General features: G+C 47.3%; 93 protein-coding genes, 8 pseudogenes and 2 riboswitches (2 of these 103 only partly in view). Of the genes and pseudogenes, 81 read left to right on the top strand and 20 right to left on the bottom strand.

Translation table 11 applies throughout. The features are described from left to right. Together JSQ80_RS22950 and JSQ80_RS22955 are read left to right on the top strand one after the other, a co-directional pair. Positions 1 to 264, top strand: partial view of a non-ribosomal peptide synthase/polyketide synthase gene (locus JSQ80_RS22950; RefSeq protein WP_206096824.1) — the 3' portion only. 40,944 nt of this gene lie to the left of the window's left edge; only the last 264 of its 41,208 coding nucleotides appear in the window; its start codon lies off the left edge, out of view; its stop codon occupies positions 262 to 264. Positions 265 to 536: 272 nt separating this feature from the next. Beyond that, positions 537 to 1,436 carry a chitosanase gene (locus JSQ80_RS22955; RefSeq protein WP_206096825.1) on the top strand — a complete coding sequence of 300 codons (900 nt, stop codon included), beginning with the start codon at positions 537 to 539 and terminating at the stop codon, positions 1,434 to 1,436. 75 nt (positions 1,437 to 1,511) lie between these two features. Here the strand turns inward: JSQ80_RS22955 and JSQ80_RS22960 are convergent, their stop codons facing one another. Then, positions 1,512 to 1,661 carry a hypothetical protein gene (locus JSQ80_RS22960; protein ID WP_206096826.1) on the bottom strand — a complete coding sequence of 50 codons (150 nt, stop codon included), beginning with the start codon at positions 1,659 to 1,661 and terminating at the stop codon, positions 1,512 to 1,514. Positions 1,662 to 1,999: 338 nt separating this feature from the next. On the opposite strand from JSQ80_RS22960, the gene JSQ80_RS22965 reads away from it, so the two are divergent. The 17 genes from JSQ80_RS22965 (at position 2,000) to JSQ80_RS29820 (ending at position 18,325) form a co-directional block, all read left to right on the top strand. Further along, positions 2,000 to 2,710: a Crp/Fnr family transcriptional regulator gene (locus tag JSQ80_RS22965; RefSeq protein WP_206096827.1), complete on the top strand. Its 711-nt coding sequence runs from the start codon at positions 2,000 to 2,002 to the stop codon at positions 2,708 to 2,710. 31 nt (positions 2,711 to 2,741) lie between these two features. Beyond that, positions 2,742 to 4,133: a class II fumarate hydratase gene (fumC, locus tag JSQ80_RS22970; protein WP_206096828.1), complete on the top strand. Its 1,392-nt coding sequence runs from the start codon at positions 2,742 to 2,744 to the stop codon at positions 4,131 to 4,133. Between the two features lie 190 nt (positions 4,134 to 4,323). Continuing rightward, the gene (locus JSQ80_RS22975) at positions 4,324 to 5,955 is read left to right on the top strand and encodes an extracellular solute-binding protein (protein ID WP_206096829.1); all 1,632 of its coding nucleotides are present in this window, start codon (positions 4,324 to 4,326) and stop codon (positions 5,953 to 5,955) included. 109 nt (positions 5,956 to 6,064) lie between these two features. Then, the gene (locus JSQ80_RS22980) at positions 6,065 to 6,970 is read left to right on the top strand and encodes an ABC transporter permease (RefSeq protein WP_206096830.1); all 906 of its coding nucleotides are present in this window, start codon (positions 6,065 to 6,067) and stop codon (positions 6,968 to 6,970) included. A gap of 21 nt (positions 6,971 to 6,991) precedes the next feature. Next, on the top strand, positions 6,992 to 7,870 hold the full coding sequence (locus tag JSQ80_RS22985; RefSeq protein ID WP_206096831.1) for a carbohydrate ABC transporter permease: 879 nt from the start codon (positions 6,992 to 6,994) through the stop codon (positions 7,868 to 7,870). 42 nt (positions 7,871 to 7,912) lie between these two features. Next, entirely contained in the window at positions 7,913 to 9,643 is a 1,731-nt protein-coding gene (locus JSQ80_RS22990) for a sensor histidine kinase (RefSeq protein WP_206097703.1), read from the top strand. A 13-nt stretch (positions 9,644 to 9,656) separates the two neighbouring features. Then, positions 9,657 to 11,375 (top strand): response regulator transcription factor, encoded by a 1,719-nt coding sequence (locus JSQ80_RS22995; protein ID WP_206096832.1) that lies wholly within the window; start codon positions 9,657 to 9,659, stop codon positions 11,373 to 11,375. A 264-nt stretch (positions 11,376 to 11,639) separates the two neighbouring features. Beyond that, on the top strand, positions 11,640 to 11,846 hold the full coding sequence (locus tag JSQ80_RS23000; RefSeq protein WP_206096833.1) for a sporulation protein Cse60: 207 nt from the start codon (positions 11,640 to 11,642) through the stop codon (positions 11,844 to 11,846). Positions 11,847 to 11,885: 39 nt separating this feature from the next. Continuing rightward, complete coding sequence (locus JSQ80_RS23005) at positions 11,886 to 12,185, top strand: 50S ribosomal protein L25 (RefSeq protein ID WP_206096834.1); 300 nt, start codon at positions 11,886 to 11,888, stop codon at positions 12,183 to 12,185. Positions 12,186 to 12,399: 214 nt separating this feature from the next. After that, the gene (gene map / locus JSQ80_RS23010; protein WP_206096835.1) at positions 12,400 to 13,146 is read left to right on the top strand and encodes a type I methionyl aminopeptidase; all 747 of its coding nucleotides are present in this window, start codon (positions 12,400 to 12,402) and stop codon (positions 13,144 to 13,146) included. Positions 13,147 to 13,427: 281 nt separating this feature from the next. After that, positions 13,428 to 14,705: a Gfo/Idh/MocA family protein gene (locus JSQ80_RS23015; RefSeq protein ID WP_206096836.1), complete on the top strand. Its 1,278-nt coding sequence runs from the start codon at positions 13,428 to 13,430 to the stop codon at positions 14,703 to 14,705. 445 nt (positions 14,706 to 15,150) lie between these two features. Continuing rightward, positions 15,151 to 15,714: an AAA family ATPase gene (locus JSQ80_RS23020; protein ID WP_206096837.1), complete on the top strand. Its 564-nt coding sequence runs from the start codon at positions 15,151 to 15,153 to the stop codon at positions 15,712 to 15,714. Between the two features lie 89 nt (positions 15,715 to 15,803). Beyond that, complete coding sequence (locus tag JSQ80_RS23025; RefSeq protein WP_206096838.1) at positions 15,804 to 16,001, top strand: DUF4177 domain-containing protein; 198 nt, start codon at positions 15,804 to 15,806, stop codon at positions 15,999 to 16,001. Further along, positions 15,998 to 16,546 carry a GNAT family N-acetyltransferase gene (locus tag JSQ80_RS23030; RefSeq protein WP_206096839.1) on the top strand — a complete coding sequence of 183 codons (549 nt, stop codon included), beginning with the start codon at positions 15,998 to 16,000 and terminating at the stop codon, positions 16,544 to 16,546. Before JSQ80_RS23025 ends, JSQ80_RS23030 begins: the two co-directional genes overlap by 4 nt. Before the next feature lie 38 nt (positions 16,547 to 16,584). Beyond that, the gene (locus tag JSQ80_RS23035; RefSeq protein ID WP_206096840.1) at positions 16,585 to 17,112 is read left to right on the top strand and encodes a DUF6886 family protein; all 528 of its coding nucleotides are present in this window, start codon (positions 16,585 to 16,587) and stop codon (positions 17,110 to 17,112) included. Between the two features lie 97 nt (positions 17,113 to 17,209). Continuing rightward, positions 17,210 to 17,851, top strand: a complete 642-nt coding sequence (locus JSQ80_RS23040; RefSeq protein ID WP_206096841.1) for an SMI1/KNR4 family protein — start codon at positions 17,210 to 17,212, stop codon at positions 17,849 to 17,851. A 186-nt stretch (positions 17,852 to 18,037) separates the two neighbouring features. Further along, complete coding sequence (locus JSQ80_RS29820; RefSeq protein ID WP_336245805.1) at positions 18,038 to 18,325, top strand: GNAT family N-acetyltransferase; 288 nt, start codon at positions 18,038 to 18,040, stop codon at positions 18,323 to 18,325. A gap of 425 nt (positions 18,326 to 18,750) precedes the next feature. On the opposite strand, the pseudogene JSQ80_RS23050 reads toward JSQ80_RS29820, so the two are convergent. Next, positions 18,751 to 19,188: pseudogene (locus JSQ80_RS23050) on the bottom strand (GNAT family N-acetyltransferase). A 331-nt stretch (positions 19,189 to 19,519) separates the two neighbouring features. Between JSQ80_RS23050 and JSQ80_RS23055 the strand changes: the two are divergent. The 8 genes from JSQ80_RS23055 (at position 19,520) to JSQ80_RS23090 (ending at position 29,273) form a co-directional block, all read left to right on the top strand. Further along, entirely contained in the window at positions 19,520 to 20,944 is a 1,425-nt protein-coding gene (locus JSQ80_RS23055; RefSeq protein WP_206096842.1) for a helix-turn-helix domain-containing protein, read from the top strand. Positions 20,945 to 21,266: 322 nt separating this feature from the next. Beyond that, positions 21,267 to 21,944: a WxL domain-containing protein gene (locus tag JSQ80_RS23060; RefSeq protein ID WP_206096843.1), complete on the top strand. Its 678-nt coding sequence runs from the start codon at positions 21,267 to 21,269 to the stop codon at positions 21,942 to 21,944. Positions 21,945 to 21,966: 22 nt separating this feature from the next. After that, positions 21,967 to 22,662 (top strand): WxL domain-containing protein, encoded by a 696-nt coding sequence (locus tag JSQ80_RS23065; protein WP_206096844.1) that lies wholly within the window; start codon positions 21,967 to 21,969, stop codon positions 22,660 to 22,662. Between the two features lie 105 nt (positions 22,663 to 22,767). Further along, positions 22,768 to 23,829, top strand: a complete 1,062-nt coding sequence (locus tag JSQ80_RS23070; protein WP_206096845.1) for a WxLIP family cell surface protein — start codon at positions 22,768 to 22,770, stop codon at positions 23,827 to 23,829. Continuing rightward, a complete protein-coding gene (locus tag JSQ80_RS23075) occupies positions 23,801 to 26,206 on the top strand; it encodes an L-type lectin-domain containing protein (RefSeq protein WP_206096846.1) in 2,406 nt (801 codons plus the stop codon). Before JSQ80_RS23070 ends, JSQ80_RS23075 begins: the two co-directional genes overlap by 29 nt. Next, entirely contained in the window at positions 26,196 to 26,858 is a 663-nt protein-coding gene (locus tag JSQ80_RS23080) for an EAL domain-containing protein (RefSeq protein ID WP_206096847.1), read from the top strand. Before JSQ80_RS23075 ends, JSQ80_RS23080 begins: the two co-directional genes overlap by 11 nt. Before the next feature lie 77 nt (positions 26,859 to 26,935). Then, positions 26,936 to 27,340, top strand: a complete 405-nt coding sequence (locus JSQ80_RS23085; RefSeq protein WP_206096848.1) for a hypothetical protein — start codon at positions 26,936 to 26,938, stop codon at positions 27,338 to 27,340. 592 nt (positions 27,341 to 27,932) lie between these two features. After that, complete coding sequence (locus JSQ80_RS23090; protein WP_240463775.1) at positions 27,933 to 29,273, top strand: spore germination protein; 1,341 nt, start codon at positions 27,933 to 27,935, stop codon at positions 29,271 to 29,273. A gap of 50 nt (positions 29,274 to 29,323) precedes the next feature. Here JSQ80_RS23090 and JSQ80_RS23095 read toward each other — a convergent pair whose 3' ends face one another. Continuing rightward, positions 29,324 to 29,461 carry a hypothetical protein gene (locus JSQ80_RS23095; protein WP_206097766.1) on the bottom strand — a complete coding sequence of 46 codons (138 nt, stop codon included), beginning with the start codon at positions 29,459 to 29,461 and terminating at the stop codon, positions 29,324 to 29,326. Between JSQ80_RS23095 and JSQ80_RS23100 the strand changes: the two genes are divergently transcribed. The 4 genes from JSQ80_RS23100 to JSQ80_RS23115 all read left to right on the top strand — a co-directional run bounded on the left by JSQ80_RS23100 (position 29,447) and on the right by JSQ80_RS23115 (position 34,796). After that, entirely contained in the window at positions 29,447 to 30,358 is a 912-nt protein-coding gene (locus JSQ80_RS23100; protein WP_240463776.1) for a hypothetical protein, read from the top strand. The genes JSQ80_RS23095 and JSQ80_RS23100 overlap by 15 nt on opposite strands. Next, a complete protein-coding gene (locus JSQ80_RS23105; RefSeq protein WP_206096850.1) occupies positions 30,351 to 31,436 on the top strand; it encodes a Ger(x)C family spore germination protein in 1,086 nt (361 codons plus the stop codon). The genes JSQ80_RS23100 and JSQ80_RS23105 overlap by 8 nt, the downstream gene beginning before the upstream one ends. A 99-nt stretch (positions 31,437 to 31,535) precedes the next feature. Beyond that, the gene (locus JSQ80_RS23110; protein ID WP_336245806.1) at positions 31,536 to 32,111 is read left to right on the top strand and encodes a TetR/AcrR family transcriptional regulator; all 576 of its coding nucleotides are present in this window, start codon (positions 31,536 to 31,538) and stop codon (positions 32,109 to 32,111) included. 27 nt (positions 32,112 to 32,138) lie between these two features. Beyond that, positions 32,139 to 34,796: a cation-translocating P-type ATPase gene (locus JSQ80_RS23115; RefSeq protein ID WP_206096851.1), complete on the top strand. Its 2,658-nt coding sequence runs from the start codon at positions 32,139 to 32,141 to the stop codon at positions 34,794 to 34,796. A gap of 206 nt (positions 34,797 to 35,002) precedes the next feature. On the opposite strand, the gene JSQ80_RS23120 is transcribed toward JSQ80_RS23115, so the two are convergent. From JSQ80_RS23120 to JSQ80_RS30210, 4 genes are all read right to left on the bottom strand, one after another. Further along, a complete protein-coding gene (locus JSQ80_RS23120; protein ID WP_240463777.1) occupies positions 35,003 to 38,875 on the bottom strand; it encodes a glycosyl hydrolase family 18 protein in 3,873 nt (1,290 codons plus the stop codon). A gap of 108 nt (positions 38,876 to 38,983) precedes the next feature. Then, a riboswitch (cyclic di-GMP riboswitch) is annotated at positions 38,984 to 39,067 on the bottom strand. Positions 39,068 to 40,063: 996 nt separating this feature from the next. Further along, entirely contained in the window at positions 40,064 to 40,450 is a 387-nt protein-coding gene (locus JSQ80_RS23125) for a fibronectin type III domain-containing protein (RefSeq protein ID WP_206096852.1), read from the bottom strand. A gap of 198 nt (positions 40,451 to 40,648) precedes the next feature. Continuing rightward, the gene (locus JSQ80_RS30205; protein ID WP_472850241.1) at positions 40,649 to 40,732 is read right to left on the bottom strand and encodes a hypothetical protein; all 84 of its coding nucleotides are present in this window, start codon (positions 40,730 to 40,732) and stop codon (positions 40,649 to 40,651) included. Positions 40,733 to 40,755: 23 nt separating this feature from the next. Then, on the bottom strand, positions 40,756 to 40,869 hold the full coding sequence (locus JSQ80_RS30210) for a YhjD family protein (protein ID WP_472850239.1): 114 nt from the start codon (positions 40,867 to 40,869) through the stop codon (positions 40,756 to 40,758). Between the two features lie 311 nt (positions 40,870 to 41,180). On the opposite strand from JSQ80_RS30210, the gene JSQ80_RS23130 reads away from it, so the two are divergent. The 11 genes and pseudogenes from JSQ80_RS23130 to JSQ80_RS23180 all read left to right on the top strand — a co-directional run bounded on the left by JSQ80_RS23130 (position 41,181) and on the right by JSQ80_RS23180 (position 58,884). Continuing rightward, complete coding sequence (locus JSQ80_RS23130; protein ID WP_240463778.1) at positions 41,181 to 42,482, top strand: helix-turn-helix domain-containing protein; 1,302 nt, start codon at positions 41,181 to 41,183, stop codon at positions 42,480 to 42,482. Positions 42,483 to 44,334: 1,852 nt separating this feature from the next. After that, positions 44,335 to 44,583 (top strand): hypothetical protein, encoded by a 249-nt coding sequence (locus tag JSQ80_RS23135; RefSeq protein ID WP_206096853.1) that lies wholly within the window; start codon positions 44,335 to 44,337, stop codon positions 44,581 to 44,583. A gap of 101 nt (positions 44,584 to 44,684) precedes the next feature. Beyond that, positions 44,685 to 46,406 carry a hypothetical protein gene (locus JSQ80_RS23140; protein WP_206096854.1) on the top strand — a complete coding sequence of 574 codons (1,722 nt, stop codon included), beginning with the start codon at positions 44,685 to 44,687 and terminating at the stop codon, positions 46,404 to 46,406. A 164-nt stretch (positions 46,407 to 46,570) separates the two neighbouring features. Beyond that, positions 46,571 to 51,928 carry a polymorphic toxin-type HINT domain-containing protein gene (locus JSQ80_RS23145; protein ID WP_240463779.1) on the top strand — a complete coding sequence of 1,786 codons (5,358 nt, stop codon included), beginning with the start codon at positions 46,571 to 46,573 and terminating at the stop codon, positions 51,926 to 51,928. A gap of 12 nt (positions 51,929 to 51,940) precedes the next feature. After that, complete coding sequence (locus JSQ80_RS23150; protein WP_206096855.1) at positions 51,941 to 52,423, top strand: hypothetical protein; 483 nt, start codon at positions 51,941 to 51,943, stop codon at positions 52,421 to 52,423. A 358-nt stretch (positions 52,424 to 52,781) separates the two neighbouring features. Next, positions 52,782 to 53,747, top strand: a pseudogene (locus JSQ80_RS23155) (polymorphic toxin-type HINT domain-containing protein); the annotation flags it as partial. Between the two features lie 725 nt (positions 53,748 to 54,472). Continuing rightward, positions 54,473 to 55,064, top strand: a pseudogene (locus tag JSQ80_RS23160) (RHS repeat-associated core domain-containing protein); the annotation flags it as partial. Between the two features lie 81 nt (positions 55,065 to 55,145). Then, positions 55,146 to 56,297 (top strand): annotated as a pseudogene (locus tag JSQ80_RS23165) (IS3 family transposase). 181 nt (positions 56,298 to 56,478) lie between these two features. Next, a pseudogene (locus JSQ80_RS23170) lies at positions 56,479 to 57,109 on the top strand (polysaccharide biosynthesis protein). After that, a pseudogene (locus JSQ80_RS30075) lies at positions 57,106 to 58,198 on the top strand (undecaprenyldiphospho-muramoylpentapeptide beta-N-acetylglucosaminyltransferase). The pseudogenes JSQ80_RS23170 and JSQ80_RS30075 overlap by 4 nt, the downstream one beginning before the upstream one ends. Before the next feature lie 113 nt (positions 58,199 to 58,311). Then, positions 58,312 to 58,884: a GNAT family N-acetyltransferase gene (locus tag JSQ80_RS23180; protein ID WP_240463780.1), complete on the top strand. Its 573-nt coding sequence runs from the start codon at positions 58,312 to 58,314 to the stop codon at positions 58,882 to 58,884. Between the two features lie 242 nt (positions 58,885 to 59,126). Here the strand turns inward: JSQ80_RS23180 and JSQ80_RS23185 are convergent, their stop codons facing one another. After that, positions 59,127 to 59,360, bottom strand: a complete 234-nt coding sequence (locus JSQ80_RS23185) for a DUF3951 domain-containing protein (protein WP_206096857.1) — start codon at positions 59,358 to 59,360, stop codon at positions 59,127 to 59,129. Between the two features lie 99 nt (positions 59,361 to 59,459). Between JSQ80_RS23185 and JSQ80_RS23190 the strand changes: the two genes are divergently transcribed. The 20 genes and pseudogenes from JSQ80_RS23190 to JSQ80_RS23290 all read left to right on the top strand — a co-directional run bounded on the left by JSQ80_RS23190 (position 59,460) and on the right by JSQ80_RS23290 (position 83,208). Then, complete coding sequence (locus JSQ80_RS23190) at positions 59,460 to 59,942, top strand: 8-oxo-dGTP diphosphatase (protein ID WP_206096858.1); 483 nt, start codon at positions 59,460 to 59,462, stop codon at positions 59,940 to 59,942. Positions 59,943 to 59,965: 23 nt separating this feature from the next. Beyond that, the gene (locus tag JSQ80_RS23195) at positions 59,966 to 60,130 is read left to right on the top strand and encodes a hypothetical protein (RefSeq protein ID WP_206096859.1); all 165 of its coding nucleotides are present in this window, start codon (positions 59,966 to 59,968) and stop codon (positions 60,128 to 60,130) included. A gap of 37 nt (positions 60,131 to 60,167) precedes the next feature. Then, complete coding sequence (locus JSQ80_RS23200) at positions 60,168 to 60,686, top strand: hypothetical protein (protein ID WP_206096860.1); 519 nt, start codon at positions 60,168 to 60,170, stop codon at positions 60,684 to 60,686. Between the two features lie 324 nt (positions 60,687 to 61,010). Then, positions 61,011 to 61,160 (top strand): annotated as a pseudogene (locus tag JSQ80_RS23205) (DUF1259 domain-containing protein); the annotation flags it as partial. 294 nt (positions 61,161 to 61,454) lie between these two features. After that, the gene (locus JSQ80_RS23210; protein WP_206096861.1) at positions 61,455 to 62,000 is read left to right on the top strand and encodes a hypothetical protein; all 546 of its coding nucleotides are present in this window, start codon (positions 61,455 to 61,457) and stop codon (positions 61,998 to 62,000) included. Positions 62,001 to 62,069: 69 nt separating this feature from the next. Then, positions 62,070 to 62,762, top strand: coding sequence for a DUF1963 domain-containing protein (locus tag JSQ80_RS23215; RefSeq protein WP_240463781.1), 693 nt, complete (start codon positions 62,070 to 62,072; stop codon positions 62,760 to 62,762). 54 nt (positions 62,763 to 62,816) lie between these two features. Then, complete coding sequence (locus tag JSQ80_RS23220; RefSeq protein ID WP_206096862.1) at positions 62,817 to 63,197, top strand: NUDIX hydrolase; 381 nt, start codon at positions 62,817 to 62,819, stop codon at positions 63,195 to 63,197. Positions 63,198 to 63,501: 304 nt separating this feature from the next. Further along, positions 63,502 to 65,997, top strand: coding sequence for a GH39 family glycosyl hydrolase (locus JSQ80_RS23225; protein WP_206096863.1), 2,496 nt, complete (start codon positions 63,502 to 63,504; stop codon positions 65,995 to 65,997). Between the two features lie 224 nt (positions 65,998 to 66,221). Continuing rightward, positions 66,222 to 67,469, top strand: coding sequence for a PTS sugar transporter subunit IIC (locus JSQ80_RS23230; protein ID WP_206096864.1), 1,248 nt, complete (start codon positions 66,222 to 66,224; stop codon positions 67,467 to 67,469). A gap of 18 nt (positions 67,470 to 67,487) precedes the next feature. After that, positions 67,488 to 69,761: a beta-glucosidase family protein gene (locus tag JSQ80_RS23235; protein ID WP_206096865.1), complete on the top strand. Its 2,274-nt coding sequence runs from the start codon at positions 67,488 to 67,490 to the stop codon at positions 69,759 to 69,761. Between the two features lie 445 nt (positions 69,762 to 70,206). Next, on the top strand, positions 70,207 to 71,232 hold the full coding sequence (gene gap / locus JSQ80_RS23240; RefSeq protein ID WP_206096866.1) for a type I glyceraldehyde-3-phosphate dehydrogenase: 1,026 nt from the start codon (positions 70,207 to 70,209) through the stop codon (positions 71,230 to 71,232). Between the two features lie 30 nt (positions 71,233 to 71,262). After that, positions 71,263 to 72,843, top strand: coding sequence for a phosphoenolpyruvate carboxykinase (ATP) (gene pckA / locus JSQ80_RS23245; protein WP_206096867.1), 1,581 nt, complete (start codon positions 71,263 to 71,265; stop codon positions 72,841 to 72,843). A gap of 388 nt (positions 72,844 to 73,231) precedes the next feature. Beyond that, positions 73,232 to 74,584: an HAD-IA family hydrolase gene (locus JSQ80_RS30080; RefSeq protein ID WP_418888882.1), complete on the top strand. Its 1,353-nt coding sequence runs from the start codon at positions 73,232 to 73,234 to the stop codon at positions 74,582 to 74,584. 42 nt (positions 74,585 to 74,626) lie between these two features. Then, positions 74,627 to 74,947 carry a hypothetical protein gene (locus JSQ80_RS23260; protein ID WP_206096868.1) on the top strand — a complete coding sequence of 107 codons (321 nt, stop codon included), beginning with the start codon at positions 74,627 to 74,629 and terminating at the stop codon, positions 74,945 to 74,947. Positions 74,948 to 75,062: 115 nt separating this feature from the next. Continuing rightward, the gene (locus tag JSQ80_RS23265) at positions 75,063 to 75,668 is read left to right on the top strand and encodes a zinc dependent phospholipase C family protein (RefSeq protein ID WP_206096869.1); all 606 of its coding nucleotides are present in this window, start codon (positions 75,063 to 75,065) and stop codon (positions 75,666 to 75,668) included. A gap of 383 nt (positions 75,669 to 76,051) precedes the next feature. Beyond that, a complete protein-coding gene (locus tag JSQ80_RS23270; RefSeq protein WP_206096870.1) occupies positions 76,052 to 76,336 on the top strand; it encodes a hypothetical protein in 285 nt (94 codons plus the stop codon). Positions 76,337 to 76,393: 57 nt separating this feature from the next. Further along, a complete protein-coding gene (gene dcuS / locus JSQ80_RS23275) occupies positions 76,394 to 77,995 on the top strand; it encodes a DcuS/MalK family sensor histidine kinase (RefSeq protein WP_336245810.1) in 1,602 nt (533 codons plus the stop codon). A 3-nt stretch (positions 77,996 to 77,998) separates the two neighbouring features. Further along, positions 77,999 to 78,707, top strand: a pseudogene (locus JSQ80_RS23280) (response regulator). Between the two features lie 168 nt (positions 78,708 to 78,875). Further along, entirely contained in the window at positions 78,876 to 80,228 is a 1,353-nt protein-coding gene (locus JSQ80_RS23285) for a 2-hydroxycarboxylate transporter family protein (RefSeq protein WP_206096872.1), read from the top strand. Positions 80,229 to 80,394: 166 nt separating this feature from the next. Next, on the top strand, positions 80,395 to 83,208 hold the full coding sequence (locus JSQ80_RS23290; protein ID WP_206096873.1) for an endo-beta-N-acetylglucosaminidase: 2,814 nt from the start codon (positions 80,395 to 80,397) through the stop codon (positions 83,206 to 83,208). Positions 83,209 to 83,543: 335 nt separating this feature from the next. On the opposite strand, the gene JSQ80_RS23295 is transcribed toward JSQ80_RS23290, so the two are convergent. The 4 genes from JSQ80_RS23295 to JSQ80_RS23310 form a co-directional block, all read right to left on the bottom strand. Further along, positions 83,544 to 84,326: a TrmB family transcriptional regulator gene (locus JSQ80_RS23295; RefSeq protein WP_206096874.1), complete on the bottom strand. Its 783-nt coding sequence runs from the start codon at positions 84,324 to 84,326 to the stop codon at positions 83,544 to 83,546. Between the two features lie 79 nt (positions 84,327 to 84,405). After that, a complete protein-coding gene (locus JSQ80_RS23300; RefSeq protein WP_240463782.1) occupies positions 84,406 to 84,666 on the bottom strand; it encodes a hypothetical protein in 261 nt (86 codons plus the stop codon). 54 nt (positions 84,667 to 84,720) lie between these two features. Then, positions 84,721 to 85,260 (bottom strand): DUF1361 domain-containing protein, encoded by a 540-nt coding sequence (locus JSQ80_RS23305; RefSeq protein WP_206097713.1) that lies wholly within the window; start codon positions 85,258 to 85,260, stop codon positions 84,721 to 84,723. 170 nt (positions 85,261 to 85,430) lie between these two features. Continuing rightward, positions 85,431 to 86,465, bottom strand: a complete 1,035-nt coding sequence (locus JSQ80_RS23310) for a tagatose 1,6-diphosphate aldolase (protein ID WP_206096876.1) — start codon at positions 86,463 to 86,465, stop codon at positions 85,431 to 85,433. 220 nt (positions 86,466 to 86,685) lie between these two features. Continuing rightward, a riboswitch (cyclic di-AMP (ydaO/yuaA leader) is annotated at positions 86,686 to 86,818 on the top strand. A 6-nt stretch (positions 86,819 to 86,824) separates the two neighbouring features. Between JSQ80_RS23310 and JSQ80_RS23315 the strand changes: the two genes are divergently transcribed. The 4 genes from JSQ80_RS23315 to JSQ80_RS23330 all read left to right on the top strand — a co-directional run bounded on the left by JSQ80_RS23315 (position 86,825) and on the right by JSQ80_RS23330 (position 90,722). Continuing rightward, positions 86,825 to 87,550, top strand: a complete 726-nt coding sequence (locus tag JSQ80_RS23315; protein WP_206096877.1) for a CAP domain-containing protein — start codon at positions 86,825 to 86,827, stop codon at positions 87,548 to 87,550. 214 nt (positions 87,551 to 87,764) lie between these two features. Further along, complete coding sequence (locus JSQ80_RS23320; RefSeq protein ID WP_240463783.1) at positions 87,765 to 88,064, top strand: acetyl-CoA acetyltransferase; 300 nt, start codon at positions 87,765 to 87,767, stop codon at positions 88,062 to 88,064. A gap of 254 nt (positions 88,065 to 88,318) precedes the next feature. Then, the gene (locus JSQ80_RS23325; protein ID WP_206097714.1) at positions 88,319 to 89,362 is read left to right on the top strand and encodes an FUSC family protein; all 1,044 of its coding nucleotides are present in this window, start codon (positions 88,319 to 88,321) and stop codon (positions 89,360 to 89,362) included. A 199-nt stretch (positions 89,363 to 89,561) separates the two neighbouring features. Further along, positions 89,562 to 90,722, top strand: a complete 1,161-nt coding sequence (locus JSQ80_RS23330; RefSeq protein ID WP_206096879.1) for an FtsW/RodA/SpoVE family cell cycle protein — start codon at positions 89,562 to 89,564, stop codon at positions 90,720 to 90,722. Positions 90,723 to 90,803: 81 nt separating this feature from the next. On the opposite strand, the gene JSQ80_RS23335 is transcribed toward JSQ80_RS23330, so the two are convergent. Then, positions 90,804 to 91,319, bottom strand: coding sequence for a DoxX family membrane protein (locus tag JSQ80_RS23335; RefSeq protein WP_206096880.1), 516 nt, complete (start codon positions 91,317 to 91,319; stop codon positions 90,804 to 90,806). A gap of 246 nt (positions 91,320 to 91,565) precedes the next feature. Between JSQ80_RS23335 and JSQ80_RS23340 the strand changes: the two genes are divergently transcribed. The 4 genes from JSQ80_RS23340 (at position 91,566) to JSQ80_RS23355 (ending at position 96,194) form a co-directional block, all read left to right on the top strand. Then, the gene (locus JSQ80_RS23340; protein ID WP_206096881.1) at positions 91,566 to 92,768 is read left to right on the top strand and encodes a GTP-binding protein; all 1,203 of its coding nucleotides are present in this window, start codon (positions 91,566 to 91,568) and stop codon (positions 92,766 to 92,768) included. Positions 92,769 to 93,129: 361 nt separating this feature from the next. Further along, positions 93,130 to 93,657, top strand: a complete 528-nt coding sequence (locus JSQ80_RS23345; RefSeq protein WP_206096882.1) for a GNAT family N-acetyltransferase — start codon at positions 93,130 to 93,132, stop codon at positions 93,655 to 93,657. 287 nt (positions 93,658 to 93,944) lie between these two features. Beyond that, the gene (locus JSQ80_RS23350) at positions 93,945 to 95,165 is read left to right on the top strand and encodes an MFS transporter (RefSeq protein WP_206096883.1); all 1,221 of its coding nucleotides are present in this window, start codon (positions 93,945 to 93,947) and stop codon (positions 95,163 to 95,165) included. Positions 95,166 to 95,354: 189 nt separating this feature from the next. Continuing rightward, positions 95,355 to 96,194: a GNAT family N-acetyltransferase gene (locus tag JSQ80_RS23355; RefSeq protein WP_206096884.1), complete on the top strand. Its 840-nt coding sequence runs from the start codon at positions 95,355 to 95,357 to the stop codon at positions 96,192 to 96,194. Between the two features lie 178 nt (positions 96,195 to 96,372). Here the strand turns inward: JSQ80_RS23355 and JSQ80_RS23360 are convergent, their stop codons facing one another. After that, a complete protein-coding gene (locus JSQ80_RS23360; protein ID WP_206096885.1) occupies positions 96,373 to 96,597 on the bottom strand; it encodes a hypothetical protein in 225 nt (74 codons plus the stop codon). Positions 96,598 to 96,764: 167 nt separating this feature from the next. Here JSQ80_RS23360 and JSQ80_RS23365 point away from each other — a divergent pair, with 167 nt between their 5' ends. The 4 genes from JSQ80_RS23365 (at position 96,765) to JSQ80_RS23380 (ending at position 101,486) form a co-directional block, all read left to right on the top strand. Further along, entirely contained in the window at positions 96,765 to 97,634 is an 870-nt protein-coding gene (locus JSQ80_RS23365; RefSeq protein ID WP_206096886.1) for an alpha/beta fold hydrolase, read from the top strand. A gap of 243 nt (positions 97,635 to 97,877) precedes the next feature. Beyond that, positions 97,878 to 98,480 (top strand): TetR/AcrR family transcriptional regulator, encoded by a 603-nt coding sequence (locus JSQ80_RS23370; RefSeq protein ID WP_206096887.1) that lies wholly within the window; start codon positions 97,878 to 97,880, stop codon positions 98,478 to 98,480. Next, entirely contained in the window at positions 98,477 to 99,181 is a 705-nt protein-coding gene (locus JSQ80_RS23375; RefSeq protein ID WP_206096888.1) for a YqeB family protein, read from the top strand. Before JSQ80_RS23370 ends, JSQ80_RS23375 begins: the two co-directional genes overlap by 4 nt. 415 nt (positions 99,182 to 99,596) lie before the next feature. Beyond that, entirely contained in the window at positions 99,597 to 101,486 is a 1,890-nt protein-coding gene (locus JSQ80_RS23380) for a YncE family protein (RefSeq protein WP_206096889.1), read from the top strand. Positions 101,487 to 101,663: 177 nt separating this feature from the next. Here the strand turns inward: JSQ80_RS23380 and JSQ80_RS23385 are convergent, their stop codons facing one another. Continuing rightward, complete coding sequence (locus JSQ80_RS23385) at positions 101,664 to 102,527, bottom strand: sugar phosphate isomerase/epimerase family protein (RefSeq protein WP_206096890.1); 864 nt, start codon at positions 102,525 to 102,527, stop codon at positions 101,664 to 101,666. A gap of 273 nt (positions 102,528 to 102,800) precedes the next feature. Further along, positions 102,801 to 103,817, bottom strand: a complete 1,017-nt coding sequence (locus tag JSQ80_RS23390) for a LacI family DNA-binding transcriptional regulator (protein WP_206096891.1) — start codon at positions 103,815 to 103,817, stop codon at positions 102,801 to 102,803. Between the two features lie 226 nt (positions 103,818 to 104,043). Between JSQ80_RS23390 and JSQ80_RS23395 the strand changes: the two genes are divergently transcribed. From JSQ80_RS23395 to JSQ80_RS23415, 5 genes are all read left to right on the top strand, one after another. Beyond that, complete coding sequence (locus JSQ80_RS23395; RefSeq protein ID WP_418888883.1) at positions 104,044 to 104,478, top strand: sensor histidine kinase; 435 nt, start codon at positions 104,044 to 104,046, stop codon at positions 104,476 to 104,478. Positions 104,479 to 104,666: 188 nt separating this feature from the next. Then, positions 104,667 to 105,347, top strand: a complete 681-nt coding sequence (locus tag JSQ80_RS23400) for a cobyrinic acid a,c-diamide synthase (RefSeq protein WP_206096892.1) — start codon at positions 104,667 to 104,669, stop codon at positions 105,345 to 105,347. A 129-nt stretch (positions 105,348 to 105,476) separates the two neighbouring features. Further along, positions 105,477 to 105,938: a flavodoxin gene (locus tag JSQ80_RS23405; RefSeq protein ID WP_206096893.1), complete on the top strand. Its 462-nt coding sequence runs from the start codon at positions 105,477 to 105,479 to the stop codon at positions 105,936 to 105,938. Positions 105,939 to 106,183: 245 nt separating this feature from the next. Further along, complete coding sequence (locus tag JSQ80_RS23410) at positions 106,184 to 106,738, top strand: TroA family protein (RefSeq protein ID WP_206096894.1); 555 nt, start codon at positions 106,184 to 106,186, stop codon at positions 106,736 to 106,738. Between the two features lie 209 nt (positions 106,739 to 106,947). After that, the gene (locus tag JSQ80_RS23415) at positions 106,948 to 108,237 is read left to right on the top strand and encodes an alpha-L-fucosidase (protein WP_206096895.1); all 1,290 of its coding nucleotides are present in this window, start codon (positions 106,948 to 106,950) and stop codon (positions 108,235 to 108,237) included. A gap of 520 nt (positions 108,238 to 108,757) precedes the next feature. On the opposite strand, the gene JSQ80_RS23420 is transcribed toward JSQ80_RS23415, so the two are convergent. Then, positions 108,758 to 109,669: a transposase gene (locus JSQ80_RS23420; RefSeq protein ID WP_206096896.1), complete on the bottom strand. Its 912-nt coding sequence runs from the start codon at positions 109,667 to 109,669 to the stop codon at positions 108,758 to 108,760. An 836-nt stretch (positions 109,670 to 110,505) separates the two neighbouring features. Between JSQ80_RS23420 and JSQ80_RS29250 the strand changes: the two genes are divergently transcribed. Beyond that, complete coding sequence (locus tag JSQ80_RS29250) at positions 110,506 to 111,474, top strand: glycosyltransferase family 2 protein (RefSeq protein WP_240463784.1); 969 nt, start codon at positions 110,506 to 110,508, stop codon at positions 111,472 to 111,474. A gap of 79 nt (positions 111,475 to 111,553) precedes the next feature. Next, positions 111,554 to 111,733 carry a hypothetical protein gene (locus tag JSQ80_RS23435; protein ID WP_206096897.1) on the top strand — a complete coding sequence of 60 codons (180 nt, stop codon included), beginning with the start codon at positions 111,554 to 111,556 and terminating at the stop codon, positions 111,731 to 111,733. Here JSQ80_RS23435 and JSQ80_RS23440 read toward each other — a convergent pair. The 3 genes in view from JSQ80_RS23440 to JSQ80_RS23450 are tightly spaced (at most 60 nt apart) and all read right to left on the bottom strand, a layout consistent with a single transcriptional unit that may run on beyond the window. Continuing rightward, the gene (locus tag JSQ80_RS23440) at positions 111,712 to 113,544 is read right to left on the bottom strand and encodes an ABC transporter substrate-binding protein (RefSeq protein ID WP_206096898.1); all 1,833 of its coding nucleotides are present in this window, start codon (positions 113,542 to 113,544) and stop codon (positions 111,712 to 111,714) included. The genes JSQ80_RS23435 and JSQ80_RS23440 overlap by 22 nt on opposite strands. 60 nt (positions 113,545 to 113,604) lie before the next feature. Next, complete coding sequence (locus JSQ80_RS23445; protein ID WP_206096899.1) at positions 113,605 to 115,113, bottom strand: ABC transporter permease; 1,509 nt, start codon at positions 115,111 to 115,113, stop codon at positions 113,605 to 113,607. 14 nt (positions 115,114 to 115,127) lie between these two features. Next, positions 115,128 to 115,343: the final stretch of an ABC transporter permease gene (locus JSQ80_RS23450; RefSeq protein WP_206096900.1), read on the bottom strand. The gene runs 1,227 nt beyond the window's last position; 216 of the gene's 1,443 nt are visible here — the last part of the coding sequence; its start codon lies off the right edge, out of view; its stop codon occupies positions 115,128 to 115,130.

Consider the following 115,343-nt stretch of genomic DNA (forward strand, 5'->3'; position numbering starts at 1 on the left):
GTAGAGGAAGTGCTTCGGAACATTGCCAGGTATAAATCTTGGGTTGACCGCGTGGCGACGGATGGCCGGATTCAAGCCCGCATTCATCTGATTCAATCGGAGAATGCCGAAGAGCAGCCAGAGCAAAGTTTCTGGAAACCGTGGACTGCGGGAGACCAGATACTGTACCAAGGCAGCGGGAAGCACGAACAGATGCTAGAAGGAGAAGATGCAAGAAAGAACGGGGCTGTTGTTAGAGCTATATTCCATGGAGAGGTGCAGTGAAAATGAAGATGAATCATTCATTACCAAATTATTCGGGTTCTTATTCATGATGCCGGGTAAGCCGGGGGGATTGTTTTCTCCCGGCCTCTCCTCCTCTTATTTCTTGCTGGTATTTTTAAGATCCGAATTAATTCCGCCGTAGTTTCATGAGATGCAGGGTGGCATGCCATACGCTTAGCTGCAGTTAACATTCACACTGATTCATTTGTCTATCTATGTGGAAAGGAGACGAAGCTTCGCGATGATCCTATTATTTAGGAGGAATTCTTGGTATGACAAATGCTAAACCAGCCAAAAAAATGACGAAATTATTGATTGTTCTGCTTTCTTTTATTCTTCTTGCTTCATTGTCCGGGATAAGTGCTCTGCTTCAATCGAAGGCTTATGCCGCAACCCCTCACGACAAAAATTTTTCACCGGAGACACTTAAGTTCCTGCGTGCCAATACGGGTCTCGATGGCGAGCAGTGGGACAATATTATGAAGCTCGTCAACAAACCCGAGCAGGACTCGCTCGATTGGACCAAGTACTATGGTTACTGCGAGGACATTGGCGATGACCGCGGCTATACCATCGGCATATTCGGAGCGACGACAGGGGGATCCAACGACAAACATCCGGATGGCCCGGCTCTGTTCAAGGAATTCGACGCTGCCAGCGGAGCGGGCAAGCCTTCGGTTGAAGGCGGTCTAGAACGCATAGGCGTTAACGGGTCGATGAAAGGTTCGATCTTGAAAATAAAGGATAGCGAAAAAGTGTTCTGCGGAAAAATCAAAAAACTGCAAAACAATGACGCTTGGAGAGAGGCGATCTGGCAGACTTTCTACAAAGTATACATCAAATACAGCGTCCAGCAAGCGAGCCAGCGCGGCTTCAATTCCGCTCTGACTATCGGCTCCTTTGTCGATACAGCATTGAATCAGGGCGCTACCGGTGATTCCGGCACTCTCGAGGGTGTTCTGTCCCGCTCAGGTAAAAGTACCGACGAGAAGACTTTCATGAAGAAATTTTACGCTCAACGCACTCTAATCGTGGATACCAATGACTACAACCAACCGCCCAATGGCAAGAACCGTGTGAAGCAATGGAGCCAACTTTGGGATATGGGGAAGGCGGACCTGAAGAACGCCGACGACGCGATTGTTAAAGTCACCAGTTGGAAAATGAAGTAAGCAACGGCAAAATCCCGCGTCCGGCATTGCGTCGGACGCGGGATTTTGCCGTATCTGAAATGGCCAATGCCGCAGTTACTGGCGGATGCGTGCCAGCTTATCGGGATTACGGACGAAATAGAGCTGCCGGACAATTCCCCGCTCCGTGTGAAAGATGATGACCGTTTCAATCGCGGCGCCGTTGAGGATGGCATCTTCGGACAGCAGGCTTAGAATCGTAGGCACGTCTTCCTAAAAAGCTCGTTCCACTTCTCCATCGCGTTCCCTTTCCTTTCTATTTAAAACTCACACTGTTCCAAGTCCATTTCTGAATCTTTCAGCCCCCTATATAACGAGAGAAGCCATCCATTTGTGACAATGGAGTCCAATCCCGGCGCCGCGCTTCCGTCCAAGTTACCGGCAGCAGAAAAAAGGCAGGCGCAAGCTTTAATTTTATTGATAATGATTATCACTATCAATAAATTGTGTTATAATAAGGAAAGCTGATACGGTTCTAGCGAGCGAGGCAATCACGCTTTGCTTACATCATGATATATATCATAATAGGAGGGTGGAGAACTGCTATGGTTACTACGACGTCCGAGCCAATTACGCAGGTCTTGAAATCCATAGCCCTGTTCCAGTATTTTAAAGATTGGGAGCTGGAAGCGGTGGCCAATGTTTCAACATTGCGAGCATATAAGCGCAATTCCCAATTATTCTGTCAATACGAACCTATGGATCATATATACTTTGTTATTAACGGCAGAATTCGCATTTACCGGATTAGCAAAGAGGGCAAGGAGCAAACTTTTTATATAGCAGCGGACGGGGATATGTTCCCGCATGAAGGATTTTTCCGCCAGGGAAGCTACACCGCCAATGCGGCAGCCGAAACCGAAAGTCTGTGTCTGGTCACTGCGCTGAAGCCGTTCGAGGAGATCTTGATACATAATTCAGACATGACGACGAAAATGTTTCAATTGCTGACGGATAAGATTATCGATCTGCAGACCCGGCTGGAGGAAAAGTCATGCTATACGTTGAAGCGTCAAGTCATGGCATCGCTCATCCGTTTAAGCAGCACCCATAGTTCCGCTTGCGAGGGGGGATGGAATAAATTCGATACGCGGCTTACCAATCAAGAGCTGGCCGGCATGGTGGGCACGACGCGGGAAACGGTCAACCGGTGCCTGAACGAATTGAAAAAGCATGAGGTCGTGACCAGCAACGAAGGGCACCTTATGATTCGAACAGAAAGGCTGCGGCAAATGCTGCACGAAGCAGGCAATTGAACTGACGGATACGAAATGAGGAGGAATCGCGATGGATTACCGAATCGAGCACGATACGTTAGGTGAAGTGAAGGTACCCGCTGACAGGCTGTGGGCGGCTCAAACCCAACGCAGCTATGAAAATTTCCGTATTGGCACGGAACGGATGCCGCTGCCGCTCATCCGCGTATTCGCCATCCTGAAGAAAAGCGCGGCGCTGGCGAACCGTTCGCTCGGCAAGCTGGAGGCGGAAAAAGCGGATGCGATCGTTGCGGCCGCAGAGGAGATTATCCGGGGCGAGCTAGATGATCATTTTCCGCTCGTCGTCTGGCAGACAGGGAGCGGCACGCAGACGAACATGAACGTCAACGAGGTGATAGCCAATCGCGCCAATCAATGGTTGCAGCAGCGCGGAAGCGGCTTGCGCATTCATCCGAATGACGATGTGAACCGTTCGCAGAGCTCGAACGATACGTTCCCGACGGCAATGCATGTCGCCGCTCTTCTTGCGTTAGAAGACGAGCTGCTGCCGGCATTGAGCGAATTGAAGGGCACGCTGCAGGCCAAGAGCGAGGAGTTCCAGGACATCATCAAAATCGGCAGAACCCATCTGCAGGATGCGACGCCGTTGACGCTCGGGCAGGAAATCAGCGGGTGGGCCCGCATGCTGGATAAAACGGAACGCATGGTGAAGCAAAGCGCGGAATATTTGCAGGAATTAGCGATTGGCGGAACGGCGGTCGGGACCGGGATCAATGCCCATCCGAAATTCGGGGAGCTGACAGCGGCGGAGATTGGCAAGCATACCGGCAAGACGTTCACCTCCGCCGTCAACAAATTCCACGCTCTGACGAGTCATGATGAGCTCGTGCATGCGCATGGGGCCTTGAAGGCGCTGGCGGCCGATCTCATGAAGATCGCCAATGACGTGAGATGGCTGGCGAGCGGGCCGCGCTGCGGCATTGGCGAAATTGCGATCCCGGCCAATGAGCCGGGAAGCTCCATTATGCCGGGCAAGGTGAATCCGACGCAGAGCGAGGCGCTGACGATGGTCGTCTGTCAAGTGATGGGCAATGACGCGGCGATCGGCTTTGCGGCCAGTCAGGGCAATTTCGAGCTGAACGTGTTCAAGCCGGTCATTATCTACAATTTCCTGCAATCGGCGCGGCTGCTCGCCGATGCGATGCGCTCCTTCCATGCCCATTGCGCGGCAGGCATCGAGCCGAATCGGGCCGCGATTCAGAGCAATCTCGATAAATCACTCATGCTCGTCACCGCATTGAATCCGCACATCGGCTATGAAAATGCGGCTGCGGTGGCGAAGCTGGCCCATCGGGAAGGAATCACGCTCAAGGAAGCGGCGCTGCAGAGCAAGCTCTTGACCGAAGAGCAATTCGACCGCATCGTCCGGCCTGAGCAGATGATTGAGCCGACAGAAGCGTGACCGCGACATATAGCGATTGTTTGCGATATAAGCAAACAATCGCTTTTTTTATGTTCAATCAGGCTTTGCAGCCGCTTCCGCAACAGTTGTATATGGATGTAAAGACCGGTATATAGAAATCGCCGCTAGGCAGTTCTTATAATGAAGCTATGATAGTACTGCTTACTTTCAATTACTGGGAGGGTCGAACTTGAAAAGAAAACAGAAAATCAGTTTGGTCGTCGCGCTCATCATCGGCCTCATTGCCGCTACTGCATGCGGGAAGCAAGAGGAGGCACAGAAGCCGGAAGGATCACCGGCCACCGAGGCGAATGGCGTATTGGAAGTTTCGACGGTTCGTGCCAGCGATCCATATTTGAAGTTCGATAAAGGAGAAGATTTTGACAACAACTCGGTATACGATGCTTACGAGAAAGACGCAGGGGTCAGAATTACGAACAAATGGATCGCGGACGGCAGCCAGTTCAAGGAGAAGTTAAAGATGGCGATCGCCTCCAATGATATCCCTGACTTCTTCCCGGTCGAAGCTTCTCAGCTGCAGCAGCTAATCGAAGCGGATATGATTATGGATCTGACCGATGTATATGAACAGACGGCAACACCGGAAACGAAAAAGTTCATGATGATGGACGGCGGAACTCAGATGAAGTCCGCTACGTTTGACGGCAAGCTGATGGCCATTCCGCAGACGGGCAATCCTTATACCGCTCAGTTCCTGTGGGTGCGCTCCGATTGGTTGAAGAAGCTCAACTTGCCTGAACCAAAGACGATGCAGGATTTGTTGACCATTATGGAAGCGTTCGCAACGAAGGACCCAGGGGGGACGGGCAAGTCCTATGGCTTGGCGTTGAATAAGAAACTGGATGACGGCGCAACCGGACTAGTCGGCTTCTTGAACGGTTTTCACGCCTATTTGGATCAATGGATCGATGATGGTTCCGGCAAACTGATAAATAGCGACATTCAACCAGAGATGAAGGAAGCATTGCGCACACTGCAGGAGATGTTCAAAAAGGGTCTGATCGATCCCGAATTTGCCGTCAAGGATACGCAGAAGGCATCTGAAATGATCTTTGGCGACAGCATTGGCGTGCTCTACGGCGCAGAATGGACGCCCGCTCAACTGGTTCAAGGCGCGGTGAAGGACGGGAAAGCGGTTCAGGAATGGAGCGTATATCCACTTCCTTCTATCGATGAGAAGCTGGCATCCACGCAAATCGGGTTGGGCGCCAGCGGATACTACGTCGTGTCCAAGAAGGCCAAAAACCCTGAGGCGGTCATTAAGCTGTTGAACCAGTGGATCGTGGTTGACAACCATCCAACGGAAGAGGATAAAGTGTACGAGTTCGGAAAGGATCGCGTGGAGAAGTCGAGCAATTACTGGCTGCTGAACCCGCTCACGGTCTACAACCAGACGAATGACAACGGTGTAGTGCTGCCAAAGGCGATCGCGGATAAGGATGAGAGTCTGTTGCAGACGAAGGAGCACAAGACAAGATATGGGCGCGCGATGAAATATGTGGAAGGCGACCTCTCGATGTGGTGGGAGTACCTCATATCCGGACCGAAAGGATCACTGTCAATCATTCCGTATATGAAGGAACATAATCTATTCAATCAAAACAAGTTCTATGGCGCTCCGACGCCGACGATGGTGGAAAAAAACGAAATACTGAATAGAAAGCGGGACGAGGTATTCGTCAAAATCATCATGAATCAAGTATCGGTTGACGAGTTCGATAAATTCGTCGCCGATTGGAAAAAGCTTGGCGGAGACGAGATTACCGAAGAAGTGAACGAGTGGTACGCCAAAAACAAATAACAGCGCATGCGCAATACATCAAAGTCATTGCGGCATCGTTCCATGCGGGGAATCGGAACGCGATTCGGTTCCCCTTTTTCCCTATTTTGACTTCAAGCAGGTGGTGCATATGAATCAATTAGCTCGCATGTGGAAAAGGGAATGGCCGCTTCATGTCATGCTCATTCCCGGATTGGTGTTCATTCTCATCTTCAGCTACATTCCGATGGTAGGCATTATTATGGCGTTCCAGAAATATATACCTACGAAAGGCGTCCTGGGTTCCCCCTTTGTCGGCATGAAAAATTTTCAATTCCTTATTGATTATCCGGACCTGGGACGGATATTTTTCAACACCGTCTACATTGCCGTCATGAAAATCGTCGCCGGCTTGGCCGTGCCGATCACGATAGCGATTTTATTGAATGAACTACGGAAAGAATGGATTAAACGGACCTTCCAAACGTTGGTCTATTTGCCGCATTTCTTGTCCTGGGTGCTGCTCAGCGGAATATTAATCGATGTTTTATCCCCCTCTTCAGGTATTTTAAATAAGGCTCTGGGGCTGCTCGGCGTCGACCCGATTTTTTTTCTGGGTGACAATAACTGGTTCCCTTATGTCATGGTCATCTCTGATATATGGAAGGAATTCGGATTCGGCACAATCATATACTTGGCTGCGCTTACCAACATTAACCCATCGCTTTACGAAGCGGCGGAAATCGACGGAGCCGGGCGTTGGAAGCAGACGCTCTACGTGACCTTGCCGGGGATGATGCCGATCATCGTGCTGATGCTCACCTTGAATATCGGCAACGTGCTGAATGCGGGTTTCGATCAAATATTCAACTTATATAGTCCGCAAGTATATGAGAGCGGGGATATTATCGACACCTTTGTGTACCGCATGGGTATCGAGCAATCTCAATTCGGGTTCGCGACGGCAGTAGGGCTGTTGAAGTCAATCGTTTCGTTTGTCTTGATTTCCATTTCCTATGTATTGGCCTATCGTTTCGCGAATTATCGTATTTTCTAGCAAAGGGGAACGGGCATACTTATGAAAAAGACACTGGGCCGACGACTGTTTCTAGGCTGCAACTTCGTGTTTCTTGCGGCGATTTCGTGTCTGTGCTTGATGCCAATCATCCATATATTAGCCATCTCGTTCAGTTCCGGCGCGGCGGCATCGGCCGGCAAAGTGCTGCTATGGCCGGTCGAATTCTCAACGGCGGCTTATCAGAACGTATTTGGCAAGCCAGAATATTTGCGCGCCTTCTGGGTATCTTTGCAGCGTGTCTTGCTCGGCACCTCCCTCAGTATGTTCCTCACGATACTGACGGCCTACCCGCTATCGCGGGATTCGAGGCAATTCCGGCTGCGCACGGCATATGTATGGATATTTGTATTTACGATTCTGTTCAATGGCGGATTGATTCCTTGGTACATGACGATCAAGACGATTGGTCTTATCGACTCGCTGTGGGCATTGGTGTTGCCGGGTGCCGTGCAGGTGTTCAATATCATTTTGCTGCTCAATTTCTACCGCAATCTGCCGAAGGAACTGGAGGAATCGTCCAGGATCGACGGAGCCGGACATTTCACGACGCTATGGAAAATATATGTGCCCTTGTCCCTCCCGGCATTGGCGACAACCGGTCTCTTTACAATGGTCGGGCATTGGAACAGCTGGTTCGACGGGATGATACTGATGAACCATCCCGATAAATACCCGCTGCAAACATTTCTGCAGACGATCATTATTAATCTGGACTTCCGGTTTCTGAAGTCGCAGGATGCGGAACTGATGATTCAGCTGTCCGATCGAACCAGCAAAGCGGCGCAAATTTTTGTGGCAGCCTTTCCAATTTTGATCGTCTATCCGTTTCTGCAGAAATTTTTCATTAAAGGAATTGTGATGGGGAGCGTCAAAGAATAATAGTTCATATTTTTATCTACCATGGAATAGGGAGAACAAATGATGAAGCTGTTATTCCGCTTGAAAAACTCCTCCATCTTCATGAAAATGATGGCCGCCTTCATGACGGTGCTGCTTCCGCTCATTGCGATTACGTGGCTGATTAACCACAAGGGGGCAGAAAGCATCCAGATGGAAATATCGCGATCGACTATGAACACGACCCGCTTCTATCTCGATTCGCTCGAGAAGGAAGCGGAGCGCATCGTGCGGTATTTGCCCAACTATGTCATGGACGGAGATTTACTGGAACTGGCAGCGACGGGCAGCGACATGACCGATTACGAACGGGCGCAGAAAATATTGGCCATCCAACAGCGGCTCGATTTAATGAAAAATTCGAGTCCGTTCATCAGGGAAGCGAGAGCCTACATTCCGCTGCTCCAACGAACCATTCTCAGTCTGCAATATGAGACGGCAGTCGACGAGCCAGAATATAAGGCTATGCAGCTCAGTGCCAAGAAGGATGACGAACCGTTCATTTATTGGCAGAACCGCTTGTTCATCAGCATGCAGTATCCAGCGAATTCCTTCAAGGAGCCGCTGTATGCCGTCAGTGTGGAAATGTCCTTGCCCAAAATCAAGGAGGCGCTTGACCAGATCGCCGGATCGCTGGGCGGAACAAGCGTGCTGCTGAATGTAGACCGCGGCTGGGATATTCAGAGCAATGGAAATTCGGAATTGCTGGAGCAGATAGAAGCTTTTGCGCGGGAGAAGCGGCGCGCAGGAATGGACGAAGGCTACGAAATGGTGCGGCATGGCAGCGAGAGCTATTTGACCGTGTATAAATACTCTCCGCTATGGAATTCGTACTCGATCACCTCGATTCCGGCATCCACCATTTTGGGGCCGCTTCAGACGTACCGGCAATGGTTTTGGTGGGCGTGCGCCCTCGCGATCTGCGTCGGGCTTTTCTTCTCGTATTCGTTGTTCAAGCTCATCTACCGTCCGTTAATGCGGCTGATCCATTCGTTTAAAAGAGTGCAGCGGTTCAATCTGCAGCCCATACCGATCGATCGCGGGCCTGATGAGTTCGGTTATCTATATCAAGCCTTTAATGACACGATCCAATCGCTGAAGACGTTGATTGAGCAAAATTACGAGCAACAGATCCGCAACCAGAGGTCCGAGCTGAAACGGCTGCAATCGCAAATCAATCCTCACTTTTTATATAACTGTTTTTTTGTGCTGTGCCGGTTAATCAAGTCTGAGCATAAGGAGAAGGCCTATCAATTTTGCTTGTACATAGGCGAGTATTTCCAATTTATTACAAGGGACGATGAAGACGAGATACCGCTTGAGCTGGAAGTGAAGCATTCCCGCACGTACGTGGATATGCAGTCGATCTGTTACGGAGATCGCATTCGCGTCTGGTTCGAAGTAGAGACCCCGCACATTTTCGTTCCGCGCCTTATTCTGCAGCCCATTATTGAGAATGCGTATAAGCATGCGCTCGGCAACATGCTGTCTGCCGGCGAATTGTGGGTGCATAGCGAACAGAAGGAGAAAGGGTATGTTATTATCGTGGAAGATAACGGTAACAGCATCAGCGATGAAGATTTGGAGCGGCTGCGCAGCCGGTTAAGGCATTCCGCGGAGCATATCGACGAAACGACGGGACTCATCAATGTGCATCGGCGGATTCAACTCCGTTATGGAACGGATCACGGAATTGAGGTAGCTCGTTCCGAGCTTGGCGGACTCAGCGTGCATATACATCTCGGCATGAAGTAAAGGAGGAACCTGCATGTATCGGCTGCTTATCGTCGACGATCTGCCTATTATTGTAGATGGCCTGCTTGAACTGTTCGAACAGACGGAGCATTTGGAGCTCGATATTATGAAAGCGTATTCCGGCGAAGAGGCGCTGGAGGTGTTGCGGAATTCCAGCGTTGATATCGTCATCTCCGACATCAAGATGCCGGGGCTGGAGGGCATTGAATTGCTGCAAGCAATCAAGGCCCAGTGGCCGGCCTGCAAGGTCATCTTTTTGACCGGGTACAATGATTTTCATTATATTCAGAGCGTCATCACTTACGGCGGATTCGATTACATCTTGAAAGTGGAGAGCGATCAGAAAATCATTCGCTCTGTCGAACGGGCGATCGCGAAGCTGGAGGAAGAAGGCGATCAGCGCCTAATGGTTGAACGGGCCAATAACCGTATGCGGCAGGCGCTGCCTTTGCTGCAGAAGGAATACGCTTGGGAGCTTCTGCAAGGCAAGCAGGAGACGGCGGGCGAGTTGGCGCGGCATTTGCAGGATTTTGATATTCCATTGCGCGCGGACCTGCCGGTGCTGCTGCTGCTCGGGCGAGTGGACGCGTGGAAAGACACGTTCACGACGCCGGATAAGGCGCTGCTTATTTATGGGGTGCAAAATATTACCGAGGAATATGTAACCCCGTATGTGCGTTGTTATTCATGCGTATACGACACCTCCAAAATTGTCTGGCTCATCCAGCCGCAAGAGCTCGCGGCAGCAAGTCTTGCCGCGGAGCCGTTTGCATCCTGCGGGATGCGAACGTCAGGCGGACCCGCTTCTGCTTCTGCCGCATGGAGAAAATTGTACTCGTGCTTAAGCGGCACGCTGGACACGATTCAACGGACCTGCAAGCAGCTGCTGCAGGTGACCGTATCCTTTGCGCTGAGCAGCGCGCCGACGGAGTGGCACTCGGTTTCCGATCGTTTTCATATGCTGAAATATTGTTTCGTCTATGGACTTGGCCTATCCAACGAAGTCATTGTGACCGACTCTGACATCTTGCAGCTGCAAGAGAGCGCAACAGAAGGAGCCGCCAACGATTTTTTTCACCAGACCCGCATTCAGCTGCTCTTGAAATGCCTGGAGAACAACCATCGGGAGGAATTTTGCAAGCTGTACCTTCATCTAACGAAAATATGGAGCGAGGATTCCCGCGCCTATGAACGAAAAATGGAGCTGTATCACTCCTTGGCGGCCATTTTCCTGTCGTTCTTAAGCCAAAATGAAGCGTTCAAGCAGAAGGTAATCAAGTCCCTTGACCTGACTCTCCTATACCACAGAGACGATTCGGTATCTTGGCAGGATTTGAAGCAGTACTTTCTGGAGATGGCCGATTGCTTGTTCGAAGGGCAGGCTGCGCAAGGGGAACGGATGCCGGTTGAATGGGTCCAAAAAGTGCACCGCTACATCGAGGAAAATGTGTCAACCGATATTTCGTTGTGCGCCATCGCAGATTATGTCGGGTTGAATCCATCTTATTTTTCCAGGCTGTATAAGCAAATGACGGGGATCGGGCTATCCGACTATATTAACGATTATCGGAACTTGCAAGCCAAGAAGTGGCTGCTGAACAGTTCCATGAAGGTCAATGAAATCGCCGCTGCGCTAGGCTATAATTCTGCGCTGGCATTTATCCGGTTTTTCAAAAAGCAAAATCAAACGACTCCGCAAGAATACCGGATGCAGCGTCAATCTACTGGATGAATGCCAATGAAACCTAGCACTGGCGAGATTTGAGCCGCTTCAATTGGACAGAATCCAATGTGCTGGCAAGGAGACACGTTCATGCCCTCAGGCCTATTCTCTTATTCATTTACTATTTATGGATACATCAGGGAAGATTGACAACGAGTTCCTATCTTGATACAGTATGAACAACGAGGCATTTCGCCCCATACAGGGCGAGATGCCTTCGTGCATATTTGTGACTTTTTACATTTAATGGTCAACTGAGGAAGGAATGATGCAATGATTCAGGTGAAGGAGTTTTTAGATTTAGGCACCGCTTCGGCGGAGAAGAAGGCCAATGAATTTTTGGCCACGCTACAAGACGAGCAAGTCATTGAAATTAAGTATTCGGCCGGATATCGCTCGAATCGCGATATATCCGAGCAAAGAAGTTGCATATTGGTCATTTATCGCACCAACGACCATACTGGCATGCATGAGCCCTAGTGAGGGCAATCCATTGATGACATAAAGGAGTTAATTGATATGACACCTATTTTTGCAGCGGCAACCAGAACGAATGAGAAGCGCTCCGCCTTGCGGGAGCTGCGCAGCGAGGGCAGAACCCCGTGCGTTATTCTCGATAAGGGAACGAGCACCATGATTCATATCGACACGAAGGAATTTACAAAATGGGTCAGAGACGGACTTAGCAAAAAGCTGGAGCTGAGCATTGACGGGGCGGACAGCGTGTCCGTAGAAGTGAAGGCCATTCAGCGCCATCCGGTTACGAATGAAATTATCCATGTCGATCTGCTTGCGGACGGCGTGGCTGCCACTGCCTAGAGGCAGAACATGCTCATGATAATCGGGGAGCAATCATAAACCTTACTATATGGAAAGAAGAAGTCAGGGGAACAATGCCTCTGGCTTCTTTTTGAGTTGCGGTTCAGCTTCACGTATGGAAATTGCAAAAAAGTTTTATAAGAATGCCGAATGGCAAACCATTTTGATGTAAAATATGATATATAACGTAAATAGGAAACAATCGAGGTGTAGCATGATTATTTTGAAGAGCAAGCAAGAGATTATGGAAATGCAGAAATCCGGACAACTGCTGGCCCAATGCCACGCAGAAATTAAAAACTTGATCAAACCCGGCGTGACCACACATGACATCGATCAATTCGTTGAGAAATATCTGGAGCAGCATGGCGCGACACCTGAACAAAAAGGCTATCACGGTTATCCTTTCGCGACTTGCGCGTCCGTCAATGACGTTATCTGCCATGGGTTCCCGAACAAGGAGCCCCTGAAGGAAGGGGATATCGTTACGATTGATATGGTCGTCAATCTCAATGGGGCACTGTCCGACTCGGCATGGAGCTATCGGGTAGGCGAGGTGTCGGAAGAGGCCGACCGATTGCTGAAGGTGACGGAAGAATGCCTTTACCTGGGTATCGAGCAGGCCGTTGTAGGCAACCGGATCGGTGACATCGGTTACGCCATTCAACATCACGCCGAGCCGCTCGGCTATTCTGTCGTAAGAGACTTCATCGGACATGGCATCGGAAAAAGCATGCACGAGGAGCCGCAAGTCCCTCATTACGGCATTCGCAATCGCGGTGTAAGATTGAAGGAGGGCATGGTCATTACGATTGAACCGATGCTGAACACGGGAGCGTATCAAGTGAAGCTGGACAGCGACGGCTGGACCGCTCGAACGGCGGACGGCAGCCTGTCTGCTCAATACGAGCATACGCTTGCCATTACAGAGGATGGTCCGCTCATTTTAACTAAGCTGTAGAAGGCAGATAATCTATTATATTGAACAACAAGCTTTGCATGAACCATGCGCTCCCTAGAACGGTGTTCCGTGGCGGGAGCGCATTTTTGTTGAGCCGCTTATCCCAATCCTGCAAATGAAGAAGGAAATCCAAAAATCAAGTAAGATAATCCAATGAATTGCAAGCGACAATGGGTATAATGGCAATATACCAATCAGGTGTTCTCGATCAAGGTGTGTCGAATTCGATTTTTGCATTTTGATTCAACCAAGAGAGAAGCAGATAAAGAGGTGTCGAGGATATGAGTGTGAAGGCAATCTTGCTGGGAGCCGGGGTGCGCGGGGCGGAAGTGTACGCGAAGCATGCATTGCAATACCCGGAAGAGCTGCAGTTTGTAGCCGTTGCCGAACCGGATGGGGAAAGACGGGCTTCATTCGCGCGGGAGTACAATATTCCGGGCGAACATGCATATGCGGACTGGAAAGAAGTATTTCAACAGCCGCGCTTTGCGGATGCCGTATTCATTTGCACACAGGATCGGATGCATTACGACGCTGCGATGACAGCGCTTGAAAAAGGGTACCATGTCTTGCTTGAAAAGCCAATCTCGCCATCGCCGATCGAGTGCGTGGAGATCGAGGAGGCTGCGCTGCGGCACCGCCGTATTTTAACGATATGCTACGTTCTCCGCTATACGCCGTTCTGGTCCACGATTAAGCAGATTATTGATCGGGGCGATATCGGCAAGGTCGTAAATATCCAATTAAACGAAAATGTGGGCTTCGCCCATATGGCACACAGCTATGTGCGCGGCAACTGGCGCAGCGCCGAGCATTCCAGCCCGATCATACTTGCGAAGTCGTGCCACGATTTAGATATGATTTTGTGGCTGATGGCTCAAGATTGCAAGCGGTTAACTTCATTCGGCTCTCTCTTTCAATTCAAGAAGGAAAATATGCCGGAGGGGGCAACCGAGCATTGCACAGACGGTTGTCCGCATGTCGAGGACTGCTGTTATTCCGACCTGCGTTACTATTTGGGAGAAGGACGCCGGCGCGCGCTTCATTTCTCGACGGATCTATCGGATGAAAGCATTCGCGAAACGGTGGGCCATACGCCATATGGACGCTGTGTCTACCGATGTGACAATGATGTCGTCGATCACCAAGTGGTCAATATGGAATTCGAAAATGGAGCGACGGCCTCGTTCACCTTGTCGGCTTTTACCCATGATAGCTCGCGTTCGGTGCAGATTTCGGGTACACGCGGTGAAATTCGAGGGAACATGCAGCAGCAATCATTTACGGTCTTTGATTTTGCAAGCAACCGTTCTCAAGAAATAAAGGTGCATGATGGAGGAAGCGAGGGTTGCAGCATTATGCTGAGCGAGTTCTGCCATCTGGTCAAATACCCGAATGATCCGTATGCGCAAGCTTCGTTGCGCGGTTCGGTGCAGAGCCATATGATGTCCTTTGCCGCAGAGGAATCCAGGTTGCATCATGGCAAGCCGATAGAGATATCGGAAATTACGCAGCGTTACAGACGGTTTTCCGGCTGTGAAGCGGTTGGTTCATGTTAATGGCATTGGAATTGGAGTTGTTTTTGAAGCCTGGAGAAGTGGAGTTGCTCACGCGAACCGTCGCCTGCGATAAATCGCCCGCTTCAGGCTTTGGCATCAGGAACGCGGAGATAGCTTACCTCTATCCGGGCAGGGACGTCAGGCGGTTTGCTGATCGTAGCTCGAAGAAGAGTTAGCGCTATCTCCTCCTCATCACTTCCCCCACGCTATGTCCAGCACCATCGTGCAGATGGAATAATGACCAATTTAATTTACATGTGGCGCTCCCTGATCGGCAAGCGCGTGATAACCCCATTCCGATTGGCAATGCAAGCATAAAGGAATTTGCCTAGAGATGAAGAAAGTTACTACATTACGCATTCGGCTATTGAGCAAAGCGATTGAGGAATGGCAGCAGCGCGTCTTGGGAGGGGAACAGCTCATTCGAGTACTGGGAGGTCATGTTATGAAACCAAATCAACCTAATGTTCAAGATAGTCCGAGCCTCATTCTCATTACGGGGATTATGGCATCTGGAAAATCAACGGTCGCGCAGCTATTGGCGGAACGATTCACGAGAGGAGTTCATCTGCGCGGTGACGCATTCCGCCGCATGATTGTGAGCGGACGCGAGGAGATGCTGCCCGATGCTTCTGCAGAAGCGGTTCGGCAGTTGCATTTGCGGTACCGCTTGGCGGCAGCCGCTTCGGATGCGTATGTGGAAGCCGGGTTCAACACGGTCGTGCAGGATGTAATTGTGGGGGCCGAAGTCAACACATTCCTTGAATTCGTCACTACCCGCCCTCTTTATATGATCGTGCTCTGTCCGCGCGCAGACATTGTAGCGGCCCGCGAAGCGGCCCGGAACAAGCAGGGCTACGGTATATGGACGGTATCGGAGCTGGATTATACTCTTCGTAATGAAACGCCGCGAGTCGGCATGTGGCTCGACTCTTCCGATCTGACTCCGGAGGAAACGGTTGATGAAATATGGCGGAGGGCATGGACAGAGGCGCTAGTTTTGCCGTAGCCTTATAGTAGTTCCCTTTTGGAATAGTGATAAATAGATGCTTAGAGGCTTATTCGTAATAAGCATCGTTAAGGAAAGGATGAATGGCAGTGGAACAATGGGAATACAAGACACTGAAAATTAAGGCAGGAGGCTTTCTCGGCGGCAAGGTAGACGAAAAAGCGTTCGAAGAGGAGCTGAATCAGCTTGGCTTGGATGGCTGGGAGTTGGTATCCTGCTTCGATACGAGTCTCTCGGGCCAGACGACGGATGTCATCTCGGTATTCAAAAGGAGGAAGAAAATGTGACGCTGTTCACTGCCGATAAGCTCCATGTCAGACTGCTCCGTGACAGCGACGCTCCCCTGCTAGTCACGTGGCTGTCGGATCCGGAAGTGCTGCGTTATTATGAAGGCCGGGATCGGGCGCATGATCTCGCGATGGTCCGGAAGCATTTCTATGGGCGCTCTGGAGACATTACTCCTTGCATCGTGGAATACGGTGATACGGCCATCGGGTACATTCAATATTACACGCTCGCGGAAGATGAGCTTCGGGAGTATGGCTATGAAGGATTTGCGGGACGTATTTTTGGAATGGATCAATTTATCGGGGCAACGGAGTATTGGAACAAAGGGATCGGCACCGGGCTGGTTCAAGCCATGGCACGTTATCTCTTAACGGAACATCAGGCGGGCAAAATCGTCATGGATCCGCAAACGTGGAATGAGCGCGCGCTTAAAGTGTATGAGAAGTGCGGATTTCATAAGGTCAAGTTGCTGCCGCAGCATGAATATCACGAAGGTGAAATGCGGGATTGCTGGCTCATTGAATACGAAGCAAAGCTTGCATGAAAATGTCGGCATGCCATACAACGTGAACAGGAGGACGTATGTTCTATCATTTCAGCGAGGAACCGGATATCAAAATATTCAAGCCGCGGCCGCCGGCTTCGTTTCCGCAATATCCGCCTATGGTATTCGCGATTGACGAGGCTAACGCCGTGCATTACTTTTTCCCAAGAGACTGTCCCCGGGTCATCTATTGGAAAGCGTCGTGGACGACAGAAGAAGATCGCAATCTCTTCTTCGCGAATACGACTGTAGACAAAATTATCGCCGTCGAAAATCGGTGGCTGGAGCGAATCCGCAATACGAAGCTATATGTGTATACGTTTCCCGCGGAGACGTTTCAATTGTTCGAAGAAGCCAAAACAGCCGGATATTATGTGTCCACGGAGGTGGTCGCCCCTATACAGGTCGAGCCCGTCGGCGATTTGCTTGAGCGGATAACGAGTCAACATGTAGAATTGCGGTTCACCCCGGATTTGCATCCCATTCGGGATAGCGTTGCCGCTTCCACGCTGGATTTTTCCATTATTCGATTCAAGCATGCAGCGCAAGCTGGCTCAACTCAATGATATTGGAATGTCTAGCGAGTCGTGTAGAGCAACACGAGAGCGAATGAAGCTGAATGATGATTCGAGCACTCGCAATAAATGGAAGGGACTGCAGTAAATGAAGGAAGAAAGGGCACTGATAAAGGAACACTTGGACTTATATCTGGGGAATGTGGATCCATTTGCGTTTATGAGTGTGGAGGAAAATGTGCCGGATGATATGAGAGCCGGTGAAGTAGACGAAGAGGGCTGGGTCAAGTGGAAATGCATCCCCTCCACGATTGCCGATGAGGAAATACGGGAATTGGAAGCCGAGTTCGCGGTCACTTTTCCGCCGCTATTAAAGGCACTGCTCCAAACGTATCATTATATCGATCTGCACTTCAATAACATGAAGGAAGGGGACGGATATAAAGGCGATTGCCAGTTCATTGAAATGCCTGCGATGTCGTCGGAGGACAGGTTGTCCAATTACCGGTTTCTGCTTCAGGCTTGGGAACCATTGATTGCGGCAGGCTATGTTCCTTTTACGGAATGTGAAGACAGTCAAGGTCCTGTCTGCTTCGACACGCGGAGAATGGATGAAGACGGCGATTGTCCCGTCATTTGGATTCTGCACGATTATTTGCATGAGCTGGGGGAAGAAGGCTCGCGGGTGCGGGAGAATGTGCTGCCGCACGTGAATGACATCTTTGCATCATTCCGTGAAATGATCTTGACGCTATGCTTGATGCGGGATACAGAAGAACAAGTGGACTAATCTATTTGGGCGGCGGCGAGGGATTGCATGATGATAAGAAGAGCAACGAATGAAGATAGTAATACGCTTAGTGAACTAGCTTATAGATCAAAAGCTTATTGGGGATATTCAAAAGAATTTCTTGATAAGTGCAAGGATGATCTGACGGTTACCGTACAATATATGGAGATGAATCCTGTTTAAGTATTGGAGAAAAACAACAAGATAATTGCAATTTATAGTATTACCTTAAATGAAAAGAAGCTGGAAGCCCTATTTATTGATCCAGAGCATATAGGCAAAGGGTTAGGAAACTTACTTTGGTTAGACCTGCTAAGCAAAGCCAAACAGTTAAATATCGAAGAGTTTACACTAGATAGCGATCCGAATGCAGAAGCGTTTTATGTAAAGATGGGGGCAAAAAGAATTGGTGAAACACCATCAACTGTTTTTCCTGATCGTCGTTTTCCAGTAATGAGTGTAACCGTTGTTTAAAAATAGGCACTTTGGATGGAACGTCAATGGTTTAACGGTAAACTGAAGTGCCCCTCGATATGGTTCTTGGTTGTCCTCCAACTGTAAGCGTGCACTTGTTTGCTCCGATTGTCCGACTTTTATGATGCTGGACTGCAAAAGTACATCTCACTTTCGTTAAAATACATAAATAATGGAAATTACTTTGTTTTTAAATGTATATTTGCAGTTCAAACGCCGAAAAACCCGATATTTCATAAAAACAACTGCACCATTGCAGTCCACGCATTCGAAGCGAAGGAGAAACGGAATATTATCGTTGAAAACGATTTCGCTTCTTGCTATCAACCTTAAGAGGGTTTGCGGTGTCCAGAATAAGCAGAATGTCTGAGTCCCCGTCCTATTAGTAGGAGGGGACTATTTTACGCTCACTTTGCAACCAGCTGTCACAAAGGCAGGCTCATCGTAATGTTCCGCAGTGCAAACCCCATCTTTTCATAGAGATGTATGGCATGATTGCCTGCGAAGGCGCTTAGGCGAACTTCAGGATAGCCTCCAAGCTTGAACTCATCTATGGCACTTTTCATTAATCGCTTAGAAATTCCTTGACCCCGGAATGGCTGCAATACATATAACTCATAGATAAAGCCAGTCGCGCTGTCGGTGAATTGGTCTTGCTTGCTCCAATTAAAATCCAGCCCTTCAACTGGTCATCCTCCGTCGCTATTAAGTAATAACCGCCCTTTTCCAAGATTGGATCCACCAGTTTTTTTGATTTTTTCATGAGACGGTTTTGCTCTGCCCAGCGTGCCCTCGAATATGGCTTGCGGAGAAAGCGTCATAATTTGTTCCAATTCCATCATGCTTGGTTTTTTGATTTGTATCATTCAGATTTCACTCGAAGGAGGTTGGAAACCTCCAACCTCTGTGTTCTCTGTTGTTTCACTCACAAAGCAAATACTGGTGGAATATTGACTTTAAAACTAATGAGAGTATGATATAATCAAAGTTTTTAAGTATTAATATACTGTTTTGTGTATAGAAAATTCAAAATTTAATTACATTGTTATTTTCCAGGCTCCGACGTTCCTGAATCAATGGAAGAAGCAAGCACGTACGCTTGGGTAAACGATAACTACAATAAAATTTTTGTTGCTCGGAGTACCTTTTTGCTTTATAAGTATCCAGAGAGATTTTTATCAGGGGGCTAGGCTTGTGAAAACTCCAAACAGATTAATCAAGTTATACCAAAATTTAGCAGATCATGAAAAGTGGATAACTACTCAAGAATTAGCTGTGATGATGGATTGCTCCGCCAAGACAATCAGAAAAGATCTGGAACTTTTGAAGTCTTTCTTACCGGAGAATTGGTTTATCATAAGCCAAAGAGGGAAAGGTGTTTATCTGCATCGTCCCGATAATCAATTGAATTTGGCTTTTGAACATGTAATCAATGAAACGGACAAACTGCAAAATTTGATGGCATTTCTTATTCAGAATGAATCAGGCTGTTCCTTAATCGAAGTCAGCCGCGCGCTATTTTATAGTGTAAGCACAATCAGTAAATTATTAAAAATAGTAAGGAAAGATTTGAAAAAATACCATCTGCGATTAGACATGAAGCCGATTAAAATCAATGGAGAGGAGTTTCATTTACGCCAGTTTTATTATGAATATTACTTAAGTAAAAACGGTACGGATTGGATGCAAAAACAAGCTTTACAATCCATGCATTCATTTATGAAAAGAATTGAAAGTGAAGGCGATTTTACTTTCTCGGACACCGCTTATATACAACTGCCGATCGTATTGTCCATCTGGCAGAGCCGGATCGTTAAAAAAAAGCATATCACAGAGTTTGTTTATCCTGCCATTCTTGTTGAATTGGGGGATTCAATTGACTGGCTTCTCCCGCTTATAGAAAGCTATCTTGCGTCATTGCACATTAAAGTTACACCCACTGAACTACGTTATGGAGCGGCGCTGATCCTTGGAGCACCCAGAATTGCACAAAAGAATTGCAAAAGTCTCAATCAAGCTATCGGACAACATCAATTAGAATCTGTAATGGAAGCGATACGATATGTAGAAGAGCAGACCCAATTGCCGTTTACAAAGGATCCTATCTTAGTGCAACAAGTTCACGAATATTGCATACATGCGAAAGTAAGATGGGTAACTCGGGTGCACAGCTATGTAAATCAACACAAAGAGATCATTAAAAATAGAAAAGCTTATCTCTTCCACTATATTCATGAAGCCGTTCAACTCTATTGCAAGTATGCAGACTCGATCAGGGATGATGACATTGCAGATCTTACGATGTACTTCAGTGCCAGCAGGAAAGGGCATCATTTGCAGCAAAAAGAAAAAACTGTCTTATTGTATATTTGTGATCTCGGCGTAATGAGATATGTTAAGTTGAAGCTGATGGATCACATAAACAGACCAATTAATATCATTACAACAAATCAAGCCCATGAGATGGCCAGTCTCGCTTCTCATAAGGGTGTAGATGCAATTATTACAACACATCAACATTACTATGCTCTCATTGCAAATGATATACCTGCCATCCAAGTGAGTCCATTGCTCTCCAAATATGAAATAAATATGATCAAAGATACACTAAAACTATAGCTTGGTCATGTGAACGGGATACTGTATAGTATCCTTTTTTTTGTGGTCCAGTACGACTATTGGCACCAGTATGAAGGTAGATACATTATACTGTCTCTTTATTTGAAACAGATATCATTTTCTAGTACTTTGTTACCCTTTGTAACTCTTCGCAAGGGAAAAAATGAGGAAGTTAAAGCCCTAATGTTACTCTAATATATATTCAAGTCTATATCTTCAGTATGAAGGAAGTGATGAATGGGAAGAGCGTACATAAAATGATCTGTGCCTTGGATTCTTTTTCAGGCAGCTGACATTAAAAAATAAAAGGAGTAATGGAGAAATGAATATGAAAAAAGATCTAAAAGGCATCCTATTATTATCGGCTATTCTGTTGTTTGCGACTCCCGCCGCGACTCCCACCGCGGCAAGCGCGGAAGCTTCAAGTGCGAAAGCTTCAAGTGCCACTTCTCAAGGCAGTATTACGATAACGCCAGGAGACACCATAACTCCGCCGATCGACCCAAGTGTGCCGGGCGGGGAAACGGGAACTTCAGGGCCGTTGACGATTGACAATGTTGCGCCACTGCTTTTTGCTTCCCACAAATTATCAGGCGGAGATGTAACCTACACAACAACGACTACTAATCCGAATGTGCAAGTCACGGATATTCGCGGTACGGGGGCAGGCTGGACGTTGCAAGTATCGGCCACGCCATTCAAAGATAAAACGGATGGCACAAAAGTGCTGAAAGGCGCGGTTGTAACGCTTCCTGTCGGCACGTTAGGTACGACTGACGCGAATGTATCCACAGCCCCAACGGCGAAAAAAGTGCAATTAAGCACGGATTCGGATATAACCGCTCCGCAGAACCTGATGGTTGCGACAGCAAACACGGGCTTGGGAACATGGGTCGATAAATTCGACGCAAGCCAAGTCACCATTCAAGTTCCTGCCGGTAACTTGACTGGCGACTATGAATCCACATTATCCTGGAGTCTGCTGGACGCGCCGCAATAATGAGATTCGGGAGGACAAATAGATGAAGGTCATTAAGGTACTGGCATTAGGAATCATTCTGGCCGGGACATCGCCATTAAGCTATTCGGTCAAGGCGGCTGACACTGATGTGGCAACTTCTACCAACTCTATTCGTTTTACTGCAGATGACGGGCAGACGAACCCGGTAGATCCTGAAGATCCAGATAATCCTAGCCCGGGCACACCTGTTGATCCTGAAGATTCGGGGAATGGAGGCACGGGAAACAGCGGCGCATTGACGCTTGACTATGTCTCCAATATTCAATTCGGAACCCAAAAAATCGGAAGCGGGACCATTGCATATTATGCCAAAAATAAAAATCCGTTTGTACAAGTGACAGATAAACGCGGCACCGGCGAAGGATGGTCTCTGAAAGCGCGGGCTACCGAATTCAAAAGCAGAGACGGCAAAGTGCTGGCAGGCGCCGTGTTATCATTCCGCAACGGACAAGTAAAATCGCAGTCCGGCAATGTGTCTGCTCCTCCTGCAGCCTATGACGTTGTCTTCGATAACAAGGATGCGCAATTGGTGATGGTTGCCGGGAACGGCGCCGGCCGTGGCACGTGGATCGACGTGTTTTCAGGAACAGATGGCAACAATGGCAATGTCCAGCTACAGGTTTTGGCGGGGTCAGCGGATGCGCTTACCGATTACAGTGCCGTAATCACATGGGTATTGTCTAACGCGCCGAGTTAAAAACGCTTCGTTCGTTGAACTTGGCTCTAGACGTGGTTACACAAGCCAAGTTCAACGTTGCATTGTTGGGCATGCCTACCATGTGGGCGAGGAAGGGAATAACGGATGAAAAAAAGTTTTTTGATGCTGTTAGCTGCATTATGGGTAGGATTGGGAATCTTTGCAAGCAATGAAGTGGCTGTTGCGGGAACAATGAATTACTCGGTCAAAGCCAATATTCCCGCAAATCAAATCAATAAAAATCTTACCTATTTCGACTTGAAAATGAGCCCCGGCTCAAAACAAACGATATCGTTAACCGTGAAAAACGGCTCGGCCGAAGAAATCAAGTTAATGATTGAACCCAACACCGCAATAACGAATCAAAACGGCGTGATTGATTATAGCAAACATGAATATGAAAAAGACAGCTCATTGAAGTATGCATTTACGGATCTGATTTCTCCCAAACAAAAAGTCACGTTACAAGGGAATGAAACCAAGGAAGTGCCGTTTACGATTCAAATGCCCCAGGAGTCGTTTGATGGAATCATTTTAGGCGGGTTCTATATTTACAAAATCAATCAAGCCGATAAAACCGAAGGAAATAATAATATTCAATTAAAAAATGAGTTTTCTTATGTGATTGGCGTCAAATTATCTGAAAACGAAAAAACGGTACAGCCGGCTCTGAAGCTAAATGAAGTTCAGGCAGGCTTGATGAACTACCGTCCGGCAGTTACCGCCAATCTGCAAAATATTGAACCTGTCATTGTTAATAATTTGGAAGTGGATGCCAGAATTACGAAGGAAGGCAAACAAGAAACGCTGTACGAAACGAAAAAAAGCCAAATGTCCATGGCCCCGAATTCTAATTTTGATTTTCCGATTCGTTGGGAGGGCAGACGGCTTGAATCCGGCAAATATCATGTATATGTAACGGCCAATGACGGCATTCAAACCTGGAAATTTGATAGAATGTTCGAAATTAAAAGCGAAGATGCGAAGCAAATCAATGAATCCGCCGTTACAACCGACGTAGTAACCGCCGTTGATAATAAAAATACGTTACTTTTCCTCGGAATGGGTGCGATCATTGCAGTACTCGTTATCATGATTATCTTGCTGCTAAAGAAAAAAAGAGGGGAAACCAATGAAAATGATGAACACAAAATTTCCTCGTCCTAAGTTGGTGCTGCTGTTAATCTTGTGTATACTGGTTCCCAGCTTTGCATGGATGGCGCCTGTCAGGGGAGAAGCTACGACTGCTGATCCTCCTGACGGGATACAATGGGATAATGTGTTTGTGGCTCCGCCGGATAGCGACAGTTCCGTTGTTGACGTTACTTATGCCACCTATAATCGGATGGCGATGCCGCTCAGTGCGAATCTTCCTCCGGCCAGCATTACCCTGGAAAATATATTTGCGACGCCGACGGGTTCGAACAGTTCCGTTATTAATAATTCCATCGTTGAAATTACGCCGAATGCAACATGGCAAAAGGGCGGGATCTGGTCAACCCCGAACAATTTGATGGACTTGACGCAAGATTTTAACGCCTCGATGCATGTATATTTCGGCAACGCCAGAGGTAACGCTGCGGATGGGATTGCATTTGTTATGCATAATGATCCCATGGGCACAAACGCATTGTCTCCTAACGCGGGCGGCGGTCTTGGGGTGTGGGCATCATGGGATCATAACGGTCCGTATAATGGAATTCAAAAGAGTCTGGCGATCGAGTTCGACACCTACATCAATAATAATCTCAGTGATGGGTGGTTCGATTATGCTGCTGCTAATGGTAACCATGTCGCATGGAACTATCCGGGGAAAAGCAGTTCGTACAACGACTTCTTTGAGTGGTTAGTCTATAAAAGGCAATTGCATCATAAAGACCTTCAATATACCGGAACATTATCGGATGATACATGGCGCAAATTCGAAGTCAATTGGAGCGCGGCTAATAAGCAGTTGACTTATCATTTGCAAGGCACCAATCCGATTACGATTCCGATTGATGTCCAGGATGTTTTCGGCGCGAACCAAGTCTATTGGGGATTTACCGGTTCAACTGGAGCTAAATATGCACAGAATCGGGTTGTATTCGAAAGCGTGCCGGGACTCGTCAATGGAGAAGCAACAGAAACGATAACGAGAAAAGGCGGTTATGCTGTCGAGCAAGGCGCCTCCGTCTATAAGGGGGAGGAATTAACCTACACCATCACGGCGAAATACCTTTCCGGCAAACAAAATTGGAAAAATATAATCGCGCAGACATCGATTAATGATCATGTTGCCTATGTTCCGAATTCATTAACGTTGACCGATCGCAACGGCACGGCGCCTCTGGCTGACAGCAATTGGTCAGGGAACACGTTAGCCGTTCCTCTTCAGGACATGAGTGCCGATAATAACGAACAGATCATCTCGTTCAAGGTAACAGTGAATGACGTAGCACAGCAAACTCGGGTTACCGAAAAAGCCGTTGTTACGGGAATCAACCATATTCTCCAAACTTCGCCCTTAGATTTTTTAATTCAATCTAACCAGGTGCCGGAAGTGACCATAAATGAAGCCGGGCCCGTTCATATCGCGGTCGGTGAAGATTATGAAGCGACAGGAACGTGGAAAGATATGGACAACTCCACTAGTATGCTATATTATTCCATAGATGGGAAACTGCTGGCATCTGAAGTGCTGGACAATGGCGGAGCTGCAGAACCGATGGCATGGAGTTACCGGATCGCGAGCGCTCAGTTGACAGTAGGCGAACATCAATTCCAAGTCATCGCAAGAGATGCCGATGGAGCTTATTCACTTGCCACATTGACGATCATTGTCGGCAGTCCGCCGACTGTGGCGTTAACGGATGCCGGGCAAGTAATTCCCGTTGATGCCGGCACGGAATATACCATTACGGGACATTGGATAGACCTGGATAGCAACGCCGTTGATTTGTATTATGCAATCAACGGGAATGTACCAGTGAACTTCGCTCTTCAAGCGGCTAATTCCGCCAACAAAGGGGAAGAAGTTGCCTATCAATACGCGATTCCGGCAGCTCAATTGCCATTGGGCACGTATCAAATCGAAGTCTATGCCGTAGATGATACGGGCCGGAAGTCAAATGTTGAAATCGTAACGGCCAATGTTACGGGGAAATTAGTTTTCACTAGTGCAGCAGAAAATATAAGCTTTGAAAATGCAAAAATATCAAGTCAACCTTCCTTGTCAAAACGAAATCAGGATTGGGACATTCGCGTGAAAGATACCCGTGGCCTAGGCAGTTCATGGCGGCTCTCGGCGACTTTGGCCGAACCATTTACGGATGACAAAGGAAATGAGTTGAAAGATGCATTGATATTTGTTGACGAGAATGGAAATGAAACAACGATGGAACCGGGAATGGCTGTGTATGTTTTTGGAAAGGTTACCCAGAAACAACAAGAGGTATCGATTAACTGGGAAACGAATCAAGGAATTTTATTGAAAATCAACCCTTATGCCTATGCAGGAAATTATAAGGGGCTGATTAGTTGGAATCTGGTTGATGCGCCTTAAACAAACGCTGCACATATATCCGGTGTTCCAGCCTATCGTTAATAAGCAGTTATCAGTCATCGGCTACGAGTCTTTCATTCGGGGAAAGGATTCTAAAAAGGCATTGGCCATGCTCCTCGCCTGTTCACCCAAAGACGCCAAACGCATCCAAGAGATTGATCTGCAATGCAAGATAGCAGCCTTGGGCAAATATACGAGCAACCTGCCACTGTTTCTCAATTCCCATCCGTTCTCTAGCGATCCGTTGCCGGAATACTTGCCATTCAATAACCAGTTCCCGCTTGTTATAGAATTAACAGAACAAGCAGCATTGAGAGATGAGCAATTGACACTAAGCCATATCGCCCGACTCTCAGATGCAGGGGTTCAGTTTGCCATTGATGATTTTGGATTCGGAAACATGTCTCTTCCCTTTATTCTGCGGCTGGGACCAACGTATATCAAGCTGGCCAAGGAAGTCGTGCATGCCTGTGAAGACGACAGCGTCCTGAAATGTATAGAAAAACTGATGCAGCCTTTTCAGGATATGGGGATTCAGGTGATCGCTGAAGGTGTTGAGTCAGAATCGCACTTTCAGCGCATGCAACGGATTGCAGACGCATTTCAAGGCTATTGGATCTCGGAGCCCAAGACGTCATTTTTCTTGTCATAACCCGTACAAGCAGGTCAAATCTAAGCTTTGGCCTGCTTTTTTGTTCATCATAGCGTGAGGTTGGAGGATGGAAGACATTGATTCATGTCGAGCTGAATGGAGATACATACAAATTAGAGATGACGCAGTCCGGCAATGGCGAATGGATTGTAAAATACCAAAATAAAAAAATTGCAGTTTTTTTTCGAACTCCTTATGGCTGGAGAATGACAATCAGGCGAAAATGCGCCTTACAACCTGTCCTCGCAGAAGCGATTAAGCAACTTAACAAGCGCGATTTCGAGGAATTTCCAATGATGATCGACGGAGAGCGCATTAACATACGAGTTATTTCTGAACGCAAATATGTGCTGGTGATCCAGGAGAATATCGAGTTGTTAGTCTACTATAATGGACTAAAATGGAAGGTTAGGGGGGACGGAGCGATAAAGTATCGGTACATTGCGGATGGTTATATCTCATTATTGGGGTATGCTACATAGGTTCTTCCGTATCAACGGGATACCGGACCTAGGCTGTGTCATTTATTTCCAGTTATATTTCCATCTACTTGACAGGGGGAAGATGAGGAGCCGTTTTTTTATTGTCCATTAGCCCCTTCTCTCTCACTGCCGTACATGCGGGACGATCCATATTAAGATTCCTTAGGTAAAAGGCTCTTATCCTGGTGGTTGCCGTTTAGTGGGCTTCTAATTGGAATCTCGTTTTGTACCTTTTATCTCCAGTTGCCGGGGTTAGATAGATCATGGTGTCTATATTGGCATTAATCGGCATGGAGTCCATCGTATGTTCAAAGGATCCATCAGGTTGTACATTCACGATTTTATTATATCGAGGCTTTTTATCTAAATATATGCCGCCATGAGGATACCAAAATGACGGTTTTTGAATGGACCAATATCTATATGGATAAGAATCACCTTGGTCTATACCTAGATAGGGGATCTTGTCTTCAAATGCTATCTTGTCATTTATATGAATGACCCTTCAATTTTTTACATCATATTGAATACCCGCATCTGGTAAAGGGAATAATTATTTCTGAATTGCTGGAAATATTTAAGTCGGGGAGGTATGAGCTTGATAACGATCGGCGAAATTACTCGCAGCGTGAAGGAAGCAGCACGCTCCAAGGATTTTAAAGTTCAACGTCTGGACAATGGACAACAGCAAGCCATTATCTATTTCTTCGAATCCTTGTGCGATACGGTATTAATCAGAGAGCGGATTTCTGAGCCATTTGCCAAAAGTACGTCAGGGGAAGCTTTTTCAGGAGTGCTCCAATCTGAGCTATTATGCGAAGAAATTCGAGAAGTAAGCTCCATGTCTGTGAAACTGCTTACAGGTTACGCAATTGTGTTCTTCAATGACCGACTGTGGGCCCTATTCGCAGCGGATGTCAAGGTCAATCAACCGGGTGAAGCTACCGTTGAAGCCACTATTCAAGGTCCGGATAGCGGGTTGTCAGAGGACACTCATACGAATATCAATCTCATTCGCAACCGTTACCCGTCTTCACATCTCATTGTTGAAGAGTGCTTGGCAGGGCGTATTTCCCAAACCAAATTAGCCATCCTATATGACTCCACACGCGTAAATACCGAAGTATTACAAAGCATTCAGAATAAGATTGAGGCCGTTGATGCTGATATTGTTCAAGATGTGGGCCAACTCGAAGCGCTCATCACTCCAATGAAGTATCGATTGTTTCCCGTGATGCTGATTACGGAACGGCCGGATCGGATCGCATTGAATCTTGCTCAAGGCAAGGTAATTGTACTCATGCAAGGAACGCCTTTTGCCATAATTGCACCCGTTGTATTCTACGATTTTATGTCTGCAGTGGATGATGTTTATCATTCCTTCTGGGTTACTCGCGCTTTGGTAATCCTTCGGTACCTGGCGCTTGTCATCACGATCATGTTACCTGCTTGTTATATTGCCGTTGTCTCCTATAATCCGGAAATTTTCCGCGTGCAGTTGGCCGTATCTATTGCCGGTAGTCGGGCTACCGTACCGTATCCTTCTTTTGTCGAGGTCTTTATCATGTTGTTTATTATCGAAACGTTAATCGAGGCCAGTATCCGGCTTCCCAATAATATTGGCCAAACCGCCACGACCGTTGGCGGTCTTATTCTTGGTCAAGCTGCGCACGAAGCTGGATTAGTAAGCAGCATCATGATTATTATTACTTCTGCCGTAGCCATTGTGAACTTTGTAATTCCGGTGAATGCCATGAGTTTCGCCATGCGTATTGTCAAATACCCTTTAATTATACTCGCGATTCTTTTTGGCATCACCGGAATCATAGTAGGCATGTTTTGCTTTACGCTTTATTTAGCAAGCATCACGAGCTTCGGGCAACCTTATTTCCGTCTCTATCGAAGTGAATATTCTCCCACTACCTATAAGTAAAGGAATTTGTCATGAACCGGCATCAGTTCTATCTCGTTTTGCTGTGTATGTTAATAAGCCCCGTTCTCTACGTGCCAAGATTGCTGCTTGAAGCCCGATACAACGGGGCAATAGCTGCGGTAGGCATGTCCATTCTGATTGGAGTTGTAGCAGCCTACCTGTTCAGGTGGAGCTTGAAGCCATTTCAAGAGTTGTCCCTTCCGGAAATTTTGGAACGATACGTGCCTCGTTCTATTCGCCTCTTCATTTTCAGCGTTTTTGGTTTGACTTGGTTTGCGGCAGGTGCATCTGTTTTAATTTCTATTTCCTTTGTCATCAAGGGATTTATTAATCCTACTATGGATATTCATGTGCTGCTCCTATGCTTCCTATTCGCCGGTTGTTGGGCTGCTCTGAGAGCTACAATGGCGATTCTGTACAATCTGGAGTTGTGGTTATTACTTACAACCCCGCTCATCCTGTTCATTTGGATAAAAGCAATTCAGAACGAAACGTTTTCTTGGGATGCAGTGCTCACAATGAGCGATTACTTGCTAAACGCTCCATCATGGGATCTAGTTGCTGTCGGCAGTTTTTTATTTACCGGATATATCTCATTATCGATTTGCCAAGTTACCCATCATCCGAAAGGCAACAGCCATGGGCTATGGTTGATTCCGCTCATCGGCACTGTAGTGGTCAGCGCTACCTTCTTCATTCCTATCGGCATCCACGGCACTCAAGCTGTAGATAAATATGTATATATTTGGGTGAATACAGCCGATTCGATACAGATAAAGCATGGGCTGATTGAGCGTGGCGTGTTCCTGCATTTATTCAGCTATATCATTTTGTCATTGCTGTTTATCGCAATGAGTTGGCATGTGGCAACGGAATGGATGAGCGGTGCGATCACGCATCGCTCGGCACATGTCAAGCGTATCTTGATAGGAATCGTCGGCATTACCGTGTTTGTCGCCGGTTATTATGCAAGCGAGAAACAAGTAATGACTCTGACTCATGGTTGGTTCTCGATACGCTTCATCGCAGAGCTTCTTCTGGTAGCGATCATGGTCGGGGTTCGAAGGAGGGTTGGATGTGAATAAAGGATTCATGATGTTGTTCGTGGCAGCATTAGTCTTTCTCCCGGGATGCGGGTTCAAGGATATTGACAAGCGTTTTCTTGTAGTGGCGATCGGAGTCGATCAAGGAGTGGAGAAAAAATATGACGTGACGTTAAAGCTCATCATCCCCACGACCTTGACAGAACCTGGGAAATCCAAATACCAATTAGTAAGCAAGGAGGCAGATAGTATCTCGGAAGCATTAGAACTGATGAGATCCGATGTGGACAAGCAATTAGATCTGGGCCATGCGAAAGTCACGATTTTCGGTAAAAAGCTTGTACAAGAGGATATCACGAAACATATTGATTGGTTCATTCGCCGCCGCGGCGTTCAACGGATAGAGTATGTAGCTGTAGCTGAATCTTCTGCCAAAGAAATACTCGCGCTTAGTCAGAAGTCGGAACGGTTGGCTGGAAATTCCTTGATTCTGAGCTTTGGCCGTGAAGGAACGGAATCCCCGTTTATCATTACGGAATATCTGTATGATTTTTATGAACGACTCTTAGAAAAAGGAAAAGATCCTTTCATGCCCATCATTAGAATCAGAGAGAATACGTATGAAATTAATCGGGTCGCATTATTCGATAAGAAAAGACTGAGATTGATACTTGAACCGCAACAAACCCGAATCCTCAACCAATTGATGTATAAACATCCTCGATTCGAAGCAAGAGTTACGGAAGAGAATCTACGTTATTCCCTGACCGTGCATAAATATAATTATCGCTACAAGATCAATACTTCTAATCAAGGACGGCCTTCTATAGATTTCGTTGTCAACGTCAAAGGGACGGCAGAAGAGTCAGAAGAGATTTTTTTCAATCGAAGCTGGGGAGAAATCGAGCAGGCTGCGGAACGCTCGATTGAAAAATCTTATCTTGAGCTATTGAACAGCATGAAAAAAAGGCAACTGGATCCACTTGGATTCGGGCTTCGATATATCGCGACACGGCATGGGGGAGACAAGGACTGGGAAGAGTGGCGGAAGCTTTATCCTCTCGTTGAATTCAACGTAAAGGTGAATGTTACTTTGGAAGGAACGGGTGAGATTAAGTGAAGGGAAGCGGCGTGATCTATATCATAGCCACATCCGTAATTGAACCGTAAACTAAAAAGCAAGTAAGTACTTGCTTGATGAATGAGGAGGAGGATATTCGTGAAACAGACGATCAGAGAAAAAATGATGTCGGCGGCATTGGAAAATATGGCGGTGCATGGATTCAAGGGCACAACAACCAAGTGTATCGCCCAGCAAGCAGCTATTAATGAAGCGACCATATTTAAGCATTTCAAAGGCAAAGATGATTTGATTCATGAAGCGTTGGAACAACAAATGATGATGATGAAAACAAAGATCGATACCTTTTTTCACGCCGATCACGAAAACATTCGCGAACTGCTGCTGGCCAAGATTCAATTTATAAACGATATTTATGAAAGTCATAAAGATTTCTTTTTAATCACCATTAAAGAAATGGGCAGCAAAGAGCTGGAATTTATGTATCCCTCGATATTTGAATATATTACCGAGGAGCTTGAAAAAGAGATTGCAACCATGGCGGAAGATTCCATCACCGAGGATGAAATCAAAGGGATCGCCATGATCGCGAACAGTGTGCTGCTGACCATTATTCTTGAAAAAGTGAAGGCAGAATGTTTTGGGCATCCGGTTAGACTGGACATGAAAAAGGAATTGCTCGTTGAATTTTTGATTCGAATTTGGGGAAGATAGATTAAGGAAAAAAGAGAGGTGCATCGAATGAAATGGATGGAGAGGAAACTGGAAGACATCTTTAAGACGCTTCAAACGAACAAAGAGAACGGCCTAAGCAGTAAGCAAGCATCGGAGATGCTTCAGAAAAATGGCTATAATAAGTTTGAAGAAGAGAAGAAAGAGAGCATATGGGCGAAGCTATTGCACCAGTTATCAGAGGTTACGACGTTAATCCTGATCGCAGCGGCCATCATTTCCACTTATCTTGCGGTGACGGCGGGTCATGACTATGCAGAGCCTATCGTTATCATCGCCATCGTTGTATTGAATGCGGTGCTTGGCATCCGTCAGGAGCTTAGCGCGGAAAAGGCTTTAGATGCTCTTAAAAATATGAATACTCCTGTGGCAAAGGTTGTGCGTGATGGAATATTGCAGCCAATCGATGCTAAAGAGCTCGTACCTGGCGATATTATCGTGGTCGAAGCTGGAGATATGGTTCCAGCGGATGCCCGTATTATAGAGAGTTCCAACTTGCTTGTTGAGGAATCTGCCTTAACGGGTGAGAGCGTTCCATCGGAGAAAAATGCAAATGCGGAGGTGAAAGACTCCGCACCTCTCGGAGACCGGGTGAATATGCTCTTCTCTGGCTGCTTGGCCACCAATGGACGCGGCAGAGCGGTTGTCGTAGCAACCGGGATGGAGACAGAGATGGGGAAGATCGCTTCCCTTCTGAACAATACGAAGAAGAGCAAGACTCCACTTCAGAATCGTCTCATGGAGCTCGGGAAGAAGCTAAGCGTCGTTGCTGTTGTATCCGGTGTGATTGTCTTCGCGATTGGTCTCATGCATGGCGAGACGATGATGGAAATGTTGATGACGGCTGTATCCTTGGCGGTAGCTGCCGTACCGGAGACGTTGCCTGTTATCGTAACGATCACCCTTGCTTTTGGCATTCAGAATATGGTGAAGAAAAATGCAATCATTCGCCGCATTCCAGCAGTAGAGGCACTTGGGAGCGCGTCGGTTATCTGTTCAGATAAGACGGGAACATTGACCCAGAATCAGATGACGATTAAACAGATCTGGGCCGTATCTCATGAGCCGAAGGAAGCTGCTTCCGTATTTAATGACACAGAGAACGAGCTTCTCACGTTATTCAGCCTTGCAAGCAATGCATCCATTGAAGTAAAGGATGGCGAAGAAACGATTATCGGTGATCCAACCGAGTCCGCGCTTATTCGTTTGATGCAGAATAAAGGGATGACAAAGTCAGAGCTTGAAGCGAAGTATCCGCGTGTGCATGAGCTTCCATTTGATTCTTCACGGAAGCTGATGACGACGGTACACCGTACAGCAGATGGCTACATCTCCATCACCAAGGGGGCATTCGACCGTATTCCGTTGGATCCGAATGCAGCATGCACGAATCAGTATCAAGCACAGGCGAATCAAGTTCACGATCGATTCGCAGAGCAAGCCCTCCGCGTTCTTGCGCTGGGATACAAGCACTATGATGAGCTGCCTGTGAAGCTGGACGCAGAAGAATTGGAGCAGGGTCTTCGCTTTGCCGGTCTCGTGGGGATGATTGATCCGCCGCGTCCGGAGAGTAAAGCCGCGGTACAAGCCGCGAAGGATGCAGGAATTAAGACGGTCATGATAACTGGAGACCATATGGCAACGGCCTCGGCCATTGCCCGTGAGATTGGCATTCTGGAAGAGGGAGACCTCGCGATATCCGGCGCAGAGCTTGAGCGCATGTCGGATGAGGAGCTCACGCGCAAGGTTAAAGATATTGCCGTATACGGCCGTGTATCTCCAGAAGATAAGATTCGTATCGTAAAAGCTTGGCAGGCTAATGAAGCTGTAGTTGCGATGACAGGCGACGGGGTCAATGACGCTCCTGCCTTGAAGGCTGCAGATGTCGGGACGGCAATGGGAATCACCGGTACAGATGTGGCGAAGAGCGCCTCGGACATGATATTGACCGATGATAACTTCGCAACGATTGTCGATGCCGTTGGTGAAGGAAGACGTGTTTACGAAAATATTCGCAAGACGATCTACTTTTTGCTAAGCTGTAACTTCTCTGAGATCATGATCATGATAATTGCTATTATGCTAGGTTGGGGAGCACCGGTTATCGCGATTCAATTGCTCTTGATCAACGTCGTAGCCGATGGTATCCCAGGCTTCTGCTTGAGCCGCGAGAAGATGGAGCCTGATACAATGCGCCAGAAGCCGATAGCGAAGAATGCAGGCATATTCTCGAATGGTTTAGGCAAGAAGATTGCCCTTCAAGCAACGCTTTACACGGTCCTGACGTTAATTGGCTTCTATGTAGGGAACTTTGTGCAAATCTCTGATCAAGTTGGGCCGTCCTACGAAGTAGGGCAGACGATGGCATTTGTCATCTTGGGCTGGTCCTCTGTCGTTCATATCTTCAATGTGCGAAGCAACACCTTGTCGATCTTCACGATCGGGTTCATGTCCAATCGTCCGTTGTTCTGGTGTGCGATGTTGTCACTGGCTATCGTATTTGGCGTGGCGGCTATCCCGGCGCTGATGGACATCTTCCAGCTCGTGCCGCTTAGCTTGGCGCACTGGGCATTGATTACGCTTCTGTCCATTGTCCCGCTTGTCGCTGTCGAGCTTATGAAGCTAAGAAAGCGTGCGCAGCTAAGAGCGCAATCACAACCAATCTAACTCGTTTCAACCGTAAAACCATCGGATGGGCACAGTTGTTGTGATCATAATCTCAGTTATTTCATGTGAATAATCATATTAATCATCTTAGCAGCCGTCTCTTGAATCCAACATTCGGGAGACGGTTTTGTTGTGTGCTTTTTTAAGGGGCAAAAAGGACTGACCCATGCTGGGTCAGCCCCGGTAGATACAGCTTCGCCTTGCTATTATTCTGCAAGCTTCCAGGAGTCGTCGCTTCCCGGAATGCTCTGCGTCCACCACTTGGCTTGATAGAGCTTGCCTTCATAGCGGACCAAGTCGCCTTCTACATATACATTGCCCGGCACGTAATCCACACTGCCGTCTGCATTTGGAATCACTTCTTTTTGCCATGCTTGCGAGGTATCTGGCGCTTGGCCTTGTACCCACCATTTCGCCGTGTATTTCTCTCCTTTGTAGATGACAGAATCACCTTCGTAGTAGATCTTCTTCGGATCATACGTATCCGCAAGTCCATCGATAACGGTAATCTGGCGCTCCGCAGAGGCTTGCAGGCCTTGGCTGTCTTCTACGGTGTATACCAACTCATATGTTCCTGGAGCAGAATCAACCGTTCCTTCGATCACGATGCGATCGGTCAGGTCGCCATCCTCTTCATCCGTAGCGGTAACCCCTTCTCTCGGATCGAATTGCTCGCCAACGAGAATCGTTTTATCCGTTGCGCCATGGATCACAGGCTTGTGATTCATCTTTTCTGCAACGGTGATAGTACGTTCAGCAACCGCTTGCTGCCCTTGGCTGTTTTCTACGGTGTACACCAGCTTATATGCTCCTGGAGCAGAGGAATCAACCGTTCCTTCGATCACGATGCGTTCGGTCAGGTCGCCGTCCGTTTTGTCCGTAGCGGTAACTCCTTCACTCGGATCGAATTGCTCGCCAACGAAAATCGTTTTATCCGTTGCGCCATGAATCACGGGTTTTGAAGCTACCGGCGGGGTGCTTCCATTTCCGAATGTTTTGAAAATATCGGTAAATTGATATTGCGCCGTTACGCCAATATTATTTTCCAGCATCGCATCCCGGTTCATGGACCAGAAGGAGGTCATGGCCAACCCTTTGTCGATCGCATGATCCACAACCCATTGCGACCACTCTGTCGTAAAGATCGGATGAGCCTCGCCCTCAAAGCCAATAGATGGCGTTGTTCCGATGATTCCATAAGCCTCTTGCTCGGTTAGATCCATGTTTGCAAATTGCTTGAAGTATTGCTTCACTTGATTCTTCGTCGAATCGACGGCTCTCACAGAAGCGGATCCATAGTTTTCACCAGGCAGGAGTGTTCCGTTTCCATAACACATCGTCATGATGTTCACGACTTTGACATCCACGCCGGCAGACAAGTAAGCTTCCAACACATCCAATTGAACAGAAGTCAGACCGCTTGGCAGTACAGGGAGGGTTAATACGATATCGACTCCCGTTGCATCTTGCAGCTTCTTAATCGCCTTCGCATTGGCGATATTCAGGGCTTTGTTCTGAGCGCCGCCCTCAATATCTAGGTCTAATCTGGTCAGTCCATAGCCTTGAACAAGCTCCATATACGTATTGAAGAGCGTATCTGTGTCTTGAGTCACTTCCCAGAACGTAACGCCGTTCAAGCCGCCTAGCGAGATCGTGACATCGCCGCCCATCTCGCGCAGTTCCCGGATAGACTGCTTAATTCCTTGATATTGGGCGTTGTCTGCATTCTTTTCATTCAGGACAGAATATCCTCCCCAGCCCCATTGCACTTTACCGTCAACGATTTGCTTCGAGATGGATTGAATAAAGCCGAGATTGAAGAATTTCACGCCTGTATCCTCTGAAATTCTGACGAGGTTAGGCGCACCGTTGTTGGAATAGCCTGGCTTAGTAACCCATGCAACCATATCCATGAACGGAGAATTGACTTGCTTCGGCCACTCGATTCCTTCACCCACGCCAAAGTTATACGCTGGAGATACCGCCGCTTCGACAACCGTAATCGTGCGTGCTTTTTCTGCCGTTAATCCTTGTGAATCCGTTACGGAATACGTCAGCTGATACTTGTCAGCCAGATTGGTGTTTACTTCTCCCGTCACTGCAATGCGCGACGTTAGATCTCCGTCTTCTGCGTCCGTAGCGGTTACGCCGGCCAGCTTATCGAAGACATCGCCGACTTGAATCGTCAGGTCTGCTACGCCATGCAATACAGGCGGTTGATTCTTGCTTGGAGCTTCATCACCCAGAATGAGTTGTCTGTTCATTTCCGGGCTGTTATTCGACACTCGCTGAACAAGCTCCATGCTTGCAATCTCGGCATCTCCCTTAAGTTTGAACGTGTAGGAAGCGCCAGGTTCAATCGTTTTTGCGTCATAGACCGATTTCAAATCGACGACTGTATAACCATTCTCATTGGTTACGGTTCCAGCCAAATAATCGCCGGAAGCCAACGGTCCATCGGCTTGGATGTAAAGCTTCGGCAGCTTAACCGTTTTTGCGCCTCTTTCCACGGCTCTCAATACTTGATTCGATTCGGTCAAAGACTCGTTATTGACGAGGGTAATTTCATACCCTTTATTGTTGCCCCAAGGCTCTGTATACGGTTTCATAGCAGCCGTCACGTCCAGCTTGGCATATTGGATCTCATGTGTTTTCAACGGCTGGCTTCCAAAGAGGCCTTCTTTCGTCGCCTTTGTTAATTTGTCACGCTTGGCAGGGTCCGTAGTAGGGGCATCATTGGAAGCCATCCAAGCAATGACGCCGCCTAGGCCGCGCTCAAGCACATATTTCGTTTTCTCTTGAATCGATTTTTCATTGTCATACGTGTAGAATACGCCAGTTGTGTCATCATACAGATAGGGAGCTTTTGCAAAATCATCCCAGTATTCTTTGAGATTCGGGTATGTGGCCTTCAACTTGTCGAGATTGCGATAAGACCAAGTCCCTGTTCGGCGGCCGCCGTCCCCAAGGACGAGAGGGGATTCGCCAACCGCGCCGCGGGATGGAGTGTAATCCGCATCCTTGGCAGATAGTGCGGCTTCACCGAATAGTCCCGGATAATTCGGATCGGATCCTTGCGACACTTTATCCCAGCCGCGAGTATAGTAAGCCGCTCCGATGACAATCTTGCTCGGCTCGGCACCTTGCTGAATCAAATAGTTCACGCTCTCGTCAATGGATAGATTGTTGCCGGTGAGCGGGTCATTTGGATTCGGATACAAGCCGGTGTGATGGCCGCTTACCTCATCCCATGCGCCGCGCATGTCATAAGTCATGATATTGGCAAAATCTACTATGTTAAATAACTTAGGCACATCAATGCCGATATCAATCTTCTTTTTGGGAGCGGGCAGGGCAACAGACAGTTCATACGCTTTACCAAGCTCGGCTCCTTGTTTATTCAATGCGTTTTTCAAGTCTTGCAGGAGCAAAATATAATTATTTTTATCCTCCGGCGTGGCGTATTTCGTGCCTTCATCGTTTTTATTATCCACCAGATCTGGCTGGCGAACTTCAGCCGGGAACTCCCAGTCCACATCAACGAAGTCCATGTTCGTGTATTTGATGAACTTCATGACATTCTGAACCAGATTCGCCCGCTTCGAAGCATCTGCCGTTACAACGGAGAAGTCACCTGATTTGGACCATCCGCCAAGAGAGATGCCGATTTTCAGATTCGGATTGTCTGCGCGCAATTGCTGCAGGGCGATAAGTGCGCCGGCATTGGCTGCATCCCATTGTACGCCATCCTGGCCGACAGGCGCGCCTACAGCCGCATCCTTGTCCGTAAAGACGAGGTTGCCTTGGGCATCAAAATCGAGGAACGCATAGTTCAAGTGGGTTAATTGATCCGCGGGAATATCCTTGGGATAAAAGTTCCCTTGTCCTCCCCAAATCGACCAATCGCCATAGTACATGACATTCCGGATTTCCTGTGTCGAGTTCTTAACCACAGGTTCCTTTGCTGCGGGAACAGCCGTTCCTGCATAGGCCGGCGCCAATGAAGATACGAACATCATGATGGTCATCACCGTCATTGCGAATAACCTTCGGCCACTCTGCTTTCTCCTTGTCTTCATCCGTGTTCACTTCCTATCAATGTATTATATTAATAGGCAGCTAGGGTGTTTTTTACCATGAGCAATTCATAAATAACGCATACGACTAATAGGGATTGGATTCTATTAATCGGCAACTGGCTGGCATAGAATTTCTTCTTTAGCCCCTTTAGCTTTGCGTCACTAGATTCCCTAGCTTTGCCTAGTAATACCTGTGTAAAAATGCATGCGCTTTCACTTTTGCTCCGCACAGGTGAACACAATGTTTTGACTATTCACTTTGTATGCAGAACGATGCCTGTTTGTATCGTTTAATATACAGTAAATTTTCGCTTATTTAATGGGACTTAAGACTTAATTGTGAACATATGTACATAGTTCGATTTTATTATTCATTTGAAATGCCAGACATGATAAAACGGCTGTGATAGAGGAGTTCATTTTTAGACCAACTTGTTTGATAATAGGCCTCAGCCCAGTAACCGTGCCATTCTCCTTGCATTCCTTGTTATGCATTTTTACATATTTCAGGTATGCAGAAATGTTTGGGCAATAGGTCATAGGAAGGGGATGGAATTACAATATAAACCATAAAATGGTGTGAATTAACTGGTGCTTTTTCGTTGTATGCAAAGTGCATGCTTTCGAAGCGGGCTTTGCTTCGCTAATCATTCAGGAAGAACACCATGATGAACAAAACCATTTTAAGACAGGAGAGACGGGTTCTTGGGGAGGGGAGTTGATCAGGCAATTGATGGCTTATCATCAGCCCTGAGAATTTCGCATCTTTCGCGCAATGAAGCAGCAGAATTTATCAACCTTGAGACTGAATGATGATAGAGCCAATGCGATGGGTTTAATAGAGATGTTGAAAATGATAGAGAAGGAGTTGGCAACAATGGAAAAACCGAAGCAGCCGGATTACGTAGGTCATTGAGCAGAGGTGGCGGTTATTCTGGATCGTCTGCTGAAAAAGCTGGGGAAATAAGGGCTTGGGCTGAGTCTGCTTCCTGTTGAACGATAAGAGCCGTGGGATTATTCCCGCGGCTCTTACCTTGAAAAGGAGGAATTATTGGCATCAAATGAGTGCGTGTATGAATATCACCTTTATAGAAAGAAACCTTGAGAGGCTTGAGGCCAATCAAGGTTTAATCCCTATTATTTTACAGATAAGATTTCAATCGATTCAAAGTTGAACTTTAGAGTTGATTACAACTGAAGAGATATACTCTCACCTCCATTCACTCTTTTAATTGTTTCTTTTTGTTTTATCAATACACCATCATTATTAAATGCACCAACCCAAAATCTGAAATCATTACCACTTGTCAGGCCACTTGCTGAATAATTAGTATCATAAAGGTGCGTGACATCAATTCGTTCGTTGGAATTTAAATCTCTGATGGCAACCCGATAATAAGCAGCACCGGTTACTCTGTTCCACTTAACATGGGCGGTTACAGTGCTTACTGCGGCTTGACTCACTGCTTTTGCCTCAACAGCAGAGGCTTGAAGCGGCTCCGCAAGAACTGCACCAGAACTAGCAGAGAACAACGTAGTTGCTGCAAGGATTGAGATAGAAAGCTCTTTTAACATAGTATTACCTCCCAAAAAATGATAAGTTTAATTCACCATTTTTTAGTTAGATTGCTATGTGTCTGTATGATGAATTACCCTAATATTACCTATAATATTATATTATGTCAATGCATTTTGGATATTATTATATATATAACTATTTATATCCCATAATTGTAAAACAAAATTAGAAAAAAATATCAAGAAAGGTGCTGTTTATACTTTAATCCGGCGTTGCCGAAACTCCCGTCGAACCTCAGAGAGCACCTTTGTCGCACAGTCCATTGCACGTGTAATCATATCTGTATACGGCCCCGGAGTCTTCAGGAGTCCATTATTATTTTTGAATCCCTTTCAAACACCGTGAGTATCATCGGGAGGAGCAGGTAAGACTTTATTAGCTCGAGCTCCTCTACAGTCGCACCTACAGGGGACATGTTAACCACCTCGTAAATAAGAACATTTGTTCTTGTTATATTCACGTTGTTGGAATTTATCAATATTGTGCTTCATGCCATAAATACTTAATCTCAGGCAACCTGGTCCCCAGTTCGGTCCCCCATTTAAGAGTAAATTCACTGTGAAATGGGGAAAAGTGAATGGGGACCGACTCTAAGTCATGGTATAGAAAATAGGGAATCAAAAGGCAAGACAAAAATAAAAAGCCCTTGATATACAAGGACTTTGAGAATATAGGGGATAGAAGTGATAGAAGGGAAAGCATGTTATAATTTGAGATGTATTGAAATTGTTAGAGGGAGACAAAAAATTTGAGGTTTTATCTAAGTTTGACTGTAACAAGCGTTGTATTGAAATATCGTCCATTGGGGAATTAATACAGCACTACAGGCGTGAAGCGGACTTCACATTATCACAACTATCAGAGTTGACGGGGGTACATAAGGGTACGATATCAAAAATCGAAAACGGTGACGTTAAAAGGCCGGAATATATGACAATCCGTCCACTTGCAGACACATTAAAAATACCGTTAGATACCTTGGTCGAACTACACATGAATGTTGACAAAAGGGCAGACACCCTCCTATTTGTATTACAGGATGTGATTCAGCAGTCGGGTACTACTGATCTGGTACGAAAAGTAGGGACAAAATTTTTGGAGTCACCTAGTGATGATAGCCAGTCCTTGACTGAAGGGTTATATGCCTTCGTGGACAGTGTTGAAAATAAGGAAATTAGACTAGCCTTGTACGAACTAATCGTTGACTATTCTCGTGACCACGGAATCATGCCATTTCTGGCAAAGGGGTTATACCAAGTTTACCTCATCGAACGAGACGACTTTACCAAGCTTAGGGCCGTTTACGACAGCGGCAAGCATATCGTTCAGTACTCCAATTTTTTAACATGCGAAGACAGAATCGCATTATATTACAAATTGGCTATTCACGCATTCAATTTATTTCTTTACCAGCAAAGCATTGAACTCTGCCTCCATGTACTTCAGAAAGCAGATGCAGACAATTGGTACCATATAAATGCGCTCGGCATATTGAGTGATTCTTATTTTTACAGCGAGGACTACGAAAAGTCTGAATATTACTCACGCCTCTATACACAATATGATTACCCTCACATCAAGACCTATGCAGTGCTTATGGAAGCAGCGCTCAACGCGAAAAAAGGAAACTCCGATGTAGCTGTTGAACAGCTTACATCATTTCTGGAAACGTGCAACCAAGATGATGCTCTTCTTGCAATCAATCAGTTAATGCAATTATATTTGCAGGAAAACCGGTTAAATGAAGCAGAACAATTGCTTGCATACCCAATATGTCCGCAATCTATCAGCACGAACAACCCCAACATCATCTCGCAGCTAGCCGAATATTATTTTCATCGAGCTGAATATTTCGTTGCAGTTGGCGACCTTCATAACGGTATATCCGATTTCTTGGAAAGCGCGTTACAGTTCTCAAGAATTAATGATACGGATCAGGAAAAAGAATGCATTAACCAAATCGTGCGCAGCCATCTGCAACAAAACACTGTGATGAGCGTATCCACATTAGATAAACTGAATAAGTAGTATGAACGCAGCGCAGCTAAAGATGATAAACTGGAGAGATTCATGTGAAGCGTTTAATGGCAAAGCTATACAGCAGTCTCCTTTGCTCTGTAATCATCGGGGTAACTACGATTGTGGCGGCAATGGGAAATAATAATGGCCATCATCCGTGGTAAGAGTACCTATATGGTACTCTTTTTTTGTTCCCTTCGTTTCCTGAAATACTATTTATTGGGATTTGTACGACTCATAGTATAATAATTGTAAAGAGTGGGTGCCCACCATTTAAGCTGTTATAAAATACGAAAGGGTGTTCCAACAATAGAACCATTTTATTTTTGCTACGAAAAACATGATTATTTAATTGAAAGAATCGAAAGTATCCGATACCAATTAATAAAAACAGCAAAAGAAAAAAGAGCTTTACAGACGAAAGTGTTACGCAGCACTGCTAAATTATTATAATGATTTAACTTCGTCAGTACAGAACATCTCTTCGCAAAATGTCAGTATGGCAAGCAACTATGACACGTATACAACTAAACACGAAAAAACACTGTGAATGTGAACAGTCAAAAAACGGGCGGGAACGCGAACATCGTCGGGGATTTAAGTCTTGTTCTTATCATTGATGGAATTGGTACTATTGATACAAAAGAACTTTATTGTTACATGACTTTTTAATCTTTGGCATAAGTATGAAACGGGTAACCTTTATAAGTTGCCCGTTTTTTACTTAGTCCAACCTAAAGGAGGAGATTGTAAATGGGTAAGAGGAATGAGGATGGTACAAAAAAGAGTAAACGGAAATTAATAATTGGGATTGTCATTGCTTTTGTATTGCTATGGATAGGTATCGGCGTTGTTCAGCATCTTCTCGCTACGTCTTCGCCAGCCACATTATGAGCGGTTGACTCGTAGTGACACAAAGCCACCCTTATTCTACTAATTAGTTCTAATCAGAGATACCTGTACGGTAAATACTATAACACCATTATTATGGGAAGATTTAATGAATGATTCCTTATAAAACTGTCGGGTCGATCAATTCATATATAAGTCAGAGAATTGATATATATGAATTTCCTATACTATTTCCTAAAATCAATTTAGACGTTGAACATAGCTGCAAAAAAAGCAGCCTGTATACACTTAGTATTGGCTGCTTTGATAACAAATTACCTTATTAAGCTTTTTCTTTAGTCTTATTTGCTGCAAAATAAGCCCGATTAACATCACCGTTAACAGTAAGGATTGAATGCTGTTGTCCGCATCTACAAACAAAGTTGTATAATACGACACCAGAACTGCAACTGTTGCTATTCCCAGAAAGATATCACACTCAAATTCACTACCTCTCTCTCCTTCACATTTTCCCCTTGTTATAACACGATGTGGCAAAAATTCCCATAGGCTTGTTGTCATGAATTTGTTGTCACTCCCAGTAAGGCAAAGGAAGCTCCACTACTAATACTAGCCACCGTTGACGCTGTATATCGACTATCTTTAGTTAATGCCGTATATGGGTTGGGAAGGATCAATGATTGTAAAATATGCTTCCCTTTTATATCCGTTAGCTTGACACTTATTTTCTTATCCATCTTATTTTCACAAGGTCATAAACAACATCCTATCCATGCTAAGCCACACCCTAAAAGTATTCTCCCGCCCCCTTTAAAGACTCTTTTGATGTACCTTAGAAAGAACCACGCAGTACAATAAATTAATCTATATCTTTATTGGAAATCATCCCTTTAATTAAAAATATATCCCAAATCGGTTTCTCAGGTTCATTGATCCAGCTCCAATCTTAGAGCTACAAGAGAGACAGATAATTTGGGGATGGTCCTCCACTTTCGATTAGGATGTTCAGTTGCTAATCGCTGTCCGCAAGGAAAGCTCCGCGTATTATCAACGGCTGCAGCCACCGCGAGTGGTGACGAGCGAAGGGGAGAACATCGAGGGCAGGCTGGACGGAGGCGATACACCGGAAGGAGCCTTAATTGGAACGCCAGTATCTCCTGGTATCGTCGAAGGGAGAGCTAGAGTCGTGACGGATCCGAGCACGGCCGCACTCAAGGAAGGTGAAATAAAAACAACTATGGATATTAGAGGAAAATAAAGGTATTATTATGGTTGGTTTCTAAAATAAAGGAGGAAGGCGATGGAGCTATAGTTTAACGAAGTGGGGCTGTATTTTATCCAGAAAGGTGGGGTTGGAAAATGAAAAAAAAGATTGCTTTTATTTTTATTCTAGCAGTTTTTTTGGTATCTAGCGTCAACGCTTATGACTCGGAGTACAGTTATGATGAGAATGGAAACGTAAAGAATATCACGAATGATGATACGGATATCACGTATCAGGCAGATAAGAATGGCAATATGACAAGTAGAAGTGTGAGCAAGAAGGTATACGAAAAGATGACAAACGGTGATTTTAAAAACGTAAACAATGCCGGCAAGGCGATTGGCTGGTCCTATGTGACGGATAGTGAAGCGGTATCCAGTTATGGCATTCAAAAGATTGGATCGAGAAATCATCAGCAAATTCAAGCTTCTAATATGCCTATTGGAAGTTCGATTGGCATTCAGCAAACGATTTCTATTTCTCCAGATTCAAATAAATACCTACGAGGTATGAAAAGTTCTTTGAAGATTGAACATCTGCAGAATGCGGAGGCAATAATGGCGCTCGATTTTGTGGATGACAATGGCAAGGTTATCGAAAGAGTTGCCAAAAAAAGCACGTTAACGAGCAATTTTTTTTATACAATAAGTAAGAGATTGGGTAATGCTCCCTATAATGCAAAAAAAGCAGTCATTCAATTAGTGATTCACGCAACGGGAAGCAATGCCGCCGGCGCGATAACAATTAGGGGTGTTGATGTTGCTTATGATTACGATCCTTTCTTTAATCTACTCATGAACTCTGATTTCCAAGGGGAGGGAATCTCAACGATAGGAGGTACAATCTCAGATTACTGGGATGACGCCGACAACTCCTATTCTTCTAGGTTCTCTATCAAAGGGGATAAAGGCGGTAAAAGAAGCCAGGTTGTAGGCCGCCATCATGACAGCGGAAGCAAAGAAATATATATAAGCCAAAATATACTGCTGGATGATACAAGAAAATATCAGATAAGAGGGATATCCCACCGAGTAGGAGACGCGAAATCGCATTTACGCATTTTGTTTTTTAATCAGCATGGTACTTTAATGGGAACCAATTATACTTCATCCGATAGTCTTACTAATATGACCGATTCAATAAGAGGAAGCATTCCAAAGGGTACTGTTTATGCAACCATTTTTGTGGGGGCACGCTTTGATAGTGATCGTGGTTTCGGAAATGTTCATATTGATGGTGTCACGTTTGAGTATAGTATTGAGCCACAGGCATTATGGAACTCGTTCTTTACCATATTTGATAAGAATAGCGATATAGCACAAGGCTGGGAAAAAATAATTAGGCGTAATATTAAGGAAGTGGGGATTTATGGGGAGGGCGATAGAGTTAGAGGGCAAAAAATTACTGTACCGCTGGGACAATGGGGGAAAGATAGTTCGGCAGGAATTTTGCAAAAAATCACAGGATTTGATGATACTTTTTCAAGCAAATTCTCATTAAGAGGCGAAATCTCTATCCAAAGCAGTAAAAATGCTAAATTGGAAGTTAAAGTTGAACTATTTCGAAAAAAAATTAATATGCGCGTACCCACACACACCGAAACTTACATGTTAACTCCAGAAAACCATGGGCAGGTTGTTAGTACAGAGGGAGAAATACCGCCGGGCATAGCCGAGGCATGGATCTCCGCACGCCTAGTCCCGATAAATCCTGACGAGCCGTGGGAAGCAAGTGTAGTGGTTCATGATTTACGCTTTAATCCTTTCTACAACCCTTCAGGGCCGGTAGAAATGTTCCTGCCGGAAGGGATGGAATGAAACGAGTGACATAAACTTTTAAAACGAGTACTCCGCAGGCCTCTGCTTTTAACATTTTAGCTGCTCAATTATCTGAATGGTAAGCGGTCTCTTGACGAAAACGACGGTCTTTATGCCAAATGCAAAATAATAAGAGTAAGGAAAGATAATTGATAGGGGAGATCATGTTGAGAAGATGGTTATCACTAATTCTCGTATGTGTATTATTGATTACAAGCGTGCCTCTCGCGTCTGCACAAGAAGCTTTTGCACTTGAAAATTCAGACATAGAGAAGTATCCGACAGTAACTTCCAGTGTGTATGCTCCGCAAGCAACCTTTGCAGATTTTGACCCAGACGAGCTGATTACCGTCACGTCCCTTACCGAGACATTCGGCGTGACAAGGGATTGGGTGCAGGAGGAGCTGCTCAAAGGCTATGAACTCCATCAAATCTATCAAGGCCTGCAAGCTCAGCGGCAGGGCAAAGACTACGAAGAGTTCATGAACCATACCTATCCGAAGCCTTCACCAGATCCCCTTATAGCTCATCAGGAACAAGTGAAGAGTGTATCGGAGGCTGTATATCAAGCTAGTGTAACGGAGCAAGTATACGGCAAGAAGGAACGGTCCGTAACGGATCTGGTGTACGGATTGCGGATGTTCTCCGGCAGCGAGCCTTATGATGAAATCGCCCTGCGCAATAAGCCGATTCGGATGGATCAAGCTCCTTACTCCGTTGGGTCTGTGAACGATCATATTTCAACCGTAGATGGATCGCTGCGCGTGGAAGAAACGGATCTGGTCATGCCGGGCCCGAACGGCTTGGACTTTGCGCTGCGGAGAATTTATGACAGCTCTTTGGCGAAGGACGATATTTATGTGGACAGATGGAATGGGAAGAACAGTACGCAGGAAACACAAGAGGAACAAATATTCCATCTCGGCAAAGGGTGGATCTGGGATATTTCGTATATTAAGAAGGTCAACAACAACCGCTATATCTACATTTCGGGCCTTGGCGCCTACAGCTTATCCGAAAATGACCGGCTGCTCGGATATCCATTCCGCGATTTGGACTTTAGTGATACGGACAAGTACCTGCAGACAGGAGATAGAGCCTCCTATGAACTCCATAATCTGAAGACGGGAATCACGCAGTATTTTAACCATGCCGGCAAACTGATATTAATTGAAGATAAATACGGCAATTGGATTCAATTTTCGTATAAGTACGAACCGGATGTTGGAGAAGTTCTATATCGGATCCAAAGCTCGGCCAGGGATCACCGGTACACGAACGCAATGTATATTTCCTATCATAGAGACCATACAATTTCCATTGAAATCGGGGATCGGAAGGTCACCTATAAGAAAAAGAGAGTCAGTAAAATAAAGAATGATGTGCTCTCCCGGGAGCAAGATATTTTAACGGAAGTCATCGATCCGCTTGGGCGTTCGACCAAATATGATTACGGCGTGTGGAACTGGCTGAATTTTAATCTGGTTGATTCCTACAAATATCTGACTGGCAATGATCGCAACATTTTCTGGGGAAAGAACGAGACCATCGCGCTGGGGGTAATTGAACACCCAACCAAGGCCATTACGGAATATGGATTCGATAGTGTCATTTACCGGAAGATCGGGGAGTATGCAGAAGAGCAGGTTATAAGGTACAAAGCACGTCGTAACTACTATAGCTCACAGCAAAATACGAAGAAGAATGAGCTGATATTGAGATATAACAATGGGGATGTAGGGCAGTATTTCGATCAAAACTTCACGTTTTCTGTAGAGGTGTACGACAAATTTAAGACCGTAATCTATACGTATGACAAACAGTATACGGATTACCTCTCTCCTTCGGTCGTATATAACACGAGGAAGGCTATTGCAGACCAGCAAACAAACAATAGTCAGGTGTTTACGTACAGGTACGATACAGCTCGGAGAAATCCGAACCCGATCCGCATCGAGGAGACGAATTATCAAGGAGGGGCTTCATCTGCTACCCGTGTTACAACACGGACGTATGATCGCAATGACTGGGGCTTTATTGAATCCGAGACGAATCCGCTCGGGGCAACAAGCCGTTACGAGTACGCCATCGTGTCGCTGAGGAAGTTCGGCTTGATGAACAGTGTCCTGCCGATAGATCGGGACAAGAACCTGCGCTCCGAGTATGAATATGATGAGGATCGCGGAGGATTAATGCAGGCGATCTCCAAGAATAACAAGGGAGAGATTGTTCAGCAGCTAAATTATGAGTATGACTATGCCGGCAATCCGCTCAAGATTCGAATCAAGGGAGATACTTCCGAGACCGTTGTTTATCAGCAATTCAGCCCTGATTTCAAGCGATTCTTTTTAAGCGGGCAAATCGTAGGCGTTAAGAACGTTGACGGCAGCAATGAAGTGGTCGAAAGCAGTATGGACTATATTCCCGAGACAGGGCTTCCGACGAAATTTACAGACGGCAATGGAAACAGCACTTCCTATACGTATGACAAGCTGGGGCGAATTACGGCCGAAATCAATCCGGATGGAACGAAGACAACAATCGTTTATGATGATCAAGCAAATAAGATGTTCATCACCGATCCGAATGGGCTGCGAATCGAGAAGCATTTCGATCCGCTCGGCAATCTGATCGCCGAAACCAACGGGCGTGGTATTGCCGAACATGCGTATGATGAGAACGGTCGGATCATTCGCAAAGGGAACTTTAACGGATCCGGATTTCAATATGAGTACGATGCCTGGGATCGAGTTATCAAGGAAAACTTCCTTCATGGTATGAACCGCATCGTTTATGACGATGCAGCCAATACGAAGACAACTATCGATGGGGCTAACAACGCGAGTCGTGAAACATACGACATCATGAATCGGGTTATAAAGAAAGAGGAAATCAAGCCGTCTGGTCAGGCGGTGGTATTGGCCCGTTACGAATACGACTATGCAGGTAACGTCAAGGTTGCGTATGACGGGAACAACAACGCAACGAAATATGAGCACGATGTATTGGGACACGTGATCGCCGTAACGGATGCCGAAGGGAAAACGACGCGCTACCGGTATAATATGGCTGGAAATGTGATCGAAGTCAAATATGCGGACGGAAATACGGTGCAGAAGCGGTATGACGATATCGGCCGTCTGCTGGAGCAAACCGATCCGAAGAAGCAGAGCAAACGTTTCTATTATGACGGCAACGGTAACTTGATTAAGAGTATCGATCGGAAAGGTCAGGTTCAACAGTACGTATATAACAACTGGAATTTCCTTATAACCAGCATCGCACCGGACGAGACGATTTCCTACAGCTATGACGCAGCAGGAAACCGTACGGCCATGACCGATCAGACGGGAACGACAAATTATGCGTACTATCCATCAGGAGAACTAGCATCCATCACCTATCCGGATCAAACGCGTATTGGTTACGATTATGAGATTCGCGGGCTGCGCACGGAACAAGCAGTAGCGGTTGGCGGCAATCGGATCGTTCAGCAGACGGGATATCATGCAGTTCTGCCAAATCCAACGAGTCTGAGCGTCTTGGATGGCAGCGGTACGCAGTTATCGCAATTCGAGTATAAATATGACGGATCATACAAACGCTTGGCCGAGTTGAAATCTGCGCAAGGCTGGAATGAAGCCTATACGTACGACGGCTTCAACTTGTCCGGCATCCAACAGACTCAGAACAATGCACCTTCCGCACAATATACGTACCAGTATGACAATAACCGTAATATCGTAGCGAAAACTGACAACGGAGCAGCCTTCCAATTCAGCTACGATCCATTGAACCGGATTAAGACTTCAAGTCAGTTCAATGAAGCCTATACCTACGATTTGCGGGACAACCGCAGCACCCTGTACAGCGATCATGCGCTGGACATCAAGGGAGCAACCTACACATACGATAGCCGCAATCGTTTGACTCAAGTAACGACAGAGGATGGCAAGGTGGTTAGCTACCGCTATAATGGGGATAACCTTATGGTTGAACGAACCGAGGGTGGCACAACAACCCGTTATTACTATGACGACCGAGCGAAGATTGTAGCCGAAGGCAAGGTAGAAGCGATCGGCAGCGTCACCATTACGGCAGCGCATATCCATGATCTGAACGGCAAGCTGTTGGCCCGTCAGGTTCCGGGGCAGAACGCCTTGCAATACTACGTATCCAACGGACACGGCGACATTACGGAGATTCGGGATGCCCAAGGAAACGTACTGAACCGCTACACGTACGACATCTGGGGTAATCCATTAACCCAGGAGGAGCAAGTTCCGAATATCTTCCGCTACTCGGGAGAGTACTGGGACGCAGATACGAATCTGCAATATTTGCGCGCAAGATGGTATGATCCAAGTATCGGGCGATTTATTAATGAGGATACGTATGAAGGGGATCTAGGGAATCCACTGAGCTTGAATTTGTATACGTACGTGGCCAACAATCCGTTGAAGTTTATTGACCCTAGCGGGAACCGATATATACCTTCAGAAATGAAGCTCATAATAGAAGCGGCAATGAAAATAAACTCGACGAATGATGAACGGTACTTGAAAGCCCATTCATTAATAGGCGCCCAGTTTGAGGCGGTGTACAATGAAAGTGACAATAATACGTTTAATTACTTGTTTGGATTGCTTACACAAACAAGCAGCTATTCGAACAGTGCAGGAAATGCAGACTGGGCAAGAGGACAGTTAATAGAGGCATATAATAAATGGCATCAGGAAATATCCTTTGCTGAATCCTTGGCCATGGGGGCTGCAGCTTTGCGTGTTGAACGCGGGGGAGCGAAGGGACAGGCCCGCGGATGTAACTGTTTTACTGCTGGAACCAAGGTTCAAACAGACGAAGGGGATAAACCTATCGAAGACATTGAGGTCGGAGATATGGTTCTTGCCAAAGACGATGAGACAGGCGAGATGGCTTACAAGGAAGTGGAATGGCTCTTCCAACGGGACGTTGAAGAAACGTATAATATTACTGTTGGCAGCGAGGACATAACGACAACCGATGAGCATCCATTCTGGCTTGTCGGTAAAGGTTGGGTGGAAGCACAGTACCTAGCGGTGGGCGATGTTCTGACAACCTCGGATGGCAAGGAATTAGCCATTGCGAAGATTGAGGTTAAGAAGGAACATGCTACAGTTTATAATTTCAAGGTGAAGGACTTCCATACGTATTTTGTCTCGAACCTTGGGATTTGGACTCATAATGCCTGTTTGAGTGTTTCTGGGAAAAAAGGATGGACATTACATCATGGTTCTGTGGATGACTTTACAAAGAAAAATGGTTATACCATTGGAAGCCCGAAAGATACTTTTGATATGAAGAAGAGTATTGTTTATAACAAAAATGGAAAGGCAATCGGCGAGATTCATTATGGCCAGCCCCAATACGTTGGGAATAATACTAAAAACGCTCAAACTGGTAACTATTTCCCTGATCATTTTCAAAAGTATAAGCCCGGAACAACCGAACTCATGAATGAGCACATTTATTTTAAGTATTAAGGGGGGATTTAGTTGGCGGAATCAGCTATATACTACTTGAAAAACGTTTATGGCTATGGAGGAACTGAAAAGGTAATTGAAATTCTTTCAGCTTTTCCGAATATAAACCAGACAATTCATTTTGCATATATTGAGAGCAATATGGACTCGGAAAAGCAAGAAACAATAATGTATCTACAAAAAAATAAATCAATAGTTAGCAGAGAATGGCTGTTTCCATATCAGGCCCCTAAAGCTGTACCGAGTATACTATGGTATAAAACAACAGAAAAAATAGATATTAGAATCGCAATAAGTATCGAATCATTATTCAGATGTATCGTGCTTTCTAACGAGAAACCGATACATGAAGCAGCATATGTCTTTTATGTGATTGAAGATGAATACAACCAAGTTTTATGTATTTATGCCAAAGATAAAGAAGATTTTAACAACAGGGTACTTCCTGCTATTTTGAGGTTAGACGCCTCTATAGCTATTAGCAAAGAATTATAATAATTACTAGATCTGGGGAAATTTCTTCCGCAGGTCTTTTCATTTATAACCACCCAGTGCGGAATAAATCGGGCGGCTAATCTAAAACGAACTTAACACCCATCAGCCCCGTGAGATATGTCCTTTATCTAGATCAAACGCGATTTATACTCGAAGCTCGAGACCTGTGTTCCGCTGCATCCAAGACCGTAAGACTTTGTGGCTTTTCCAGAATTTCATGATGTCTCGTCTGCTGAACGACCTTATAGCCACCAACCGTCACTGGTGCGAAGCACACGATCCTCATAATAGTAACAAAATATGACGGATATACAATCGCTTGACTATGTTGAAAGCTGCTCAAGCCTGGAATGAAGCTCAAGAGGAGCAAGCCCCGAGCATTTTCCGCTACTCGGGAGAGTACTGGGACGCGGCAACGAATTTACAATATTTGCGCGCAAGATGGTATGATCCAAGTATCGGGCGATTTATTAATGAGGATACGTATGAAGGGGATCTAGGGAATCCACTGAGCTTGAATTTGTATACGTACGTGGCCAACACTCCGTTGAAGTTTATTGACCCTAGCGGGAACCGATATATACCTTCAGAAATGAAGCTCATAATAGAAGCGGCAATGAAAATAAACTCGACGAATGATGAACGGTACTTGAAAGCCCATTCATTAATAGGCGCCCAGTTTGAGGCGGTGTACAATGAAAGTGACAATAATACGTTTAATTACTTGTTTGGATTGCTTACCCAAACAAGCAGCTATTCGAACAGTGCAGGAAATGCAGACTGGGCAAGAGGACAGTTAATAGAGGCATATAATAAATGGCATCAGGAAATATCCTTTGCTGAATCCTTGGCTATGGGGGCTGCCGCTTTGCGTGTTGAACGCGGGGGAGCGAAGGGACAGGCCCGATCGGTTGGAGGATGTAACTGTTTTACTGCTGGAACCAAGGTTCAAACAGACGAAGGGGAGAAACCTATCGAGGAAATTGAGGTAGGAGATAAAGTCCTAGCCAAAGACGATGAAACAAGCGAAATGGCATACAAGGAAGTGGAATGGCTCTTCCAACGTGATGTTGAGGAAACGTATAATATTACTGTTGGCAGCGAAGTCATAACGACTACTGATGAGCATCCATTCTGGATTGTCGGCAAAGGTTGGGTGGAAGCACAGTACCTAGCGGTCGGCGATGTTCTGACGACTTCAGATGGCCAAGAATTAGCCATTGCGAAGATTGAGGTTAAGAAGGAACATGCTACAGTTTATAATTTCAAGGTGAAGGACTTCCATACGTATTTTGTCTCGAACCTTGGGATTTGGACTCATAATGCCTGTGGTGTTAATAAATGGGGTAACCAAAAGACGTTACAAGACCATTTTGATAGGCATGGTGCTGATTTTGGTGCAAAGACCCCTGATGAATATGCTAAGAAGGCAAATAACTTCTTTAATAACAGACGTAAGTACCAGATTAAAACTGATACTGATGGAACAATCAGAGTGTATGATTCGAACACCAATACATACGGTTCATACAATGCTGACGGTACAACCAAAACTTATTATAAGCCAACATCGCCAACTTATTGGAGCAGGCAACCAGGGAAGTGAGGTAAATATGAAGAATCGATGTTTTGTATGCATTTATGACGGACTTTATGAACCTCCGTATGATGATAGAGGAGTCTCCTCTGACGAAATATGTCCATGTTGTGGATTTCATTACGGTTACGATGACGATGACGTAATTGATAAAGAGTTTGTTTACAAAGAATGGAGAGAAAAGTGGATTAGTAATGGTTGTATATGGTTCTCAAAAGGACGAAAACATCCTAAAGATTGGAATCCTACCGAGCAATTGAAAGGACTTAAATGATTAATATCAACCTTGAGGGAATATTCCTTCAAGGTTTTCTTTTCCCACCCAGTGCCGAATGAATTTGGCGGCTTTGTCAAAGATAACTTAACCCTCATCAGCCCCATATGAGTTTTTCCTAATTCGGATGTACGCACATTATTTGTTTCAAGTGTTGAATATTTTACCCCACCTGGTCAGATGGTATGATCCAAGTATCGGGCGGTTCATTAATGAGGATACGTATGAAGGGGGATCTAGGGAATCCACTGAGCTTGAATTTGTATACGTACGTGGCCAACAATCCGTTGAAGTTTATTGACCCTAGCGGGAACCGGTATATACCTTCAGAAATGAAGCTCATAATAGAAGCGGCTATGAAAATAAACTCGACGAATGATGAACGGTACTTGAAAGCCCATTCATTAATAGGCGCCCAGTTTGAGGCGGTGTACAATGAGAGTGATCATAACAGGTTTAATTACTTGTTTGGATTGCTTACCCAAACAAGCAGCTATTCGAACAGTGCAGGAAATGCAGACTGGGCAAGAGGACAGTTAATAGAGGCATATAATAAATGGCATCAGGAAATATCCTTTGCTGAATCCTTGGCTATGGGGGCTGCAGCTTTGCGTGTTGAACGCGGGGGAGCGAAGGGACAGGCCCGATCGGTTGGAGGATGTAACTGTTTTACTGCTGGAACCAAGGTTCAAACAGACGAAGGGGAGAAACCTGTCGAGGAAATCGAGGTAGGTGACAAACTCCTAGCCAAAGACGATGAGACAAGCGAAATGGCATGGTGCTAGACTCAATATTGGACACGGAGAACCGAGAATGCGAAAATAAAATCATTCTTAATCGAGGTGTCCGACATGACGAAAAAGTACGACAAAGAATTCAAGTTGCAAACTGTTCGACTCATTCAAGAAGAAGGAAAGTCGGTGGCGCAGGTAGCTCGAGAAATGGGCTTGCATGAAAATACGATTTACAGATGGATCGCCGAGTTTAAACAAGACGGCAATCAAGCGTTTCCCGGTAGCGGGCAACTGAAGCCAGAAGAAAAGGCCATGCGTGATCTTCAGAAGCGGATTCGTGATTTGGAAGAGGAGAACGAAATCTTAAAAAAGGCGATGCACTACTTTGCAAAAGACCGGCGCTGATCTATCAATTTATTCATGATCACCGCTTCAAGCTCCGTGTCGCGAAGATGTGCACCGTATTTGGAATCTCCCGAAGCGGTTATTATGATTGGACTCGGCGAAAAGAAAGCAAGCGTAGCAAACGCCATGAGTGGCTGAAAAAGAAAATTCGCCGCATTTTTCTTGACAACAGGCGTCTTTACGGGAGCAGGAAAGTCTGGGAAACCCTAAAGAAGCAAGGGATAGAGGTAACCGAGAAAACTGTTGCTCGTATCATGAAGGAACTGGACCTTAAATCTCGTACGGTCAAGAAATATAAAGCGACAACGAATTCCAAACATAACTTGCCGGTCGCCGCAAATGTGCTGAACCAACAGTTTCAAGCGAGTGCGCCTAACCAGATCTGGATGACAGACATCACTTACATCCCAACCGATGTGGGGTGGCTTTATTTAGCCAGTGTCATGGACTTATACAGCCGTAAAATCGTAGGATTTCATATGGATGAACGAATGACCAAGTCACTTGTGATCAAGGCGCTAGATCAAGCCTACCGAGTTCAAAAGCCACGCGGCGAAGTCCTCCATCACTCTGATCGCGGAAGCCAGTATGCTTCTCAGGAGTACCAGGAGCGGCTTAAAACGTATAAGATGAAAGGCAACATGAGCCGTAAAGGGAATTGCTATGATAACGCTTGTATCGAGTCGTTCCAAAGTGTACTGAAGAAAGAACTCGTTTATTTAGAGAAGTTCAAGACCCGCAAAGATGCTAAGGCTCGGATTTTTGAGTACATTGCTTGCTTCTACAATGGGAAACGAATCCCATTCCTCAATTGGGTATTTTACACCCAATCAATACGAATGTATCTACCGTTCAGCTGCGTAAATCTCTCGATTCTTTGTGTCCAATCTATTGACAGTAGTCCAATAATCCTTCGTTCTATCAATCTTTTCCTCTTTGTCATATTGGCGTAACATAGCCAATTTATGATGGCTTTGTAAGCACCCATGTACAAAGCGCATGCTTTCGCAGCGATCCTGCTCGCTAAGCATTTAGGAGGAACACCATGATGAACAAAACCATTTTAATTACCGGAGGGACAGGCTCTTGGGGAGGGGAGTTGATCAGTCAACTCTTGACCTATCATCAGCCGCAAGAAATTCGTATCTTTTCGCGCAATGAAGCGCTGCAAGTGACAATGAAGCAGCAGCTCAATGACCCTAGATTGACATTCATCATCGGAGATATTCGCGACAAGCAAGAAATCACCCAAGCTTGCCAAGGAGTCGATGTGGTCTATCATCTTGCTGCGTTGAAGCGTCCTCATGCTGATCGTTGCAACGGAGAACAGCAGGGGCGGTGAAACCTTCGTCATGAATATGCCATCCTGCAAAATTATAGATATCGCGCAGGTCATGATTGAACAATACGGGACGGGAGATGTGCCAATCAAGCAACTGGGCATGCGTCCCGGCGAGAGACTCCATGAGACGTTAATCTCGGAAGATGAAAGCGGCAGGTCCATCCATTTTGACGGTCAATACTTTGTTATATTGCCAGCCTTTTCTATCGAAGGGCTTCAGGAGCATTATGCCAGCTGCCCTCCGGTGTATTTTTCAAGCTATCATTCCGAGAGATCGCTCATGACCAAAGATGAAGTGAGAAGGATGCTGCAAACGGGCGGTTTCTTGGCATGAGCAAAAGAATCATGTTCACGGGAGGCGGCTCTGCCGGTCATGTTGCCGTAAATCTTGTTCTCATTCCCACATGTATACAGGAGGGATGGGACATTCATTATATAGGCTCCGAGCACGGGGTTGAAAGACAGCTTGTGGCTGAGTTCGAGCAGGTTCATTATCATGCCATCTCAACCGGGAAGCTGAGAAGATATTTTACTTGGGCCAATGTCACTGATGTATTTAAGATTATTCGGGGCGTGTTTCAAGCTTGCGTTTTGATGAAAAAGCTGAAGCTCGATCTTATTTTTTCTCAGGGCGGTTTTGTGGCGGTTCCGGCCGTACTCGGGGCAAAATGGAACGGTTGCAGCGCTCCTTCACGAATCGGATGTTTATCCCGGACTTGCCAATAGGATTTCACTGCCGTTTGCCGCAACCATGTGCCACAACCTTTGCGGAAACGCAGAACTATGTCCGTCCGGGCAACACGATACCTGTCGGTGCCATCACAAAGGAGGCGCTGAAGATGGGCAATCGCGAGCGCGGGCTTGCTGCCTGCCATTTCAGCGACAAGCAGCCTGCGCTGCTCATTATGGGAGGGAGTCAAGGAGCGCAACGGATTAATAACCTTGTTAGGAGCGTGCTGAGGGAATTATTGGCGCACTTTCAAGTGATTCATATTTGCGGCAAAGGAAAAACGGATGCATCCATCGCAGATCAAGGTTATAAGCAATTTGAATATGTGAGCGCTGGTTTGCCGGATCTTTTGGCAGCGGCCGATGTCGTCGTGTCGCGCGCAGGCTCGAATTCCATCCATGAATTGCTTATGCTGCATAAGCCGATGCTGCTCATCCCGCATGCGAGCGGCGGTGCCCGGACTGGCCAGATCCTGATGCCGAGAACTTTCAACAGGCTGGGTACGCCAAAATGCTGCTTGAAGCGCATTTGACCGACGAAAATTTTATGGAGAGTCTATTCGATGTATACCAACACCGTGAAGCTTATATAAGGCAGATGAAATCAAGGGATGCCGAAGAAGCTTCAGCCGTGGATACAATCATGGCGTTAATCAGAAAAACGGCAGAAAAGAGCAGCCGTCATGAGGCATAATATCGAAAAGTGGTTGTTGGTTGCTTTTTTCGCTATAGTGATTATACTCTTCTTTTACGGGAAAACACGGTAGTGAAGATCCGATTCTTAATCCAAAAGGAGCGGGCTTAATAATGAAATTGCTTCAATTTGCCCAAGAAAATTGTCCTTTGCATCTTAGAAAGCAGATTATAGGGTTAATGCGGCAGCAGTGGCCTCAAGCATTCGAAGGCAAGGGGGAGAATATAGATTGGCCGGAGAATCCGGGAACTCATCCAACATCGTTTGTATTGGTCGAGAACGATATCGTGATTAGTCATGTTGCCGTCCCATGGAAATACATTACACATGGGGGAGTGACGTACAAAGCCTACGGCCTAAGCGAGGTCATGACCAATCCTCCTTACCGCCATCGAGGATTCGGGGTAAAGCTTGTAAAAGAAGCAGCTTCATATATAGAAGAAAATGAACCGGATATCGGCATATTTACTTGTGAACCTTCTTTAGTCAGCTTTTACACGCAAGGCGGATGGGAATATCAAAAAAATACATGCCTTGTTGGCGGCACACGCAGCAAGCCTTTCCGCAGCGATTCTTTAGGGTTGTCTACGATGATCCGTTTTTTCTCGGATAAAGCGCAAAATAATCGTAGCGCTTTTGATGGAACAGACGTTTATCTGGAGTTAGGTGAAGAGATGCTATGGTAGGCTGTGCCGGGGCAAGCCGAAGCCGGATCCGCACCACAGCATGTATAAAGTAAAGGCAGTCAAAACGTATGTGAACGAGTGCCCCTCACTGTGGCTTGGCGCTGCAACATTCTTGTCACATTGTGGAATATGATGGTACAATCAATAAATGAATTGCGAGATAAAATGCGAGCGAGTCAAAGCAGCATATGGAGAATGATGCGGGAAATGAGAAGGGCTCAATCGAGCCCGACTGCTATAGATTATGACTTTTTCTTTCTCTTATTTTTGTCCTTGTCATCGCCCTGATCGTCTTCTTCTTCCTTGTCTTCCTTCTCTTCGTGGAATTCGACGGCGGAATGTCCGGTAATGTAGTCGAACGGCGTGTAGTTGCTGTCTGGAAGGCCTTTGCCGGCAATGATCTTGGAAGAGATGATGCCCAGGAGCACCAATATAGGGATAAGCAAGGAGAATATCATTATCGCACCGACGTCCATACGGATACATCCTTTCCTCTCAGTTTGTAGCTAGTACGAACTGGGCTCTTAAATGTTTCAAAAAAATGAGTATTACATAAGAAAAATGGTGAATGACAGATGACGCAGCAGGAAGTAAAATATGGCATGTACACGATGTGCCTGGTGCAAGACGGCGATCGTGTGCTGTTGATCAATCGCCCCAATGAACGCGGATTTCCCGGTTATTTGGGACCTGGAGGGAAGGTGGATTTCCCGGAAAGCTTATCGGAAGGCGCTATTCGAGAAGTGTATGAAGAGACGGGGCTTCGCGTTAAGAACCTGATTTATAAAGGGCTCGACGAGTACGTTGTCCCGCAAAAAAACTATCGGTACATGGTGTTCAACTATGTAGCAGATTCGTATGAGGGAGAACTGCTGGCCAATCCGCCGGAGGGCGATCTGCTCTGGGTATCGATCGAAGAAGCGATGGAACTGCCGATGCAGCCTTGGTTCAAGAGACGGTTTCCTTTGTTCTTTGAACAAGGCACATTTGAAATTTCGGTCGTGTGGGATGAGGATGCCAATGAGCCGATAGAGGAGAGCATTAAAATATTAAAGTAGATAAACGATCAGGAGACACCTCTATGCATATTTCGATCGTTACATTCGTATTTTCTCTCTTGTTTTGGCGGGATCATCGCCTGAATGACGAATTCTCCGACTGGATTGTCGAGAATCGGGAACGGTTGAAGCAAGACGGGTTGATGTTAAACGGTATTATCGTAAATCGCATGAAACCAAGTGCATGAAAGGATTCGACAAACCATATAAACAGGTGATGGACAGATGCACAAATTATTGCTTTTCATATGTTTCCTCTTCCTGCTTGGTTTAGGCAACAGCATATATCGGCAAGATATGAGCAATGCGATATTCCAGATCGTTATCGCAATTATCCTATTTCTATTATATGTAATCTTTCGCCGGAATGCCCGGAAAAAGGCTGATTTTGAAGTCTGGCTCCTGACCAATCGGGAACAGTTCATGATGTCCTCCGAGCTCATTTATGATGGCATTCGGCTCGACAAGGATTCGGAACTCGTCCAGTATGAAGTTTGTTTTTCGTTCGGTCTTATTAGCATACGGAGCAAAACCCGCCATTACGTGAAGGGCTACCACTATACGCCGCTCTTGAATTTGATGTTTACGGCGTACACGTTCCTCTTCGGCTGGTGGGCCTTGCCATTTGGCCCTATTTATACATTGCGATCCATCGGATATAATCTGTTTTCCAAGCCGAAGCTGCTGCACACGGTGGTGGGGGAACTGGCTCTGGCCCAGACGGCGGAATCAAAGGATACATAGGTTGCAACACAGAAGCGAGCCGGGACTAGGCTCGTTTTTTATTTGCGCGCAGGCAGGAATGGCAGCAGCCCCCCCTGCCTTGGAAACGGCAATATGGTTGCAGGCCTCTATAGAAGAGTCCTTAGTTCCATTCACCCTTACGGTCAGGAACGATTACGAGCAGGTGTAATAATTGGGGGACATCATTCTGCAGGTTGCCGTTTGGCAGCTAATAAAGTAGGCGAGGATCCGTTTCAACCCTGGTACCCTGGTCTTATACTCATACCCTAAATGGAATAGGGAGGGATGAAAGTATGGCAAGCAACGGATCGCTTTGCAGGCAGTACGGCCATTCGCAATCAAGGAATCAAAGTTACTTCTATACACAACGAATGGCTATTCGAGCGCCCTCGTTTGATTTATGTCAACATCGAAGCGGTTGAAAAATCGCTTGTTTTCGCAAGAAAAGTCAGGAGAGCGCTTGATGTTATTTAATGAAGGGAATTCTGTAGATAAGATTGAAGTTTAAGGCTCCACCAACATTAACTATGTAACGTCTGGGAAACCAGGCGTTTTTTGTTTTTGGGAAGAAAATCGCCCTGCCCAATGATGACGGACAGACCGGAATTCGTTCATTCATCTTCAGGACTTCCTCAGCTCCTTCCAGGTCTGCCCTTCCTGCGCCCACCGATTTACTTTTGGCGTAATTTACAGTTTTCTTTCATTTAGCCCTTTGATCAGGCTGCATTATTAAGTAAGATATGGAATAGAGGCTGGGAATAGGAGGCAATGATGAAAAAAACGATGTGGTTAGCCGTGCTCCTCCTTCTTACAAATGCAGGCTGGGGGATATTCTATGCTTATCAGCAGGGACAACAGGGACATCACGACAACAAAGGGACAGACATCTATACGTTAGCAGGCAACGGTGTCAATTGGCGGGTGGACAATTATCGAATTGTAGTGACTCCCGATAACATACAACGGGGCAATGCCAGCTTGACTTACTTGGGCAAAGCAGACGACGTTGCCGACAGCGACTATTTTTCGGTCCATTTTTATGAACCTGATCCGAAGTTCGGATATCAGACAGTGTTAAGTAAAAGCGCAAGCTCGCAGGGCGGTACAGTGAGTATGCTTGTCAATGTGAACAAGATAGGGACTATTACGGGGCCTTATGAGTACGGTGAAACAGCGAAGTCGAAGCAAGATTATGAGAATACGTACGTTGAAATGATCTGGAAGGATAATGACGGAAAGAAAAACAAGGAAACGATTCAGCTGCAGCTCGTCGATCATCTTGATGTGAGCCGCATGGGAGCCGCAGCGGAGTAGACTGCTTATGTTTACCAATGGATCTGACTTCGGCTGCATAGATATAATATTGCATACAAGAGGTGAACAATGATGGAGAGTGAGGCATTTAAGACGCTGCGAGGAATAGGAAAGAAACCGGTGAAAGCACAGATAGGCGGATTCCGTCCGGAGGATGGCAGACGGAGCTGGTTTGGCGGACATTTTTACATAGATGCAGAATCGGGATGGCCTAGGGATGAAGATGGCTATATGATTCCCGTACTGCAAGCGTATGTGCCTGAAATACCCGGCGGTATAGAAGGCGTGGGAAAGTCCGGCATGATTCAAGTATTTCTGAACAGGAAGCAGTTGCCGCTCGAGCCCGCGAAGAACGGAGACGGATGGAAGCTGATCGAGCATCGATCCGTGGACGGATTGCAGTTGGTTGACACGCCGGAAGAGGCGAGAGGATTAAGGGAATTTCAGATGAAATGGCACTTGTCCGAAGAATGTGATTATCCGTGCTGGGAAGAGGCGTGGGATTACGCCGATTTGACGGAGGTTAATGAGGATGACGAATTAAGCGACCAATTCTTTGATGAATTCACGCGCTATACGTTTACTAAAATCGGCGGTTATCCATCCTACATCCAATCTCCGGTCTCGCTCGCAGACTGCCAATTCGTCATGCAGATCGCATCCGAGGAGAAACCGCGCTTCATGATCGGTGACAATGGAAATCTGTATCTTTACAGATCGCGTGTGGACGGCGAGTGGTATATGTACTGGGATTGTTATTAAGGGTGAAGACGGAATTATTTCATGGTTCGTTATTTATGTAAAGAGAGGGTGGTTATGCTGAGATCTCAAGCTATCATCGTTAGAAACAATAATCAGATTCTGATGGTTAGGCAGCGTACGGATCGCGGGAAATTGGTATGGAGTTATCCCGGCGGAGGTATCGAGCAAGGAGAAACGCCTGAAGAAGCGTGTATTCGCGAAGTCAAGGAAGAAACAGGATATGAGATTACACTTCACGAGCGAATGACAGAGGTTAAACATAAGCACACGTACTGGGCGGAGATCATCGGCGGGACGTTATCATTAGATAAGACGAAGCCATATAATCAAGAAATCGTAGAGGTTGACTGGATTGACTTGCAGGATGAAGCCAAGTTCGATTCCATAACGAAGCAGATCCGTGATATCGTGATGCAACGCTTGGCGAAGGAATAGCGGACAATGTCTGATCAAGAGAATTCGTTCCAAGCAATGCATGCAGTGAGATTAGACAGCGCTTTCTCTGGGAGAGATCGCAGATAGTCACATGTCGTGAAAGGATTGAACTTGTTGCATCATCCAGCGATTTTAACAAAACCTACACCATGAGGGCGGTGTACAAGTGAAACCATAGACGGCATGTTATGTCGTGCCAAATAGGCGGCATGTTCAAGTATTGCTTGATCCATCGAAAAGTGACCTCCACCTGTGGTATTATCCCCTTTAAGCAGACACTCAACAAAATGGAAAGGGTATCGATATGCGCTATCATTATGAGTTTATCGAGCATCAAGAAGACTTGCCGATTCGGCTGTTTGTCAATAGCGTTGCACATATTCCTTTTCATTGGCATAAGGAAATTGAAATTATTTATGTGTTGCAGGGCACCATCACCATCTATTTGGATCAGCGTCCGTACACATTGAAGCAGGACGATATTATTGTCGTGAACAGCATGTCCATCCACCAGATCGAGCGCACAAGCCAAGACAATGTGCTGCTGACTCTCCAGTTTAATCCTGACCTTCTGGATAATCATACGTTCGTGGAGTGCAACTCTTTGAACCAGACGCCCGGCGACCGCGACCGTTATGATCGGATTCGCCGGTATCTTGCGGAATTGGCATGGGAGGCAAGCAAGAAGGCGCCAGGCTGCCGGAATTATTCAATGGGCGCGCTTCAACTGCTGGCTGGCCATCTGCTGCGTTATTTCTCGACTGGCTTGAACGAAGCGTCTCTAGAGAATAACAAGGCATACGATTACAAGCGGCTCAATCGCGTGCTGCAATTCGTCGATCGTAATTATAGCCAGAAAATAACGCTGCAAACAATCGCCGATGAGGAGCATCTAAGCTTGCATTACTTCTCCCATTTCTTTAGCGATAAAATCGGCATCCCGTTTCAGAAATATTTGACTTCGGTCCGTTTGGAGAAGGCGGAAGCCGAGTTGACGGAGTCCGACAAAAGCATAACGCAAATCGCCTTGGACTGCGGTTTTGCGAACGTGAAGCTATTCAACAAATATTTCAAAGAGAAGTACGATTGCACGCCAAGCGCTTTTCGAGACGCGGCAATAACCGAGACGCCAATCAGTCCGGCGAGGAAGCCGCTCACTTATGCTGAATCGTCAAGCGGCGATTATTATGAAACCGATACGATACAAGCGATGGAGTCGTTATACCGTTATTTGGAGCGAACTGAAGAGGATACGACTGCCTTTGACAGAAGGAGTATCGTTCATGACCGGATTGATATTCAAATACACGCAGACCATTCAGGTCTTCCTTATGAGCAGCATTGGAATCGGGTGACAACCGCCGGCAGGGCCGCTGAAGGGCTCCGAGCGGATTGGCAGGAGCAATTGCTGGACCTGCAGCGAAGCCTTGCTTTCACCCATATCCGATTCCATGGCATATTCAATGACGAGATGATGGTATATAGCGAAACGGAGGACGGCCTGCCTATCTATAACTGGTCTTATGTAGACAAGCTGTATGACTTCTTGTTGCAAGCGGGGTTACGCCCATTCGTGGAACTGAGCTTCATGCCGACGCTGCTGCGCCGCTCGAACGAGACGATTTTTTGGTGGAAGGGCAATATTTCCCCGCCGGCGGTCCAGAGCAAGTGGGATGCGCTTGTGCGCGAATTTGTTTGTCATTGCCTGAATCGGTACGGATTGGATGAAGTGAAGAAGTGGTATTTCGAAGTATGGAACGAACCTGATCTGGCAGGCGTTTGCTGGGCAGGCACGAAGGAGCAGTATTTTGAATTTTACAACTCCACCGCGCGTACGATCAAGTCGGTTTCTGCGGAACTGCGTGTAGGCGGACCTGCGCTCGGCTACGGCTCGCTGTGGAATGACAGCTGGGCGAAGGATTTTATGGTTTATTGCCGCGACGGGGATGTGCCGATTGACTTTTTTTCGTTTCATGTGTACTCGGAATATCCGAATCTGAAGGAAGAGGCCAACAGGCTGACGGAGATCATGCCGCCATCCTTCTACCTTGAGAGCATAGAGCGGCTAAGAGCTCAAATTGGCGAGAACGAAGCGCCGGGCCTTGAGCTGCATATGACAGAGTGGAACTTCTCCCTCTATGACCGCAATTTGGTTCACGATACGATGTTTATGGGACCCTTCGTCATTCATCATGCGCTCCGAACGATAGGAACGCTGACGTCAATCGCATTCTGGTCGTTCACTGATGTTTTCGAAGAAAGCCAAGTCCCGCAGCCGCTGTTCTACGGCGGGTTCGGCTTAATGAATCGCAACGGCTTAAAGAAGCCGAGCTTTTATGCATTCGAGCTGCTGGCCAAGCTGGGAGAGAGACTTGTCGCTCGCGGGGACGGCTATATCGTAACGAGCCGGAACGACGGAAGCCTGCAGCTATTAATGTACCATTACACGCATGTGGATCAGCTGTTCGCAAGCGGCGATTGGTCGGGGTTGACGGAAACGAGCAGGTACACTATTTTTGAGGAGAGAGGAAACAGAGCCTATCATCTTAAGCTGGATGGCTTAAGGGGCAATTATAAGCTGACGAGCTACCGGATTGATCGCGAGCACGGATCCGTGTTCGACGAATGGATTCGGCTGGGTAAGCCGGCTTCTCCGTCGGAGGAAGAAATAGCGTATTTACGAAATAAAAGCGGCCCCGAATTGCGGACGGAACAGTTGACCGATGCGCAAAGCTATGAGCAGACCTTTATTATTCCGTCTCATGGCGTCCTGTTGATTACATTGGATAAACAATTTTGATTGTTCATTATATACCACGCGAAGGATGAAGCACCTCTAACAGCCAAGAGGTGTTTTTTGCTGTATACGTTACTTCGCGGAGGCCAATCTATATGGTAAGGGGCTTCGATAAGGCAAAAAGTGAACCAACACGCGGCAAATAACAACAAGAAAGCGGTAACAAAAGATTTTATACTAAACAAGCAATCGAAAAGCGCTAAACAGAACGCAGGGGAGGAAGGATAATGGATCGTCTGATGAAGTGGATGACGGAAAAATTCGCGCCGCGGCTGGAAGCATTCACGAAAAATGTCTGGGTGGACTCCATTCAAGAAGCGATCATGGTCGCGTTGCCGATGATCTTCATCGGTTCATTGATTACGCTGGTATCGATTCTGAATAATTATTTTCCGGGAATGCCTGATTTGACACCGATTACAACGTTCAGCTTTGGTCTTCTCGGCATATTTATTGCCTTTCTGACGCCATATATGGTCATGCAGAAAAAGGATCGGCACAAAATCAAGCTGATTGCGGGAGCAACAGGCTTGTCCTTGTTTATGATGCTGTTGAAACCGAAGATTAGCGATGACGGCACGATTCAGTTTCTATTGGAGCGGTTTGGACCGTCCGGCATGATTACTGCGCTGCTTGTCGGTATCCTTGTAGCGCTCGTCATGAATATGTTTAACCGCTTCTCTTGGTTCAAGAAAGATACGAAGCTGCCTGAGTTTATCGTGGACTGGTTTGACTTTCTCGTTCCGATCGGTCTGATTCTGATGTTCGGCTGGGTGCTTATCTATCAGCTTGATTTTGATATTTTCGAACTTATCGTCAACGTATTCAAGCCGCTTAACACGATCAGCCAAAGCCTCGCCGGCTTCGTATTGTTTAATTTTATCGGCGTTGTGCTTTATTCCTTCGGCGTCAGCCCTTGGGTGATGACCCCGATCTTTTATTCGATATGGATTCCCGCGATCGAGGAGAATGCCGCTTTGGCCTCGCAAGGCTTGGAACCTGTCAACATTAATACATTCGAAACGTTTTTCTCCGGTTGGGTAGGCGTTGGCGGACTAGGCGCGACGCTGCCGCTCATCATCTGGTTCCTGTTCGCGAAGTCAAAAAAATTGAACTCGATCGGTAAAGCGACGATTGTTCCCTCGCTGTTCAATATTAACGAGCCGGTCATTTATGGGGCGCCGATCGCTTTCAATCCCATTTTAATGATTCCGATGTGGATTAATGGTCTCATCACGCCAATTATTGTCTACATGGTGCTCGATTCCGGTCTTGTCGACATACCGGCCAAGGTGTACCAGCTGTGGTATACGCCAATTGGATTGTCAACCTATATTTTATCCGGATTGAAGGGATTGATTTTGCTCGCGGTAGTATTGCTCATTATTTTCGTCGTATGGTTTCCATTCTTTAAAGTGTATGACTTGCAGGAGCTGAAGAAAGAAAAAGAGCGGGCCGATCTGCAGGAAGGGTAGAACGAGGAGGAATGCAAAATGAAACATGCAACAGAAGATTTATTGAAAGCGATGACACTGGAAGAAAAAGCCGCGCTGTGCGCCGGTCTGAATATGTGGATGACGAAAGGAGTCGACCGCCTGGGCGTTCCGCCGATTCATATGTATGACGGGACGAACGGCATTCGCAAAACGAACAGCGATGAGGAACTCGGCATTACGGGGGAAAATATGCCGGCTACATGTTATCCGACCGGATCGGCGATCGGCTCATCGTGGAACACGGAGCTGCTTCATGAGGTTGGAGTCGCTCTTGGCGCAGAGGGCAGACAGATGGGCGTTCAGCTGCTTCTGGGACCAGGCATCAACATGAAGCGCACCCCCCTCGGCGGTCGAAATTTCGAATACTATTCTGAGGATCCTTGCTTGTCGGGCGAGCTTGGCGCTGCTTTCGTGAATGGCTTGCAAAGCCAAGGCGTCGGCGCTTCAGTCAAGCATTACGCTTGCAACAATCAAGAGTACGAGAAGATGATCACAAGCTCGGAGGTAGACGAGCGGACGCTGCGTGAAATTTATTTGAACGCCTTCGAACGAATTGTTAAAAAAGCGAATCCTTGGACCATCATGTGCTCTTATAATCTCGTGAACGGTTCCTATGCCAGCGAGAACGAACATTTGCTGAATGATATTTTGCGCGAGGAATGGGGATATGAAGGCGTTGTCCTGTCCGATTGGACTGCCGTCAACGACCGTATAAGCGGACTCAAGGCCGGCCTCGATTTGGAAATGCCGGGACCGGCTCATTACAACACGAAGGCGATTGTGGAGGCGGTGGAAGCCGGGCAGTTGGAGGAGGCGCAGCTCGATAAGATTGTGCGCCGCATTCTCGAACTCGTGCGTAAAACAACCGCTTCGCAGGACAATCGCGGGCAAGCCGCCATCGATTACCATGAGCTGGCAAGGAAAGCGGCGTCCGAAAGCATGGTGCTGCTTAAAAACGACAATTGCATTCTTCCGATTGACGCCGCCAAGGTAACGTCCGTCGCCGTCATCGGAAAATTCGCGAAGCAGCCGAGAATTCAAGGAGCGGGAAGTGCCAAGGTAACGCCGACCTGCATGGATATTCCGTGGGAAGAGATGAAGAAGATCGCGGCCGATTCGATTGCGCTGACCTATGCGGAGGGTTATCCTCAGGATGACCGCGAGGATGATCTCCTCATCCAAGAAAGCGCGGCGCTGGCAGCGAAGGCGGATATGGCTGTGCTGTTCGTCGGACAGCCGGAGTCTGCGGAATCGGAAATGCATGACTTGACCGGCATCGAGTTGCCTTTGCACCAAGTGAAGCTCATTGAAGCGGTAGCAGCGGTTCAGCCGCGCTGCGTCGTCGTCACATGCAGCGGCACAGCGCTTGCGATGCGTCCTTGGGTGCAGCATGTGCCGGGCGTCCTCCATTCGTGGCTCGCCGGACAAGGCAGCGGCAGAGCGATAGCCGACATTTTGTTCGGACGTGTAAATCCGTCAGGCAAATTGTCCGAAACGTTCCCGGTCAAGCTGTCGGACAATCCATCGCATATGCGTCTGCGCGGCGAGAACGGAAAGCTGTATTACCGGGAGGGAATGTTTGTCGGATACCGGTATTATGACAGGAAGGAGCTTGCGCCGCAATTCCCGTTCGGGCACGGCTTATCGTATGCGAGGTTCGCTTATTCGAATTTGAAGGCTGTACAGCATAGCGGACAAGTGACCGTCACATGCAGCGTAGAAAATACAGGCGACGTGTTCGGCAAAGAAGTTGTGCAGTTGTACGTGCATGACGAGGAGTGCAAATGGGTGCGTCCGGAGAAGGAGCTCAAAGCGTTCGCTAAGCTCGCGCTTGAGCCCGGCGAGAAGAAGGAAGTCCGTTTTGTTCTGGAAGAACGGGACTTTGCGTATTACAACACGAAATATAACAAATGGGTCGCGGAAACGGGCTATTTCCAGCTCATGATCGGAAGCTCTTCGCGGGATATCCGCATTTGCGAGAGATTGCACTGCCATTTCGGAGACGAAGAAATTTCCTTTCATAAGTTCAGCTTATTAAGCGATTGGCTTAGCCATCCGATTGCAAGAGCCATCCTTGAAAGCTGCCTGGAAGAAATGAATGCTCACGTGAGCGACAAGATTCGTCTTGATGACGAGTTTATCGGATTCTGGGGCGACTTCCCGGCGATCAAGATTATTCAAATGTTCGGGCAAAGCTGGCTGATTGACAGATCGCCCGATCAGGTCATGGAGCAATTGATTCAAAAGTTCGATCGCGAGCGGCATGCTTAGCAAACAGATGAAACAATTGCGCAGACGAAGGAGCACGACGTTGAATACGATCGATAAGGCTGTTATCCGTCATTGGGTGAACTTCGACAACGAGGACATTCAAGCAGCATCCCTCTGGCTCCATAACTGAAAAGCTGCTAAACACAAGGATTTTTGTTGTGTTTGGCGGCTTTTTTTCTGTCTTTTTTTCTCTGAAAAATGGAAGCCGTCTGACGTTTGCAGCTGAGAAGTCGTTATTCCATCCCCCGGAAGCTTCGGATAAACAGCAGTTCAAGATAATGACTCTCTATTTTTTTATTTTCGACACTAATGAAAGCATTTTCAAAATGACGTCATAAATAATTGAATATCGCCAATATGTTTTTATATATTGCGTATTATTTAATGATATTGTACATTAATTTCGTAAGGATAATATATACAATTCATATTTGGGGGAGACAAGATGAATCAAGGAATCGGTATTAGCGGAATGGGGAGGATCGGCCGCCTATTAATAAGGAAGCTTATGTCGGAGACGCCATACCATTTGAAAGCTATTAACAGTATGTATCCTATCGAGACCATTGCCCATTTGTTGAAATACGATTCGGTTCATGGAATTTGGGATGCAACCATTTCGGGAAAGGATAATTTGCTTGTGATTAATGGACATTCCATACAGGTGGTGTATGAGCGCGATCCATCCCGAATTCCATGGAAAGCTCTTGGAGTTGATATTGTCATAGACGCAACCGGAAAATTCAATGATCGTGACGGTGCGCAGAAGCATATGACAGGAGGAGCTTCAACGGTCATTATTTCGGCGCCGGGAGACAGGATGGATCTGACGGTTGTCATGGGGGTCAACGATGATAAATATAATCCCCGGAAGCACGCGTTGCTGTCAGCGGCATCCTGTACGACGAACTGCTTGTCTCCCGTATTGCACATTTTAGATCAAGCATACGGCGTGGAGCGGGGATGGATGACCACGATTCATTCGTTCACCTCCGATCAGAAGCATCTGGATAATCCGCACAAAGATTTACGGAGAGCAAGGGCCTGCACGCAATCCATCGTCCCGACTACGACCGGCGTCGGCAAAGCATTGAGCGATGTGCTTCCTCATCTGTCCGGGTGTGTCGAAGGAAGCTCAATCCGCGTTCCTACGCAAAATGTATCGTTAATCGATTTGACCTTGAAGGTCTCGCGGGAAATGAGTACGGAGGACGTTCAATCCGTGTTGCGCAAAGCGGCGGCGGGTCCTTTTTCGGCTTATGTGGATTATACGGAGGAGCCGCTTGTTTCAACTGATTTTATAGGAAATGACAAGTCGGCGGTTGTCGACGGTTTAACCGTAAACGCATCGGACGGATTTATCAAATTGATGGCTTGGTATGATAATGAGTGGGGATATTCAAGCAGAGTCATAGATTTGGCTAACCTGGTGCAAGTGAGGATGAGCGAAGCAAGAACGATTCAATCATGAATTTTGTAAGGTAGGAATAGGAGGATAACCGTGATCGCGAATACGAAGGGAAGAACTCAAAATGCCGGATCAAATGTGGAAGTATCTCATAGAAACCTGCCGGTTGCTAAGCTTGTTGAGTCCGCTCTCCTCCACGGAGAAGGGCAACTGACTTCTACAGGCGCGCTGCAAATTACGACAGGCAAGTATACAGGACGTTCTCCGAAGGATAAGTTCATCGTTAGGGAGCCCCAGTCGACAGACCATATTGCTTGGGGGAAAGTAAATCAGGCTCTCACTCCCGAACAATTTGATTCGCTTTATGAGAAAACGATGAATTATATGGAGAGCCGCAATCTATTCGTTTTCAACGGTTATGCAGGAGCGGACCAAGCCTATCGCCTGCCTATCCGAATTATTAACGAATATGCATGGCAAAATTTATTTGTTCATCAGTTGTTCATTCGTCCTACTGCGGCTGAACTGCAGTCTCATGAACCCGAATTTACCGTTATTGCGATGCCTGGCTTGAAAGCGGATCCGGCCACGGACGGTACGAATTCCGAGACCTTCATTGTCATTTCATTCGAAAGAAAGACCGTACTGATCGGCGGAACCCACTATGCGGGCGAGATGAAGAAATCGATTTTCAGCGTGATGAACTATTTGCTCCCATTCCGCGGCGTAATGCCAATGCATTGTTCGGCTAATGTAGGGGAGGCTGGAGACACGGCTTTGTTCTTCGGATTATCGGGAACAGGCAAGACGACCTTGTCGGCTGACCCGCATCGCAGATTAATAGGCGATGACGAGCATGGCTGGTCTGACACAGGCGTATTTAACTTCGAAGGCGGATGTTATGCCAAATGCATAGGGCTGACACAGGAGAAAGAGCCGCAAATATGGAATGCGATCCGGTTCGGCTCCGTCTTGGAGAACGTGGTGATTGACGCCGTTTCCGGCGAAGCAGACTACCGTAATAATGAATTGACGGAGAATTCGCGGGCCGCATATCCGATTGAATATATTCAAGGCTCGGTCATACCCGGAGTCGCCGGCCATCCGAACGTCATTTTCTTTTTAACCGCAGATGCCTTTGGTGTGCTGCCTCCTGTGTCCAAGCTGACGAAGGAACAAGCGATGTATCACTTCCTGTCGGGCTATACCTCCAAGCTGGCGGGTACGGAACGCGGCGTAACCGATCCGGAAGCCACGTTTTCGGCATGCTTTGCAGGCCCCTTCCTTCCGCTTAGGCCGGGTGTTTACACGGAAATGCTCGGCGACAAAATAACGAAGCACGGCGCGCGCGTCTATTTGGTCAATACAGGATGGAGCGGCGGCCCTTACGGGATTGGCGAGCGGATGAATCTGTCGTACACAAGAGCTATGATTACGGCGATTATGAATGGGAGTATTGAGAATGCGTCATTTACTCCTCATTCCGTGTTCGGGATGCTCATCCCGGATGCCATTCCGTTAGTTCCCCATGAACTGCTCGATCCGAGAAACGTATGGGCGGATAAATCGGCCTATGATCGACAAGCGAGACAGCTTGCGAAGCTCTTTGCTCAAAATTTTGAGAAATTCAGCGATGTATCTGACGCAATCAAGCTCGCTGGTCCGCAACTATAGTTGCCGTGTGCTCTAGCGGTGTCGAAAATCCAATTTAGAAAGATTTATAACGGTTCTATGAAAAAGGGGCTGTCTCAGAAGTCATGAAAATGACTTAGAGATAGCCCCGTTTCGACATAAAGTGGAATGCCTGATAGTGATTCTAACGAATTTTCCTATTGGTGGTTGCGAGCGGCTAGTTCTTTTCGTATGAAAAGTCAGGGGAGCGCAGGTCTTCATAAAAGCAAACCGCGGTCCAGCGGCAATCAAGCCAGTCTGAACGGAAACGAATTGAAACGAATGTTCTTGGAATTGTGTGGGGTAAGGATGGTATAATAGGAGGGCGAGAGGTATTTTGAAGCAATCCGTCCGTTAGCGGATGGCGGATGGCTGATATGGAAGTGATAGGATGTTGCGTGAAGTAAAGAAACTCGCCGATCGGATTGACAAGGAAGACCGATATCCTTTTCATGTTCCGGTGATTCAACATTTGGATACCTTGCAAATCAGAAAAAACGTTACGTTCTTCGTGGGCGAGAATGGCTCTGGCAAGTCGACGCTGGTAGAGGCAATTACCTATCAATGCGGCTTCAATACCGCTGGCGGCGGACGGAATAATCAATATGAATTAGAGTCTTCTGAAGCTAGGCTTGGCGATTATATCAGGCTGTCTTGGATGCCTAAGGTGAATCAGGGGTTCTTTTTGCGAGCGGAGTCATTCTATCATTTCGCATCGCATATCGATGAAGTGGCTCGAGAGGATCGGAGCATTTATCAATATTATGGCGGCCGTTCCTTGCACGAGCAATCGCACGGAGAGTCGTTCCTGGCGTTGTTCAAGAACCGATTCGGCCGCAAAGGCATCTATTTGCTGGACGAGCCTGAGGCGGCTTTGTCTCCAGCGCGTCAATTGGCGTTTCTTAGCATTATCCATGAGATGCAGAAGAACGCACAGCTTATCATTGCCACCCATTCCCCCATTCTGCTCGGGTATCCCAACGCGGACATCTATAATTTCGATGTGCTGCCGGTTCAACCGGTAGCTTATGAAGATACTGATCACTATCAGGATAAGAGACAAACTAGGAGAGTGAATAGAATGATACAAGCCCTTGTTTTCGATTTTGACGGATTAATTATTGATACGGAAACCCCTTGGTATTATGCGTTCCAGCAAGTATATCAGCGATATGGATTTGAACTGCCCTTGTCCGTATATGCGCAATGCATCGGCACGACATTCCATGATTTCAACCCATATGCGAATCTGGCTGAACAAGCTGGTGTCGATGTGGAAGTGATTACACGCGAGTGCAAAACAGCGCATGCCGCTTTAATGGAGCGTATTGAGCTAAGAGCGGGTGTACGGGATTATTTGAAAGAAGCGAAACGGCTCAACTTGAAGGTCGGGATCGCATCGAGCTCCGAATATGCATGGATCGAGCCGCTCTTGAAGAAGCATGACATCTACCATTATTTCGATACGGTACAGACTGCAGACGTCGTGGCCAAGGTGAAGCCGGATCCAGAGCTATATGTAAAAGCATTGGCGGCATTGGAGGTCGAGGGCAAACAGGCCATTTCCTTCGAGGACTCATTGAACGGCTTTACGGCTGCCAAGGCAGCGGGATTGAATTGCGTCGTCGTCCCGAACGAGGTAACTCGCCATCTGCCATTCACAGAACATGATCTGATGCTGACTTCCATGTCGGATATGCCACTTGCGGAGGTCATCACCAAGCTGAGCGGTGCAACAGGTTGAATGGATAGTTAGTCTGTGTGTATAAGCTAAGGTGATATAACGATGAGAATTGAAGTGACAAATCAATGTTTTACGATAACTGACGACCAAGGGCGTTCTATATCCAATGAATGGGATGAAGTGTGCCGAGTTCATGTCTATGTGATAGACTGCGTGCTTTGGACCAACCGCTGCATTGAACTTGAATTTGAATATGGCAAGTTCGCCGAAGTGCATGATGATTATGAGGGATGGGAGGAGTTGGTCAATCAACTGGATCATTATCTTCCGATTACCGATCACTCGTGGAGAGAAAGGCTGATGAACTGCGGCCCCGATGACAAAGTGGATACAATATTCGAGAGAATGGCAAGCAATCGATAGAATTCATCCTTGCTTTGCTATCGTCACGCGATAGAACTGAGTTTAACAACAATGGAGTAATGGAGGGAATATGTAAACGCTGTTTGATTGAACACCCTCTTGAAGGAGGCAAGCCATGGGATCCAGAATCATGCACTTTACGATCGCAACGATACTGGCCGGTAAGCTAGGCATCCATGATGAGAGCTTTCTGGTGGGAGGCATCGCTCCCGATGCCAGTAAACATATAAACGCTCCCAAGCAGAAGTCGCACTTTGTATACAAGGATGCGGAGGGGCACAGCTTCGTCAATCATGAGCGGTTCTGCCGCAATTATTTGTCGGAACAAGCTCGTCCGTTTCATTTAGGATATTACTGCCACCTCATCGCGGATAACATATGGCTGCAGGATATTTACTATCCCAAAGTAAAGTGGCTGGAAGCGAACGAGAAAAAAGAGACACAGCAGCGATATTACAATGATTTTAGACGGCTGAACGGCATTCTCATTGATCATTATCATTTGGAGTGGAAAGACATGAACCCCATTGCAGAGGAAATCGATGAGATCGACTGGGCTTGCCTGCCAGCGCTTATTGCCGATTTGAAAGATGACTTCGAGCGAAAAGACGATACCCGAGGGGAAGCGTTGCAGTTTTTCCGGCTTGAGGATATTTTTAGATATATCGAGAAATCCGTTCATCTAAGTATGGAGGCGATTGCAGATAAGGTGACAGTGTAACTCGTCATTCATCATTAGCTATATAAATGGAACGAAAGAAAGATCACTTTTCCAGCCAATAACGATATGCTGCCAAGTACTTCTCTGCACTCTCCCTCTGGTTCAGAAGGGTCATCTCTTCGTAGGGGAAGGTTAACCTTGGGGTGCATGCTCTAGTAACCTTGCTTATCAAACGATTGAGCAGCATCACCGTTCGATCGCACCGCTTAGCGCTTAAGACATGCGGGAATCGATTGTTACTGATTGAAGGGGAGAGTGTGAGGAAGTGCCGAACGTAGACAGTATCGCCGCCCAATATTTTGAGATAACTAACGAAACTGTATCCAACTCTTATCAAGAAATTAAATAGTTCAACTTACATGGCTTCATAGCGGGAGGGCAATATGAACAAGTTGAGAGAACTCATTCATCAGCCGATACCGGTTGAACGAATCGAAGATATGCCGGCCGAAGCATTGATAGAGCACGTAAGCCTTCGTATGTACAATCCGGAAGTGGCTTCACTGCGCGAAAGGGAGACGTTGGAGCGTATCAATGCTCTCCAGGATTATGAGATCATGAGCGGCATCAGGCGTATTTCAGTCAAATACGGGATGACGGCGCAGCAATTGCGCGATAATGTCAACTTGCAAGCGCCCTGCGAAATCTCACAGCTGGCGGAATTATAAGTTATGAAGATAAGCCCCGGAATACCGAAGATTCTCCTGCATCGAGGAGAACATACCGTGCCGCACTATGAATTTCGGTTCAGTCTGCAGGCAACCATCATGTGGCTTGTGTGCGGAGTGGTGGCATTGGCTTTGATTGTAACCGGTTACATGATAGAGCGGGAAACGGCGAAGAATACGGAGTATCTTGTCAAAGAAAAGGCGAGAGCCATCGCCCGCGCGATTGCGACGACGCCTTTGGTGGCGGATGCGCTCAGCCGCAAGCTGCCGGAGGAGGGCATACAGCGCTATGCCGACCATATTCGCGAGCAGACCGGGATGCAGTACGTGGTGGTCATGGATATGAACGGAATCCGCAAGTCGCACCCAGAGCCCGCTAACATCGGCAAGCCATTTGCAGGAGGAGACGAGAAGGCAGTATTGCGCGGCAATGAGTATGTGTCGTACGGGGAAGGGACGCTTGGAACATCACTGCGGGCATTCATGCCTGTCCGCACAGATGAGGGGACGCAGGTAGGCGCAGTAGCGGCAGGAATATCGCTCTCAAGCGTCGAGCAGGCGGTCATGAAGAACCGATGGATTATTTACGTCGGGATGGTATTGGGCGGTGTGGCGGGAATCGGCGGCGCGCTATTGTTGGCACGGAAAATAAAGCGGATATTGTTTGGCCTCGAACCGTCGGAGATCGCCCGTGTGCTGGAGGAGCGCAACGCCATGCTGCAATCGGCCCGGGAAGGCATCGTCGCCGTCGATCAAGAATGCCGCATTACCTTGATTAACGAAGAAGCGCGCAGGTTGTTGGATAAGGCAGGCTTGATGAAGGAAGGCGCAAGCAGCGAGGGCGATGGCTGCGTCCTCGAATTGCTTCGCAAGACGCTGCGTACGGGAGAGCCGATTCTGGATGCCGAGCTTCAAATGCAAGGTCTTACCGTCTTGGCGAACAGCGTTCCGATTCGGGTGCATGACACGACGGTCGGAGTCATTGCCACGTTCCGCGATAAGACGGAGATTCGACGGTTAGCCGAGCGGTTAACGGGCGTGCGATTATACTCGGATGCTCTGCGGGCGCAAACCCATGAATTTATGAACAAGCTGCATGTCATTTTGGGATTGGTGCATATCAGAGCGTATGAGCGCTTGGAAGGATACATCAGCGAAGTGGCCAGCCGGCACCAGAAGGAATCCGGTATAATGATGCATTGTGTGAGTGATCCGGTTTTAGCCGCTTTTCTATTAGGCAAAAAGAGCAATGCGAGAGAACGCGGCTTGACGTTGGAAGTGAACGAGTTGAGCAGCCTGCCTGAGCCCGGGGATGCGGGGGTGACTCATGAATTAATAACCATCTTGGGCAATCTGATCGACAATGCCATGGATGCGTTGTCTATCATAGAACAAGGAAAGATTTTAATCGGCATATATTATGAAGCTGGAACGATGACGCTCCGGGTTGCCGATAACGGCCCGGGAATAGACGGGGAAGCAAGCGCGCGGATCTTCGAGCAAGGGTTCACCACGAAAGGCGGAGACCGCGGATTTGGGCTCTCGCTCGTCCAGCAGTCTGTTCAACGGCTTGGCGGAAGCATCGAAGTGGAGTCGGAGCGGGGGACGGGCGCCGTTTTTATGGTTACGATTCCATATCATATCAAGGGGGAAACGTAAGGCGTGATTAAAGTCATGATCGTGGAAGACGACCCAATGGTCACGGAATTCAATAAGCACTACTTGAGTCAAATCGAAGGATTCAAGCTGGCGTCAACGGCATCGACAGGGGATGCCGCGTTGGAGCAGCTGCAGACTATGGAGGTCGATTTGATTCTGCTGGATATATATGCCTGGAATTAACGGTCTCCAGCTGCTGGATCGCATCCGCAAGAGCGATCACGCCGCAGACGTTATCGTCATTACGGCCGCAAGCGATATTTCCAGTATCAAAATGGCGCTCCGGCTGGGTGCCGTCGATTATTTAATCAAGCCGTTTGAATTCCACCGTTTTCATGCGGCTCTGTCCACTTACAGGGAAGACTTGAAGTTGATGGGAACGCAGCAAGCCTTAAGCCAAGCGGATCTCGACAGGCTGTTGTTCCACCATTCGGAAAAGGCGACGGCCTCGGCCGTGCTGCCCAAGGGGGTCGCCCGCAATACGATGCAGCTGGTCTGGGAGTGTGCGCTCGCGATGAAGGGGAGGAACTTCTCGACGGAGGAGCTTGCCGCCGAAGTAGGTATTTCCCGTGTGTCGATGCGCAAATATTTGCAGTTCATGAATGAAATCGGGGTGTTGGGTGTTGAGATCGAATACGGCTCCGTAGGCCGTCCTGTATACAAGCACCGGATTGCTCCGGGCCAAGAGAACGTCATTCAATCTTATTTATAGAGGGGGCTCAAAAAGTTTACGTTACAGCAAGCAGCGATCTTCTTTTAGGCAGTAGAACTGGTTTGCTTACTTTACTTACAAAATGAATGCTTAACTTTCAAAATCTATAAAAGCGTTTACAATCCCGTTATGATGGAGCCGTAACTTATATGACGGAGGTGTTGGCCGATGGAAAACGCCCAACAATATGAGACGGGTCCATTGAAGCAAACGGAAGCAAACAGGGAGAGGAAGCCCGGCCAAAGGTCGAAATGGTTCGGCCTGAAGGTGGGGGTCATTCCTCTGCCGCATTATATCGGGCTTGCGTCTATCCTATTACTGGCGTCATATTTCAGCAAGCTTCCGTCGGATATGATCGGCGGCTTTGCCGTTATTATCATTTTGGGAATGCTGCTTGGGGATATCGGACTGAAGGTGCCGATTCTGAAGGATATAGGCGGTCCGGCCATCTTATCCATATTCGTGCCGTCTGTGCTGGTGTTCCTGAATGTGTTTAACCCGTCTGTTATGGATGCGGTCACTGCACTCATGAAAGAAGCGAACTTTCTGTACTTCTATATTTCATGTCTCGTGGCCGGCAGTATCCTCGGCATGAACCGTACCGTGCTGGTCAAAGGCTTCGTCCGGATGTTCGTGCCGCTCGTGGCTGGCACGCTTGCTTCGGTCGGCATGGGGTTGCTGACGGGCATGCTGTTCGGCTATACGCCTTACCATACGTTCTTTTACATTATCGTGCCGATTATCGGCGGGGGAATCGGCGAAGGCATTCTGCCGCTATCCATCGCTTACTCGCAAATTCTTGGCGAGCCATCGAGCGTCTATGTGTCGCAGATGATTCCAGCGGCTATTATCGGCAACATGGCAGCCATAGTTTGCGCAGGCTTGTTGAAGCGTCTCGGCGAGAAGCGGCCGCACTTGAGCGGCAACGGCATGCTGATTAAGTCGGGCGCGGACAACGATATTCTGAGCGCGAGAGAGGAAGAGAAGAAGATCGACTTTGCATTGATGGGAGGGGGCTTGCTTCTAGCCTGTTGTTTCTTCATCCTTGGAGGATTGTTGTCCCAATTCGTTGGCATTCCCGGCGCCATCATAATGATTATCGCGGCGACGATCGTCAAATATGCGAAGCTGCTGCCCGCCAAGCTGGAACACGGCGCATTTCATATGTACAAATTCATTTCCACTTCATTAACCTGGCCCCTCATGGTCGGACTGGGCATGCTGTACGTGCCGTTGAATGATGTAGTCAATGTGATCAGTCCGGGGTATGTATTGGTGTGCGCGTCCGTCGTATTGGCGATGGTCGGATCTGGTTTTTTCGTTGCGCGCTGGATGAATATGTACCCGGTGGAATCGGCGATCGTGACAGGTTGCCATAGCGGTCTTGGTGGGACGGGCGACGTTGCAATTCTGTCTGCATCCAATCGGATGGGCATGATGCCGTTCGCTCAAATTTCCACGCGGCTTGGCGGAGCGGCGACGGTCATCGCGGCTGCGCTGCTGATGAAAATGTTCAGTTGAAAAAACGATAACAGTTACTTTAAATGGACGGAGTGAGTTGATTCAAGAAAGAAATACGGGTGGAGATGCTTTTTGATTTGATTTTTACGATATTTTTGTTAGGATTAAGCATGTAACCCTTTTCATTTCTTTGAAAACATCATCTTACGAAGTGAGGTACTGTTCGATGGATTCGAAACCAACATCTGTTGTGAACAACACGAAGAGCGTCAAGAAGGATGCGTTGAATTGGGCGGCAGCCGCAGAAACGCCGCGCGGACCGGGGCAGCCTTATCTGCATGGGTATAATGCGCGGGAGATAAGAGAATGGTCACCGGAGACGGACCCATATGCGCCGTACTTCCGATCAAGAGTGCCGCTGGCTGAGCGGATCGAGCCGTTCCAGCCAGCGCAGGCCCGCCCGGAGTTGACTGATGCGGCGAAGGTGATGAACCTGTCTGCCGACTATGACAAGGAAGAGTGGTTCGGCTCCTACCGGTACAATGACAGCTTCAGCCGCAATATTTTGAAGTTCTGGCAGTATCAAGACATCTATGCATCCTGGCACGGACTGCCGGTGTACGGATCGCCGACAGAAGAAGGGAAGCATGAATACGGAGTCGTGAACATCCCTAACCCGGCCTACACGGATGCGGCGCACCGCAATGGCGTAATCAGCCTGGGCTGCTGGTTCTGGCCGCGCAGCATAGACTTCGGCGAACTGGTTGAACTGACGGAAGACGGGCGTTTCCCGATTGCTGACAAAATGGTGGAGATGGCGCATTACTTCGGGTTCGAGGGCTACTTCATCAACCAAGAAGCCGCCATTAGCCAAGAGCATGCCGTCAAGCTGATGGAGATGCTGAAATATTTGCGTGATCGTGGCATGTATGTCAGCATTTATGACTGCTTGAGCCCAACAGGGGAATTGCAGTACATTAACTATTTCAATGAAAAGAATGCCCCTTGGGTTATGGAACAGCAAGATGGGCGCAATGCGAACGACAGCATTTTCATCAACTACGCATATACGCCGGAACGATTGGAGAACAGCAATGCCTATGCCCGGGAGATCGGCCTGAATCCATTCGAAGCGCTGTACTCGGGCATCGAGAACGATAAGTTCCGCTTTGAACGCGGCAACGAGTTGAAGACGGTGTTCCGTGAAGGTGCATCCCGTACGCCGCGCACCAGCTTGGCCTTGTTCGGCACGGATATGGTATGGCACAGAGCGCCGAATCCGTCGGATCCGAACATGCAGAAATACGTCGAGCATCGGGAGCGTTTGTATTGGTCCGGAGGGAACGGCAATCCTGCGCAGAGCGGGCGGGCCATCGGGGCTGAATCCGAGAGCTGGGACGGAATCGCGCACTATATCGCGGAGCGTTCTGTTATCGGTAACTATCCTTTCGTGACGCGATTCAACAACGGTCATGGCCTCTCCTTCTTCTTGAACGGACGGGCGGCATCCGCCAAAGGATGGAACAACATGAGCGCGCAAGATATTTTGCCGACATGGCAGTGGTGGACTGCATCGGAAGGGGAACCGCTGGCGGTTGATTACGATTATGGAACGGCATGGAACGGAGGTTCCTCTGTCAAGGCCGAGGGAGTACTGAGCGCCGACATGACAACGGATATCCGTTTATTCAAGACCGATTTGCCGGTTCGGCCGGATGTGGAACTGGCTTTCACGTACAAGACAGAAGCAGCGGCTCAAGGATGTTCCAGCAAGATGAATGCGGTTGGCGTGCAGGCACTGTTATTTTTTAAAGACGAACCGTCCACTCCGGTTGTTGTCGATTGCGGTGCAGGCCGCAGCGAGGAATGGACGACAGTGACAGCTAACATTGGGGCGTATGAAGGGCGAAGCATTGCAGCCATCGGCATTCGTATCGCTTCCACATCGAGCGCGGATGCAGAAGTGAAGGTCAATCTTGGCGAGTTGAAGCTGACGGCGGGCGCGGGAATGCCGGCACCGCAGGCTCCGGCTCAATTTAAGGTTGATCGGGCTTTCTTTGATGACAAGCAAGCCTCTTTCTATCTGTCGTGGTATTTTGACGAAGGATGCGATACCGATAACATATGGTATTATGATTTGTATCGTGTCCGCGATGGGGAACGGGAAGCGATCGGCCGCATTTTCGATGGCGTCTACTATGTGAAATCAATCGACCGCCATGGGGAAGAGATGATTACGCTGGAAGCGGTGGCTGTGAACGCAGAGGGCGCGGAGAGCGCAGCCTCTGTCATCACTTGGAAGTGGGGAGACGGGGAACGGGCGGAATACAGCTATGAACCGATTCCGGCTGAGCACATCGTGCCGCAGTTCAATGCGGAAGAAGACCTCGTGTTAGAGGCCGGCTGGTCCCGTTATTTAAATGTCCGTGTTACGCCTGCTACGGCATCCAACCTGGCGTTGACCTGGAGCTCCAGCGACGAGAAGGTTGTAGAGGTAAATGAACGCGGACAGCTTACGGCTATAGCGCCAGGAACCGCAACTGTCACTGCGCACACTGGAGACGTGAATGGCGAAGCGGGCATTTCGTTCAGCGCCGACGTCAAGGTTGTCGCGCCTGTTGCGCCACCGGAGCAAGGCGTATCGCTGCAAGCTGAACAGTACGACCGTTCCAACGGCCTGTACATTCCGGGCAACTACGTTCATGTGCGGGACTTGCATTTTGCCGATTGGATGGCATTCGATGAGGTTGACTTCGGAGAGCAAGGCGTAAGCCGGATTACAGTTCGTGCTGCGGTATTGACCGCAGATACGCGCTTGCACATGCTGCTTGGCGGACCGGAAGGCAAAGCCGTAGTGGACATGGAGCTTCCGTTGGAAGCCGGCAAGCTGGCTCCGTTCTATAAGGAATACACGGTTGAACTGACGGAACGGCTGACAGGCAAGCAGCAGCTGCACATCTCGTTTACGAACCCGAATATCCGTAAATGGCAAGTGCGCGATACCGGTATTTGCGATATCGATTGGATTCATTTTGCATAATGGAGTCAAGATTTCGAAAAAGGCTGCTTTATTACGTGATATCGATGAAAGCCGTATATGTATGTTGAACTAGATTGGCGGTTTCCAGTCGAAGCAAGCTCGAAGAAGCGGGCTCTATTGGAAAAGATACAGTCAAATATGCGGATTAAACGGTTGGATGGAACTATATCCAAAAAGCAGGCGAGGCCAGCCTGAGAACGGCGGTCTCGCCTAATAATCGATCTAACGCGCCAGGATCGTTTGTATTTCGGCGCGCAATGCTTCATTACCGGCAATGATGCCGGAAGCCCCCCAAGTAAACGGCTCTCCCTTCATAGCCCAAATAAGCACCTAATTTACTCAAGTAATTCCCTGTAAGGATTGATGATCTTGTCATAGTGTCTTCCATATTTCTCTGCTAATTCATTGCCGAAATCCTGCTCAATCTGTTCCATGATGACATCATGATAGAATCCGTTTTGCAGCAGCTCGACTACGGAAGGATGGTCGGTTTCCAGCGCGGACAGCTTGACGGATTTGCCAAAGCTGCCAATGAGCGCGGAACGGGAGTCGCAGAGAATGGAAAATCTTCTGGAATCGATATGCTTCCATTCGTCGCTGCGCCTGTGCACCAAGACATGCTGCAGTCGAGTATGGCATTCGCCGATGGAAATAACCGTCACTGCAACGCCCCGCCGCTCCGCTTCTAGCAGAGCTTCTTCGAACCAGCCTGCATCTTCCGCCCATATGTCTGCCACGATGCTTGTATCTGCATTGGACACCAGACGCCTGATGGTCGTTTCCAACGCTTTATCGCCCTGCCAGTTATAGAATGACGCGGACGTCCGCGGAGGGGACTGCAATTGTTCCAGCAGCGTACGGGACGTTTGTTCAAAATCGGTCTTCAACAGCCGAACGAGCTGCTCTATCGGCACAGCGTCGTATAACACGGGTTCGGCCTCTACCGCCCGGCACATTCCTTTGTCTGTCAAAGACCGGAGCGCCGCATACACATTTGAGCGAGACACGGATACTTTTTTGGCAACCTCGTAACCCGATATCTTCGGTTCTTCATGCAGTGCTGAGTAGCATCTTGCTTCCAGATCGGATAAACCGATTTTCCGAAGTTGATCGATCAAAAGAGGTACCTCCTTTCTGTAATGCTTAATATAGTGTTATTTTAAAATACTACTCAAATCTTGTCAATGCGTTATTCGCTTAGCCGGGAGATAAAAGCCAGCCAAAAAAGACGAAAAGCAATAAATATTGAAGCAGAATGAGGCAATAAACACGTCGCCAAGCTTTTCGCTCGTGCGGAGTCAAACGTTCAAAACCATAACCTGCGCGCTGTTCTAATTTCACTATTTGATAGACATACATATTAAGGCCAAAGAACAGAATAAACCCGATGCAGCCCCACAGCACGGATTTTTCATAGCGATACAACTGGATGGACACGTAAACTTGAGAAGTAATCATCACGGCGCTTATCGTGATCATCCATAGTGTAAACTAACCAAGTGTGAGTGTCATTCATAACGAATTCCGCCTTGAATCTAAAAATAGCCACCCCATGATCAACTGCAACATACTCATCCAGCTTATAAATAATATAGAATCTCCGTTAATTGAATCCAACAGCTGACTGGCTAACGAGAATGGTTCAGTAAATAAATGAATGGAGTGAAAACGAAGAAATCTCCCTATGTAGACCCCAATGCTGCCCAGGATTACGAAAACCAATAAAATCGTCTTGTACCCCTTTATATGTAAGATAAGACTGCGGATCTGCCTTAACATGAGGATGTAAAAATAAATCCCCAATAATACTCCGTTTATTAAAACAAAAAAATTCCACCATTCCTTATGAATCAAACCTTGTTTGTAGTTGAATTCAAACATGTTGAGGTGAATCAGATCCGTTATGACGTAAAACACATTGGGGGACAGCAGTACAAAGACAATATAAAAAGCGATACTGACGGGCAGTTCCCGCTTGCTCTTCACTTTAAACAAAGGCAATAAAAAGGAAAGCTCCAAAGCGGCAAACGCAAGAAACATATTTAAAATCATAAATGAATAGGCCGGACTGCGCGATACGCAAATATTGTAGCAGGGTGGCTCCAAATTGATATTGATGAACCTTGCAGGACACTTACACTTTTGTAATGTGTACCGAGCGACGTAGCTAAGCCCCTGTCCAGCACGGACAGGGGTTTCATGTACTATCGCTCTACTCTTGATTATGATTCGGCAACGACGATCTGTTCCTTGCCGCCATACACCGTCCACCAAGGCTTCGCTGACTTCTGCAGCACTCGATTCAGATGCTCCATGCGCTTAACGCCTTCGTCCTTCAGCCATGCGCGCAGGCCCTCATCGCCATCCTTGCCGTACACGGCTATGCCGTCTTGCCAAGTCGCGCGGCCGCACAGCACGCCTGAGAACGGCACGCCCGCTTCGCCCGCGAATTCCAGCGTCTCGATGAAGTCCTCGTTCGAGACGCCGCCGCTCAAGTAAATAAACGGAACCGTCGCAATCGATGCCGTATCCTTGAAGTGCTGCAGCGCTTCTGCGCGCGTATATACCGCTTCCGCTTCGTGGCCGCGGTTCGCCGCCGTGCCGGACACGTATGTCATATTGACCGGCACTTCCACCTTAAGACAGTCAAGGTGATACTGCGGCTTCGTGAATTCGCGCATGCTTTTCTTTACTTTGTCCGGTTTCACCTTGGCGTATTCCGGACCTTTCGCATCGGCTATATCGTCACAATAGGTGACCGGCTCGAAGAAGAACGGAATATCGTTCGCCTTGCACTCGGCGCCGACGCGCTCGATGAACGCATGCTTCTGGTCGTTAATATGCGCGGCATCGTCCGGATCGTAGTACATCAATATTTTGATGGCGTCCACGCCTTTCTCCAGGTACCGGCGCACGGACCACTCGGGCAGCAGGTCGGGGAGGCGGCCTTGGACGGTCGCATCATAGCCGGTCTTCTCATAGGCGATAAGCAGACCTGCTTGCTTGTCACGCGCTTCCGCCGCGCTCCAGCCGTATTCCGGATCAAGCAGGATCGCCGTGCTGTAAGGCGTCAGCTCTTCGGTAACGGCCACCTTGAATTCCTCCACTTGCTTCACTTCGGCCTCTTGGCCGATCGCCTTCGTCAATGATTTCTTCAACGAGCCGCGTTGGTCGAGCGCAGTTGCAATAATCAATCCGTGTTCATCCGACAAGCGCGTCAGCGCCTCGTATTTGCCTTTTGTCATGTTGACTGTCATATCAAGCACCCCAATCGCACAATTTTCCTACTCTACATCATTACATCAATATTCCCATCATGAATCGTTTCATGAAGAAAAAATTACAAATTTTAAACATTCATGAACGATTTTTAACAAAATTCAGGTGCGTCGTTGCGATTCACTTGGATATAAAAGGCAATATTAACAAAAAAATTAAAATGATTCGAGCGAGAATCCATGTTACGATCTGGACGTACCAAAAATAAGGCCGAAGCTCATCTGAGCACGGGGGAACCACACATTGGGGTGAAGTCGCAATGATGCGGCAGGGGTAATCCTCTTTGACCCGAACCCGTCAGCTAACCTCGTAGGCTGCAAAGGGAGAGATTTATAGAATGAAAAATACGTTCAAAAAAGTCGTAATTACGGGAGCCCTCGTTCTGGCACCAGTCGTGGCAGCAGGCTCGGCAATGGCTGCTCCGTTGAATGTTGCTGCTCAAGCTCCTAACCAAAATGTAACGAACATCGATTTCTCCGGCTTCGACTTCAACAAGTTGCTGCAAGGCAATGAGCAGAACAACCAGAGCTTGTCGGATATGTTGAACAAGCTGTTTTCTAATAAGAAGCCTGTTGCTACTCAACCTGATGTTGCAGCACCGGACAAGAGCAAACCTGCAACTCCAGCGCCTAGCAAGCCAGCGCCAACAGCACCTGCCACAGGAACGGCAAATCAGAATCAAAGCGTAACGGCTAACTCTGATTTCGCGGCGCAAGTCGTTGATTTAGTGAATCAAGAACGCGCCAAAGCAGGGCTTCAGCCTTTGAAATCCGATGCGGCGCTTACTGATGTCGCTATGGTGAAGGCGAAAGACATGTACGACAATAATTACTTTGATCATAATTCGCCAACTCTTGGCTCTCCGTTTGATCTAATGAAATCCAAAGGCATTCAATACCGTACCGCTGGCGAAAACATTGCCAAAGGGCAACGCACACCGGAAGAAGTAATGAATGCGTGGATGAACAGTGAAGGCCACCGTAAAAACATTCTGAACGCAAGCTATACTTCGATTGGCGTTGCTTACTACAATGGTGAGTGGGTACAAGAATTTACGGGATAATGACGAACTAGTAAGCCGAAGCCTGCAGAACAATCTGCAGGCTTTTTCATTGTGCCGCAACAATTGCGGTGAATTACGGCTCTAAATCGTACTGAGTCAGCTTAGGGCTAACATGCGCAAAAGCGGACGAGCAGCGGCAAGTTTCTGTGCTGATGCCCAAGATTAGCGCATATGGTGAAGTGTATCTCATTACAGTATGAACGGAGGTCCTCCCTTGCACAATCCTGTTCAGCAGCAATTGGTCTATCAAGCAGACCCCGCGACGGTTCAAGCCATGCAAACGGCCAGGGAAAAGATTCACCATGTCGGCAATATGTATAAGCATCGGTATGTGCGGGTTCAGACGATGGATGGCCAGGTATATGACGGGGTTATCGTCAATGTCGATAGAGATCATATTTATTTGCAGACCCAGCATCCCATGCAGCAGCGCTCTTTATACGGTTCGTTTTATTATAATGATGTCATTTTACCATTGGTGTTATATAATTTACTGGTCATTTCATTATTATAGTCAGCAGACGGCGTCTGCTGCACGGTTGAAAAGAGTCCTTGCACTTGCCGTGCGAGGGCTTATTTGTGCGCCGGTCTCATAGGTTGATACCAATGGACACAGGCATGACGGCTGGCTGCATGCGCTATTCTTGGCCTGATGCTTGATACAGGCAGACTTGCCGTATACAATAGGAAGGTGCTTCTGCTCTATATAGATAGAGAAGGAGTAAGCGATAATGAAACGTCATATTATGAATCGAAGGAGGGGTGGCTGTGGCATTTGGCGCCAGAGTATTGAAGACAGGGATCGCGGTTACCCTGTCGTTATATATCAGCATGTTCCTGCAATTTAAGACACCGGTCATTGCCGCGGTAGCTGCCATCTTCGCGATGCAGCCGTCGATCTACCGTTCCTGGCGTTATTTTCTGGATCAATTCCAGACCAATACGGTTGGAGCAGTAGTTGCATTATTGGCAGGGATGGCCTTTTCCAATGCGCCGATCGCGGTAGGCATCGTCTGTATTCTGGTCATTATGATATGTTTGAAAATGAAAATGGAAGAGACCGTCGGACTGACGCTCGTGACCGTCATTACGGTGATGGAAGCCTCGGGACAATGGGATTATGCGCTGATTCGGTTCGCGCAGATCTTGATTGGCATCGGATCCGCGTTTCTGATTAACATTTTGTTCTTCCCGCCGAACCCCAAGGTTCAATTCATCGGGCAGATTCAGACCGTATTCAACAAGATGTCGCTGCTTCTGCGCACGATTATTTCGGACGAGATTAAGGAAACCGCCTTCCGAACGGAGAAGCAAGCTCTGGATGATATTATGAAGTCGCTCGCGGACAAGTACAAACTGTTCGAGGAAGAGACGAAGAAGTTAAAACGCGCCAAGTACCGGGCTACGCGCCAGCTGGTCGTGTATAAGCATCTCCTGAACACGTTGTGGAAGGGGATGACGGTGCTGAATTCCATTGAAGAGCATTATTTTCAAGCGGCGCGGACGCCGGAGACGGACAAGTTCTTCGATCATCATCTGGAGATGCTCATCAAATGCCATGAGCATGTGCTGCTCAAATTCGAAGACAAGGTAAAGCCGGACAGCACGGAAATTGAACAGATGGAAGCAGAGAATGAAATGTTTATGCAGAAAGCAATGCAGCACTGCATACAGGAGCAGGAAGGGATGCTCCGTCTCTCGATTGTGGCGGCGTCCATGTATGAATATGGCTTCCAGATCGCGCGTCTCGACCGTCTGGTCGGACACGTTGATAAAGAAGAAGAGAAAGGGCTTTTAAACGGATTGCTATAATTGAATAGGAATCATGCAGATGCCAATATTGGATGCCGAGGAAATGGTTGACAAAATCGAGGTTTAAGGTTAGTATTCTCGGTAATCTGATTATATCCTCATTAGGTAAGGCGGAAGCAAACGCATTTGTTTTATGATCCACCCTCTAGCAGCTTTGCTTGGAGGGTTTTATTATGTTTGCGGGTGGTGGGATTATGGTATGCTGCGAAAATTAAAACGCGTTGATCAATTGATGCTGTGGATCCTGCTGTGCTTTATGGCGGTTAGCACGATAGTTATTTACAGCGCAACGACTAATACGAACTATGAAGGCTTATACAAGACCAACATGATGCTGTATGGCGCATTTTTCATTCCGCTTCTCATTACAGCTTGGTTCGACTATCGGGTTGTCGTTCGGTATTTTTCCGTCATCCTCTATGTTATCGGCATTGCCTTGCTGGCGCTTGTGATGTTCAAAGGGGTTGACATCAATGGTTCTGTTCGCTGGATTGCCGTCGGGGGACAGCAATTTCAGCCGTCTGAGTTCATGAAGCTCTTCACCATATTGCTGCTGGCTCGCTTTCTGGGTCAACGCGAAGGGGAGGAGCTGCGGCTGGTCCGGGATATCGTGCCGCTCACCCTGATTACTGCAATACCGGTCGGTTTCATCATGAAGCAGCCCGATTTGGGAACGTCGATCGTGTTCGCGGCATTTTTTGTCGCGATGCTGTGGATGGCCAATGTGCGCATGTCTCATATGATTATCGGCTTATCCGCGACTGTTGCCGTTATCGGATCGGTTGTGGCTCTATTCTACCTGAACACCGACTTGCTGGCCCAATTCATTAAGCCTCATCAAATGGCGCGCATTGCAACCTTTCTGGATCCCGCCAGTGATTCGGATCAGGCGTGGCATGTAATGAATTCAATCCGTGCAATCGGTTCAGGCAGGCTGTCGGGGGATGGATTCACTCAAGGCTTTTTTATTCATAGCGGGTATATTCCATATAGTTATTCGGACTCTATATTTGTCGTCATTGGCGAGGAATTCGGTTTTCTCGGTTCCGCCGCGCTCATTCTGTTATATTTCCTGCTTATTTATCGTATGGTTCTCATCGTAAAAGACAGCAATAATCTGGAGGGCGCCTATCTCGTGGTCGGCATTATTGCGATGTTCACGCTGCAAATCTTTGAAAATATCGCCATGCATATCGGATTAATGCCGCTTACCGGGCTGTCCCTGCCATTTATTAGCTACGGCGGAAGCTCGCTGTTGACTAATATGATCTCTATCGGGCTGGTGTTGAGCGTCAAAATTCATCAGCAAGAGCCCGAGCTGCCTGAGCTGCTCAGAACGGAATCAACCATCGTCTATTAATTGGTGTTGTTTACGCGGTATGTAAAATTCTAATATGTGATATAAAGCAAGCCCTTGCCACTTAGGCAAGGGCTTGCGTCATTAAGCTTGAGCCTGCTGCGCTTGCGTCTGTGACTGTGACTGTGTAGGGATTCGCCTGGTTCTGCCGAGGAAGAAGTATCCGTCTAAGCCGATTTTGCCCGCGTTCCAGCCGGCTACGGCAATGAAGCTGCAGATCAGAATGAATAAGGGATTCCAGCTGATCGATCCCGAGAACAGGTAGGAAAAATTCATGACCATGCCCATGACGGCAGCGAGCCAGGTCATCAGCCCGAGAATAAGGCCAAGTCCGACCAGCAATTCGCCAATGGCGACCAAGTAGCTGAAGAAGCCGGAGGTCGGCAAAGCGACGTGCTTGAGAAACCATGCCCACCAGCCGGGGACAATCGGACGATCGCCGACCGACTTGGAGATCGCCGATTCAAGAAAGCCGCTCGCATCGAATCCATTCGTAAGTTTCCCCCATCCTGCCGTCACCCATTTGTACCCAACGTATAGACGGAGAATGCATAGCAGCACGGCGGCGCTGACATGGGATCGTAGCCAGTGCACAAACATAAGTAAACCACTCCTTTTGCTTTGAATTTTGACAGCGCGCTGCCTTTAGGCACCGGTTCTGGTATATTGTACAAAAGTTGAAGCGGCTTAACAAATAGTTATCGGTTACATTTTGAGGGGGAAATTTCTACAATTTATTCCGTTTCGTTATGAAAGCTGTGATGCTTGACAAAAGGGGGAAAGTATAGCTATATTTAAATCGTAATTATTACGAATAAACAACGAACGCATGAAGGAGGATAATGCATGCACGATCAACGTATACCGGTTACCGTATTAAGCGGATATTTGGGCTCCGGAAAGACGACGATATTGAATCATGTGTTGAACAATCGGGACGGGCTTCGCGTGGCCGTCATCGTTAACGATCTGGGAGAAGTGAATATTGACGCGAATCTCATAAAAGACGGAGGCGGCTTATCCCGGACCGAAGAGAAGCTGGTGGAAATGTCGAACGGATGCATCTGCTGCACGCTGCGCGAGGATTTGTTGAAAGAGGTGGAGAAGCTCGTTAAAGAAGGGCGGTTCGATTACATTCTAATCGAGTCAACCGGAATTGGGGAACCGCTACCGGTTGCACAGACTTTTTCGTATGTGGATGAGGAGCAAGGAATCGATTTGTCTGCGTTATGCCGTCTGGATTGCATGGTGACGGTGGTGGACGCCTACCGCTTCTGGCACGATTTCTCATCGGGCGACAGCTTGCTTGATCGCAACGAGGCGGCTGGCGAAGACGATACGCGCACTGTCGTTGATCTGCTAATCGACCAGATTGAATTTTGCGATGTGCTTATCTTGAACAAGTGCGACATGGTGAAGGAAGAGGAGCTGCTGCAATTGGAAGGCGTGCTCCGCAAGCTGCAGCCGCGGGCCAAGTTCATCCGCACCTCTCATGGACGGGTCGCTCCGCAGGATATATTGAATACAGGGCGCTTCGATTTCGACACAGCCAGCCAATCGGCGGGATGGATTCAGGAATTGCAGGCGGGACATCACGTGCCGGAGACAGAGGAGTATGGCATCGCCTCGACTGTGTACCGCCGCAAGAAGCCCTTCCATCCCGAACGGCTTACGTCATGGCTGGAGGATTTCCCAGACGACATCGTCCGCGCGAAAGGGCTGATGTGGTTGGCTTCGCGCAATGAAATGGCCACCACCTTCAGCCAAGCAGGCCCTTCCATCCAGATTGGCCCTGCCGGATATTGGGTAGCAGCGCTGCCTGAACGGGAAAGGCAAGCCGTATTGGAGGATCATCCGGAGATGGCGGCAGAGTGGGATAACCAGTTCGGGGATCGCTGCACCGAGGTCGTGCTGATTGGCGTTGATATGGATAAGGATCGCATTGTGCGCTCGCTGGATGCGTGCCTCTTGACCGATGAGGAAATGGCGGCAGATTGGTCCGCCTTTCATGATCCGCTTCCCAATCTCATTATGGAAGAGGCGGGATAACGGCATGAAGGTGTAAGGGAGGAAAGCAGGATGGGCCCGCGCTGGCGGAGCTCATCTTTTTTCTGTGGCAATATAGCCGTTTTGCTCAACAACGAACGAGACATGGGAAGTGGAGGGAACGACAGGGAATCTATTGTCTGATGGGAGGGAAGAATGAGGCAAGAGGCATTAGCAACAATCATTAGGGCGTTATCTTGAACGTATCATGAACCAATAGGAGAACAAGTGTTCTTGCGAAAGAGAGTGAAATTATGGTACAATTTGATCGGTTAGAGGCATCACGCGACTTATCGAATGATACAGCCAGACCATACAAGGGCCGAGAATTCATATTATGAATGAAAGAGCAGGTTGAATACATATGACGATACACAGAGCTGTCCAGTCCGAGTTGGACGATGTGCTTGCGCTTGTTCGGGAATGCGTGGAGCAGATGCATTCACAAGGAGTTGATCAGTGGGATGAGGATTACCCGAATGCTCGCATCTTGATGGAGGACATTCGCTTGGGACGAATGTTCACATACCGGGACGGCGAGGAAATTGTCGGGATGATGACCTTGGATGAGAATCAAGAGGAGCAGTTCGAGGCGATATCGTTTCGCGATGAGGGCGGGAGAGCGCTCATTGCCCATCGCTTGGCGGTCAAGCCTAGCCATCAAGGGCAAGGGATTGCGAAGAAGATGCTTGCATTCGCAGACAGCTATGCGCAGGAACAGGGGTACAGCAGCCTCCGCTTTGACAGCTACAGCAAGAATACGAAAGCGGTGGAGTTATATAAGAGGTTGGGATACGAAGTTCGAGGGGAAATTATGTACCCGGTTCTTGAATCACCGTTCTTTGTGTTCGAGAAGCATTGGCCGGCTGTCCGCACCGATTCCAATACTTGAATCAGAATTCATCCGGATGTGTTGACCCTTTACAAATACTTTATAATGGAATGATTCTGTTTGAGAGTGGCGGTACCTCCATGTGGGGTGCCGTTTTTTGGCTCCTAGAGGGATATAGGTTTTAGTAAATGCATTTGACACACGGGATCTGCGTGCTGTAGAATAAACGAAATGACCGTTAAGTTAATGATAGAACTTATAGGTTCTTGTTTCGGCGAAGGAGTGAGACACTGACAGCGAGTCATCGCAGCAATTGAGATTGGATTTGATTTTGGGGAGGAGCTTGAATGTCCGGCAAAGAAAAATCGACTGGCTCATTATTCATATTGATGTTGAATATGTTCATTGTCATGGTTGGAATTGGGCTCATCATACCGATTATGCCGAAGTTCATTGCCGAATTCGGGGCATCCGGGCAGGAGATGGGATATCTTATCTCGGCGTTTGGGCTGACGCAGTTTATTTTCTCGCCGTTTGCGGGGGAATGGTCGGATAAGTACGGGCGCAAAAAGATGATTGTCTCCGGCATTGCTATGTTCACGATTTCCCAGTTTGTTTTCGCGTTAGCGACCGATATGTGGATGCTGTATGTATCCCGTTGTCTCGGGGGCATGGGCGCGGCGTTCATGACGCCAGCCATGATGGCATTCGTGGCGGATATTACGACGGAGGACGAACGGGGCAAAGGGCTCGGCTGGCTGATGGCATCCATGAGTCTCGGCGTGGTTGTCGGACCGGGAATAGGGGGATTTCTTGCCGAGAACGGGATTCGCATTCCGTTCTATGTCGCAGCGGTAATCGCGGCTGTCTCAACGGTAATGTCCCTGTTGTTCTTGCCGGAGACCGTGTCAAAAGAAGCGCGTATGAGAGCAAAGCTTTCACAGACGAAGCGTGAAAATCTGGTGAAGCAGTTTGCCAGATCCTTCAAGGCGCCTTATTTCATGCTGTTGGTGCTTATTTTTACGATGACGTTCGGCCTGATGGGCTTCGAATCCGTTTTTGGCTTGTATGTCGACGAGAAATATGGTTTTACGCCGAAAGATATTTCGCTCATGATTACAGTTGGCGCCCTCCTGGGTGTAGTCATTCAAGCGGCGCTTATCGACAAGCTGCTGCGCCGATTCGGCGAGAAGAAATTGTTGAATGTCATGTTTGTCACCGCTGGCGCAAGCATGATAATGATGTTGTTCATAAAGGGATACTTCCTTATCTTTGCCGTGTCGGGTCTGTTTTTCATCGCGACTTCGATTATCCGGCCGGCGATCAATACGTTATTGTCCAAGATGGCAGGGAATGAGCAGGGCTTCGTTGCCGGTATGAATAACGCCTACATGAGCTTGGGCAACATTATTGGTCCAGCGATTGCGGGAACGTTGTTCGATGTTAACATCAATATCCCATATGTGATGGGGGCTGTCATATTGGTTATGAGCTCTCTCCTGTTAGTTGTATGGAGCCGAAGCAGCAGCGCAAGCAAAGCATCCGAGTCGGCTGCGGTTCAAGCATAAGGTTGGTTCGGGAGAGCGCATCGTCAGATGCGCTCTTTTTTTGTTGAAAAAGTTTCCATAGTCAGCTACACTTGAACAAACTTTATAGAATGCTCGAATGCAAGTGTCAGGTCTTCAAATCAGTATAGCAGCGTATTGTTTATGAAACATGAACACGTTCATCATACTAAACCCAAGGAGATTATTCGTATGAAAATCATGAACTTCTCGCATGCAGCTCCTTTTTTGGATGCCGCCTTGCCATTGTTAATGCAAGACGAAGCGCTGAACAATGTCATGATCGGATTGGCCATGGAATTGCGCCAACAGCACAGCGATGCATACTTTGCGCTGCTCTCAGACCATAGGCCTGCATTGGCTGCGTTCATGACACCTGCGGGACCCTTGCATCTGTACGGGAAAGATTGCACCGCCGGACACCTTAATCTGCTCGCGCACAATATCCGCCAGCAACTAAGGAGTGTATCCCAGGTTGTCGGACCCGCGGGACTCACCAACCTGTTCGCAAGCGTGTGGTCCAACACGACTGGTTATAAAGCGGTGAAGAACAGGCTGCTTAGCGTGTACTGTCTAGAGCGCGACATGTTGTCGCCCAAGAAGAGAAGCGGTATGCTGCGATCGGTTGAAGGGAAGGATGAGCAGCTCCTGACGCAATGGATGTATGAGATGTCCGTCGAGGCAGGCACACCCATGCGGCAAGAAGAAGCGGGCTACAGGGCAAAGCAGAGCATTGCGGATGGAGATTGGTACGCGTGGGAAGTGGAGGGCACGCCCGTATCTATGGCAGGGCAAGTAAGGTCAACCCCGAACGGTATTGCCATCCATTCCGTATATACGCCTCCGCTTTTACGTAACATGGGGCACGCTGCCGATTGCGTTGCAGCTTTAAGTGAAGCGCTGCTCCGCTCTGGTTATGAATTTTGCTGTATTTTTGCCGATGATACTCATGCCGGTGCCGGGAGAATGTATGCGAATATGGGATATGAACAATTGGAACACGTCATCGAGCACCACTTTCAATTGCGTTGATTGGTGATAGCCAAGGTTGCCCGGATAACAGACAAAAGAGCCTAATGATAGGCCCTTTGCGTTGTAAACATTCATATTTGCGATAACCAAAGGAGGGAAAACAGCGGTGCACGACATCAGTCACAATGGATGGCCTGCGCGATCGTTATGACTTTATTCGGAACGGAGTGTGCCGTATTTATGCGTGCCGTTTCTTTTTTTTGTTAAAGCGGCTAATGGTCGCCACTTCTTCACGCGTAGTATAAGTGTAAATGTGCCGTGGTATCGGTACGCAATGATGACAGTTCACGACTTCAATCGGGTGAATGACGGGAACGAGTTGCGGATGGAAAATATTATTGACGATTGTATTCGTCGGACCAATAACAGGCTCGACTGGCGGGCAATACGGTCTACAGGACATACGGTACAGCTCCTTTCGTTTAGTTGCTACAGTATATTGGACTGACAGCTATATGGTATGTTCACTTGTCCCGAGGACATTTGTTTTTGGTGAAATCGTCCCTGTTGGCATAAATACACACCATAAAGGGCATCTTTACCAATAAGCAGAAGAGGGAGTTGACATCGATGCCGAAGAAAATGATTAATGGCGTGAACCTGCACTATCATGTGTACGGCAAGGGTGTTCCGATATTGTTTATTCATCCGCCATTGTTGACATCCGAGAACTTCAATTATCAAGCCGCTCAGCTATCGGCGCATTTCAAGGTGATCACATTCGACATTCGCGGCCATGGATTAAGCGATGTCTCGAAAGAACCGATTACGTATCCGCTCATTGTGCGGGACATGCTGCAGTTGATGGATAAGCTCGGAATTGATAAAGCTTATGTATGCGGCTACTCTACAGGAGGAACGATCGCTCTGCACGCATTGTTATCATACCCGGATAGGTTCCAGGGCGGTATACTCGTCAGCACGATGTCCGAGGCTAGCGATTATTGGCTGCGCTGGAGAATCGCGCTGGCCATCGCATTGACGAATGTGAAAGCCAAAAATCTGCTTGCATGGGCCATCACGCGGGGCAATGCCGACAGCCGGGAAACGTATGATAATTTAAAGCGGACGGCAAAGCTCGGAAGAACCGACAATTGGCGTCAGTATTACCGCTGCAGCTTAACCTATAACTGCACGAGTCAATTGAAGAAGATCAAGGCTCCCATCATGCTCATTTACGGGAAGAAGGATCTTGGGTTTTTCCGTTACGCCGGAAAGCTGCAAAGGAATTTACCGCACTATCAGCTATTCTGGATTAAGGGCGCCAAGCATCAGATTCCAACCAAAAACGCGCTGGAAATGAATGAGCTTATCCAGCAATGGATCCGGAGGCAGGAGAACGAAGTGAAGCCGGAAGAGAAGCAGTCTGATATCGAACCCTACATAGCTGCCAAGGTGCTTGAAGATTCGCCCGAGTCCATGCACTACCCGCTGGAATAAGGGGACGAAACGATTTTTGCGGAAGGCGACATGAAAGTCCGGCAAGTGGGTTGCCGGATTTTTTGCCATGCCTTTGAAAGCAGAGGCGATTTGAATATGATCGTACGCCCCTCGGTTCACGTTCGATGTTGCTTTAAAATTGTGGATTCGCAGTTATTGAAACAGGAAACGGATTGACGAGAGCCTGCAGATCGTGTTTTAATTTACTTAACGGTAGTTAAAAAATAAGGGGCGACAATTAGCATGAAGAAAAGGGAACTTACATCCAATCAATTGATTGAAGCGGCATTTGGACTTTTTGCGCAGCACGGTATTGAAAAAACAAGCTTAGCGATGATAGCCAAAGCGGTCGGGATATCAAAACCAGCCATTTATTATCATTTCTCATCCAAAGAAGAGTTGATTCAGCGGATATTTGAATATATTTTTGCCGATTATCGTTTCGATCACTACTTTCGGATTGATCAAGTTGACGCCGATAACTTTGGTGAAAAATTGTATCAAGGGGGGCTGCAAATGCTTCCAGAGGAAGGCGAAGACGAAGAACACTACGTCGTCATGCGGGTTCTTAATGAATTTATTCTAACAGCTGGACGCACCAAAAAATACGAAGAGCGTCTTTTCAGCATGCAGCACGAGTTTTTGGACGGGTTTCGCGATTTGTTGGAAAAAGGGGCTGAGCTGGGCGTTATCTCGCCGCAAAATATAGAGGCCAAGGCACATATGCTCGCCTTAGTAAATGATAATATTTCAAACTATATGATGATGCAATTTAAGCTAGATTACAAAGCAATCTGGAAAGAGGCCGTTAACAGTGTTCTAGCGAATGGAGGGAAATGGAGTTGAACGAACAGCAAAACCGCACCGTTCTTGGCTTATCTCCCTTGGACAAATTTCTGTGTTGGGTTGTGCCGCCGCTTGTTGGGCTCGTGATAGGCTGGTTTATTCCGGCGATTGCGAAGTGGGCGGTATCCTTGCCGTGGGTGCCTTTTAAAGGGCCGCTTGAACTAATCGCCTCATTCCATAGTTTATGGGTTGTGTATGTGACGACCTGCATAGGTTTGATTGCCGGTTTTTGTTTAACGTATGCCGCATTCAAAGAAAGTCTCGTTATTAGTGTGTCCGACAGGAACGTTCTCTTGAAAATAAACGGCACAGAAGAAACGTTTGTCAAAGAAGACGTGTCTGCAGCCTTCCTTGACGGGAAACAGCTCGTCTTGCTCGGGACTTCAGGGCAGGAGCTATTCCGCGAGAGGCATGAGTCCAAGAATGAACTCGTCTCGGATGCTTTTAAGCAGCACGGCTATTGCAGGTCGCAAGCGGACCCGTTCAAGGATGAATACAGACGCTGGGTTCCAGATTCTCCCGGCCTTACTCCAAGTATGAACGCTTTGCTAAAAGCTAGGGATAAAGCGTTACATAAGGGCGAAAAAGAGGATATAAAAGATTTGCGCGCAGAACTTTCCAAGCTGGGCATCACGGTTCGTGATGAGGGGAAACGGCAGTACTGGCGAGAACACAAGCGGCCCAAGCACACTTTAGGATGACCTTCGAAACGGAAAGCAACTGCTAATCCCACCGCTTAAGGACAACGCAAAGTCGGTCCAACTGCAATTATACATTTGTGCGGACTAATAATTCGCTATTCATACTCCTGAACTGCAAAAGTGCATTTTGTTCGCTTAGAATCTCGTAAATAATGCCAAAACCTCTGATTTAAAGTGCACATTTGCAGTTCAAAGGCCGAAAAATCTGGGTTTTCGCAAAAAGAGCTGTACAATTGCAGTTCCCCCCCCGTTTCTCATCAGGCACATCGACGCAAAAAAAGGTTATTGTAACTAATTACAAGGCCGGAGCCACCTGAAGCCTGTCCACATATCATATTGAAACCTATCTTTATTCTGCGTCCTTTTTGCAAAATGATAGGGTTTGATTAAGCCTTTTGAAACGGAGGACAAGCCAATGAATGCATTACCCGGCAATTATGTCATCGCCATCGAACGCGCGCTAAGAAGAGTCAGCTTTGTTGATACGGATACGCTGACAGTTGCCCAGCAAGTCAGTATCGATGGCGATGTGATGGATGTAGCTATTACGAGTGATTTTAATAAAGCGGTGATCAGTTCTTTTAACACGCAGAGGTTGTTTGAAGTCAATTTGCGTATGAATCCTCCATCTGTCGTCCATACTTTCAATTCTCCTGTCGCTTTGGAAGATGTGGCGCTCACTGCCGATAACCGCTTTGCCGTCAGCGTGGATGGGGGAGGGCCGGCGCAGATAGTGTCCTATAGTCTGGAGGACGCATCTGGCAGCTGGATCCCAGCGGATGCGCAAGCAGTGGCGATCTCTCCCGACTTAAGTGGACGCCTCTTGACGGCCCGATACAACGCAGGCCGTGTGCGGCTCTATTACATCGACAACGCAGGCATGATCACGGATAGTGGGAGCGAAGTGATGGCAGGCGACACGCCATTCAACCTTGCCTATACGCCCGATGGCCGATTTTGCTTTGTAGCCAATTATTACGCGGATGAAATCGTCGTACTGTATACCAGCAACCCGAATTATTTCGGAGAAACGAGCCGAACGCCGGTCATTGGGCATCCGCAGACGATCGTCGTCTCCAAAGATGGACAGCGGGTTTACGTTCTGACCACGCAGGAGGTTGCCAGCTTCGGGTTCGATCCGGTAGCGCAAAGATTGAGCCTGACGGGGCGATTCCAGCATAATCTGGATATTGTCAGTTATTTCGGAGTGGACAGAATGACGCTGGATGCGACGGAGACGAAGCTAATCATCTCCGGCCAGAACCAGCTTGCCGCTTTCGATCTCACCGGGATTCCGCTCGGAATCGTCCCAGGCGTGCAGTCCGACGGCGGAGTGGCGACGGGGCAATCAAACCATCGTCTGCCTATAGACACCTTATTGGTGACATCCATCTCTGGCAATCTTCAATTTTTAGACGAAACACTCACACCTGTCGTCCGTGAGGTTTATTTGCAGGAAGCAAACAATGTTGTCATATCAAGAGATTGTACCAGAGCGATCGTCCCATCGTCTGAAGCCGGCGGCAGGCTGATGGATATTGATCTCACGACGAGGCCGCCTTCGCTGAAGCATACAGTTCAGACCCCAGTGCCCCTGCTCAGTCTCGATATTACGCCGGATAGCCGGTATGCGGTCGGTGTGCCTTATTACGAGAACGGTCAAATGGTCTCCTATTCACTATTCGACCAAACAGTTAAGTCTATCCCGACGGATGCGCAAGCCGTGGCCGTATCGCCGAACGGAAGCGGCCTAATCCTTGCAGCCTGTTATTATAAAGGTCTCGTCAGATGTTACCGTATCGACGACGAGGGAAGTGTGACGGATACCGGGATCGCAGTGGAAGTAGGCAGCCATCCGCTTAACCTCGCCTTTTCACCAGACGGAAATTTTGCTTTTATCGCGAACTGGGAAGCGAAGGAAATTGTCGTGCTGGATACGAGCAGTCCTAATTATATCGGCGAAGCGAGCAGAATTGGCTTGAGCGGTAAACCGCAAACGATATTGACGTCCCGTGACGGCAGCAAAGTGTACGTCCTGACCTCTCCGAAGGAAGTGCAAATCTTCAATTTTGACCCGGTATCCAAACGTTTGACGCTATTGAGCAGCTTCAATCATAACCTGACACCTATATTTGTATACGGCGTTGATATGATGGCGCTGAACTCGGACGAGACCATGCTGTATATGTTGAGTTACGTAACCTTGGCTTTCAGAGAAATAGTGGCTTTTACTACAACTGGAGAAAAATTACCTGAATCATACGGATTTCTTAACTTGGGAGTTGCCATCTGTAAACCCTGGTAACGGGATGTTCCAAAACTTCTAAAGAGGTTCCAACTTATTTATCATGAAAGCCCTTGACCTTCGCGCCGGAAGGTTAAGGGCTTTCGCGTCCCGGCTTCCAGTGGGGCAGGAGATCGGGAACATGCTGCTTACCGCTCTCTCTGTCCGAGCGAATCCTCATGTTCATCCTCCCGGTCTCTACAGGCCCAAAGATTGGAATAGGTTAGAAATATATTTATAGCTGATTTCGACACTTTCCAGCTGGTTCTTTCTTGTCCAATCCTGCTCAATGAACAGGTATCTGGCTTCTGGCTTGCTGCTAAAGGCTTGTACGATTGCGGGAATGTCCATGATGCCTTGCCCCACTTCCGTGAAATAATCTATTCTGTGCAGCTTGACCATCAATTCCATATCAATATGGGCATCTTCGCCGATGACTTCAAATAAATTCACGGGTTTGACATGAGCAGGCAGGTCTTTCTGATGAAGGAGATCGCAGCGGTCTCCCAGTTGCTGCAAATATTCAAGCGGTTCGACTCCGCCTCTCATTGCCCAATACGTATCGAACTCAACTTTAACGAACTGCTCATCCGTATTTTCCAAAATAATATCCATGACATATTGGTTGTCAAACTTTTGGAACTCTTCAAAGTGGTTATGGTAGTAGAGTTGGAGGCCGTTATTTTTGAACAGCTCGCCGGCCAAGTTTAATTGTGCGGACATCTCAAGAACCTCTTGCTTGTTGCTGAAGAAAGCGATTGCAATAGCAACTGAATTAAATCCGGCTGCTTTGGCGTAGGCAATGATTTGTTCTGCTTTCTCCGGAACCAGAAAACCCAAATCGATATGTGCGGAGACTGCCTTCAATCCAACGCGGTCGAACTCCTCCTTCAATTCAGTTGGGTTCAATCCGCCAACAGTACCCCCGATATGGTCGGCATCGTGGAAAAACAATTCCACATTTTCATACCCGATCGCAGCGACTTTCTCCAATGTTCCTGTAAAATCCTTCGTCAATTCATCCCGCACAGAATAAAGCTGTAATCCGAACTCTAAGCTCATAACCAGTCCTCCCATATAGTCGAGTCACAAATGTAATTAGGCATTCGCATGTTCATGTAATGTAATAGATTACATTTTGTGAATTTATTAATTCAAAACAATAGGAATCACATTGATGTAACGGATTACATTTGTGTTGGGTTTATCTTATACCACCGTTATTCACACGTCAATACTACCGGCAGAACAGGAACAAAAAAGAACCGGAAGCAATCGGACAAAGCTCGCAACAGAACCGGTTCCGGTGTACACTTTTCTCAATGCTATTCCGAACTATTCCTTTTCCTTCTCCACGGTAGACGCCCGTTCAATCAGCTGATGCGTTAACGTCACATGTTCATATTTTTTCTCGGTTGACGTCATGTTATGAATGAGCAAATTCATCGCCGTGTAGCCCAGATCATATTTGGGCTGGTGTATGGTTGTCAGTGCAGGCAAGGACATCGTTGCTTCGCGGGTATTGTCAAACCCGATTACTGCAACATCCTCCGGTACCTTGTATCCCGCTTTGCTAATCGCATTGACACATCCTATAGCCATGCTGTCGCTCATGCAGAATATGGAAGATGGCACATGTTGCAACTCTAATAACTCGTTCGTAAGCACTTCGCCATCATGATGGTCATAATCCCCATACTTCACCCATTCCTGCCGAAAAGGAATGTCGGATTGGTTCAGTGCCCTCCAATATCCCTGCTCTCGAAGGCGTGTTGAGTTATTCAACGTGGGACCTCCGATTAGGGCGATACGGCGATGTCCTAATTCGATAAGACGACTGACTGCATCAAAGGCCGCCTGTTCATCATCTATGGATACACCGCAAGTATAAGAGGCATCGGTGATTTCCAAGCACTGAACGATGCTGTGCTTTTGTCCCAATCCGCTAAGCTCTTCTTTGCTGAGAGTCGAACGAATGACGATGACACCGTCAGCAAGCCTGTGTTGCAGCATTTGGAACAATTCCCTTTCCCGGTTGGCATGATTGGAAGTTGGACAGACCAATACATAATAGCCATCCTCTTTTCCGCGATCTTCGATGCCTTTCACAATATCGGCAAAAATGGATTGTTCCAAGCCCGGAGTCAATACGAGCACCTTCATCGTCTCCGATCTCCGTAAATCCCGTCCCAACAGGTTCGGCTGGTAATTGAATTTGTGTATAACGCTTAACACTTTGTCGCGAGTCTCTTCTTTGACCAGAGAACTCTCATTCAATACCCTGGACACGGTCGCTACAGATACACCCGCCAACTGCGCCACTTCCTGAATTGTCATAGATTTCCGTTGCATCTATTTCATTCCTTTACTATTTCCTGTTTGACCGCAAACTCCGAAACCGCAGAAATCCCATATCCATGGATAACCCCTTGTTTGATGCCTACTAAGCGCTGATTTGCATGACGCCCTGTTTTGTTAAGTATAACTTTTTGCGGATTCGATCGAACAGACGCATTCCTATCAAATTAACTTATAATTATAGTCCCCGCTATAATGGGTCGCTTCGGGGGGGGGGGACATGCTCGGATTTATGACGGAAGGCAAGCCGATTCGGTTCAGCATGGATATACCGGAATCGTTCCCCCATGTTAGAGCCGATGAGAAAAGGTTTGTTCAAATTCTGTTCAACCTGCTGCACAACGCAGTTAAATATACAGAAGAGGGGACCATTTCCATTTCAGCCGAAACCAAGGGCGGCCAAACGGTCATTCATGTATCGGATACAGGAATTGGGATGGATGAGGACACGCAAAGTCGGGTGTTATGCAACATTTTGTCTACGGAACAGTATGATATCGGAACAGCGGTATCCGGGAGAGAAGCCATCGGGATGCTGGATGCCGAGCAATGGGATCTGATAATTGCAGACCCGTTTTTTTGCAATGAGTTAAAAAACAGGAGCGATGAAGGGCGGGATGAGGCTGGAGCGCAAATTGATATGAAAAGCAGCTGATATTGTGAGGCTGGTTTGGATAGTTCCAGAGGGATTAAGACACAGGCAGCAGTCCGCCTGTGTTTTTTGCTGTGTGAGCCCGGCTTGAGTTTGCGGGTTGAAAGCCAGACGTGGATTGTAATAAAATAGAACTATAGATAATAATGATAATCATTATCATATAAATCGAACAGCTAAGGAGGAAGCCCATGTCATTGCCGAGAAAACCGGTATCTAAGGAGCGGTTAAGTGACGATGAATTAGAACGGTTTGTCCGTTGCCGACGTTGTTATTTTCGCAAGTGCCGGAATTCTCACGAATCGAGCTGGATATATGCTGCTCAAGCATCTGTCGATAAGATCGTGCATGCGTATTATGCCCGTGCCCCTGAGACAAGAACACCGGCTTCCGTCATTCAAGATATAGAAAGGCATTGGACGCAAGAACGGGAGCGATTCCAATCGGAACAACATTACGTTCGAATCAAGCGTTCGGTATCTTACAATTTGAGTGAACATTTGACAGGTGAATCCTCCGGCCAGCCACTGCTGCTGTTGGGGGAGACTCTTACCGTTCAAGCCGCAGAATTGGGAGCAACCCTGTCAATGACAATGCAAATGGCAGAGTGCTCGGACGCGTCCTTCGTCATTCGAAAATATGTTATCGCTGATGAGCCGCAAGTGTTCAAAGCCTATATTCATCTTGCCATCGTATTCGCTTATGAAGCCTTCCAAAGGTTGCCTGAAAAAATTGAAGTGTGCTCTCTGCTGAATGGCGCAGCCTACGCCGTCCATCCGCAAGCGGAACATTATCGTTCTTCGGTTGACTTTTTGCGTCTTATGCTTGGCGTTATGAGTGAAGGGCCGCTGAGCAGCAATTTCTATCACTGAATGGGATATATTTGAGGATTGCGTAATTGCATGACCTAAGGTAAAGTTTGAATATATTTTGATAATGATTATCAATATCAAATAAAATGCCATGTGATCATTGGCGGGAAAACGAAGGGTGGAATGATGATGCCAAAGATCATTTTGATTTTTGCCAGCATGAGCGGGAATACCGAAGAGATGGCCGATGCGGTAGCGGAAGGGGCTCGTGAAGTAGAAGGGGATCTCGTTAAAATGGATGTTATGGATGCATATGCGGCCGACTTGGCAGGTTACGATGGAATATTGCTCGGTGCCTACACTTGGGGGGATGGGGAGCTTCCGAACGAATTCCTCGATTTTTACGATGAAATGGAAGAGCTCGATCTGTCAGGCAAGAAAGCGGCTGTGTTCGGCTCTTGTGATTCAAGCTACCCGGAGGTTGGCAAAGCGGTCGATATTCTTATCGACAGGCTGCGGGAATTGGGAGGCGACATCGTTCAAGATGGCTTGAAAGTAGAGCTGACGCCCTCCGCCTCTGACAAACAATTGTGCAGAGAATTTGGGCGGAATTTTGCGAACAGCGTCGTCAATGGCGCCTCGCAGCTGTAACTCTCGGATGTGCAGATGAATAGCGGAACAGGATTGGAGGAGACTTGTTGTGGAGTCTGCAATACATATATTGAGAGAGTTGCAGTTGTTATTGTGGGAGGATGGTCAACCCTCTAACGGATTTACGGTTGAAGCTCCCACATTGCTGGCTGCATTAGGCGAGGCTGTTGTTTCATTCGGAGGACAGTCCTGCACCCTAATAGATTTGGGAAATGCTGTTCTTGCATGCGGGGGAGTCCGTAACATTGCAGTATAAGGGACAAGCTTCGCCTCAAATCTATCGGATTGTTTTTGACTGTTATCAACTCGCCGAACGACAAGATGACAGTTTGTTGTATCGCGTATATCGGGACCATCTGCCCGATAATGGTTGGATTACTGACAAGCTTCCTTATCAGGCCTTGCTATTATTGCAAGAGATGGTGAAGCAGCATCATCCGGAACAAGCTAGACAAAGCGGTCGTTGCCATTTCTTGCTGGATGAACTGTTGCACATCGTGTTCTCTAACGGGTGGACAAAGCGAAGGAGCTTCTGTCAGAAGCTAATCGAGGCAAAAGAGGATATTAAAGAAATATCGTTTGAGATGGTGCCAGAGTTTGCGGGCGACTACATTTTTTTGGATTCGGGCAAGGACGGGCAATTTGAGTGGAGCGGTTCCTTTTGGAAATCACTGAAAGCTGTGAAAAATAACCGCGTATACGATCTGGATGGAGACTTCTTCTGGCCGTACGATCCGATTGCGGTGAAAGCCCAAGTGAAAAAAGTCGCCCAGATGCTCGTGGAAGGAAACAAGAAGTAAGCTGAACCGCATCATTCATGTAAGAGGAGTCATTTGTCTAAGGACGGAAGGCTCTTTTTGCCGTTCAAAAGAATTGAGGGCGCAGCAAATATTTGAAGATAAACGGGCAATGGGAAGATCATGTTCATATGAAAACGGTTTTTTCTATTGACATTATTCCGTGGACATAAGAAAGTAAAGCTAGAACATACTTAAGGAGGACACACAACATGGTGCAAAAGTGGTTTGAAGAAGCTAAGCTAGGCATTTTCATTCATTACGGTATTTATGCGGTCAATGGGATAGCAGAATCTTGGTCTTTCTATAACGGAAGAATATCTCACGAAGATTATATGAAGCAGCTAGACGGCTTCACAGCCAAGAACTTCGATGCAGCTAAATGGGCGGACTTGATTGAAAAATCAGGGGCAAAATACGCTGTGCTGACTACAAAACACCATGATGGCGTAGCTCTATGGGATACCCAATATTCCGACTTGAATGTCGTGCAAAAAACACCTGCCAAACGAGACCTGATTAAAGAATATGCCGAGGCGATAACCAAAAAAGGGATTAAGCTGGGGATGTATTACTCTTTAATCGATTGGTCGCACCCAGACTATCCAAGTGTATATGAGGGCGGCAAGGTGCCGGAGGATCTGAGCAAGGTCAATAAATTCTCCAGTCCAGTAGATGGCGTTCAAGACGAGGAGAAATGGAAACGGTTCCTTGAGTTCAACAACAATCAATTAAAAGAACTGCTAACCAACTATGGAAAAGTAGATCTGCTATGGTTTGACGGAGACTGGGAAAGAAGCGCCGAACAGTGGAATTTGCCGGAATTCAAGCACTATCTGCAATCGTTCAACCCTGATATTATTATCAACTCACGACTTCAAGGTCATGGAGACTATAAAACTCCGGAGCAAGGGATACCGATAACGCGGCCAGAAGGCCCATGGGAATTCTGCACGACTATCAATAGCTCCTGGGGATACCAACCGGCAGATAACGAATATAAAACGTTGAAGCAAATCATTCGAATGTTCTGTGACTGCATCACGATGGGCGGCAACATGCTGCTGGATATCGGGCCTATGGAGGATGGCACGGTTGATAAGAGACAGGAAGATATTTTATTGGGGCTTGGCAAATGGATCAGCACTCATGAAGAAGCCGTATATAACACGACCGAGGGGATTCATACACGCTATTACTTAGGCGGCAGTACGGTATCTAAAGATAAGAAATCACTATATCTCTTTGTATATGACGATCCTAAAGAATGTATCTGCTTGAAAGGATTGTCGAACAAAATCAATAAAATTACAGTGCTTCACTCGGGCAAAGAACTGGACCATGAAATTCATGGCGGCGTGCCTTGGTTCAACATCCCGGGAACGACGTGGATATACATGACTCCGGAAGATGCGCATGAGCATGTAACCGTGCTTAAGCTTGAACTTGAAGGCGAGCTTGATATGTACGGCGGTTCCGGAGCAGTAGTAACACATAACTAAGCAAGGACAACTGAAAAGTATAAGGTGAGACTTCATGGTAAGCGGTATCATGAAGTCTCGCTCTGTTTCAAACAAACGAAGTGTTCAAGGTGTTAGCTTAGCAAGAGAAAAGGGATATCACGAACTGTCACATGTCGGGGAGAGGATACACTCTTTGTTTTTGTGCTTAGCTCCACTATCCCCTTAGTTCAGAAACCACATAGCCTAAAAACCACATAGCCTAAAAACCACATAGCCTAAAAACCACATAGCCTAAAAACCACATAGCCAAAAAACTACATAGCCAAAAAACTACATAGCCAAAAAACTACATAGCCTAAAACAAGTACAGTCGAAACTATCGAAAAGCAACGACCAGAAGTGAAATTCAAAGTTGAAACAGTAACAAACCTAAAAAACTAATAGAGGATTGGGACAAACTCAGCTAGAACAAAGAAAAAATGCTGAAATAGAGCAGATTAATACAGTGTGAATACGCCTTCGAAACAATAGTTCGTGCAAAATGCAGCAATCAATTTAGTCATGCCGTGGTCATGGCGCTTAAAACTAAGGGGATGTCATCGCGGTCGAAAGAAGCCGCTGTTGCAGGGGAAAGCACCGCTACGCATAAGCACAATAATTGCTCCCAAGCGGACGTATGACGGAGAGAGCTATTGTATCGAAAACAAAATTCATCCAGGTATGCCTGAAGATATTTAGCGCCTATCCCGTGAAAGGTATCATTCATCCATTTCCATGCTCTTTTGAAGGACTGATATAAGCGGCTATTCCGGCGAACTCGGCAATTATGTCGGGTGATGGATGACTCGGCAGCAGTATTGGCAACATGCGCTTCGGTGAATTGATCACAATCGGAACGAAGCAGCAGCCTGTCGGAGAGTTGAGTTGGCTCGACAAGCTTCATCTTAAGTTCACCCGATTGTCCGTCTGCTGCAACTGATTCGGCGACGATAAGCGGGTATTCCCGCGGGTTGAGTTGTCTCGATGGATGGCTGCCATAGAAGGCCACGAACCCATGAACCGTCCCTGTCAGCGGCCGCTCGGTGTCGGCGCGGCTGATTGAAGCCCGGATCTTGCGCAGCATCAACCATGCAGTTTTGTACGTCACCTGAATAATCGAGCTAAGCCGGACGGCGTTGATACGGGTATTGGAGCAGGAGACAAGCCAGAATGCTGCGAGCCACTTCTGCAAAGACGTGCGGCTGCCTTCCATGACCGTCCCGGCGATGAGCGATGTCTGATGCCGGCAAGCGCGGCACTCGTACAGCGGAAGCCTGCGTGTTCGAATAACGTAGGCATGGGCATGCTGGCAGCGAGAGCAGACAAAGTCATTGGGCCACTTCAGCTTATATAGAAAAGAGACGCAAGAAGATTCGGAATGAAACTGACGCTGCAACTCTTCCAATGTATCAATAGATTGCAATGCTTCCATAAATACATCCTCCTCGCGATGGGGGATATCGACCTGATTATGGAACGAATGTTCTTATATTCATTATATAGAACAAATGTTTGTGTTTCAAGCTTGGTTTCTAATACTCTAAAAATTTATTCTCATTAGGAGGATAGTAGGCTGTTCTGGTGCAAGGGGATGGAAGGGGGTGGAATGCTGTCCTGAATGGCGGGGAGAGTGAAGCAAAGGAGTAATTGAAGTATAATCTCTTGCAGGCCAAAAAATCATTGATAGTTTCTTATTGCTTCCGATGGTAGCACAATTTTCATAGGTGAACCTCAAGGTAAGGACAAACATTGAGTTAAAGGAGTTTAGCTAATGGGCGCAGCTCGCATTTTTTCATAGGTTTGCTTGTTCAAATCTCGTATTTACATCCGCATCAAATGCCACCACACAGCCGAATCCATCGGACAAAAAACAGCTTGCATGCTGTTACTCCGCTCCATCCACATGTTCTGCTGCATGAATTCCAATGGAGCTTCCATCGCCCGCAACACAACCACTAAATCAACACAGTTCTACATTGATTGCTGCTCCACAGTGACGGCAGGAACGATGAGTGCTTCCAAACGCCACCGAACGCCACATGCCCCATCAACAGTCCCGATATATCATCCCCCCACGGAGATTTCCAGCGCATTGAATGATTCATGATTCAAATTTCCCTTGTTCAGAAACTGTTCAGGAATAGGCGCTAAGATCGTCTTAGTCGTTAAGACCCAATTCGATATAAATCGTTCTATCGACAAAGATTGAAGAAAGTCATTCTCTCCTTCCGGCAGAGCCCTGAGCATGTTGCATGCATTCAAGCGAAATTGAACTATTTTAATAGCGATCAAAACTTGCTGACGCGGTGGTTCACTCATGAATACAGCATGTGGTTTGAACTTCTGCTGCCGGGCATTATGCGGCTTAATTATCCGATTCCGTTAGGCGGAACCTCGAATCATTTCAAAACAGCGGTATTAAAGGAACTGAACGCGTGGGATCCCTATAACGTGACGGAAGATGCCGACCTCGGCATCCGCCTGTACAAAGAGGGATACATGACCGCTGTTGTCGATTCGCGAACCTGGGAGGAAGCCAATAGCCGCGTAGGCAACTGGGTTAGACAACGTTCACGTTGGATTAAGGGATACATGCAGACGTGGCTCGTCCATATGTTGGAACCCGATCCAATTATGGAAGGAAATCGGTCCCAAAGGATTTTTTGGCTTTCAAGCTTTGGTGCCGTCTACTCCGATTCTTCCGCTCATCAATCCGATCTTCTGGACGCTGCTCATTCTCTGGTATGGGTGGGAAATGGAGTTCGTGCCGAAGTTTTTTCCAGGATTCATCTACTACATGGCGGCGATTCAATTTTTAATCGGGAATTTCTTGTTCGTTCTCAGCAATGTGGCTGGCGTATATTGGCGATATTCGCTATTGTATGGTTGGCTGAATTCTTCATCGGCTACTATGTCAGCCATAAGATTGGTGATATGCATTCCGACGCCATAAGCAGAGTGACTAACGCATTCTACGTGCTGTATAGCGGCGATCCGCATTTGGGAGCGATCGGGCGACTATCACGGGATTCACGCTGGATAAGCGTAAGCATCAGTTTATTGTTTGCTTTGAATCCTTTTATGTTTTTGTTTGGCATGAATGGACTGAGTGATGCTCCCTTTATTTTTTTCACGATGCATGCGGTCATTCATTTGACTTATTGGATGAAGGATCGGCAGGTTGGAAAAAGCCAACCCCGGCGAAGGATAAATATCAGCAAGCGGAAAGCGCATTAACTCTTGTCTGGTCGCCGATTGTCTATTCTGGCTTGCTGTGGGTGTTCCTGAATTACATCATTATGGGGAACCCGTTTTGATGAACGAGCGGTGGCGCGCCCGTGATTGCAGCTCAAGCCTCGTTACGGCAGGTTACGGCACTAGGGAGGCGCGACTGCAGCTAAAAAAGAGTCCCAAGCTTCTCGGTTCGCGAGAGCTTGGGACGGATGAGGAGCGAAGCAGCAGCAAGAAACGTTTTTATTTGGCGCCGGCTCTATAGTTGTTCAAAAATTGTGTTACCTTGGCCGGATCCGCCGTCAGTTCGTTTCCCGTTTTGACCATCGGGCTGACCGTAGATGCGGCTTTGAATTTATTGTTATTGTAAAACTTCAAAATTTCGTCCTGATTGATGGAGTAGAGTACTGCCTTGCGCAAATCCTCGCTTGTTGCGACGGCTCGATTCTTCGTATTGAACAACAGATAAGAGACGGCGTTGCTTTGGATGTTCTGCAGACTCAGCTTGCTGTCGCTCTTGACGATATCGAACTTGGTCTCCGGAACGCCGTAGTTGACGTAAACTTCACCGCTCCGCAGCGCGGCGAGCGCACTGTCCGCATCCTTGATGAAACGGAGCGTAACCTGCGATATTTTCGGCTCATGTTTCGTGCCCTTCAAGTAACCTGGATTTTTGTAAAAGATGGCTTCATAGTCGTTTTTGTACGCAAGAATATACGGGCCGCTTGCATACAGGGTGTTATTGAATTTGCTTCCTTCGATGACTGCATTCGGATCGCCGTATGGAATATCTTTGCTGACATCGAATGAAGCAACATCGTACGTATTGATGCTTTCCACCTGCTTCTTGGACACGATGCCTGCCGATTGGTGAGCCAAGTAATTAAGAACCTGAGGGAATGGTTCCGTCGTTGTTAATTTGATGACTTGATATTTGCCTTCCTTGTTGTTTGCCTCCTTTTTGTCGGCAACCAATGCCGCAATTCTGGCATCCAATTCTTTTTCCAACGCTGCCTTCACCGTTTCATTGCCGCCTGATTGCTTGACTTTATCCAGAGCGTTAACGTCGGTTACGATTTCAACGTTTTGAATATGTTCATGCAGGCTGTACGTGCGATGATCGGGTACTGAATTTTTGTCTTTGGCGCGGTTCAACGAGAATACGACATCATCGGCGCCGACGCGTTCCCCTGTATCTTCGGCAAGCTTGTTCGAAATTTTAGCAAAGTTAATGTCGTCTCTAAGAAGGAAATAGTATTCCGAATTACCCTCTGCGATGCTAAATCCATGTGACAACGAACCTTCCGCCGTTATCTGGTCGTCATCGGTCAGATTAATCAAACGGACGTACATGTTCGTATTGATCATATTGATGGAGCCATCGTTGCCCTTAATCGGATCAAGCGACGTCAATGTGGAAGACGCCTGAGTCAGGAGCAGAGGGGAGGTGCCGCGTTTGGATGTATCTTTAAAATCGACATCTTCCCATGCGAAGGACCGAGACTTGGACAGTCTCACGGATGATTCATTTAGAATGTCTTTATTAAACGCCTGACTTTTGATCGAAATATACAAAGGAGCGATATAGGCTTTGTCGAACACAAGACTTTGCTCCAACTGCTTGTACGTCTCTGCATATTGTGCGGGCGTTTGCGTTGCAGCTTGGTCAATCAGCTTGTCAATTTCTGAATCGGCGAGGATGCTGTAGTCTCCTCCTGTTTTGAACAATGATCGGACGGCGTAATCGGGATTGCCGGTTACCGTCGTCCAGCTCGATAGAGCGATGTCATAGTTGCCTGCCTCTTCCTGAGCCTTGAAGCTGCCATAGTCCGGCTGAATGTTGAGCTTTACTTTAAATCCGTTTTTGTTGAGCTGGTCTCTGACAATGTTAATGTCGTCTTCGCCGGAGCTCATCCCCAGCAGCTCAATGTCGACGGGAGTCTCGGCTGCAGACTTGTCCTTGCCGGGGTCCTGGGTTGGTTCTTTGCTTACCGCGTCCGATTTGGTATTGACGTTGCACCCGCTTAACACGAGGAGCGCAGCAAACAATAGAATAAAGAAAGAGTTCTTTTTCATGATGATTTCCTCCTGATTGAATGATTGATATGATTTTAAAAAATGGAGCTATCTGTTGCTCTAATCCATTTTCGGATCAAGCGCGTCCCGCAGACCGTCACCCAGAAAATTAAAGGACAGGACCAGGGCCATAATCGCCAACCCGGGGTAAATGGCAAGATAGGAGTGGGATTCGAGATAAGCGCTCCCCAGCTTCAAGATATTTCCCCATTCCGGAATATGCGGCTCCACCCCCAGTCCCAAGTAGCTCAAGCTGCTCGTGGCAATGACCGCCCCGCCGATCGTTAACGTAGATTTAACGATCATGGGTGCCAGCGAGTTGGGCACGATATGCTTGAATATGATGGATGAGTTCCGGGCGCCGAACGCTCGCGCTGAGTCGACGAACTCAAACGTAGATACCAACAGCACGTTGGCCCGCATCGTTCTGGCGTAAGTGGGGATGGAACCTATGCTGAGCGCCAAAATAAGATTGACGGTATTCGCTCCGAAAGCGGCGATAATGGCGATAGCCAGCAATATGCCCGGGATAGCGTACAAAATATCGAGCATTCGCATAATGATGTTATCCGTGCGCCGGCCGTAAAATCCGGAGATTGCGCCAAGAATGCCACCGATCATAACAGGAATGGCTGTCGAGATGAAACCGACAATGAGAGAGATGCGGGCGCCGAGAATAATTCTCGTAAATAAGCATCTGCCGAAGTTATCCGTTCCAAATGGATAGGCCAGACTTGGAGCCTGAAGTATCGCGCCGTAATCGTTCTCAACGGCAACGCTGTAGTCGAACGTAAAGAAGCTGCAGATGGAAATGGAAAAGAGAAACACGATAAAGAACAAACCTGACATGGCCGTCGTATTTTTGGTGAGCCTTTCCCAGACTTCGTCCCATTTCACCGCAGCGGGGTTGCCGTTATTGCGGATTTTCGCGAGCAGCGTCAATCCGAGCAATAGCGCAAATCCATTTCCGGTCAAAGCGGTCAGGATGAGCGGAAAGGCTATGATAGACAGCCATGGACGAACATCATGTCGCTTCGCGTATTTCGCAACGAGCAGCAGAGCAATGAATTGAAAGAGAGCGATCGCCACCAAAATCAACATACCGAGCGGGAACGTATCGACTACATACGGCTTGAACAGATTCAATCCGGATACGGCAATTAGGAACAGCTGTGTCAGAAGCATATATACGGCAATCGTATATTCAGGAATTTTCTGCTTCTTGATGAGGTTAAAAGCAGCAGCGGTAATAAATAAATTTCCCGATAAAAGGCTGAGCAGTTGAATGAAGCCCGCTGCCCGCGTTGAGTTTTTGATATCGCCGTGAATGAGAATGTCATTCTTGATCTTAATGGTTAAGCAGAGCTGAATGAATGTGAAAACAGCATAGATGACGGAGGCGGCCAGTACATATGGCTTCACCGTATTGCCGGCCAAATCGTAACTGTTGATGAACAGGATAACGGTTAAGGCCGCGGAAACAATCCAAGCGAAGCTGGCTTGACTGTATTCCTGGAACGAGTGCGGCTTGTGCTGAGATTCGTGTTTTGAAACGAACAACTTGGTCATGATTCACACCTGCTTTAATATTGTTTCATCTTCGATCGAATGCGCGGGTCAAAGAAGGCGTATAAGATGTCAACCATCACATTGACAAGTGAAATCGTTATCGCCGTATAGACCACACCGCCCATGATGCTGGGGATATCGGGAATAAACTGTTTATCCACTATATAGCTGCCGATTCCGCTAATATTGAACACTTTCTCCGTCACGGCAGCTCCTCCGAGCATCCCGCC

Origin of the sequence: Paenibacillus apiarius, from assembly GCF_017052585.1 — a bacterium.
GTDB lineage: Bacteria > Bacillota > Bacilli > Paenibacillales > Paenibacillaceae > Paenibacillus_B > Paenibacillus_B apiarius.

Coding starts and splice junctions, on each gene's coding strand:
- JSQ80_RS22980 (WP_206096830.1), top strand. CDS start 6,065: ATGAATCAATTAGCTCGCATGTGGAAAAGGGAATGGCCGCTTCATGTC.
- JSQ80_RS23070 (WP_206096845.1), top strand. CDS start 22,768: ATGAAAAAAAGTTTTTTGATGCTGTTAGCTGCATTATGGGTAGGATTG.
- JSQ80_RS23370 (WP_206096887.1), top strand. CDS start 97,878: ATGAAGAAAAGGGAACTTACATCCAATCAATTGATTGAAGCGGCATTT.
- JSQ80_RS22965 (WP_206096827.1), top strand. CDS start 2,000: ATGGTTACTACGACGTCCGAGCCAATTACGCAGGTCTTGAAATCCATA.
- JSQ80_RS30205 (WP_472850241.1), bottom strand. CDS start 40,732: ATGATTACACGTGCAATGGACTGTGCGACAAAGGTGCTCTCTGAGGTT.
- fumC (WP_206096828.1), top strand. CDS start 2,742: ATGGATTACCGAATCGAGCACGATACGTTAGGTGAAGTGAAGGTACCC.
- JSQ80_RS23220 (WP_206096862.1), top strand. CDS start 62,817: ATGCTGAGATCTCAAGCTATCATCGTTAGAAACAATAATCAGATTCTG.
- JSQ80_RS23000 (WP_206096833.1), top strand. CDS start 11,640: ATGATTCAGGTGAAGGAGTTTTTAGATTTAGGCACCGCTTCGGCGGAG.
- JSQ80_RS23080 (WP_206096847.1), top strand. CDS start 26,196: ATGCGCCTTAAACAAACGCTGCACATATATCCGGTGTTCCAGCCTATC.
- JSQ80_RS23380 (WP_206096889.1), top strand. CDS start 99,597: ATGAATGCATTACCCGGCAATTATGTCATCGCCATCGAACGCGCGCTA.
- JSQ80_RS23340 (WP_206096881.1), top strand. CDS start 91,566: ATGCACGATCAACGTATACCGGTTACCGTATTAAGCGGATATTTGGGC.
- JSQ80_RS30080 (WP_418888882.1), top strand. CDS start 73,232: ATGTTGCGTGAAGTAAAGAAACTCGCCGATCGGATTGACAAGGAAGAC.
- JSQ80_RS23420 (WP_206096896.1), bottom strand. CDS start 109,669: ATGGAAGCATTGCAATCTATTGATACATTGGAAGAGTTGCAGCGTCAG.
- JSQ80_RS23235 (WP_206096865.1), top strand. CDS start 67,488: ATGAAACATGCAACAGAAGATTTATTGAAAGCGATGACACTGGAAGAA.
- JSQ80_RS23315 (WP_206096877.1), top strand. CDS start 86,825: ATGAAAAATACGTTCAAAAAAGTCGTAATTACGGGAGCCCTCGTTCTG.
- JSQ80_RS30210 (WP_472850239.1), bottom strand. CDS start 40,869: ATGTCCCCTGTAGGTGCGACTGTAGAGGAGCTCGAGCTAATAAAGTCT.
- JSQ80_RS23310 (WP_206096876.1), bottom strand. CDS start 86,465: ATGACAGTCAACATGACAAAAGGCAAATACGAGGCGCTGACGCGCTTG.
- JSQ80_RS23140 (WP_206096854.1), top strand. CDS start 44,685: ATGAAAAAAAAGATTGCTTTTATTTTTATTCTAGCAGTTTTTTTGGTA.
- JSQ80_RS23225 (WP_206096863.1), top strand. CDS start 63,502: ATGCGCTATCATTATGAGTTTATCGAGCATCAAGAAGACTTGCCGATT.
- JSQ80_RS23195 (WP_206096859.1), top strand. CDS start 59,966: ATGCATATTTCGATCGTTACATTCGTATTTTCTCTCTTGTTTTGGCGG.
- JSQ80_RS23270 (WP_206096870.1), top strand. CDS start 76,052: ATGAACAAGTTGAGAGAACTCATTCATCAGCCGATACCGGTTGAACGA.
- JSQ80_RS23415 (WP_206096895.1), top strand. CDS start 106,948: ATGGTGCAAAAGTGGTTTGAAGAAGCTAAGCTAGGCATTTTCATTCAT.
- gap (WP_206096866.1), top strand. CDS start 70,207: ATGAATCAAGGAATCGGTATTAGCGGAATGGGGAGGATCGGCCGCCTA.
- JSQ80_RS23355 (WP_206096884.1), top strand. CDS start 95,355: ATGAAAATCATGAACTTCTCGCATGCAGCTCCTTTTTTGGATGCCGCC.
- JSQ80_RS23360 (WP_206096885.1), bottom strand. CDS start 96,597: ATGTCCTGTAGACCGTATTGCCCGCCAGTCGAGCCTGTTATTGGTCCG.
- JSQ80_RS23390 (WP_206096891.1), bottom strand. CDS start 103,817: ATGCAACGGAAATCTATGACAATTCAGGAAGTGGCGCAGTTGGCGGGT.
- JSQ80_RS23215 (WP_240463781.1), top strand. CDS start 62,070: ATGATGGAGAGTGAGGCATTTAAGACGCTGCGAGGAATAGGAAAGAAA.
- JSQ80_RS23290 (WP_206096873.1), top strand. CDS start 80,395: ATGGATTCGAAACCAACATCTGTTGTGAACAACACGAAGAGCGTCAAG.
- JSQ80_RS23445 (WP_206096899.1), bottom strand. CDS start 115,113: ATGACCAAGTTGTTCGTTTCAAAACACGAATCTCAGCACAAGCCGCAC.
- JSQ80_RS23305 (WP_206097713.1), bottom strand. CDS start 85,260: ATGATTTTAAATATGTTTCTTGCGTTTGCCGCTTTGGAGCTTTCCTTT.
- JSQ80_RS23015 (WP_206096836.1), top strand. CDS start 13,428: ATGAGTGTGAAGGCAATCTTGCTGGGAGCCGGGGTGCGCGGGGCGGAA.
- JSQ80_RS23060 (WP_206096843.1), top strand. CDS start 21,267: ATGAATATGAAAAAAGATCTAAAAGGCATCCTATTATTATCGGCTATT.
- JSQ80_RS23040 (WP_206096841.1), top strand. CDS start 17,210: ATGAAGGAAGAAAGGGCACTGATAAAGGAACACTTGGACTTATATCTG.
- JSQ80_RS23185 (WP_206096857.1), bottom strand. CDS start 59,360: ATGGACGTCGGTGCGATAATGATATTCTCCTTGCTTATCCCTATATTG.
- JSQ80_RS23075 (WP_206096846.1), top strand. CDS start 23,801: ATGATGAACACAAAATTTCCTCGTCCTAAGTTGGTGCTGCTGTTAATC.
- JSQ80_RS23405 (WP_206096893.1), top strand. CDS start 105,477: ATGCCAAAGATCATTTTGATTTTTGCCAGCATGAGCGGGAATACCGAA.
- JSQ80_RS23115 (WP_206096851.1), top strand. CDS start 32,139: ATGAAATGGATGGAGAGGAAACTGGAAGACATCTTTAAGACGCTTCAA.
- JSQ80_RS23230 (WP_206096864.1), top strand. CDS start 66,222: ATGGATCGTCTGATGAAGTGGATGACGGAAAAATTCGCGCCGCGGCTG.
- JSQ80_RS23260 (WP_206096868.1), top strand. CDS start 74,627: ATGAGAATTGAAGTGACAAATCAATGTTTTACGATAACTGACGACCAA.
- JSQ80_RS23090 (WP_240463775.1), top strand. CDS start 27,933: ATGAGCTTGATAACGATCGGCGAAATTACTCGCAGCGTGAAGGAAGCA.
- JSQ80_RS23210 (WP_206096861.1), top strand. CDS start 61,455: ATGATGAAAAAAACGATGTGGTTAGCCGTGCTCCTCCTTCTTACAAAT.
- JSQ80_RS23065 (WP_206096844.1), top strand. CDS start 21,967: ATGAAGGTCATTAAGGTACTGGCATTAGGAATCATTCTGGCCGGGACA.
- map (WP_206096835.1), top strand. CDS start 12,400: ATGATTATTTTGAAGAGCAAGCAAGAGATTATGGAAATGCAGAAATCC.
- JSQ80_RS23435 (WP_206096897.1), top strand. CDS start 111,554: ATGAACGAGCGGTGGCGCGCCCGTGATTGCAGCTCAAGCCTCGTTACG.
- JSQ80_RS23125 (WP_206096852.1), bottom strand. CDS start 40,450: ATGTTAAAAGAGCTTTCTATCTCAATCCTTGCAGCAACTACGTTGTTC.
- JSQ80_RS22990 (WP_206097703.1), top strand. CDS start 7,913: ATGAAGCTGTTATTCCGCTTGAAAAACTCCTCCATCTTCATGAAAATG.
- JSQ80_RS23265 (WP_206096869.1), top strand. CDS start 75,063: ATGGGATCCAGAATCATGCACTTTACGATCGCAACGATACTGGCCGGT.
- JSQ80_RS23005 (WP_206096834.1), top strand. CDS start 11,886: ATGACACCTATTTTTGCAGCGGCAACCAGAACGAATGAGAAGCGCTCC.
- JSQ80_RS23200 (WP_206096860.1), top strand. CDS start 60,168: ATGCACAAATTATTGCTTTTCATATGTTTCCTCTTCCTGCTTGGTTTA.
- JSQ80_RS23395 (WP_418888883.1), top strand. CDS start 104,044: ATGCTCGGATTTATGACGGAAGGCAAGCCGATTCGGTTCAGCATGGAT.
- JSQ80_RS23285 (WP_206096872.1), top strand. CDS start 78,876: ATGGAAAACGCCCAACAATATGAGACGGGTCCATTGAAGCAAACGGAA.
- JSQ80_RS23020 (WP_206096837.1), top strand. CDS start 15,151: ATGAAACCAAATCAACCTAATGTTCAAGATAGTCCGAGCCTCATTCTC.
- JSQ80_RS23145 (WP_240463779.1), top strand. CDS start 46,571: ATGTTGAGAAGATGGTTATCACTAATTCTCGTATGTGTATTATTGATT.
- JSQ80_RS23440 (WP_206096898.1), bottom strand. CDS start 113,544: ATGAAAAAGAACTCTTTCTTTATTCTATTGTTTGCTGCGCTCCTCGTG.
- JSQ80_RS22995 (WP_206096832.1), top strand. CDS start 9,657: ATGTATCGGCTGCTTATCGTCGACGATCTGCCTATTATTGTAGATGGC.
- JSQ80_RS23300 (WP_240463782.1), bottom strand. CDS start 84,666: ATGATTACTTCTCAAGTTTACGTGTCCATCCAGTTGTATCGCTATGAA.
- JSQ80_RS23120 (WP_240463777.1), bottom strand. CDS start 38,875: ATGAAGACAAGGAGAAAGCAGAGTGGCCGAAGGTTATTCGCAATGACG.
- JSQ80_RS23330 (WP_206096879.1), top strand. CDS start 89,562: ATGCTGCGAAAATTAAAACGCGTTGATCAATTGATGCTGTGGATCCTG.
- JSQ80_RS23335 (WP_206096880.1), bottom strand. CDS start 91,319: ATGTTTGTGCACTGGCTACGATCCCATGTCAGCGCCGCCGTGCTGCTA.
- JSQ80_RS23035 (WP_206096840.1), top strand. CDS start 16,585: ATGTTCTATCATTTCAGCGAGGAACCGGATATCAAAATATTCAAGCCG.
- JSQ80_RS23400 (WP_206096892.1), top strand. CDS start 104,667: ATGTCATTGCCGAGAAAACCGGTATCTAAGGAGCGGTTAAGTGACGAT.
- JSQ80_RS23180 (WP_240463780.1), top strand. CDS start 58,312: ATGAAATTGCTTCAATTTGCCCAAGAAAATTGTCCTTTGCATCTTAGA.
- JSQ80_RS23350 (WP_206096883.1), top strand. CDS start 93,945: ATGTCCGGCAAAGAAAAATCGACTGGCTCATTATTCATATTGATGTTG.
- JSQ80_RS23365 (WP_206096886.1), top strand. CDS start 96,765: ATGCCGAAGAAAATGATTAATGGCGTGAACCTGCACTATCATGTGTAC.
- JSQ80_RS23345 (WP_206096882.1), top strand. CDS start 93,130: ATGACGATACACAGAGCTGTCCAGTCCGAGTTGGACGATGTGCTTGCG.
- JSQ80_RS23190 (WP_206096858.1), top strand. CDS start 59,460: ATGACGCAGCAGGAAGTAAAATATGGCATGTACACGATGTGCCTGGTG.
- JSQ80_RS23385 (WP_206096890.1), bottom strand. CDS start 102,527: ATGAGCTTAGAGTTCGGATTACAGCTTTATTCTGTGCGGGATGAATTG.
- JSQ80_RS22955 (WP_206096825.1), top strand. CDS start 537: ATGACAAATGCTAAACCAGCCAAAAAAATGACGAAATTATTGATTGTT.
- JSQ80_RS22985 (WP_206096831.1), top strand. CDS start 6,992: ATGAAAAAGACACTGGGCCGACGACTGTTTCTAGGCTGCAACTTCGTG.